At 40.0% G+C, this 115,343-nt stretch carries 109 protein-coding genes, 2 tRNA genes, 1 rRNA gene and 4 pseudogenes (2 of these 116 running past the window's edge); 108 read left to right on the top strand and 8 right to left on the bottom strand.

Features of this window, described 5'->3' with window-relative positions; translation table 11 throughout:
* From LK416_03580 to LK416_03600, 5 genes are all read left to right on the top strand, one after another.
* A 23S ribosomal RNA gene (locus LK416_03580) occupies positions 1–1,544 on the top strand; it begins 1,344 nt to the left of the window's first position.
* A gap of 456 nt (positions 1,545–2,000) precedes the next feature.
* Entirely contained in the window at positions 2,001–3,275 is a 1,275-nt protein-coding gene (locus LK416_03585) for a glutamate-5-semialdehyde dehydrogenase (GenBank protein UEA75273.1), read from the top strand.
* Positions 3,276–3,313: 38 nt separating this feature from the next.
* A complete protein-coding gene (gene iorA, locus LK416_03590) occupies positions 3,314–5,182 on the top strand; it encodes an indolepyruvate ferredoxin oxidoreductase subunit alpha (GenBank protein UEA75274.1) in 1,869 nt (622 codons plus the stop codon).
* On the top strand, positions 5,182–5,754 hold the full coding sequence (locus LK416_03595) for an indolepyruvate oxidoreductase subunit beta (GenBank protein ID UEA75275.1): 573 nt from the start codon (positions 5,182–5,184) through the stop codon (positions 5,752–5,754). The genes iorA and LK416_03595 overlap by 1 nt, the downstream gene beginning before the upstream one ends.
* A 37-nt stretch (positions 5,755–5,791) precedes the next feature.
* Positions 5,792–7,027: a phenylacetate--CoA ligase gene (locus LK416_03600; GenBank protein UEA75276.1), complete on the top strand. Its 1,236-nt coding sequence runs from the start codon at positions 5,792–5,794 to the stop codon at positions 7,025–7,027.
* 59 nt (positions 7,028–7,086) lie between these two features.
* Here LK416_03600 and LK416_03605 read toward each other — a convergent pair whose 3' ends face one another.
* Together LK416_03605 and LK416_03610 are read right to left on the bottom strand one after the other, a co-directional pair.
* Positions 7,087–7,683, bottom strand: a complete 597-nt coding sequence (locus LK416_03605) for a cytidylate kinase-like family protein (protein ID UEA75277.1) — start codon at positions 7,681–7,683, stop codon at positions 7,087–7,089.
* A 33-nt stretch (positions 7,684–7,716) separates the two neighbouring features.
* Positions 7,717–9,078 carry an anion permease gene (locus tag LK416_03610; GenBank protein UEA75278.1) on the bottom strand — a complete coding sequence of 454 codons (1,362 nt, stop codon included), beginning with the start codon at positions 9,076–9,078 and terminating at the stop codon, positions 7,717–7,719.
* Between the two features lie 334 nt (positions 9,079–9,412).
* On the opposite strand from LK416_03610, the gene tgt reads away from it, so the two are divergent.
* A complete protein-coding gene (gene tgt / locus LK416_03615; GenBank protein ID UEA75279.1) occupies positions 9,413–10,546 on the top strand; it encodes a tRNA guanosine(34) transglycosylase Tgt in 1,134 nt (377 codons plus the stop codon).
* A gap of 12 nt (positions 10,547–10,558) precedes the next feature.
* On the top strand, positions 10,559–10,915 hold the full coding sequence (gene yajC / locus LK416_03620; GenBank protein UEA75280.1) for a preprotein translocase subunit YajC: 357 nt from the start codon (positions 10,559–10,561) through the stop codon (positions 10,913–10,915).
* An 88-nt stretch (positions 10,916–11,003) separates the two neighbouring features.
* Here yajC and LK416_03625 read toward each other — a convergent pair whose 3' ends face one another.
* On the bottom strand, positions 11,004–11,876 hold the full coding sequence (locus LK416_03625) for a PHP domain-containing protein (GenBank protein UEA75281.1): 873 nt from the start codon (positions 11,874–11,876) through the stop codon (positions 11,004–11,006).
* Positions 11,877–12,127: 251 nt separating this feature from the next.
* On the opposite strand from LK416_03625, the gene LK416_03630 reads away from it, so the two are divergent.
* The 19 genes from LK416_03630 (at position 12,128) to LK416_03720 (ending at position 27,518) form a co-directional block, all read left to right on the top strand.
* Positions 12,128–12,835: a hypothetical protein gene (locus LK416_03630; GenBank protein ID UEA75282.1), complete on the top strand. Its 708-nt coding sequence runs from the start codon at positions 12,128–12,130 to the stop codon at positions 12,833–12,835.
* Positions 12,836–12,855: 20 nt separating this feature from the next.
* Positions 12,856–13,866 carry a GGGtGRT protein gene (locus LK416_03635; GenBank protein UEA75283.1) on the top strand — a complete coding sequence of 337 codons (1,011 nt, stop codon included), beginning with the start codon at positions 12,856–12,858 and terminating at the stop codon, positions 13,864–13,866.
* 378 nt (positions 13,867–14,244) lie between these two features.
* The gene (locus LK416_03640; GenBank protein UEA75284.1) at positions 14,245–14,505 is read left to right on the top strand and encodes a hypothetical protein; all 261 of its coding nucleotides are present in this window, start codon (positions 14,245–14,247) and stop codon (positions 14,503–14,505) included.
* Positions 14,506–14,911: 406 nt separating this feature from the next.
* Entirely contained in the window at positions 14,912–15,079 is a 168-nt protein-coding gene (locus LK416_03645) for a hypothetical protein (GenBank protein UEA75285.1), read from the top strand.
* A gap of 280 nt (positions 15,080–15,359) precedes the next feature.
* A complete protein-coding gene (locus LK416_03650; GenBank protein ID UEA75286.1) occupies positions 15,360–15,533 on the top strand; it encodes a TetR/AcrR family transcriptional regulator in 174 nt (57 codons plus the stop codon).
* On the top strand, positions 15,530–15,766 hold the full coding sequence (locus tag LK416_03655; GenBank protein UEA75287.1) for a hypothetical protein: 237 nt from the start codon (positions 15,530–15,532) through the stop codon (positions 15,764–15,766). Before LK416_03650 ends, LK416_03655 begins: the two co-directional genes overlap by 4 nt.
* Positions 15,751–15,888 carry a hypothetical protein gene (locus tag LK416_03660; protein UEA75288.1) on the top strand — a complete coding sequence of 46 codons (138 nt, stop codon included), beginning with the start codon at positions 15,751–15,753 and terminating at the stop codon, positions 15,886–15,888. The genes LK416_03655 and LK416_03660 overlap by 16 nt, the downstream gene beginning before the upstream one ends.
* An 84-nt stretch (positions 15,889–15,972) precedes the next feature.
* The gene (locus LK416_03665) at positions 15,973–16,596 is read left to right on the top strand and encodes a TetR/AcrR family transcriptional regulator (GenBank protein UEA75289.1); all 624 of its coding nucleotides are present in this window, start codon (positions 15,973–15,975) and stop codon (positions 16,594–16,596) included.
* An 84-nt stretch (positions 16,597–16,680) separates the two neighbouring features.
* Positions 16,681–17,310, top strand: a complete 630-nt coding sequence (locus tag LK416_03670) for a CatB-related O-acetyltransferase (protein UEA75290.1) — start codon at positions 16,681–16,683, stop codon at positions 17,308–17,310.
* Positions 17,311–17,375: 65 nt separating this feature from the next.
* Positions 17,376–18,725: an MATE family efflux transporter gene (locus tag LK416_03675; protein UEA75291.1), complete on the top strand. Its 1,350-nt coding sequence runs from the start codon at positions 17,376–17,378 to the stop codon at positions 18,723–18,725.
* 323 nt (positions 18,726–19,048) lie between these two features.
* A complete protein-coding gene (locus LK416_03680; protein UEA75292.1) occupies positions 19,049–19,396 on the top strand; it encodes a hypothetical protein in 348 nt (115 codons plus the stop codon).
* 416 nt (positions 19,397–19,812) lie between these two features.
* The gene (gene hisC, locus LK416_03685) at positions 19,813–20,874 is read left to right on the top strand and encodes a histidinol-phosphate transaminase (GenBank protein UEA75293.1); all 1,062 of its coding nucleotides are present in this window, start codon (positions 19,813–19,815) and stop codon (positions 20,872–20,874) included.
* A 306-nt stretch (positions 20,875–21,180) separates the two neighbouring features.
* Entirely contained in the window at positions 21,181–22,113 is a 933-nt protein-coding gene (locus LK416_03690; protein UEA75294.1) for a DUF5688 family protein, read from the top strand.
* A 148-nt stretch (positions 22,114–22,261) separates the two neighbouring features.
* Positions 22,262–22,849 carry a TetR/AcrR family transcriptional regulator gene (locus tag LK416_03695; GenBank protein ID UEA75295.1) on the top strand — a complete coding sequence of 196 codons (588 nt, stop codon included), beginning with the start codon at positions 22,262–22,264 and terminating at the stop codon, positions 22,847–22,849.
* An 18-nt stretch (positions 22,850–22,867) separates the two neighbouring features.
* The gene (locus tag LK416_03700) at positions 22,868–23,260 is read left to right on the top strand and encodes a response regulator (GenBank protein ID UEA75296.1); all 393 of its coding nucleotides are present in this window, start codon (positions 22,868–22,870) and stop codon (positions 23,258–23,260) included.
* 9 nt (positions 23,261–23,269) lie between these two features.
* Positions 23,270–24,586, top strand: a complete 1,317-nt coding sequence (locus LK416_03705) for a replication-associated recombination protein A (GenBank protein UEA75297.1) — start codon at positions 23,270–23,272, stop codon at positions 24,584–24,586.
* On the top strand, positions 24,586–24,834 hold the full coding sequence (locus LK416_03710) for a hypothetical protein (protein UEA75298.1): 249 nt from the start codon (positions 24,586–24,588) through the stop codon (positions 24,832–24,834). Before LK416_03705 ends, LK416_03710 begins: the two co-directional genes overlap by 1 nt.
* Positions 24,835–24,888: 54 nt before the next feature.
* A complete protein-coding gene (locus LK416_03715) occupies positions 24,889–25,392 on the top strand; it encodes an SEC-C domain-containing protein (protein UEA75299.1) in 504 nt (167 codons plus the stop codon).
* A 107-nt stretch (positions 25,393–25,499) separates the two neighbouring features.
* On the top strand, positions 25,500–27,518 hold the full coding sequence (locus LK416_03720) for an ATP-dependent helicase (protein UEA75300.1): 2,019 nt from the start codon (positions 25,500–25,502) through the stop codon (positions 27,516–27,518).
* On the opposite strand, the gene LK416_03725 is transcribed toward LK416_03720, so the two are convergent.
* The gene (locus tag LK416_03725) at positions 27,515–27,829 is read right to left on the bottom strand and encodes a DUF1292 domain-containing protein (protein UEA75301.1); all 315 of its coding nucleotides are present in this window, start codon (positions 27,827–27,829) and stop codon (positions 27,515–27,517) included. The genes LK416_03720 and LK416_03725 overlap by 4 nt on opposite strands.
* Before the next feature lie 228 nt (positions 27,830–28,057).
* Here LK416_03725 and glgA point away from each other — a divergent pair, with 228 nt between their 5' ends.
* The 16 genes from glgA (at position 28,058) to LK416_03805 (ending at position 46,179) form a co-directional block, all read left to right on the top strand.
* Complete coding sequence (gene glgA / locus LK416_03730; protein ID UEA75302.1) at positions 28,058–29,494, top strand: glycogen synthase GlgA; 1,437 nt, start codon at positions 28,058–28,060, stop codon at positions 29,492–29,494.
* Positions 29,495–29,638: 144 nt separating this feature from the next.
* On the top strand, positions 29,639–31,387 hold the full coding sequence (locus LK416_03735; protein UEA75303.1) for an NFACT family protein: 1,749 nt from the start codon (positions 29,639–29,641) through the stop codon (positions 31,385–31,387).
* A gap of 68 nt (positions 31,388–31,455) precedes the next feature.
* Positions 31,456–32,334, top strand: a complete 879-nt coding sequence (locus LK416_03740) for a YicC family protein (protein ID UEA75304.1) — start codon at positions 31,456–31,458, stop codon at positions 32,332–32,334.
* 5 nt (positions 32,335–32,339) lie between these two features.
* On the top strand, positions 32,340–32,960 hold the full coding sequence (gene gmk, locus LK416_03745) for a guanylate kinase (GenBank protein UEA75305.1): 621 nt from the start codon (positions 32,340–32,342) through the stop codon (positions 32,958–32,960).
* Between the two features lie 32 nt (positions 32,961–32,992).
* Positions 32,993–33,235 (top strand): DNA-directed RNA polymerase subunit omega, encoded by a 243-nt coding sequence (gene rpoZ, locus LK416_03750; GenBank protein ID UEA75306.1) that lies wholly within the window; start codon positions 32,993–32,995, stop codon positions 33,233–33,235.
* Between the two features lie 64 nt (positions 33,236–33,299).
* Positions 33,300–34,799: a UDP-N-acetylmuramoyl-L-alanyl-D-glutamate--2,6-diaminopimelate ligase gene (locus tag LK416_03755; protein UEA75307.1), complete on the top strand. Its 1,500-nt coding sequence runs from the start codon at positions 33,300–33,302 to the stop codon at positions 34,797–34,799.
* Complete coding sequence (gene priA / locus LK416_03760) at positions 34,756–37,008, top strand: primosomal protein N' (GenBank protein UEA75308.1); 2,253 nt, start codon at positions 34,756–34,758, stop codon at positions 37,006–37,008. The genes LK416_03755 and priA overlap by 44 nt, the downstream gene beginning before the upstream one ends.
* 14 nt (positions 37,009–37,022) lie before the next feature.
* Entirely contained in the window at positions 37,023–37,484 is a 462-nt protein-coding gene (gene def / locus LK416_03765) for a peptide deformylase (GenBank protein UEA75309.1), read from the top strand.
* A gap of 40 nt (positions 37,485–37,524) precedes the next feature.
* Positions 37,525–38,478 carry a methionyl-tRNA formyltransferase gene (gene fmt / locus LK416_03770; GenBank protein ID UEA75310.1) on the top strand — a complete coding sequence of 318 codons (954 nt, stop codon included), beginning with the start codon at positions 37,525–37,527 and terminating at the stop codon, positions 38,476–38,478.
* Entirely contained in the window at positions 38,471–39,820 is a 1,350-nt protein-coding gene (gene rsmB / locus LK416_03775; GenBank protein UEA75311.1) for a 16S rRNA (cytosine(967)-C(5))-methyltransferase RsmB, read from the top strand. The genes fmt and rsmB overlap by 8 nt, the downstream gene beginning before the upstream one ends.
* Positions 39,821–39,890: 70 nt before the next feature.
* Entirely contained in the window at positions 39,891–40,955 is a 1,065-nt protein-coding gene (gene rlmN / locus LK416_03780; GenBank protein UEA75312.1) for a 23S rRNA (adenine(2503)-C(2))-methyltransferase RlmN, read from the top strand.
* Positions 40,956–40,969: 14 nt separating this feature from the next.
* A complete protein-coding gene (locus tag LK416_03785) occupies positions 40,970–41,692 on the top strand; it encodes a Stp1/IreP family PP2C-type Ser/Thr phosphatase (GenBank protein ID UEA75313.1) in 723 nt (240 codons plus the stop codon).
* 14 nt (positions 41,693–41,706) lie between these two features.
* Positions 41,707–43,926, top strand: coding sequence for a Stk1 family PASTA domain-containing Ser/Thr kinase (gene pknB, locus LK416_03790; GenBank protein UEA75314.1), 2,220 nt, complete (start codon positions 41,707–41,709; stop codon positions 43,924–43,926).
* Positions 43,927–43,934: 8 nt separating this feature from the next.
* Positions 43,935–44,813, top strand: coding sequence for a ribosome small subunit-dependent GTPase A (rsgA, locus tag LK416_03795; protein UEA75315.1), 879 nt, complete (start codon positions 43,935–43,937; stop codon positions 44,811–44,813).
* On the top strand, positions 44,814–45,473 hold the full coding sequence (rpe, locus tag LK416_03800) for a ribulose-phosphate 3-epimerase (protein UEA75316.1): 660 nt from the start codon (positions 44,814–44,816) through the stop codon (positions 45,471–45,473). It begins immediately after the preceding gene.
* 58 nt (positions 45,474–45,531) lie between these two features.
* Complete coding sequence (locus LK416_03805) at positions 45,532–46,179, top strand: thiamine diphosphokinase (protein UEA75317.1); 648 nt, start codon at positions 45,532–45,534, stop codon at positions 46,177–46,179.
* Between the two features lie 166 nt (positions 46,180–46,345).
* On the opposite strand, the gene LK416_03810 is transcribed toward LK416_03805, so the two are convergent.
* Entirely contained in the window at positions 46,346–48,337 is a 1,992-nt protein-coding gene (locus tag LK416_03810; protein UEA75318.1) for a Na/Pi cotransporter family protein, read from the bottom strand.
* Positions 48,338–48,629: 292 nt separating this feature from the next.
* Here LK416_03810 and LK416_03815 point away from each other — a divergent pair, with 292 nt between their 5' ends.
* Together LK416_03815 and LK416_03820 are read left to right on the top strand one after the other, a co-directional pair.
* Positions 48,630–50,054, top strand: coding sequence for a hypothetical protein (locus LK416_03815; GenBank protein ID UEA75319.1), 1,425 nt, complete (start codon positions 48,630–48,632; stop codon positions 50,052–50,054).
* Positions 50,051–50,506 (top strand): 23S rRNA (pseudouridine(1915)-N(3))-methyltransferase RlmH, encoded by a 456-nt coding sequence (locus tag LK416_03820; protein ID UEA75320.1) that lies wholly within the window; start codon positions 50,051–50,053, stop codon positions 50,504–50,506. The genes LK416_03815 and LK416_03820 overlap by 4 nt, the downstream gene beginning before the upstream one ends.
* On the opposite strand, the gene LK416_03825 is transcribed toward LK416_03820, so the two are convergent.
* Positions 50,490–50,891 (bottom strand): 23S rRNA (pseudouridine(1915)-N(3))-methyltransferase RlmH, encoded by a 402-nt coding sequence (locus tag LK416_03825; GenBank protein UEA75321.1) that lies wholly within the window; start codon positions 50,889–50,891, stop codon positions 50,490–50,492. The genes LK416_03820 and LK416_03825 overlap by 17 nt on opposite strands.
* 184 nt (positions 50,892–51,075) lie before the next feature.
* On the opposite strand from LK416_03825, the gene LK416_03830 reads away from it, so the two are divergent.
* The 17 genes and pseudogenes from LK416_03830 to LK416_03910 all read left to right on the top strand — a co-directional run bounded on the left by LK416_03830 (position 51,076) and on the right by LK416_03910 (position 69,792).
* The gene (locus tag LK416_03830) at positions 51,076–51,885 is read left to right on the top strand and encodes a Cof-type HAD-IIB family hydrolase (GenBank protein UEA75322.1); all 810 of its coding nucleotides are present in this window, start codon (positions 51,076–51,078) and stop codon (positions 51,883–51,885) included.
* Positions 51,886–52,022: 137 nt separating this feature from the next.
* A complete protein-coding gene (locus LK416_03835) occupies positions 52,023–53,255 on the top strand; it encodes an LCP family protein (GenBank protein ID UEA75323.1) in 1,233 nt (410 codons plus the stop codon).
* A gap of 193 nt (positions 53,256–53,448) precedes the next feature.
* The gene (gene pyrH, locus LK416_03840; GenBank protein ID UEA75324.1) at positions 53,449–54,150 is read left to right on the top strand and encodes a UMP kinase; all 702 of its coding nucleotides are present in this window, start codon (positions 53,449–53,451) and stop codon (positions 54,148–54,150) included.
* 21 nt (positions 54,151–54,171) lie between these two features.
* Positions 54,172–54,717 carry a ribosome recycling factor gene (frr, locus tag LK416_03845; GenBank protein ID UEA75325.1) on the top strand — a complete coding sequence of 182 codons (546 nt, stop codon included), beginning with the start codon at positions 54,172–54,174 and terminating at the stop codon, positions 54,715–54,717.
* Positions 54,718–54,729: 12 nt separating this feature from the next.
* Positions 54,730–55,458 carry an isoprenyl transferase gene (locus LK416_03850; protein ID UEA75326.1) on the top strand — a complete coding sequence of 243 codons (729 nt, stop codon included), beginning with the start codon at positions 54,730–54,732 and terminating at the stop codon, positions 55,456–55,458.
* Positions 55,459–55,470: 12 nt separating this feature from the next.
* On the top strand, positions 55,471–56,268 hold the full coding sequence (locus LK416_03855; GenBank protein ID UEA75327.1) for a phosphatidate cytidylyltransferase: 798 nt from the start codon (positions 55,471–55,473) through the stop codon (positions 56,266–56,268).
* A gap of 140 nt (positions 56,269–56,408) precedes the next feature.
* On the top strand, positions 56,409–57,551 hold the full coding sequence (gene dxr, locus LK416_03860) for a 1-deoxy-D-xylulose-5-phosphate reductoisomerase (GenBank protein UEA75328.1): 1,143 nt from the start codon (positions 56,409–56,411) through the stop codon (positions 57,549–57,551).
* A gap of 3 nt (positions 57,552–57,554) precedes the next feature.
* Positions 57,555–58,652: a site-2 protease family protein gene (locus LK416_03865; GenBank protein UEA75329.1), complete on the top strand. Its 1,098-nt coding sequence runs from the start codon at positions 57,555–57,557 to the stop codon at positions 58,650–58,652.
* 27 nt (positions 58,653–58,679) lie between these two features.
* A complete protein-coding gene (gene ispG, locus LK416_03870) occupies positions 58,680–59,738 on the top strand; it encodes a flavodoxin-dependent (E)-4-hydroxy-3-methylbut-2-enyl-diphosphate synthase (protein UEA75330.1) in 1,059 nt (352 codons plus the stop codon).
* Positions 59,739–59,741: 3 nt separating this feature from the next.
* On the top strand, positions 59,742–64,286 hold the full coding sequence (locus tag LK416_03875) for a PolC-type DNA polymerase III (protein UEA75331.1): 4,545 nt from the start codon (positions 59,742–59,744) through the stop codon (positions 64,284–64,286).
* 426 nt (positions 64,287–64,712) lie between these two features.
* A tRNA-Glu gene (locus tag LK416_03880) sits at positions 64,713–64,784 on the top strand.
* A gap of 125 nt (positions 64,785–64,909) precedes the next feature.
* Positions 64,910–66,316, top strand: a complete 1,407-nt coding sequence (cysS, locus tag LK416_03885) for a cysteine--tRNA ligase (GenBank protein ID UEA75332.1) — start codon at positions 64,910–64,912, stop codon at positions 66,314–66,316.
* Entirely contained in the window at positions 66,301–66,759 is a 459-nt protein-coding gene (locus tag LK416_03890) for a hypothetical protein (GenBank protein ID UEA75333.1), read from the top strand. The genes cysS and LK416_03890 overlap by 16 nt, the downstream gene beginning before the upstream one ends.
* Positions 66,760–66,774: 15 nt before the next feature.
* On the top strand, positions 66,775–67,530 hold the full coding sequence (gene rlmB / locus LK416_03895) for a 23S rRNA (guanosine(2251)-2'-O)-methyltransferase RlmB (GenBank protein ID UEA75334.1): 756 nt from the start codon (positions 66,775–66,777) through the stop codon (positions 67,528–67,530).
* A 15-nt stretch (positions 67,531–67,545) separates the two neighbouring features.
* Entirely contained in the window at positions 67,546–68,148 is a 603-nt protein-coding gene (locus LK416_03900; GenBank protein UEA75335.1) for a sigma-70 family RNA polymerase sigma factor, read from the top strand.
* Positions 68,149–68,259: 111 nt separating this feature from the next.
* Positions 68,260–69,534, top strand: coding sequence for an MBL fold metallo-hydrolase (locus tag LK416_03905; GenBank protein UEA75336.1), 1,275 nt, complete (start codon positions 68,260–68,262; stop codon positions 69,532–69,534).
* A gap of 30 nt (positions 69,535–69,564) precedes the next feature.
* Positions 69,565–69,792: pseudogene (locus LK416_03910) on the top strand (cysteine-rich small domain-containing protein).
* A gap of 728 nt (positions 69,793–70,520) precedes the next feature.
* Here LK416_03910 and LK416_03915 read toward each other — a convergent pair.
* Positions 70,521–70,593, bottom strand: a tRNA-Thr gene (locus LK416_03915).
* A gap of 181 nt (positions 70,594–70,774) precedes the next feature.
* Between LK416_03915 and LK416_03920 the strand changes: the two genes are divergently transcribed.
* From LK416_03920 to LK416_03930, 3 genes are all read left to right on the top strand, one after another.
* Complete coding sequence (locus tag LK416_03920) at positions 70,775–71,707, top strand: DDE-type integrase/transposase/recombinase (protein ID UEA75337.1); 933 nt, start codon at positions 70,775–70,777, stop codon at positions 71,705–71,707.
* 146 nt (positions 71,708–71,853) lie between these two features.
* Positions 71,854–73,518, top strand: coding sequence for a glutamine--tRNA ligase/YqeY domain fusion protein (locus LK416_03925; GenBank protein UEA75338.1), 1,665 nt, complete (start codon positions 71,854–71,856; stop codon positions 73,516–73,518).
* 19 nt (positions 73,519–73,537) lie between these two features.
* Complete coding sequence (locus tag LK416_03930) at positions 73,538–74,152, top strand: hypothetical protein (GenBank protein ID UEA75339.1); 615 nt, start codon at positions 73,538–73,540, stop codon at positions 74,150–74,152.
* Positions 74,153–74,393: 241 nt separating this feature from the next.
* Here LK416_03930 and LK416_03935 read toward each other — a convergent pair whose 3' ends face one another.
* Entirely contained in the window at positions 74,394–75,113 is a 720-nt protein-coding gene (locus LK416_03935) for a DUF6062 family protein (GenBank protein UEA75340.1), read from the bottom strand.
* Between the two features lie 347 nt (positions 75,114–75,460).
* Between LK416_03935 and LK416_03940 the strand changes: the two genes are divergently transcribed.
* The 44 genes and pseudogenes from LK416_03940 to LK416_04155 all read left to right on the top strand — a co-directional run.
* Positions 75,461–75,748, top strand: coding sequence for a co-chaperone GroES (locus LK416_03940; GenBank protein ID UEA75341.1), 288 nt, complete (start codon positions 75,461–75,463; stop codon positions 75,746–75,748).
* A 35-nt stretch (positions 75,749–75,783) separates the two neighbouring features.
* The gene (gene groL / locus LK416_03945) at positions 75,784–77,415 is read left to right on the top strand and encodes a chaperonin GroEL (protein ID UEA75342.1); all 1,632 of its coding nucleotides are present in this window, start codon (positions 75,784–75,786) and stop codon (positions 77,413–77,415) included.
* A 315-nt stretch (positions 77,416–77,730) separates the two neighbouring features.
* On the top strand, positions 77,731–79,713 hold the full coding sequence (locus LK416_03950; protein ID UEA75343.1) for an InlB B-repeat-containing protein: 1,983 nt from the start codon (positions 77,731–77,733) through the stop codon (positions 79,711–79,713).
* Between the two features lie 388 nt (positions 79,714–80,101).
* Complete coding sequence (locus LK416_03955; GenBank protein ID UEA75344.1) at positions 80,102–81,103, top strand: calcium/sodium antiporter; 1,002 nt, start codon at positions 80,102–80,104, stop codon at positions 81,101–81,103.
* A 15-nt stretch (positions 81,104–81,118) separates the two neighbouring features.
* Positions 81,119–81,844, top strand: coding sequence for a TMEM165/GDT1 family protein (locus tag LK416_03960; GenBank protein ID UEA75345.1), 726 nt, complete (start codon positions 81,119–81,121; stop codon positions 81,842–81,844).
* Positions 81,845–82,005: 161 nt separating this feature from the next.
* Positions 82,006–83,328, top strand: coding sequence for an MATE family efflux transporter (locus LK416_03965; protein ID UEA75346.1), 1,323 nt, complete (start codon positions 82,006–82,008; stop codon positions 83,326–83,328).
* Between the two features lie 8 nt (positions 83,329–83,336).
* Positions 83,337–84,206 (top strand): AraC family transcriptional regulator, encoded by an 870-nt coding sequence (locus tag LK416_03970; GenBank protein UEA75347.1) that lies wholly within the window; start codon positions 83,337–83,339, stop codon positions 84,204–84,206.
* 63 nt (positions 84,207–84,269) lie between these two features.
* Positions 84,270–85,613, top strand: coding sequence for an MATE family efflux transporter (locus LK416_03975; GenBank protein ID UEA75348.1), 1,344 nt, complete (start codon positions 84,270–84,272; stop codon positions 85,611–85,613).
* 137 nt (positions 85,614–85,750) lie between these two features.
* On the top strand, positions 85,751–86,215 hold the full coding sequence (locus LK416_03980) for a GNAT family N-acetyltransferase (protein ID UEA75349.1): 465 nt from the start codon (positions 85,751–85,753) through the stop codon (positions 86,213–86,215).
* A 5-nt stretch (positions 86,216–86,220) separates the two neighbouring features.
* Positions 86,221–86,664 (top strand): GNAT family N-acetyltransferase, encoded by a 444-nt coding sequence (locus LK416_03985; GenBank protein ID UEA75350.1) that lies wholly within the window; start codon positions 86,221–86,223, stop codon positions 86,662–86,664.
* 120 nt (positions 86,665–86,784) lie between these two features.
* Positions 86,785–87,303: a GNAT family N-acetyltransferase gene (locus LK416_03990; GenBank protein UEA75351.1), complete on the top strand. Its 519-nt coding sequence runs from the start codon at positions 86,785–86,787 to the stop codon at positions 87,301–87,303.
* A 54-nt stretch (positions 87,304–87,357) separates the two neighbouring features.
* On the top strand, positions 87,358–87,774 hold the full coding sequence (locus tag LK416_03995) for a GNAT family N-acetyltransferase (protein UEA75352.1): 417 nt from the start codon (positions 87,358–87,360) through the stop codon (positions 87,772–87,774).
* A gap of 203 nt (positions 87,775–87,977) precedes the next feature.
* Positions 87,978–88,472 (top strand): hypothetical protein, encoded by a 495-nt coding sequence (locus LK416_04000; protein UEA75353.1) that lies wholly within the window; start codon positions 87,978–87,980, stop codon positions 88,470–88,472.
* 83 nt (positions 88,473–88,555) lie between these two features.
* A complete protein-coding gene (locus LK416_04005) occupies positions 88,556–89,353 on the top strand; it encodes a PfkB family carbohydrate kinase (protein UEA75354.1) in 798 nt (265 codons plus the stop codon).
* A gap of 56 nt (positions 89,354–89,409) precedes the next feature.
* Positions 89,410–89,556 (top strand): annotated as a pseudogene (locus LK416_04010) (AAA family ATPase).
* Between the two features lie 19 nt (positions 89,557–89,575).
* Positions 89,576–89,725, top strand: a pseudogene (locus tag LK416_04015) (DUF4143 domain-containing protein).
* Positions 89,725–89,823, top strand: a pseudogene (locus tag LK416_04020) (N-acetyltransferase). The pseudogenes LK416_04015 and LK416_04020 overlap by 1 nt, the downstream one beginning before the upstream one ends.
* A 73-nt stretch (positions 89,824–89,896) precedes the next feature.
* Entirely contained in the window at positions 89,897–90,232 is a 336-nt protein-coding gene (locus LK416_04025) for a hypothetical protein (GenBank protein UEA75355.1), read from the top strand.
* Between the two features lie 180 nt (positions 90,233–90,412).
* On the top strand, positions 90,413–91,702 hold the full coding sequence (locus LK416_04030) for an ATP-binding protein (GenBank protein ID UEA75356.1): 1,290 nt from the start codon (positions 90,413–90,415) through the stop codon (positions 91,700–91,702).
* A gap of 29 nt (positions 91,703–91,731) precedes the next feature.
* Positions 91,732–92,184 (top strand): GNAT family N-acetyltransferase, encoded by a 453-nt coding sequence (locus LK416_04035; protein ID UEA75357.1) that lies wholly within the window; start codon positions 91,732–91,734, stop codon positions 92,182–92,184.
* A 76-nt stretch (positions 92,185–92,260) separates the two neighbouring features.
* Positions 92,261–92,599, top strand: a complete 339-nt coding sequence (locus tag LK416_04040; GenBank protein UEA75358.1) for a hypothetical protein — start codon at positions 92,261–92,263, stop codon at positions 92,597–92,599.
* A 74-nt stretch (positions 92,600–92,673) separates the two neighbouring features.
* A complete protein-coding gene (locus tag LK416_04045) occupies positions 92,674–93,432 on the top strand; it encodes an EFR1 family ferrodoxin (protein ID UEA75359.1) in 759 nt (252 codons plus the stop codon).
* Positions 93,433–93,503: 71 nt separating this feature from the next.
* Entirely contained in the window at positions 93,504–94,124 is a 621-nt protein-coding gene (locus LK416_04050) for an alpha/beta hydrolase (GenBank protein UEA75360.1), read from the top strand.
* Positions 94,125–94,204: 80 nt separating this feature from the next.
* Complete coding sequence (locus LK416_04055; protein UEA75361.1) at positions 94,205–94,534, top strand: isochorismatase family protein; 330 nt, start codon at positions 94,205–94,207, stop codon at positions 94,532–94,534.
* A gap of 36 nt (positions 94,535–94,570) precedes the next feature.
* The gene (locus LK416_04060; GenBank protein UEA75362.1) at positions 94,571–95,011 is read left to right on the top strand and encodes a hypothetical protein; all 441 of its coding nucleotides are present in this window, start codon (positions 94,571–94,573) and stop codon (positions 95,009–95,011) included.
* A gap of 50 nt (positions 95,012–95,061) precedes the next feature.
* Positions 95,062–95,811, top strand: a complete 750-nt coding sequence (locus LK416_04065) for a CPBP family intramembrane metalloprotease (GenBank protein UEA75363.1) — start codon at positions 95,062–95,064, stop codon at positions 95,809–95,811.
* 205 nt (positions 95,812–96,016) lie between these two features.
* Complete coding sequence (locus tag LK416_04070) at positions 96,017–96,967, top strand: alpha/beta hydrolase (protein ID UEA75364.1); 951 nt, start codon at positions 96,017–96,019, stop codon at positions 96,965–96,967.
* Between the two features lie 117 nt (positions 96,968–97,084).
* Complete coding sequence (locus tag LK416_04075) at positions 97,085–97,495, top strand: peptide deformylase (protein UEA75365.1); 411 nt, start codon at positions 97,085–97,087, stop codon at positions 97,493–97,495.
* A 12-nt stretch (positions 97,496–97,507) separates the two neighbouring features.
* Positions 97,508–98,239 carry a hypothetical protein gene (locus LK416_04080; protein UEA75366.1) on the top strand — a complete coding sequence of 244 codons (732 nt, stop codon included), beginning with the start codon at positions 97,508–97,510 and terminating at the stop codon, positions 98,237–98,239.
* Positions 98,240–98,374: 135 nt separating this feature from the next.
* Positions 98,375–99,142: a helix-turn-helix domain-containing protein gene (locus LK416_04085; protein ID UEA75367.1), complete on the top strand. Its 768-nt coding sequence runs from the start codon at positions 98,375–98,377 to the stop codon at positions 99,140–99,142.
* Between the two features lie 128 nt (positions 99,143–99,270).
* A complete protein-coding gene (locus tag LK416_04090) occupies positions 99,271–100,020 on the top strand; it encodes a helix-turn-helix transcriptional regulator (protein ID UEA75368.1) in 750 nt (249 codons plus the stop codon).
* A 157-nt stretch (positions 100,021–100,177) separates the two neighbouring features.
* Positions 100,178–100,525, top strand: coding sequence for a P-II family nitrogen regulator (locus LK416_04095; protein UEA75369.1), 348 nt, complete (start codon positions 100,178–100,180; stop codon positions 100,523–100,525).
* A gap of 27 nt (positions 100,526–100,552) precedes the next feature.
* Complete coding sequence (locus LK416_04100; protein ID UEA75370.1) at positions 100,553–101,689, top strand: ABC transporter ATP-binding protein; 1,137 nt, start codon at positions 100,553–100,555, stop codon at positions 101,687–101,689.
* A 13-nt stretch (positions 101,690–101,702) separates the two neighbouring features.
* Positions 101,703–102,569 carry an ABC transporter permease gene (locus LK416_04105; GenBank protein ID UEA75371.1) on the top strand — a complete coding sequence of 289 codons (867 nt, stop codon included), beginning with the start codon at positions 101,703–101,705 and terminating at the stop codon, positions 102,567–102,569.
* Positions 102,570–102,572: 3 nt separating this feature from the next.
* On the top strand, positions 102,573–103,373 hold the full coding sequence (locus LK416_04110) for an ABC transporter permease (GenBank protein UEA75372.1): 801 nt from the start codon (positions 102,573–102,575) through the stop codon (positions 103,371–103,373).
* Between the two features lie 74 nt (positions 103,374–103,447).
* A complete protein-coding gene (locus tag LK416_04115) occupies positions 103,448–104,512 on the top strand; it encodes a spermidine/putrescine ABC transporter substrate-binding protein (protein UEA75373.1) in 1,065 nt (354 codons plus the stop codon).
* A gap of 52 nt (positions 104,513–104,564) precedes the next feature.
* A complete protein-coding gene (locus LK416_04120) occupies positions 104,565–106,043 on the top strand; it encodes an aldehyde dehydrogenase family protein (protein UEA75374.1) in 1,479 nt (492 codons plus the stop codon).
* Positions 106,044–106,377: 334 nt separating this feature from the next.
* Positions 106,378–107,730, top strand: a complete 1,353-nt coding sequence (locus tag LK416_04125; GenBank protein UEA75375.1) for a putrescine aminotransferase — start codon at positions 106,378–106,380, stop codon at positions 107,728–107,730.
* A 294-nt stretch (positions 107,731–108,024) separates the two neighbouring features.
* Complete coding sequence (locus LK416_04130; protein ID UEA75376.1) at positions 108,025–108,588, top strand: rhomboid family intramembrane serine protease; 564 nt, start codon at positions 108,025–108,027, stop codon at positions 108,586–108,588.
* Positions 108,589–108,621: 33 nt separating this feature from the next.
* Entirely contained in the window at positions 108,622–109,887 is a 1,266-nt protein-coding gene (locus LK416_04135; GenBank protein UEA75377.1) for a glycerate kinase, read from the top strand.
* A gap of 107 nt (positions 109,888–109,994) precedes the next feature.
* Complete coding sequence (locus tag LK416_04140; GenBank protein UEA75378.1) at positions 109,995–110,699, top strand: response regulator transcription factor; 705 nt, start codon at positions 109,995–109,997, stop codon at positions 110,697–110,699.
* The gene (locus LK416_04145) at positions 110,677–112,233 is read left to right on the top strand and encodes a HAMP domain-containing histidine kinase (GenBank protein UEA75379.1); all 1,557 of its coding nucleotides are present in this window, start codon (positions 110,677–110,679) and stop codon (positions 112,231–112,233) included. Before LK416_04140 ends, LK416_04145 begins: the two co-directional genes overlap by 23 nt.
* A gap of 222 nt (positions 112,234–112,455) precedes the next feature.
* Positions 112,456–112,872: a cytidine deaminase gene (locus tag LK416_04150; GenBank protein UEA75380.1), complete on the top strand. Its 417-nt coding sequence runs from the start codon at positions 112,456–112,458 to the stop codon at positions 112,870–112,872.
* A gap of 13 nt (positions 112,873–112,885) precedes the next feature.
* A protein-coding gene (locus LK416_04155; protein UEA75381.1) for an insulinase family protein crosses the window boundary here: on the top strand, positions 112,886–115,343 show its 5' portion. The gene runs 473 nt beyond the window's last position; the window shows 2,458 of its 2,931 coding nt (coding positions 1–2,458); its start codon is at positions 112,886–112,888; its stop codon lies beyond the right edge, outside the window.

Raw genomic sequence — 115,343 nt, forward strand, 5'->3', positions numbered from 1 at the left:
AAAGCTGATCTTCCCTGGGTAAGTCGGGGCCTAAGGCGAGGACGAAAGTCGTAGTCGATGGATAACAGGTAGAAATTCCTGTACCACATACAAACAGAACTGTGGGGACGCAGAGAGAAAGCCAGAGCCGGAAATGGAAAAGCCGGTGCAAGCGAGGTATCCGTAAGGGAGGCAAAACCCCCTTGCAAGGAGAAGACGTAATGCGGAGTGAACTATAAGTAACGAAGCTGGTGAGCTAGCTGCCAAGAAAAGCCGCTATTGTTTTGTATGTGCCCGTACCGTAAACCGACACAGGTGGATGAGGAGAGAATCCTAAGGCCGGCGGGAGAAGTGTTGTTAAGGAACTCGGCAAAATGACTCCGTAACTTCGGGAGAAGGAGTGCCACAGAGATGTGGCCGCAGAGAAATGGCCCAAGCAACTGTTTAGCAAAAACACAGGTCTATGCAAAACCGAAAGGTGAGGTATATGGGCTGACGCCTGCCCGGTGCTGGAAGGTTAAGAGGAGAGCTTAGCGCAAGCGAAGGTTTGAATTTAAGCCCCAGTAAACGGCGGCCGTAACTATAACGGTCCTAAGGTAGCGAAATTCCTTGTCGGGTAAGTTCCGACCCGCACGAAAGGCGTAATGATTTGGGCACTGTCTCGACAACACACCCGGTGAAATTGAAATACCAGTGAAGATGCTGGTTACCTGCGCCAGGACGGAAAGACCCCATGGAGCTTTACTCCAGTTTGATACTGGGATTCGGTACTGTCTGTACAGGATAGGTGGGAAGCTAGGAAATGATGACGCCAGTTGTCATGGAGCTGACCTTGGGATACCACCCTTACAGTACTGGGTTTCTAACCTGCAGCCGTGACCCGGCTGGGGGACAATGTCTGACGGGGAGTTTGACTGGGGCGGTCGCCTCCGAAAGGGTATCGGAGGCGCTCAAAGGTTCCCTCAGAATGGTCGGAAACCATTCGAAGAGTGCAAAGGCAGAAGGGAGCTTGACTGCGACACCGACGGGTGGAGCAGGTACGAAAGTAGGACTTAGTGATCCGGTGGTATAACGTGGGATTGCCATCGCTCAACGGATAAAAGCTACCCTGGGGATAACAGGCTTATCACTCCCAAGAGTTCACATCGACGGAGTGGTTTGGCACCTCGATGTCGGCTCATCGCATCCTGGAGCTGTAGCAGGTTCCAAGGGTTGGGCTGTTCGCCCATTAAAGCGGTACGCGAGCTGGGTTCAGAACGTCGTGAGACAGTTCGGTCCCTATCCGGCGTGGGCGTAGGATATTTGAGAGGAGCTGTCCTTAGTACGAGAGGACCGGGATGGACGGACCGCTGGTGTATCTGTTGTTGACCAACAGCATGGCAGAGTAGCCAAGTCCGGCAGGGATAAACGCTGAAGGCATCTAAGCGTGAAGCCCCCCTCAAGATTAGATATCCCATTCTTTAAAGAAATAAGACCCCTTGAAGACTACGAGGTTGATAGGTCTGAGGTGTAAGTGCGGTAACGCATTCAGCTGACAGATACTAATAGGTCGAAGACTTATCCTGAGAGGTTCGAAAGATAAGCGAGAAAGAGATTGGAGAAGATGAAGTCGCGAGACTTTCTGTATGAAATTCTGAAGGTACATGAAATAGTTTAAAAAAAGAAAGCGTTAAAACGCTTTCTTTTTTTGTTTATAAATATTAATTTGAAATATGAAATAATCATTCTGTACCTCATAAAAGATTGTAAAATATAAAAATTAAAAAGCAACGGCATGTTATTCTTAGATAGCCGGATATTGAAGGCTGTTATGGTATATAAAAACTGATATAATGGTAAAAGATTATGTATTTTTATTGCAATTATATACATAAATCTATAAAATAGATATGGTGAATCATACATAAACTGTGTGAAAAAGGGTATTATTCTGATATATTATATCAGATAAATAAGAACAATAATTACAGATGTATTGTAATAGGAAGGAACGATAATAGCAGGCAGCTATTGAAAAAGGTATGGGAATAAAAGAAGAAACAATAAAAATGAAAGCGGCAGCACCTTATCTGGCAGCTTCCTCTGTAGAACAGAGAAATAAAGCACTTCTAATGGTTGCAGAGAATTTAAGGGCAAATGCGGCAAAGATTTTTGAAGAGAATAAACGAGATCTGGCAGCGGCAGAAGAAGATCATATTGCACAGGCAGTGAAGAAACGCTTGAAGTTTGATGAGGGAAAACTAAGAGATGTTATAAAAGGAATTGAGCAGTTAGTTGCTCTGCCTGACCCATTAGGGAAGGTGACATTAAAACGCCAGTTGGATGAGGGATTAGTTCTGAATCGTGTCAGCTGTCCGATTGGTGTTATCGGAGTTATTTTTGAAGCAAGACCGGATGCACTTGTTCAGATATCATCTCTTTGTATTAAGAGTGGAAATTGTGCGATACTAAAGGGTGGTAGGGAGACAACATATACCAATCGTATCCTGTTTCAGATTATACATGATAGTATAATAGATGCAGGGTTGCCGGCAGATTGTATGCTTCAGGCAGAGCAGCACAGTGAGATTGATGAACTTCTGTCGTGTCATGAGACGGTTGACCTTCTGATACCGAGAGGATCGAACAGTTTCGTTCAGTATATTATGAATCATACAAAGATTCCTGTTATGGGACATGCAGATGGAATCTGTCATATTTATGTAGATAGAGATTATGATCCAAATAAAGCGATTCCGATTATTATCGATGCAAAGACCCAGTATACAGCAGCATGTAATGCAGTGGAAACTTTGTTAATCCATAGAGATATAGCAGGAAAATTTCTTCCGGTTCTTGCAAAAGCATTAAAGGAAAATGGAATTACGCTTCGTGGAACAAAGGAAGTAACAGATCTGATTGGCGGAGAGACAATCGGTGAACAGGAGTTCAAAGAATATCTGGATCTGATTGTTTCTGTTAAGATTGTAGATACGGTAAATGATGCGATCGCACATATCAATAAATACGGTTCCCATCATACAGACAGTATCATTACCGAAAATGCGGAAACTGCAGAATTATTTATGCAGATGGTAGATTCTGCCGGAGTTTATCAGAATTGTTCAACTAGGTTTGCGGATGGTTTCCGTTATGGTTTTGGTGCAGAGGTTGGAATCAGTACAGGAAAGATCCACGCAAGAGGTCCGGTTGGTCTGGAAGGGCTTGTTACTTATAAATACAAGCTGTTTGGATGTGGACAGATTGTAGATGATTATGCAACAGGAAAGAAAGAATTTCATTTTAAAGATTTATAATAAAAATTATTCACAAGATTATTACAGGAGTTAGAAAGATGCATAAGGAATTTCGAATGGGAAATGAAGCAATTGCGCTTGGGGCAATTGCTGCCGGGGTAAATTTGATTTCCGGATATCCGGGAACGCCATCGACAGAGGTACTTGAGACGGTTGCAAAGAACAGAACAAATGACTGTTATGTAGAATGGTCGGTTAACGAGAAGGTTGCCATGGAGGTAGCAGCCGGTGCTGCTTATTCAGGAGCGAGAGTTATGGTAACAATGAAGCAGGTCGGATTAAATGTGGCATCTGATCCGTTGATGAGTCTGGAGTATGTGGGAGTAAAAGGCGGTATGGTGATTCTGGTTGCCGACGATCCGGGGCCGATCTCATCACAGACAGAACAGGATACGCGGACATTTGCAGCATTTTCAAAGGTTCCATGCTTTGATCCTACATCGGCACAGGAAGCTTATGAAATGGTACAGGAGGCCTTTGAGTACTCGGAAAAATATAAAACACCTGTATTCTTAAGACCGACAACAAGAGTGTGTCATGGATATGCAACGATTGAAGTAAAGGATGCGGCAGAATACAAAAAGAATGAATCGGAAGGATTTGTGAAAGATTCCAAACGGTGGGTTATTTTCCCGAAGCTGTCCTTTCAGGCACATCGTAATATTGAAAAGCGAAATGTCGAGCTGGGGGATGCCTTTTCTGAATATGACAGAAATGTTGTGAGTAGAAAGATAGAGACAAGATTTGGTATTGCAACCGGTGGAATCAATTATACATATACAATGGAAGCCCTGGGAGACGATGCAGAAAAAATAGCGATATTTAAAGTAGCGACCCCATTTCCGTTCCCGGAACGAAAAGCAGTTGAATATCTGGAACAGTTAGATGCGGTTTTATGTGTGGAAGAATTAGATCCGGTGATCGAACGTGCGCTTACCTATATAGCGGGCAAATATCATCTCCCGGTAAAGATCTATGGTAAGCTGACCGGTCATGTAGCAGCCTCAGGTGAGAACACGATTGACAGTGTAAAGGACAGTATCACACAGTTCTTATTGGATCAGGGTATTGCAGCAGACCGGTACAAGGCACTTACCGCAGGTGAAAAGAACAATCAGTCGGAAGAGTTGGCAGAGATGCCGGAGCTTCCGGTACGTCCACCTGTATTATGTGCAGGTTGTCCTCATCGTGCTTCCTTTTATGATGTAAAATGCGCTATGAAGGGAAAGAAGACAATCTTTTGTGGAGATATCGGATGTTATACACTTGGAAATGCCATGCCGCTTGATATGGTTGACACTTGTCTGTGTATGGGCGCAGGGCTTGGAATTGCGCAGGGGGTTTATCATACAGAACCGGATACGACATGTTTTGCATTTGTTGGAGATTCTACATTCTTCGCGTCAGCAATTCCCGGCGTCGTAAATGCGGTTTATAATCAGGCAGATATGACATTGATCGTTCTTGATAATTCCACGACGGCTATGACAGGACACCAGCCACATCCTGGAACCGGACATACGATGATGGGAGATATTGTAAATAAGATTGATATTGTTGGTATCTTAAAGGGAATTGGTCTTAAGACAGTAGAGACGATCAATCCATTTGAGCATGAAGCAGCGGTACAGACAGTTGCGCGTGTTGCAGCAGAACCGGGTGTGAAGGCAATTATTTTCAAATCTCCATGTATAGCCATTACGAAGTCGTCCAGATGTATGCATATAGATACAGATGCATGTATAGGTTGCCAGAAATGTATCAGAGAGATCGGTTGTCCAGCACTTTACACATTTGAAGGCAAGGTTTGTATCGATGAAAGTCTCTGTACAGGATGTACTTTGTGCAGCCAACTCTGCCCGGTACATGCAATCGGGGACGGACAAGAAGAAAGGGGGCAGGCATAATGAATAAGAATATTATTCTGTGTGGTGTCGGTGGACAGGGAACAGTGCTTGCATCCAAGCTGATCGCAGCCGCAGCTATGGAGAAAGGAATCCCGGTTATGAGTGCGGAAACGATCGGTATGGCACAGCGCGGAGGAAGCGTATTCAGCCACGTAAGAATGGGTGAAAATCTGTATTCACCAATGATAGCAAAAGGAACAGCAGATATGATCCTGGGATTTGAACCGGGAGAAACGGTGCGGATGCTTCCTTATCTGAAAAAAAACGGAGCAGTAGTCGTCAGCAATCGTGCGGTTATGCCGGTTACAGCATCGCTGGCGAAGACCGGTTATAACGGAGCATCTATGATCGAATATCTGAAGACACAGGTAGATCAGGTTTTGGTGATCGATACAGATCAGGCATGTGAAACTCTTGGGTCTGCAAAGGTGTTAAATGTCTTGATGCTGGGAGCCGCAATTTCGACCGGTATGCTTGGACTTGAAAAAGAAGATATCAAACAGGCTTTGATAAAAAGATTGCCGGAAAAATTACATGAGCTGAATTTCAGAGCACTTGATTATATACAATAAAAATATTTTATAAAATAGAAAGTTTGGAGGATAAATAATGGAGATTTCAGAGTTACAGATCAGTCAGGTCAATAAACAGATCGAAGCATTGATTAAGGCTGAAAGTTTTTATGGAAAGAAGCTGGAGGAAGCAGGAATTACAAGAATTTCGACACCGGAGGATTTTAAGAAGCTTCCATTTTCAGAAAAAAAAGACCTGAGAGATGCATATCCACTTGGTTTAATGACAGCACCGGAAAGTGAGATCGTTCGTATCCATTCATCATCAGGAACAACAGGACTTCCGGTTATTATTCCATACACAGCAAAGGATGTAGATGACTGGGCAATCATGTTCAAGCGTTGTTATGAGCTTGCAGGTATCACGAATATGGATCGTATTCAGATCACACCGGGATATGGACTCTGGACGGCAGGAATCGGCTTCCAGAACGGAGCAGAGAAGTTGGGTGCTATGGTCATACCTATGGGACCGGGAAATACGGATAAACAGCTTCAGATGATGCAGGACATGAAATCTACTGTCCTTTGTTCGACATCTTCCTATGCACTTCTTCTTGCAGAGGAGATCGAGAAACGTGGTATCAAAGATAAGATTTGCCTGAAGAAGGGTGTGATCGGTTCTGAACGCTGGGGCGAAAAGATGAGAAAACGTATCTCAGAGGAACTGGGAATTGAATTATATGACATCTATGGTTTGACAGAGATCTATGGACCGGGTATCGGAATCAGCTGTAAATATGACAACGGTATGCATTACTGGGATGATTATATCTATATCGAGATTCTTGATCCTGTAACCTTAGAGCCGGTTCCGGATGGCGAAATGGGTGAGATTGTTATAACAACGCTTGTAAAAGAGGGTGCACCTCTGATTCGTTATCGTACACATGATCTTTCAAGAATTATTCCGGGAGATTGCCCATGTGGATGCAAGCATCCAAGGTTAGGTGTGATTATGGGAAGAACGGATGATATGATGAAAATCAAGGGTGTAAATGTATTCCCAAGCCAGATTGAAGAAGTATTGAAGGAATTCCCTGAATTATCAAGTGAATATCAGATTCGCATCTCCCATCTGGATGGAAAAGATACAATGAGAATCTATGTAGAGACGGATGGAAGCGTAGATTTCGTAGAGTTATCTAAGCGTATTGCAGAGAGAGTAAAGAGTCGGATTGGATTTACCCCACTTGTTAAGGTTGTAGAGATTGGGGTGCTTCCAAGAAGTGAGAAGAAGACAAAACGTGTAATTGACGAGAGATATGAATAAAGCAGAAAGCCGGATATGATATTTCATACCCGGCTTTGTTTTTGTCAGTAAATTATGAATTACAGATCAAATTTTGTTTTTACAAAATCTTCAATGATATCAGCGGTCTTTTTGAAGCCCAGGACGGTTGAATTGATCGTCATATCATAGTTCTTACTGTTGCCCCATTCCATATCAGTGTGATCCTTGTAATATGTTTTTCTGTTACGGTCATGACGTTTGATCGTAGCTTCAGCATCACGTTGGGATAACTGCTTGGTTTCCATAGTACGCTGTAACTTTGCTTCGTTATCAGCAACAATAAAGAATGAAGCTACACAATCCATATCCTTTAATACATAGTCGGCACATCTGCCAACAATTACAAAGGATTCTCCGGATGCTGCCTTTTCTTTTATAAAATCGAACTGAAGACCGGCAAGAATCTCTTCCGGAGAATTGCTGTATCCCTGAACGGTACGAGAGAACAGATATTTTCTAGGTGACTCATCATAGTCTTTAATATTATCTGTATCAAAATTATTCTGTTTTGCAACTTCTTCAATTAGATTACGATTGTAATATGGGACATTAAAACGTTTTGCAATGTCCTGAGCAATTACATGTCCGCCACTTCCATATTCACGACCGATTGTGATAATAACCTGTTTGTCCATATTTTATAACCTCCCTAAAAATATGTAAGTTTCTTAGAAGACGCTGTTATATCGAATAAATACACCGAGTGTACAAATGATCATAACAAGAATAGTAGCAGGAGCCATCTTCTTACAATATTCGCCCCATCCGACCGGATGACCTGCTTTAGCAGCTACTGAAGTACCAACAACATTTGCGGAAGCACCGATAGGCGTTGCATTTCCACCAATATCTGTACCAATGGCTAATGAATAGGCAAGGACGGCAAGAACCCCACCATTACCTGCTGCAAGTTCTTTGATAACAGGAACCATAGTAGCAGCAAATGGAACATTATCGATAAAGGCACTGCAGATAGCTGAGAGCCAGATGATAATAGCAACCATGATATACATATTTCCACCGCTGACGTTTTTGATGAATTTTGCAATGACTTCCAGAATACCGGTCTGCTCCAAACCACCAACGACAACAAATAAACCAATAAAGAATAAGAGTGTCTTGTAATCAATCTTCTTTAAAAGTTCCAGTCCATGTCTGCCGGAACAGATCAGTGTGATTATAGCTATTATAACACCAATCGCAGCAACTGTCAGCCCTGTCTGTGTCTGTGTAAGAAGCAGAACAACAGAAAGCAGGAAAATAACACAGCTGAAGATAAATCCGGATTTGTCTGTAATTGCTTCTGAAGGACTTGGTATTGTTGAGGTATCAACCCCACCTTCATTTTGCTTTAATTCCTTATGAAAAGCAAGATAAAAATAGACAATCATAATTACCAGTGAAATAAGAACAAATACACCTGTATTTGTCAGGAAATCAAAGAATGAAAATCCAAGTGAGGTACCGATGATAATGTTTGGTGGATCACCACAGACGGTAGCAGTTCCACCGAGGTTGGAGCAGAAGACTTCTGCCAAGATCATTGGAACCGGATTGAATTTTAATAATTGTGAGAGTTCTACTGTTACAGCTGCAAGGAACAGAATAACTGTGATACTTGCAATGAACATAGAAAGAAATGCTGACAGGATCATAAAGGTGATCAGAATCGGAACAATTCTGTATCGTACAAGCTTTGCAATCAGCATGCAGAGCCATGTAAAGAAACCTGCACGTTTCATACCTTCAACCATGACCATCATACCGGCGATAAAAATAATGGTCGCCCAGCTGATACCGTTGGAATCTTCAGATGCTTGTCCAACTGTATGCCAGAAGCTGGTTGTAAAAATGCTTTTAACGTTTAACACTTCCATGATAGCCTGTCCACTGTGCAGACAGATACCAAGGACAAAGATGATGGTGAGTAATCCACAGCCCAGCGTTATAAGATAATGTTCGATCTTATCAAGAACGATCAGCACAAACATAGCCAGGAAGATGGTTACTGCTAAGATGGATGCTAACATGTTTCCTCCTTCTTGAGAGATACCTGAAAATCATAATGGTAGTATCTCTTCTTATTTATAATATTTTTTTTCCGTTTATCATTATAGGAAGATTGCACAAAAAGTCAATATTTTTCGGTAAAGGTTCGGTAAAGGACGATGAAAATTGATAAAAAACAAGTAAATATGACTAAAAATAGAGTGAGTAAATAAAAAATAGTCATTATATTTGGTACAAATATTACAATTTTCAACCGTATTGTGGATAGGAATAAAATTAATAAGAAGAAACTGTTGCATTTCCGTTCAGACTGGAGCATTATAGAGAAAGAATATTAAAGGAGAATGAGTAATTATGTATAAAATTATTTGTAAAGATGGCAGAGCAAAAAGAGCTACCTTTACGACTGTTCATGGTACAGTGGAAACTCCTGTATTCATGAATGTGGGAACTGCTGCTGCGATCAAAGGCGCAGTTGCTACGACAGATCTGAAAGAAATCGGCTGTCAGATTGAATTATCAAACACCTATCATTTACATGTAAGACCGGGTGATGAGGTTGTGAAGAAAATGGGCGGTTTACATAAGTTTATGTATTGGGATCGTCCGATTCTTACGGATTCCGGCGGATTTCAGGTGTTCTCGCTTGCAGGACTTCGAAAGATTAAAGAAGAAGGCGTTACATTTAACTCGCATGTAGATGGACGCAAGATATTCATGGGACCGGAGGAAAGTATGCAGATCCAGTCTAATCTTGCATCTACGATCGCAATGGCGTTTGACGAGTGTGCACCTGCAAAGGCGGAACGTTCTTATGTGGAGAATTCGGTTGCCAGAACCTATCGTTGGCTGGAGCGCTGTAAGGCAGAGATGACACGTTTAAACAGCCTGCCGGATACGATCAATAAGGAACAGATGCTATTCGGAATCAATCAGGGCGCAGTATATGAGGATATTCGTATTGACCATGCAAAAAGAATTGCGGAGCTGGATCTGCCGGGGTATGCTATTGGTGGATTGGCTGTTGGAGAGACAGCGGAGGAAATGTATCATATTCTGGATGTAACCGTGCCATATCTTCCTGAGAATAAGCCGGTTTATCTGATGGGTGTCGGAACGCCGATCAATATACTCGAAGCAGTTGACCGTGGTGTGGATTTCTTTGACTGTGTATATCCATCCAGAAACGGACGACACGCACATGTATACACAAAACATGGAAAACTGAATCTGAAGAATGCAAAATATGAGACAGATGACAGACCGATTGAAGAAGGCTGCGGATGTCCGGCATGTCAGCATTACAGCAGAGGTTATATCAGACATCTGTTAAAGGCAAATGAAATGCTTGGTATGAGATTTTGCGTCTTGCATAATTTGTATTTTTATAATAATATGATGAAAGAGATTAGACAGGCTATCGAAGAAGGCTCATATGCATCGTATAAAAAGTCTATGATAGAGAGTTTAACATCAAATGAAGTTTAGAAGGAGAATATTATGAACACATTAGGAATGGTTTTAAGCGGTAGTACACCAGCAAATACAGGTAGCAGCACAATGTTTATCGTTGTATATATCCTGATCTTTGCTGCAATTATCTACTTCATGATGATCCGTCCACAGAAGAAGCAGAAGGCTAAGACAGAGGAAATGCATAACCAGATGGAACCGGGTGACAATATTATGACAACCAGTGGTTTCTATGGCACAATCCTTGATATTGTAGATGACACAACTATCATTGTTGAGTTTGGTAATAACAAGAACTGTCGTATTCCAATGCATAAGAATGCAGTTGCTGAGCTTGAAAAGAAGAATGCAGCAGTAGTGGAAGAAGATAAGGAAAAGAAATAAAGAATATCTTTTTAGATAAGAAGATGTCAGAACAGAAAAATCTCCATGTTCAGTAGAAAATCTGAATATGGAGATTTTTTTCTGTTCTTCAAAAAAGATGCGCTTTTATATTGTCCAGAATTCCGGTGGTGATCCGCATACCGCCGCGACCGGTTCCGAGAGAGATGTCCGGTTTGATCACACCGTGGAAATCCGTACCGCCGGAGACAAACAAGTCATGTCTGTCTGCAATCGCCCGGAGCTTTCCGCTCTCATAGGAATTATTAGAAGAATGATAAGCTTCTAAGCCCTTTAACCCAAGTGGTTTCAGATAGTCCAGTAATTCCTCAATCTGGTTATAACCAAGCTTATAGAGTAATGGATGTGCGAGAACTGCACATTTGCCATATTGGTTGATGATCGAGAGAGCACGTTCACATGTGACCTCCGGTTTCGGAAGATAGTATCTGCATTTTTCGCCAAGGTATTTTTTAAATGCCTGATCCTTGTTCTTGACAATGCCGTCCTCAATCAGAACTCTTGCAAAATGCGCACGGGTAATAACTGTATCCGGATTTCCCTCTTGAAGTTTTTCAATGGTCATATCGATGCCGTCACGCTGAAACAGCTTGCACATTTCCACATTTCGATTAAAACGTGCATCTTTTAAAGCGTTCAATTCAGCAAGAAGTCCGGGATTGGTATAGTCCATATAGAAGCCCAGAATATGGATCTCGCGTGAACCATAGTTGCACGAAAGTTCGATACCGGGAATCAATTCCATAGGGAGAGAATCCTGTGTATCCGGGGCCGGCTGATGATTTTCCATGAACCGGATTGCTTCCGGGACTCCATCAACCGTATCGTGGTCGGTGATCGCCAGAGCGGCAAGTCCCTTATCAAGAGCCATCTGGCATACTTCAGATGGAGTAAAAGAACCATCCGAAGCAGTTGTATGGACATGTAGATCTATAAAACGCATATGTATTCCTCTTTTCTTTATACAATGTAGGATTGGTTTACCGAAATCTAAAAAGATAAAAGCAAACCAAAATAATTATAATATGAATCTAAAAACATGGCAAATTTTTAGACAAACTTATTGATATTTTTTATTAATTGGTATAGACTTAATTGACGGTTTATGAGAAAATATGTCTGATGGTTACGAAAAAAGAATAGATATTCATAACCGCTTTAAGCAGATTTTCATATTTCGAAAGGAGATTCACAATGATTTATTCACAGGAAGTTGAAAACATGTGCCCAGTTGGACAGGGCGTACATCATGGATGTGCTCCAATTCCAGAAGAAGCAAAATGGGTACAGGCAAAAGAAGTAAAGGATATTTCAGGCTTTACACATGGTATTGGCTGGTGTGCACCACAGCAGGGTGCCTGCAAGCTGACATTAAATGTTAAGGAAGGAATTATTCAGGAAGCATTAGTTGAGACAGTTGGATGTTCAGGTATGACTCATTCAGCAGCTATGGCAGCAGAGATCCTTCCGGGACTTACAGTTATGGAAGCTCTTAACACAGACCTTGTTTGTGATGCTATCAACACAGCTATGAGAGAGTTATTCTTACAGATCGTATATGGTCGTTCACAGAGCGCATTTTCAGAGGACGGACTTGCTATTGGTGCCGGACTTGAAGATCTTGGTAAGGGACTTCGTTCACAGGTTGGTACTATGTACGGTACATTAAAGAAGGGTCCTAGATATCTTGAGATGGCTGAAGGATATGTAAATGCTATCGCTCTTGATGAAGAGGGTATGATCATTGGATATAAATTCGTTAACCTTGGTAAGATGACTGATTTCATTAAGAAGGGTGATGACCCTAACACAGCTTATGAGAAGTCATGTGGACAGTATGGACGTGTTGCAGATGCAGTTAAACTCATCGACCCACGTACAGACAAAGAGATTGAGAAATAATAGAAGGAGGTAACGATATAATGGCATTATTTGAATCATATGAAAGAAGAATCAAACAGATCAATGAAGTATTAAACAGCTACGGTATCTCCTCAATCGAAGAGGCAGAGAAGATCACAAAGGATGCTGGTTTAGACGTATACAATCAGGTAAAGAGCATTCAGCCTATTTGTTTTGAGAATGCATGCTGGGCATACACAGTAGGTGCAGCAATCGCAATCAAGAAGAACTGCAGAAAGGCTTCAGAAGCTGCAGCAGCAATCGGTGAAGGACTTCAGTCATTCTGTATTCCAGGTTCAGTTGCTGATACACGTAAGGTTGGTCTTGGACATGGTAACCTTGGTAAGATGTTACTGGAAGAAGAGACAAAGTGCTTCTGTTTCTTAGCAGGACATGAGTCATTCGCAGCAGCAGAAGGTGCGATCGGTATCGCAGAGAAAGCTAACAAAGTTCGTAAAGAGCCACTTCGTGTTATCTTAAACGGTCTTGGTAAGGATGCTGCTCAGATTATTTCAAGAATTAACGGTTTCACATTTGTTGAGACTGAGTATGATCCATATACAAACACAGTTAAAGAAGTATTCAGAAAGTCTTACTCAGAAGGACTTCGTGCAAAGGTTAACTGCTATGGTGCGAACTCTGTACCAGAAGGTGTTGCTATCATGCACAAAGAGGGTGTTGATGTATCTATCACCGGTAACTCAACAAACCCAACTCGTTTCCAGCATCCGGTAGCTGGTACTTACAAGAAGGAATGTAACGAGTTAGGAAAGAAGTACTTCTCAGTTGCTTCAGGTGGTGGTACAGGTCGTACACTTCACCCAGATAACATGGCAGCAGGTCCTGCTTCCTACGGTATGACAGATACACTTGGACGTATGCACAGTGACGCTCAGTTCGCTGGTTCATCATCCGTACCTGCTCATGTAGAAATGATGGGTCTGATCGGTGCTGGTAACAACCCTATGGTTGGTATGACAGTTGCTGTAGCTGTTTCTGTAGAGGAAGCTGCAAAGGCTGGTAAGTTCTAGACCGAAAGCAACTTAATGAAATCGAGGTGTATGCCGAAGATTGAGTTTAGTTGAGTGGATGTCTGAAAGCTAAATAAAGAATAACTATCCCCGGAATTTTTCTTCCGGGGATTTTGCTACTATTGTACCAGTTCTATTTCTTCTATTAGTTGATCTAAAGTTCTGTGGGTATAAACTTTTTTTGTTACATTGGGGATCTCATAGAGATCATGATAAAATATCAGACCAGTTCATATGGATATAGTAGTGATAGAGAAACACAAATTTTTGTTGAAACATTTACGCAGATAAAAATCTGTTACAAACGCGGATTCAAGTGCTAAACTTGATAATAAGCGCAAGAATATTGGATTTGGATTGCAGGAATACCAAAGCCGTATGAGTAGAAAAGATATAAAAGAACATGACAGAGTATTGATTGAGCATGAATTGTATGAGATGAAGTTGAATAACAATATGATTCATATTGAGGCGCATTCTATTGCTACCAGAAAATACGGTTATCAAAAGGGAGTTAATGAATATTATGGTAACCTTGGGAAAAATAAAAAAGACAATAATATAATATCAGCGGAGTATTTTCCAGAAGATAGTAGGCAGGATATTGGAACATTTATTTATGATATAGAAAAAACATGAAGTTATTGAGCATAAATATTGTCAAAGAGATAGCAAAGCTAACTTGAAGACATATTTTAATAAAGCTATAAAAGCTGTTGAAAAATGTATTGAGAATGATAATTATCCTGAAACACTAGAATATATGTGGTATTAAAAGCACTCCGTATTAGCATAGTATTTTTTATGTCCCAAAATCGGCTTAAAACAGTAAAACTGTGACGATGAAATAACTCTGGCAAGAGAGATAGATCCATTAAATCCATGAATATCTTTCAGAGCTTATTATATTCGCGAAAAATACAAATTTTTTTATAAGAAAAAATTTTTGACAGTACGTAACGTGCAGATTTAATCTGGAAATAGCATCAGAAAGATCGCAACAAACGGAAAAGTAAAATTATAATTTGAATAGGAGACAAATGATATGCATAGAGAAGTGGAAGATAATACAATTATATTTACAGCATTTAACAGAAAATTGTTAAGAGATTTAGAAGAACTGAGAAATCTTTTGGTTAGAAATAAATCTGAGAGAGCTATGAAAAAACTGAATGAATTAATTGAAGATACAAAGAGGGATATAACCGAATAATTTGTAGCATGGGAAATGGTTCGCGAAAAAACCATTCTCTTTTATGAAATAAAAAAATCATAAAAGCCTTTGACAGCACGTAACGTGCGGATTTAGGCTGAAGGAGGATGTATATGGAATAATGGGAGGCAAAAGAAAATTATAATCACAGCATAAAGTCGATATGAGAACATTTCAGGTTTTGCTTAAATGTTAAAAAATGAAGCCTTGGCAAATAAACGAACGTTTACTAAAATAAAAGTGTAAACGGTCGTTTATTTTTTGCCCGGAGGTTATTAGTATGAGTAATAGAAAAGAAGAAATATTAATTGCGGCACTTAATCTTTTCGCCAGGGATGGTTACGACGCTGTCTCAGTCAGCCAGATAGCAGGAGAACTTGGTATGACAAAGGGAGATTATACCATCATTATAAGAGCAAAAAAGATATTTTTAACTGTATTGTGGAGCGGATGAAGCAACAGGATAGTGAGCAGGCATCAGATCATGATATGCCGGAGGATGATAAAGAGAGAATGCCTGAAAAGTATGAGACGGTGTCATTGGATGATTTTGTAAAATATAATATCATGAAGGAAATATTGATTTTTATGGTAAGAGTGGTTTCAGACAGGCAAGCGAGTATGGTATCCGTTATCACGGATTGCCGGAGGGGGAAGATGCATCATTTTTTTTGTGTAAAGAATTGATACCAGGGTTTCTGGATGGGATTACAGGGGAATATGCAACACCGGAGGGCTATCTGGTTGACGAGCAGGAAGTGGAAGAGTTTGATAGGCAGTTAACGATGTTCTTTTCTATTTTTAAATAATAGCTGTTGACAAGTAACCGATAGGTAACTATAATAAAGTGGCCAAAAGGTAACCGATTGATGAGGCTGATTTAGGAGACAAGTGTGGAGATTAAAGAAAAGAATACAAAGAACAAAATACTGGAAGAAGCTTTAAAATTATTTGCACAGAGCGGATATATGGGAACATCCATGAATGATATTGCTTCAAAGCTTGGAGTAACCAAGGCTGCATTGTATAAGCATTATAAAAGCAAGCAGGAGATATTGGACAGTATTATTGATAAAATGAATGAACTGGATATGGAGAGAGTAAAGCGGTATGAAATGCCGGAGGGCGATCTGGAAAAGGTTGTGGCCGAGTATAAAGAAACAGCATTTGATAAAATTAAGCAGTTTACAAAGGTGCAGTTTCTTCACTGGACAGAGGAAGAGTTTTCATCCTGTTTCCGTAAGATGCTGACATTGGAACAGTACAGGGAGCCGCAGATGGCACAGTTATATCAGAATTATCTTGCAGGTGGACCGTTAACTTATATAGAAGCTTTGTTCTCGGATATGCTGGGGGATACAAGAAAAGCCAGACAGACAGCACTTGATTTTTATGGGCCTATTTTTTTGCTTTACAGCATATATGATGGAGTAGATGACAAGAGTCGGGTGATAAGGCTTCTGGAAAATCACATGGATCATTTTCTACAGGAAATGCAGGAAAATATATCAAACTAAAATGTCCGGTGGTGTGATGCTGAAGGTTGCAGTTATGGAGATTTCGAGAATTATACAGATATTTTCGACAACAGGAGGAAGAAAATGAAAGATAAAATTTTCCCTAGGACATTCGATAAACAGATCGTTTATCTGAAAAATGTAATAAATACCCCTGATATAGAGGTAGGGGATTATACAATGTACAACGATTTTGTACATGATCCGATTGATTTTGAAAAAAATAATGTTTTGTATCATTATCCTGTTAATAAGGATAAGCTAAAAATTGGAAAATTCTGTTCTATTGCATGTGGAGCAAAATTTTTATTTACCAGTGCAAATCACGCAATGGAATCGTTATCTACGTATCCGTTTCCTATTTTCTTTGAAGAATGGGGGTTGGATGCAAAGAATATATGCGATGCATGGGATAATAAGGGTGATATTGTAATTGGAAATGATGTGTGGATTGGATATGAAGCAGTTATTTTGTCTGGTGTAACAATCGGTGATGGCGCAATTATAGGCACTCGTGCAGTGGTAACAAAAGATGTGCCTTCATATACGGTAGTTGGAGGAGTGCCGGCAAAGCCAATCCGTAAACGATTTGATGAAGAAACAATTCAGAAACTTGAAGAAATCAGATGGTGGGACTGGGAAGAAGAACGAATTAAAAAGAATATTCAGGCAATACAGTCTGGTGATATAAGTATGTTAGAGCGTATGAATTAGAAATAAAAACATGACTTTAATAAAGGATATATACCATTTTAATTACAAAAGAGGTGAATGTAGACATGAGTACATTTGAACATGATCTTACAAAAGGAAATATCTGGAAGCAGCTTGTATGGTTTGCTGTGCCGTTTTTTATCAGTAATTTGATCCAGTCCTTATACAGCCTGATCGATCTGATCATATTAGGACATTTTGGCGGAACAAATTCCATATCGGCAGCTAATATCGGAGGCCAGGTGCTTGTGATCCTGACAAATCTTGCCGCGGGACTGTCAGGCGGAGGAACTGTGATGCTTGGAAATTATCTTGGATCAAAACGTAAGGATAAGATTAATGGAGCGATCAGTACATTATTCATAACATTGACAGTTATGGCAGCAGTATTTATGGTACTGTTATTTATGTTAAAACAGCCATTACTTCGATTACTTGATACACCTGAAGAGGCATTTTCACAGGCAGAACAGTATTTGTTTATTTGCACTTTGGGCCTATTATTTATTTATGGTTATAATGCATTAAGTGCAATTATGCGTGGACTTGGTGACAGCCGGACACCGATGATCTTTGTTATGATTGCATGTGTGATCAACATTATTTTGGATCTGGTGCTGGTTGCCGGATGTCATTTAGGAGCCGGTGGTGCTGCTGTTGCAACTGTATTTGCACAGGGCTGTTCGATGTTATTTTGTATAATATATTTAAAACATCATGATTTTATGTTTGATTTCAAACCATCTTCTTTTCATTTTATAAAAGAGGAATTCCACACTCTGCTTCGTACCGGATTGCCGCTTAGTATTCAAATGGTTGGTACAAATTTTTCGTTTTTGATCTTGACTACATTCATTAACAGGGCGGGTGGTGTAGCAGCATCGGCTGCAGCAGGAATAGTAAATAACTTTAATGGATTTGCAATTCTTCCGGAAGCAGCGATCAGCTCGGCTGCATCAGCCATGATCGCACAGAATATGGGCAAGAAAGATGTGAAACGATCATCAAAGACTATGCACTGTTGTCTGGTTCTCTGTATTGGTGTGTCTTTGGTCGTGTTTACGTTGATGCATATATTCCCGGAGCAGATATTTCATCTGTTTGGCGTAAAAGAAGATGTCCTAGTCTATGGTATGCCGTATATCTTTGCTTTTTCGTTTGAATATGTGGGACTTCCATTTATCATGTCATTTAATACGGTTTCAACCGCAACTGGAAATGGATGGATTACGCTGGTTACAAATATGATATCTGCATTTATCGTTCGTATTCCGTTAGCATATGTTCTGGCATTTCTTTGTGAACTTGGTGTAAGAGGAATTGCGATATCTATACCGATCGCGACAGCCGTTGGAGCTATAATATCATTTTTATTTTACAAAGCCGGAATTTGGAAAAAACACATTCTGTTATAAAAGGATTTATACGCCATATCTGAAAAATTGAGTATAATATTTCTATCCGGGCAGTACAGATATAGAATGTACCTATTCCCGGCATAGAACGAAGGTTGTAGTATGTCAGTTTGAATATGGAGCGGAAAATGGCATTTTCAGAAAATACAAAAACAGAAATTCAGATACGAGAAATTAAGGCAAAGACAATACTGCTGTTTTTTATTGTGATCACGATAACAGTAGGGGTTGTTTCATTTATAATAACAAGAAAATCTTGAAACGAGATGCAGAATAAGGTTGTTAACCTGGTTGCACAAGGAAATAGGCAGCAGATTAATAATGTGAATAGCTATCTTGGAAAGATAGAAGATACGGCGGCATTGTTATTCTCTGATGAGCTATATTATGAGTTCGATTCAACGGCGCCGGCTCTCGATACATTTGAAAAGCTTCAGACCGAGAAGACGATCAAGAACCGACTGGATGATTTGGGTATTCTGGAGAATTTCTCTGACTTTGGAATCGTGTATGCAGATGATTCTACGATTGGCTGGATATCGAATACAACGATACAGTTATTTCCAAATGGAGGATTATTCGCTTATCTTGATAATAATATCAATAATTCAAAAACAGGATCCGGGTGTTTTTTGACTATAGTAAATGTTATGACCGGCTTTATTATCTGAAACGGTTAAATAAAAATGCAATCCTGATCGCAGAATTTTACAGCAGGGAACTCAGTGATGCCCTTACCGCATCTGACGATATGAGTGAGCTGCAGCCAGAAATGTTCTGGATGAAGAAGGTAAGCTTGTTGGTTATGAGAAGCTTGCTGATGATAAGAGAGAACAGAATACAGATCGGTTGGAAATTTTGCCGCCGATATTTGAGAAGGAAAATATCTACGATTCCTTTAAAACGAATGCTGACTATTATCTGTATGGTAAAAAGTCCAAAGAAGAAGTTGTGGATGCAATCGTAGAGTCCTTTTATAAATAAGTGTCAGATGATTCCTATCTTGTATCTCATCCTACAAAATGATAGAATAGACAACTGAAAACGATAACCTGCTGATTAGCAGAGATAACATGGAGGATAAATCATGGCATCATGGAGAGATAATATTCGTCAGGTTGAGCCATATGTACCTGGTGAGCAGCCAAAGAATACAAATGTGATCAAATTAAATACAAATGAGAATCCGTATGGACCGTCTCCAAGAGTAAAAGCGGTTCAGGATAATGAGGATCTGTTACGGTTATATCCGGATCCGACGGCAAGCGTACTGGTGGACGCACTGGCGGAGTATCATGGTGTGGATGCATCACAGGTATTTGTAGGTGTAGGTTCCGATGATGTACTTGCAATGTCATTTTTGACCTTCTTTAATTCGGATAAACCGATTCTGTTTCCGGATATCACATATTCTTTTTATGATGTATGGGCAGAACTGTTCCGGATTCCATATAAGCAGATGCCACTTGATGAGAACTTCCGTCTGAAGATAGATGATTATAAGGGCGAAAACGGTGGAATCGTATTCCCGAATCCAAACGCACCGACCGGTATCTACGAATCGTTGGATCATGTAGAGGAGATCATAAAGAACAATCCGGACGTGATCGTGATCGTAGATGAGGCATATATTGATTTTGGAGGAGAAACAGCACTTCCGCTGATCGACAAATACGACAATCTTGTGGTAGTCAGAACCTTTTCAAAATCACGTTCCATGGCGGGACTTCGAATCGGTTATGCGATCAGCAACTCTGAACTGATCAAAGCCTTAAATGATGTGAAATACTCCTATAATTCATATACGATGAACCGCCCGTCTCTGGTGCTCGGTGTAGAATCCATTCATGATGATGCATATTTCAGGGAGAAGGTTGGACAGATCATTGCAACCAGAGAAAGATTTGTGAAAGAGATCGCAGAGCTTGGATTTACCTGTCTGCCATCATCTGCAAACTTTGTATTTGCAACACATGAGAGTATTCCTGCAAAGGAGATTTTTGCTGCGGCAAAAGAGAATAATATCTATGTGCGTTATTTTGATAAGCCAAGGATTGACAATTATCTGAGAATCTCGATTGGAACTGACGCAGAGATGGACGCATTTGTTGCATTCTTAAAGGGATATGTAGAGACAAAGCAGAATTAAAATTTACAATGACTGAAAATTAAAAGCAATTATAGTATAAAGCTAATAAATAAGCCAAAAGAAAGATTTGTTTTTCATAAAAATATCAGAAAACAGATTTGATTTTGGCTTATTTTTTTTCGCGCAGTTATGCACGTTGCGTATATGTATGTGTTAATATAGCACAAATGACTCAAAATAGCACACGCAAAATGTTGACTTTAATCTAATCTCTTTTTATTATGGGAGTCAGAAATATTTCAGACAAAAATCCGGATTTTATCAATTTTCGAAACGTTTCAATATAAGTTACGAAGGAGAGATAAAATGAATTTTGAGGAATTTACAGAAACTATAAAAACAGGGTTGGTTCAGGTATTTGAGATGAATGATATGGACATAACCGTGAATAAAATAGTAAAGAATAATGGAATTATGCTGACGGGAATTAATATAAGACAGGCACATACGATGGTGGCACCTACGATTTATATCAATGATTTTTACAGAGAAGATGTGGATAAAAAGGAGATTGACAACATTGTACTGAAGATCAAACGAATCTATCAGGGAAGATGCAAGGAGAATCCGGTCGGGGAAGAGGTGAAAAATTATTTGGATTTTGACTGGGTAAGTGAGAGAATCTTTTATACCTTGATAAACCATTCTATGAATGAAGAAATGCTGCAGAATGTCCCATATCTGCCATTCTATGATCTGGCGATTGTATTCCGTTGTGTTTTCCATATCGGTCAAAATGGGATTGCGTCATCGGTAGTATCCGAGGATGATATGAAACGATGGGGGGTAGATACGAAATTGTTGTATCAGTTGGCAGCAAAGAATACGCCACGACTTTTCCCTCCTGTAATGGATAAGATTACTCGTTATCTGAAGGTTCATGCAAACGTGCCGGATTCCTTATTAGAAGATTTCCCGCAGGACGATGATAAACTCTATGTGCTGTCTAATTCGTTTGGGATCAACGGAGCAGCGGCGCTTTTATATGAAGGTCTGCTTGCGGATTGTGCAGATCTGGTTGGGGAGGATATATATGTATTGCCATCCAGTATTCATGAAACGATATTTGCAGGGGTGTCTATAGTAGATGATCCTGAGTTGCTGACCGAGATTGTTCAGGAGGCAAACGACAAAGTGATCAGCCAGTCGGATATATTATCCTATAATGCATATCGGTACAGTAGAAAGGCGAAAAGGCTAATGATGATCCGGTCGGAACAGGAAACAGTTCCGGTATAGATCTCAAAGTATAAAGGTACATTGAAAAATAAATAACAAAAGAACTAACAGCACGGACGGATGATTCTCTGTATTGACAAAAGAAAGAGCATGACATAGAATTAAAAGGTGTATTGGGTGTAAATTTATGTGTTGAGAGGAGAACGGTGTGGCTGAAAATTATGTATCAAGGAGAGATAAAATTGTTGCATCGGCAGTCGAATTGATCGGCGATCTAGGGTTGAACGCTCTGACAACGAAAAATCTGGCTCGTAAAGAAAATATATCCGAAACCCTAATTTATAAGTATTTCGGGGGCATAGATGAAGTACTTACAGAAGTAGTTCTGCAGTATGCTGTATTTGATAAAAATATTCAGATGACGGTAGTAAAGCAGAGTGGCTCAAATATGGATAAGTTAAGGTTTTATGCAGATACATATGCTACATACTATGATAATTATATCGGTATGGGAGCAATCATGTTGCATTATGAGGAATTATTACATTTAAGTGAGACACGGGAGATTATCTCAGAATGTATACTGAAAAGAAACGAATTTGTCTGTAAGCTTTTTGAAGATGCTATAGCAGAGAGAGAGATTCGGGCTGTATTTACCCCGAGAGAACTGACATTGATGTTTAATGGTATATTTACTGAAGGCTTACTGGAGCGAAGAACAAAGTATTCGAAGAAGACATTTCGTGTGGAAGTGAAGGAAATGTTGAACCAGATTGAAAAGATGCTGAAATTCTAGTATAGGAGGAAGTTTGTCATGAGAATTTTAATTGCTGAGGACGATGTTGCAAATGCAAAGTTTTTATCAAAATATTTAAGCAAATTCGGAGAGGTTGTTATTACACCGGATGGAATTGCAGCTGTGGATGAGTTTGTAAAACACCTGGAAAAAGGCGAAAACTTCGAACTTGTATGTCTGGATATTATGATGCCAAAGATTGATGGTTATAAAGTACTTGCATCGATTCGAAATGCTGAGAGAAAGCACGGGGTATCCAGAATGCTACGTTCCAAGGTAATAATGACCAGTGCTTTGGATGAAACAAGTTTTGACAGCAATCAGGCAAGTGATGATTATGATGAATACATCTGTAAGCCGATTGATATTATGAAGTTGAATGATATTCTTAAGAAATTGGATGTAATTTAGGACAGATAGATGGATTTGTTTGATTATATGAGAGAGAATCAGAAGGATGATGATTCTCCACTGGCAAAGAGAATGCGCCCGGAAAATCTGGACGAAGTAATTGGACAGGAACATATCATAGGTAAGAATAAATTGTTATATCGTGCGATCAAGGCGGATAAGTTGGGCTCATTGATCTTTTATGGACCTCCGGGGACAGGAAAGACAACACTTGCTATGGTGATCGCGCATACGACAAAAGCGGATTTCAAACAGATCAATGCGACAACTTCCGGTAAAAAGGATATGGAGCAGATCATCGAGGAAGCAAAGAATACGAAAGCTATGTATGGCAGGCGTACGATTCTGTTTATCGATGAGATTCACAGGTTTAATAAATCGCAGCAGGATTATCTGTTGCCGTTTGTTGAAGATGGAACGATCATATTGATCGGTGCCACGACGGAGAATCCATATTTTGAAGTGAATGGAGCTTTGATTTCGAGGTCGAATATATTCGAGCTAAAGCCGTTATCAAAAGAGAACATTAAAGACATTATCTTAAAGGCTGTTTATGACCAGAAGGGCATGGGAGCCTTTAATGTATGTATAGATGATGATGCGGTAGAGTTCTTAAGTGATATGTCGGAGGGAGACGCCAGAAGTGCATTAAATGCAGTGGAACTTGGCGTGCTTTCTTCAGAGCCGGCAGCGGACGGCAGGATTCATATAACTCTGGCAGTAGCAGAGGAATGTATTCAGCGGCGGGCACTTCGGTATGATAAAGACGGAGATAATCATTATGACATTATATCAGCATTTATAAAAAGCATGCGTGGATCAGATCCGGATGCAGCTGTTTTCTATCTGGCTAAGATGCTTTACGGTGGTGAGAGTATCACGTTTATTGCCAGGAGAATTATGATTTGTGCCTGTGAGGATGTTGGAAATGCAGATCCGAATGCAATCTGTGTTGCAACGGCATGTGCGCAGGCAGTGGAACGGGTTGGTATGCCGGAGGCACAGATCATACTGGCACATGCAGCTATATATGTGGCGTGTGCTCCAAAGAGCAATGCTATTGTGAATGCGATCTTTTCTGCGAAGGATGTCGTAGAACATGAACAGTCGGGGCAGGTTCCGGTCTATCTTCGAGATGCACATTATGGCGGAGCGAAGAAGCTTGGACATACAGGTTATAAATATGCACATGATTATCCCAATCATTATGTAAAACAGCAGTATCTGCCGGATGAGATTGCGGACAGGCAGTTTTATGAGCCGTCGGATAACGGATATGAGCAGAATATAAAACAATATTTTAAGAAGATAAAGGAAGGACTTTAATGGAGATAATAAAGCGGATAGCAGCTTTTCTTATGATCCTAGTGATCTTAGGACTGGTTGTTTGGGCGTTTATCCTTGGGATAACAGGAAGTGAATATTTTTCGGCAGCATTGTTTCTGTGTATTCTGGTACCGGTACTATTTTATGGAATCAGTCTGGTCACAAGGCTGCTTACAGCAAAAGGAAAAGAACTTGCGAATCAGACCGGGTCAGACGTCGAAACAAAAAAGAATAATGTTGAAAAATAAGGTATAATCTGATATACTCTATAAAGTTTTAAAAATTGAAACGAGGTATGTAACATGAGTTTATTATCACAGTGGCGCGAATATGCGTATGGTTTTGATGACAGAACACCGGAAGGAAAGCAATTCTGGTTTGATTATTTTCAGGCTGAAAAAGGAATCTATGAAACAATTCTTGCAACACCAAAGGCAGATCCTGTGAAAGGAACTGTGAAAGAACTTGCAGAGAAGTATAATGTCAGCATTCAGACAATGATCGGTTTCCTGGATGGAATTGATGACAGTTTGATCACATCTAACAATCTGGATGATGTAACAGAGGATTCAGAAGTAACACTGGGTATTGATTATGAGAAACTGTATATGAATATGGTTGGGTGTAATGCAGAATGGTTATATACATTACCTGCATGGGATAAGATCTTTACAAAAGAAAAGCGAGACGAGCTTTATAAAAAAGAGAAGACATCCAGAACACTTGTAAAACCTCCAAAGGTTGGAAGAAATGATCCATGTCCATGTGGTAGCGGTAAGAAGTATAAGAAGTGCTGCGGTAGATAATCAGTTACAGGGTAACTATAGCAGAATTCAATAACAGGGAAAGACAAAGAGAACAGACAGATGGTGGTATCCGTCCTGTTCTCTTTTCAGTTGAAGGGAAGAAACAATTGGAAAAGAAACAGCAATTCAGCAAAGAACAAACAGATGCGATCCGGTATGAAGATGGACCTATGCTGGTCCTGGCGGGACCCGGAAGCGGCAAAACAACCGTAATTACGTATCGTGTGAAATATATGCTGGAGCAGACAGGTATAAACGGGAATCAGATTCTGGTGATAACATTTACAAAAGCTGCAGCAAATGAAATGAGGACACGATTTGAGAAAATAAGTGGTTATTCCGATGGAGTTACATTTGGAACATTTCATTCTGTGTTTTTCATGATCCTACGTCATGCTTACGGATATAATAGTAGCAATATTATACTCGAATCAGAGAAGTATCAGATCATAAATGGAATCATTGAAAAGCATAATATGGAATATAACGGACAGGATGATTTTGCAAAGAATGTGATAGCAGAGATCGGCTTGGTAAAAAGTGAGATGAAACCGGTGGAACAGTACCATTCAGTGAATATGAAGGCAGATGATTTTCAAATCACTTACCGGGAATATGATGAGATCCTGCGTGCAAACAATAAAATCGATTTTGATGATATGCTTGTATTTACATATGAATTGCTTCGTGACAGATCGGATATTCGGAAAATGTGGCAACAGAGATTTCAATATATTCTGATCGATGAGTTTCAGGATATCAATTGGATACAGTACCAAACCGTAAAACTTCTGCTTGGAAAGAAACAGAATATATTTGCTGTAGGGGATGATGATCAGTCAGTCTATGGGTTCCGTGGAGCGGATACAAAGCTTATGCTTGGATTTCCAAATGAATTTCCGGGAACAAGGCTGGTATATCTGAATACAAATTACAGATGCAGCAGTGCCATTGTAGAATCTGCTTGTCGTATTATAAAGAATAATAAGGAAAGATATAAAAAGGCAATTCATTCGGCATTTGAAAAAAGTCAGTGTGAACGGGTTCATGTGATCGAAGTGGATGGAATGAGACAGGAAACAGACGGGATTGTACAGAAAATTCGGAAGATGAATCAAAACGGAATCCCGTATTCGAATATTGCTGTACTTTACAGGACAAATTCTGAACCATCAGGACTTGCAATGAAGCTGATGCAGAGTAATATCCCTTTTCGTGTGAAGGATAGTATACCTGATCTGATGTCACATTTCGTAGTTGTGAATATTCTTGATTATATAAAGGCAGCACTTGGAAACAGGGAACGAGCTTTGTTTTTACGAATTATAAATCGTCCGAATCGATACGTAAGCCGGGAAAGTCTGGAGACTGATCCGGTTGATACGGAACGGATGAAAGAATTCTATAGGGATAATAACAGGCTGGTACAGAATATGGTAACACTGGAAGCAGATCTCAGAAGAATCGCAGAATTAAAGCCATATGCAGCGGTTAATTATATCAGAAAAGCAGTTGGGTATGACGAGTATTTGAAGGAATATGCCTCATACAGAGGGATTAATCCGCAGGAGTATATGGATATTGCGGATGAATTTCAGGAAATGGCACGGGATGCGGATTCTTTTATTGAATGGTTTAATTTTTTAAATGAATACAGGATAAAGCTTAAGGAACAGATGAAAACGACGGATCACACCAGGGATGCAGTTGTACTTGCTACGATGCATGGGGCAAAAGGTCTGGAATTTGATCAGGTATTTATCATGAATGCGGTAGAGGGGATGACCCCTCATAAGAAGTCGGTTGCGGATGCTGAATTAGAAGAAGAGCGTAGGATGTTCTATGTTGCAGTTACCAGAGCACGGTACGGATTATATATCTATGTACCTAAGGTGGTTTATGGAAAGACAGCCCGGATATCGCGTTTTGTCACAGAGATGGTAGTTGATCATGATATGCTGCAGATTGGAAATAAAATCATCCACAAACGATATGGCAGAGGTGTCATAACATTTGTGGATGATAAAAAAATTTGTGTTTATTTTGAGAAAGACCAGATCACAAAAACATTAAGTATTGAATATACGATTAAAAATAATCTGGTTACCATGTCTGAAGATGACTAATCATCTTCAGACATGGAATTGAATTCCATTTCGTCTAAGATTTCATCAAAAGCATCTGCGACAATATCAAATTCTTCTTCGTCTTCGATCGGTTCTAAGGTGAACTCGTCATTTGGAAGCTCGATATAGCGGTATACAAGGACTTCGTCATCATCGTAGCCTTCCGGTGCTTCTATAGGAAGCAAAGCAATATAAGAGGTATCTTCAACATCGAAGGTTGCAACAATCTCACATTCGAGCTTTGTTCCGTCATCAAGTTCAAGGGACATCATTTCGATATCATCTAATTCTTCATCATTCTGTTTTGACATGTTTGATCTCCTTATCAAATAAAATTACCGGTAACTTTATGATATGTTGTTATCATTTAAAATCATATTGACCGGATAATTCCATGATAATGGAAAAATAACAAAAAGTCTACATCCAAATTTTTATAAAGCAATAAAATGCAGGTGCTTTATTCATTGAATTATATGTATAAATATGATAAAATTAATATTATTTTGGAGTTATTCCATGGGAGGAAATTAGAGAAGATGAAGAAAGTTGCTTATATTGCTTCAGAGTGTGTGCCATTTATCAAAACGGGTGGTCTGGCGGATGTTGTAGGAACACTTCCAAAAATATTTGACAGAAATGAATATGATGTTCGGGTTATTATGCCAAACTATCTTTGTATTCCAAATAAATACAGAGAAAAGATGCAGTACCTGACTCATTTCTATATGGATATTGGATACAAGAATGATTATGTTGGGGTTATGTATCTGGAGTACGAAGGAGTAAAAGTATATTTCATTGACAATGAATATTATTTCAATGGCTTCACTCCATATGGAGATGTAAAGTGGGATATTGAAAAGTTCAGCTTCTTTTCAAAGGCAGCGTTATGTATCCTGCCGGCAGTTGGATTTCAGCCGGATATCCTGCACTGCCATGACTGGCAGGCGGGTCTGGTTCCGGTATATTTGAAAACATTATTTGCCGGAAATCCGTTTTTCAGTGGAATGAAGTCGGTTATGACGATCCATAATTTACAGTTTCAGGGTAAATGGGATATCGATACGATCAAGGCGGATTCCGGTCTTCCGGATTATGTATTTACACCGGATAAGCTGGAAGTCAGAAAAGATGCAAGTATGTTAAAGGGCGGTCTTGTATATGCAGACAAGATCACAACAGTAAGTAACACATATGCCAGAGAGATTCAGACACCATATTACGGTGAAGGCTTGGATGGACTTCTGAGTGCAAGATGGCAGTCACTCTGGGGAATTGTAAACGGAATTGATTATGATGTATGGAATCCGGCAACAGATCCACAGGTATATAAGAATTACAGTGTAGATAACTTCCGTGAACTGAAAAAGATCAATAAGGTTGAACTTCAGAAGGAATGTGGACTTCCACAGGATGATAAGCAGTTTGTGATCGGTATCATATCCAGACTGACAGACCAGAAGGGACTGGATCTGGTTGATCGCATTATGAATGATATTTGTTGCGATGGTGTCCAATTTATCGTTCTCGGAACCGGAGATAGCAGATATGAAGATATGTTCCGTTATTATCAGGGCATTCATCCGGCAAAGGTTTCAGCGAATATTTATTATTCGGATGAAAGATCTCATAAGATGTATGCTGGCTGTGATGTTATGCTTGTTCCATCCAGATTTGAGCCATGTGGTCTGACCCAGTTAATGGCACTTCGTTATGGAACAGTTCCGATCGTAAGAGAGACAGGAGGACTTAAGGACACGGTAGAACCATACAATCAGTTTGAGAATACAGGAACAGGTTTCTCATTTGCAAATTACAATGCATATGAGTTGCTTGATGCGATCAACTATGCAAAGGAAGTTTATTATAATAATAAAGACGCATGGTATGGTATTCAGGAGCGTGGCATGAGAATGGATTACTCATGGTATAATTCAGCAAAGATCTATAATGATCTGTATAATTCATTATAAAATGAACGAACAAACTTATTTTTCATAAATGAAAAATCAGGCAGAAGATGTTGCGATACATTTTCTGCCTTTTTACCGCAGAACGGAGAGACAAGCTGCGTGAATATGAAAATATGCGGATCTGCGCAGGAAAGGTGGTTTCATATGGCTTTTGACGGAGTTGTAATATCAAATGTTGTAAGTGATCTGAAAAAGAAATTAGTGGATGGAAGGATCTATAAGATCTATCAGCCGGAAAATGATGAACTGAATATTATTATAAAAAACAACAGGGAGAATTACCGCTTACTGTTATCTGCAGATGCAAGTCTACCTCTGATCTATCTGCTGCAGGTGCCGAAGGAGAATCCGATGACAGCTCCGAATTTCTGTATGCTGCTTCGTAAGCATATCGGAAATGGCAGAATCGTAGATGTCTGCCAGCCGGGTTTTGAACGTATCGTGGAATTCACGATCGAGCATCTTGATGAGATGGGAGATCTGTGCAGAAAGAAACTTATCATAGAGATCATGGGTAAGCACAGTAATATTATCTTCACGGATGCGGATGGAATGATCATTGACAGTATCAAACATATATCCCATCTGGTAAGCTCGGTAAGAGAGGTACTTCCGGGTAAAGCGTATGTATATCCGCCGTCCGGTGATAAGCGTCCCCCATATGATGCAGACCGGGATTATTTTATATCTACGGTATATACAAAACCGGTAACTGTCACAAAGGCAATTTATTCCTCTGTTACAGGTATTTCACCGCTGATCGCAAATGAGCTTTGTTATCGCGCGGGGATTGATGGCGGACAGTCAACAGCAGCGTTAACGGATGTTCAGAAAGAGAAGCTGTATCAGGAATTTGAGAAACTGTTTTCCGATATTAATACAGAAAACTATGTGCCGAATATTGTATATGACGGGTATGTTCCGGTTGAATTTTCATCGGTAAGACTCAGTATGTATCAGGACTATCAGGCAGAAGATAAGGATGAAATTTCAAAGGTTTTAGATGAGTATTACTTTAAGAAGAGCAAGGTAACAAGGATCCGGCAGAAGTCGGCAGACCTGCGGAAGATCATCTCAACTGCGATCGAAAGAACCAGCAAGAAATATGATCTGCAGTTAAAGCAGATGAAGGATACCGAAGACCGAGAGAAATATAAGGTATATGGTGAGCTGATCAATACCTATGGATATGGAGTGGCGCAGGGAGCAAAGAGCTTCCATGCACTGAATTATTATACGAATGAAGAAATTGAGATTCCACTCGATCCAACGATATCGGTGCTTGAAAATGCCAAACGATATTTTGCAAAGTACAATAAACAGAAGAGGACGTATGAAGCATTAGAAAAGCTGATTGTTGAGACGGGACATGAGCTGGAATATCTTCAGTCGGTTCAGGCATTTATCGATATGACTCTGGATGAGAATGCATTGGCACAAGTGAAAGAGGAGCTTATGATAAGCGGATATATCAAAGGCAGATACGGAAAAAAGGGGGACAAGCATACGAATAAGAGTAAACCGTATCATTACATTTCGTCTGACGGCTTTCATATGTATGTCGGAAAGAACAATCTGCAGAATGATGAACTGACCTTTAAGTTTGCAAATGGTGGAGATATGTGGTTCCATGCCAAGAAGATGCCCGGATCACATGTGATCGTACGGATGGAGGGAGCGGAAGAACTTCCGGACCAGACTTATGAAGAGGCGGCAAGGCTTGCGGCATATTATTCCTCCGGCAGAGAAAATCCAAAGGTGGAGATCGACTATACAAAAAGGATGAATCTGAAAAAACCGGCAGGGGCAAAACCCGGATTTGTAATTTATCATACAAACTATTCTATGATAGCCGAGCCGACGATACACGGAATAGAAGAGGTAATCAGATAAAATATTTGATTTTTTATAGTGGTTGAAGTATAATATAGTATCCATTGTTTTAAGGAGAATGTGATTTTATGATTAAGAGTATGACAGGCTTTGGAAGAAGCGAAGTTGTTTCCGGAGCCCGTAAGATAGTTGTGGAGATTAAGGCTGTTAATCACAGGTTTTGCGAGATCAATGTAAAAACACCAAAGAAATTGAGTTTTTTTGAAACAACTATAAGAGCATATTTAAAGAAGTATATAGAACGTGGTAAGGTAGATGTCTTTATCACTTATGAAGATCTGACCGAGACAAATGTCTCAGTAAAATATAATAAGGAGCTGGCAGAGGAATATGTTGGCTATATGAATCAGATGGCAGCAGATTTCAATCTTACAAATGATATCAGTCCATCGGTTATATGCAGACTTCCGGAGATTTTTGTTCTGGAAGAGCAGACAGTAGATGAAGATGAGTTATGGAGCCTGATACAGGGTGCACTTGACGAGGCGGCTGATAAGTTTGTGAAGTCAAGAATGGTGGAAGGTGAGAACCTGAAGGTTAATCTGTTGGAGAAGCTTGATAATATGACGGCTGCAGTTGATTATATCGAAGAAGTTTCTCCGGAGCTAATAACAGCATACAGACAGAAGCTGATCGATAAGATTTCAGAACTGGTTGACAGTTCAGTTATTGATGAGAATCGTATTGCGACTGAGGTAGTTATATATGCGGACAAGATATGTGTAGATGAGGAAACGGTTCGATTAAAGAGCCACATTGACAGCACCAGAAAGATACTGGAGGCAGGCGGAAGTGTCGGAAGAAAGCTCGATTTTATTGCACAGGAGATGAACAGAGAGGCGAATACGATCCTTTCCAAGGCGAATTCTCTTGATGTATCGAACCGGGCGATCGAATTAAAAACAGATATCGAAAAAGTCAGAGAACAGATACAGAATTTGGAGTAAAAAAGATGGGAAACAGAGGTTCGTTAATTGTAATTTCGGGTTTTTCGGGAGTTGGAAAAGGAACGGTCGTAAAAAGACTGGTATCTGATTACGGATATGAATTATCTATATCAGCAACAACAAGAAGTCCACGTGCCGGTGAAGAACATGGAAGAGAATATTTCTTTATGGACAAGAGTGAGTTTGAAAATCTGATCGATTACGGTGGATTTATCGAGTGGACACAGTATGTTGAGAATTATTATGGAACACCGAGAAAGTTTGTAGAAGAAAGTCTGGATCAGGGTAAGAACATTATTCTTGAGATAGAAGTTATGGGTGCTATGAAGATTAAAGAACAGTACCCGGATGCATTGCTGATTTTTATCAGCGCGCCAAGCATAGACAGTCTGCGCGACAGATTGCGTGGAAGAGGTACAGAAGCAGAAGATGTGATACTGAAGCGTTTAAAGAAGGCAACAGAAGAATCAGCAGACATGGATAAATATGACTACATTGTTATCAATGATGATCTGGAGGAGTGCATACAGACGGTGAATTCAGTAATTGTAGGATATGCATGCAGAACATCGAATAATAAGGCATATATAAAAGAAATAAGGGATGACCTGAAAGGCATCTGGTAAGAAAAATAAATTCAGAAAGGGGATATAATATTATGTTACATCCATCATACACAGACTTAATGGCAGTTGTTAATTCAGAGGTTGAACCGGGAGAACATCCGGTAGTTCAGAGTAGATATTCTATCGTGCTTGCAACCGCTAAGCGTGCAAGAGAGATAATCGCAGGACAGGAGCCACTTGTAAATACAGCAAGCAATAAGCCTTTATCAATAGCAGTTGATGAGCTTTACAGCGGCAAAGTAAAGATTGTTGGCGATGACGAAGAAGAGAACTAATCAGAAAAAAGAGGTTGTTGCAGTTTTGCGCAGCCTTTTTCTTTTATAAAAAGGAGAGCGGCATATGAAAGCAAGAGAATTGTTAAAAGGATTACAGTATTCAGTAATCTGCGGAGACGAAGATGTTGAGATAAAAGAGATTTATAATGATTCCAGAAAAGTAGGGGAACAGGGGCTGTTCTTCTGTATTGTCGGGGCAAACTTTGATGGACATGCTTATGTAAAGAATGTAATTGATAAGGGAGCAGTCTGCCTGGTCGTTCAGAAGGATGTAGAGCCGGTTCCGGGAGTACTGATCGTAAAGGTAGACAGTACGAGATATGCAATGGGAATCGTCAGCAGCAATTTCTACGGAAATCCCTCATCCAAGCTGACAGTGATCGGTATCACAGGAACAAAGGGTAAGACAACAACGACATATATGATTCGCGAGATGCTAATGAGTGCAGGACATAAGACCGGTCTGATCGGAACGATAGAGATTATTGACGGCAATAATGTTACGGCAGCAAATAATACAACACCGGAATCCATGATCGTGCATAAGAAATTAAAGGATATGGTTGACAACGGATTAGACAGTGTTGTTATGGAGGTGTCTTCACAGGGGCTGATGCTTGACCGTGTGGCCGGGGTTGATTTTGATTATGGAATCTTTTCAAATCTTTCCAGAGATCATATCGGACCAAATGAACATAAGACATTTGAAGAATATGCGATGTGGAAAAGCAAATTATTCACAATGTGTAAAATTGGCATTTTTAATGCAGATGATCCACATGTAGATACAATGACAGAACATGCAACCTGTAAGATTGTAACATATGGAATTAATGGCGATTATGATTATAAGGCAAATAACCATAATCTGTATAATAAAGATGGTCATCTCGGTATCGGTTATCATTTGTCAGGAAAGTTAGATGGAGATGTGCTGGTCAATCTTCCGGGTAATTTCAGTATCTATAATTCCCTGGCAGCTATTGCAGTTGCAGATCTGATGGGTGTTCCATTTGACAAGATACAAGAGATCCTGAAAACGATCAAGGTAAAGGGAAGGGTAGAACTGATCCCGATATCGGACAAATTTACGATCATGATCGACTACGCCCATAATGCAGTAAGCCTGATGAGCATTCTGGAGACATTAAGAGAGTATAAGCCGAAAAGACTGGTCAGTCTGTTTGGCTGCGGTGGTAACCGTTCAAAAGAGAGAAGATATGAGATGGGTGAAGTGTCTGGTAATATGGCAGATCTTACGATCATTACTTCCGATAACCCAAGATTTGAAGAACCACAGGATATCATTAATGATATAAAGACAGGAATCAATAAAACTACAGGAAAGTATGTAGAGATTATTGACCGGAAGGAAGCAATCCGGTATGCGATCATGAATGCTGAACCGGGAGATGTGATCGTGCTTGCCGGGAAAGGACATGAAGACTATCAGGAGATCAAGGGCGTAAAGCATCATATGGATGAGAGAGACCTGATCAGAGAGGTACTGGAGGAAGAAGATGTTACCAAGATATGCGGATATAATAATCGATATTTCGCATGAAGCTATTGATCGTCCATTTCAATACAGAATACCGGATGGCCTGAGGGAAGATATCCGGCTTGGCAGTATGGTTAAGATCCCATTTGGCAGGGGAAATCATCTTCGAACCGGATATGTGATCGGATTTTCAGATCAGACAGAGTATCAGCCGGATCGGATTAAGGAGATTTCAGAACTCTGTGATCGTTCCGTGCCTGTGGAAGGGCGGTTGCTTGCGCTTGCGGCATGGATTCGTGAGAATTATGGATCTACAATGATCAATGCGATCCGTACGGTAATGCCGGTAAAAAAAACAATTCGACAATTAGTAGATCAGGTCGTGGTGCTTGCGGAGAATATGGATACAGAGCATCTGGCAGATATCAGGGAGCAATATCATAGAAAACATGCACAGGCAAAACTGCGTCTGTTACAGGCGTTAGAAGAAACGCCGGAACGATATCTTTCGATGGATGTCGTGAAGCAGAAATGGAATATATCACCGGCTACACTTAAAACGATGCAGCAGGACGGTGTAATTACTGTAATCAGTAAAGAACGGTATCGGACAGCAGGTGTTTATGATTATAAAGAGAATTTTCAGATCACTTTAAATAATGAACAGCAGGCAGTTGTAGATGAAGTGACTGGTGATATGGAACAGGGAAGACAGAAAACATATCTGCTACATGGAATTACCGGAAGTGGGAAAACGGAAGTCTATGTTAAAATTGTAAAAAAGACAATTGAGATGGGAAAACAGGCGATCATACTGATTCCGGAAATTGCCCTTACCTATCAGACAGTCCGCTATTTTAGAAATTATTTTGGTGACCGGGTGACTATCATTAATTCCAGGCTAAGTGACGGAGAAAAATATGATCAGTTTATGCGCGCGAAAAATGGAGATGTAGATGTCGTGATAGGCCCGCGTTCTGCATTATTTGCCCCATTTCAGAATCTGGGGATCATTATTATAGATGAAGAACATGAGACAAGTTATAAGAGTGATTACCCACCCAAATATCATGCGAGGGAGACTGCAGTAAAACGTGCAGAGCTCGAACATGCAAGCGTGCTTCTCGGTTCGGCAACTCCGTCCGTTGAGAGTTATCACAGGGCACTTAACGGGACATATCGTTTGCTTGAACTGCATGAACGTGCGGGAAGCGGACAGCTCGCAAAGACATCGATCGTTGACCTGAGAAAGGAATTAAAAGCAGGAAACCGATCTATCATAAGCAGGGAGCTTGCAGATGATATCGCGGATCGGCTTGCCCGCAGGCAGCAGGTAATGTTATTTATCAATAAAAGAGGATATAACAGCTTCGTTTCATGCAGAAACTGTGGTGAGGCACTTAAATGTCCGCACTGTGATGTCAGCCTGACCAGGCATGAAAATAACCGGATGATCTGTCATTATTGTGGATTCCAGATGCCTCAGCCAAAAGTATGTCCGTCCTGTCATTCCGGGCTGATCGGTGGATACGGAACAGGAACCCAGAAGCTTGAGGAGGAGGTTCAGCGGTTATTTCCTCAGGCGAGAGTCCTTCGTATGGATAAGGATACAACGGCAGCGAAGGATGCACATGAACAGATCTTAGAGAAGTTTGGAAACGGAGAAGCGGATATATTGGTTGGAACTCAGATGATCGTAAAGGGACATGATTTTTCGAATGTAACTCTGGTTGGAATCATTCTTGCAGATCTTACTTTATTCCAGAATGATTACCGGGCAGGAGAACGTACCTTTGATCTGATCACACAGGCGGCCGGAAGAGCCGGGAGAGGGACACAGCCGGGTAAAGTCGTGATCCAGACTTATAAGCCGGAGCATTATGCGATAAAGGCAGCAGCAGCTCAGAATTATTTGGATTTTTATAAGGAAGAAGAAGCGTACCGTGGACTTATGAAATATCCGCCGGAATGGAATATGATGGTGGTATTGATGGTATGTTCCGACGAGACTTTTCTGGATCAAATGGCGGAAGATATCTGTTCAAATATCAGAAGCTGTTCAGAAAATGACCGGGATATGAGAATAATCGGGCCATCGGCACCTGTAATAGCAAAGATACGAGATATTTACAGAAGGGTTGTCTATATTAAGAATTATCGGTATAATGAGCTGGTGGCTTTAAAAGACCAGATTGAAATATATGTATCAGAGAAAAAAGAACTTCAGGATTTTAGTCTGCAATTTGACTTTAATCCATTAAATATGTATTAAGGAGAGAATGAAAAATGGCAACAAGAAAGATAAGAATCGATGGCGACAGCGTTTTAAGAAAGAAATGTAAGCCTGTTACGGAGATGACACCACGGTTATCCCAGTTGATCGATGATATGTTTGATACCATGTACGAGGCGAATGGTGTCGGACTTGCAGCGCCACAGGTTGGAATTGTAAAGAGGATCGTTGTAATTGATATCGGAGATGAGCATCCATTGACGCTTATTAATCCTGAGATTATAGAGACGTCCGGTGAGCAGACCGGAGACGAGGGGTGTCTGAGCCTTCCGGGAAAGGTTGGACAGGTGACAAGGCCGATGCATGTTGTCTGTAAAGCACTGGATCGTGATATGAATGAGATCACGGTAACAGGTGAAGGCCTTCTGGCACGGGCAATCTGCCATGAGACAGACCATCTGGAGGGTATCTTATATAAAGATAAAGTAGAAGATGGTTTATACGAGACAGAATAGAAAAGTAAGCAGATAATAATAAGGAGGCAGAGACAGTCGTATGAATATTATATATATGGGAACCCCTGAATTTGCAGTAAAACCATTACAGACGATCGTAGATGCAGGACATAATGTCCTTGCATGTTTTACACAGCCGGACAAGCCAAAAGGAAGGGGCAAGACACTTCAGCCGACACCTGTTAAGGAAAAGGCTCTTTCTCTTGATATACCTGTCTATCAGCCGGTAAAACTCAGGGAAGAAGAAAATGTTCAGATTATCAGGGACTATCAGCCGGATGCTATCGTTGTTGCGGCCTATGGTCAGATATTGCCGGAATCAATCTTGAATATTCCAAAGTATGGCTGCATTAATATCCATGCGTCCCTGCTTCCCAAATACAGGGGAGCCGCTCCGATTGAATGGGCTATTATCAATGGTGAGACGGAATCCGGTGTCACAACGATGTATATGGCAAAAGGACTTGATACCGGAGATATGATCGAGAAGACGGTTGTTCCGATCACAGATACAGATACCGGTGTTACACTTCATGATAAACTTGCTGATGCAGGTGCAGCGTTGATCCTGTCTACGCTTACAAAGCTTGCGGATCATACAGCAGTACGAACCCCGCAGGATGATTCCTTAAGCTGCTATGCATCCATGTTAAAGAAAGAGCAGGGTGAGCTTGATTTTACGAAAGATGCAGCTTCACTGGAACGATTGATCAGAGGATTGCAGCCATGGCCGGTTGCTTATATGAAAATGAATCAGAAGACGGTACGTATCTATGAGGCTTCTGTATGTGAACAGACAGAGGAGACATTAGAGGATGGAACAAAGATCGTACCGGGGATGATCGTTCATGTGACGAAGAAAAACTTTACGGTTGCATGTGGAAGTGGAGCATTAACGATAAGAAAGCTTCAACCGGAAGGCAAGAAACCGATGGATTGTGCAGCATTTCTTGCAGGAAATAAACTTAAGACAGGTCAGATGGTATATGAGTAAAACTTCAAGAGAGATAGTTCTGGATATTCTGCTGGATATTGAAAAAAATGACAGATTTGCCGGTGAAGCATTAGGGGAAGCACTCCGGGCAAACCAGTTTATGAATAAAAAAGAGAGGGCTTACATCGGTCGGTTGACAGAAGGTGTAACAGAGCAGAAAATCAGATTGGATTATATTCTTAATCAATTTTCAAAAGTAAAAGTAAAAAAATGTAAACCGGTCATCCGCTGTATTTTACGGATGGCTGCTTATGAGATCTTTTATATGGATTCTGTTCCGGATGAGGCAGCCTGTAATGAATATGTGAACCTGACTGCTAAAAGAGGATTTCGGACATTAAAAGGCTATATGAACGGTGTCCTTCGAAACGTGTGCAGAAATAAAGCAGCTATCATCTTTCCGAAAAAAGAGGATGGTCTAGAAGCGTATCTGTCTGTTAAATATTCGATTCCGGAGGAACTGGTAAAATTCCTGTTAAATGATTACAGTGCAGAACAGTTAGAACAGATTCTGCAGGCGGGTGAAACAAATCGCGGAACGACGGTTCGTGTGAATACTATGCATACAACACTTGAGGAATTTCGGAATAATTTGATTGAAAAGGGCATAAAGGTAGAAAAAGGATATTATAATCCGACCTCTCTTATTATTTCGGGATATGATTATATTCGTATGGTTCCGGGATTTCATGAAGGCCTGTTTACGGTTCAGGATGAGAGTTCCAGTTTGCAGGTGCTTGCAGCAGGAATCAGACCGGGAAATGTGATCCTTGATGTCTGTGCGGCTCCGGGAGGAAAGACCATGTATGCGGCAGAACGCACCGGAGAGCAGGGACATGTGTATGCGAGGGATATTTCAGAAGAAAAGATCGATAAGTTGGAAGAAAATCTGGGCCGATTAGAGATTCATAATGTGACAACTAAGGTATGGAATGCAATGGAAACTGATCCGAAAATGATAGAAAAAGCAGATGTCGTTCTTGCGGATCTTCCATGCTCCGGACTGGGTGTTATGGCACGAAAAAATGATATCAAATATCATGTGACGGCAGACTCGATAAGTGAACTTGCCGAGATACAGAAGAATATTCTGGATGCCTGTGCGTCTTATGTAAAACCGGGTGGAACGTTAATTTTTTCCACCTGTACAATTGATCGGACAGAGAATGAAGAAAATGTAGAGATATTTTTAAAAAGGCACGAGGAGTATTATCTGGAAAGTCTTGCACCATATCTGCCGGAGAAGTTGAAAGAACGTGGAGAAAAAGGATATATCACGCTTTTGCAGGGAATTGATCATTGTGATGGATTCTTTATTTCGCGATTACGAAGAAAAAAATAATAGATGACAGAATGACACAGAGGAGTTGAGCTTCTCGTGTTATCAGTACATGATTCAGGAAGAAAAGAGTATGTTTACAGAGATAGAAGATATAAAGAAACTGGATATCCGTTCCATGATGTTTGATGAACTTGCGGTCTGGGTAAAATCAGTAGGACAGCCGGCGTTTCGAGCAAAACAGATATTTGAATGGGTTCATGCCAAAGGTATAGCACATGCGGAAGATATGACCAATGTTCCGAAAAAATTAATTGAAGAAATCAAAAAGCAGCACATGTATGGTGTGGAAGAAGTGACCAGACTGGTGTCAAAACAGGATGGCACAAATAAATTTCTGTTTCGTTTACAGGATGGAAATGTGTTGGAAAGCGTATTAATGAGATATAAGCATGGCAACTCTGTCTGTATATCTTCTCAGGTCGGATGCCGTATGGGATGTAGATTCTGTGCATCTACGATCGGTGGCTTGATCCGTAATCTGGAGGCGTCTGAGATGCTCGATCAGATCTATGCGATCGAACGGATCACGGGTGAACGTGTATCGAATATCGTTGTAATGGGAACAGGGGAACCACTTGATAATTATGACAATCTTATCCGATTCATTCGCATTATCAATGATGAGCAGGGTAAGAACATCAGTCAGAGAAATATCACGGTTTCAAGCTGTGGATTGGTTCCGCAGATAAAAAGACTGGCAGATGAAGGCCTTTCTATTACATTTGCATTATCCCTTCACAGTCCGACTGATGAAGACAGAAGAAAACTTCTTCCAATCGCAAATAAGTATTCAATTGCAGAATTGATGGATGTATGTCGGTATTATTTTGAAAAAACAGGAAGAAGGGTTACTTTCGAGTATTCACTGGTGAAAGATGAAAATGATACACCGGAACATGCATATAAGCTTGCTGAGCTTCTTAAGAATATGCACGGACATGTGAATCTGATTCCGGTAAATCCGATAAAGGAGAGAAAGTATTGTCGATCTCTCAATGATTCTGTTGAAAAATTCAAATATATACTTGAAAAGAAAGATATAAATGTTACAATAAGAAGGAGTATGGGCAGAGATATTGACGCTGCCTGTGGTCAGCTTCGGAGAAAATATGAAGAAGCAAAAGATACTTTTTAGACGGGAGGCAGCAAATGAGATCTGATGGAAGAACCGACATCGGTAAGAAAAGAGTTCAGAATCAGGACAGCATTTTCTTTACAGATGAGCCGATCGGACCATTACCCAATCTTTATATAGTGGCAGACGGAATGGGTGGTCATAAGGCAGGAGATGTTGCATCAAAGACTGCGATAGAATGTGTAACTGAATATATAAAAGAGAGTGCAATAAATAACTCGGTATCCGTTCTAAAAAGAGCGATTCTGTATGCCAATGACAAGATATATAAAATGGCAAAGGAAAATGAGGATTGGAAGGGAATGGGAACGACCCTTGTAGCTGCTGTATGTGAGGATGATATATTATATGTAGCAAATATCGGTGACAGCAGATTGTATTTCATAGATGATGAGATACGGCAGGTAACGATGGATCATTCACTGGTTGAAGAGCTGATCCGTTCCGGTCAGCTTGATCGAAATAAAGGACGTAACCATCCGGAAAAGAACATTATTACTAGAGCACTTGGAATATCTGACAAGATTATGACAGACTTTTTTGAATTAGAGATGAAACAGGGGGATGGAATCCTTCTTTGCTCAGATGGTCTTTCTAATATGCTTGAGGATGATGAGATAAAAGAAATCGTGTTGGAGAGCAGCGGGGATATAACAGCAGCGGTTGAAAAGTTGATAGACAGAGCGAATTACTATGGTGGTAGAGATAATATATCCGTAGTGGTAGCTGTAAAATAGTGAGAGGTGTAAGCATGTTAAATCCAGGAATGATACTCAGTAATCGTTATGAGATAATAGAATTGATCGGTACAGGCGGTATGTCAGAAGTCTATAAGGCAAAATGTCATGTACTGAACAGATATGTTGCAATTAAAGTATTAAAACCGGAATTTAGTTCTGATGTAAATTTTGTTACAAAGTTTAGAATTGAAGCACAGTCCGCAGCCGGACTTTCTCATCCGAATATCGTAAACGTATATGATGTCGGAGAGGATAATGGTATCTATTATATAGTAATGGAACTTGTAGAGGGCATTACTTTAAAAGAATATATTCAGAAAAAAGGCAGATTGCTGCCTGAGCAGGCAATTGATTTTTCTATTCAGATAGCCCAAGGCCTGGAGGTAGCTCATCAGAACCATACGATCCACCGAGATATTAAGCCGCAGAATATTATTGTATCGAAAAATGGCGGAATCAAGGTTACAGATTTTGGTATTGCAAGAGCTGCTTCATCAAATACAATGACAGCGAATGCAATGGGAAGTGTACATTATATCTCTCCGGAGCAGGCAAGAGGCGGATTCAGTGATGAGAGAAGCGATATATATTCTCTTGGTATCACCATGTATGAGATGGTTACGGGACATGTACCGTTTGAAGGCGAGAATAATGTTGCAGTCGCTCTTATGCATATACAGGGAGAGATGGTTTCTCCTAGAGAATATTATCCGGATATTCCAACCAGTTTGGAAAAGATAATTTTAAAATGCACACAGAAGAAAGCAGAACGCAGATATTTGACTGCAAGCGCATTGATTGCAGATTTGAAACGTGTACAGGCAAATCCTGACATAGATTGTGTTGTAGTTCCACCGGTTGTACCAAATTCACCGACGGTAGAGATCACATCGGATGAGATGAAAGCGATCAAAGAGGGCAGACAGATGAATGAAGCACCTGTTGTTGAGGAAACTCCGTCAAGTGTAGTGGAACGTCCGGATATTACTCCGATCATTCCGCCATCCAAATTTGATAATCTGTTTGACGATGATGACGATGATGATTCATATGGTGATGAGGGGATGGCTCCGGAGGACGATGATGATAATGAGATCGAGGAATTGGATCCGAAGCTTAAGAAGATCATTATGATATCCAGTGTAGCAGTTGTGATTATCATTGCGATTCTTGTTGCAATCCTGATTCTTAAGATTACAAGCCCCGGTGGACTTGGAGGAATATTCTCCGGAAATAATAAAAAGACGGAAAACAGTTCAGAAGAAAATTCAGGAGATTCCACCGAAGATGGATCTACAGATGAGGATACTTCGGATAAGGCGACGATTCCTATGGTCAATGTAGTAGGTCTTTATAAGACGGCTGCAGAAGAAGAATTAAAGAAAGCAGGATTTACTGCATATACAATTGAGACGGCAACGGATGATAAGGTAGAAGAAGGTTATGTTATCAGTCAGAGTGTAGATGAAGGAACAGCGATTCCTGCTGATGAGAAAATTGTTATTACGGTATCAGAGGGAAAAGAAGATGTCGAAGTACCTAATGTAACAGGTTATTCGGATGATCAGGCAACTACACTTCTTACGGAAGCCGGATTTGTTGTTACTCATGGTTATGAATATGATGATACGGTAGAGAAGAATAAGGTTATCAGTCAGTCACCGGAAGGAAAAACGATGCAGAAATCCGGTTCAACAGTTAAGATCATAATAAGTAATGGTAAAGAGGTTGAGGAAGTTGAGGTCCCGAATCTGGTTGGTAAATCTGAAAGCAAGGCAGCCGAATTGTTGGAAAAGGCAGGATTAAGCGGTAAAGTATCGCATGCAAACAGTGATGAGGTTAAGAAAGGTCAGGTTATCAGTCAGGATGTTTCAGCCGGCTCGTCTGTAGAAAAAGGTTCAACAGTTGGTTATGTGATCAGTGATGGACCTGAAAAAGTAACATATTCTGTTAAATTTACAGGAAGTATAACAAATTCCGGATTCGATTTTGCAACCTTTGGAAATGTGACAGTCAATGTTACCTATACGGTTGGTGACGCAACCTATAAGTTGTATTCCGGAGCTGCAGGAGAGGATTCGTTCCCTCTGGATATAGGATCTGCAGATCCTATCGGTGGCTTATCGCAGAACTCCGGTACATTTGCAGTAACAATTACGGATTCAGATGGAATAGATGTAACATCGAGCTTTAATACCAGTGGTCTGTCTGCGTCATTCTCAAAGGAATAGGAGAGATTATGACAGGAAAGATCATAAAAGGTATTGGAGGTTTCTACTATGTCGTCTGCGAAAACGGCGTCACATATGAGTGTAAAGCAAAAGGAGTTTTTCGAAATCGAAAGATCAAGCCTTTAGTTGGTGACAATGTAGAGATAGAGATATTAGATGCGGAGAAGAATCTGGGCAATATTGAAGATATATTGCCCAGATTTAACTGGTTAAACAGACCTGCAGTTGCAAACGTAGATCAGACTGTAATTATTTTTGCAGTGTCTGCACCAGCACCTAACTTCAATCTGCTTGACCGCTTTCTGATCAATATGGAGCAGCATGAAGTTCCGACTATAATCTGCTTTAATAAGATAGATTTGGAAGGATTTCGTCAAAGTGAGGATATATGCAGATCTTATACAAAGAGCGGATATGAAGTGTTGTTTATCAGTGCGGAGAGCGGTTATGGAATCCATACATTAGAAGCAGTTATAAAAGGAAAGACAACGGTATTTGCAGGCCCGTCAGGAGTAGGTAAATCCTCGACGCTTAATTCGTTGTTTCCGGATGCAAATGTACAAACTGGTGGATTAAGTGAGAAGATACAGCGTGGAAAGCATACAACGAGGCATTCTGAGTTAATGTTTGTAGATGATGATACTTATATTATGGATACACCGGGTTTCAGTTCGTTATATACAGAAGGAATCGAAGCAGAAGATCTGAAGCTGTATTTTCCTGAGATTGCAGCATATACAGGAACCTGCAAATTCAATATGTGTAATCATATCAGTGAACCGGGATGTCTGGTAAAAGAAGCCGTCGGTGATGGCAGGATCAGTAAGATGCGGTATGATGATTATGTCATGATATACAATGAATTAAAAGAAAAGAGGAAATGGTAAATGTTAAAGCTGTCACCTTCAGTATTATCTGCGGATTTTGGACATCTGGCAGAAGATATACAGATCATAGATCAGGCAGGAAGTGAATATATTCATCTGGATGTTATGGATGGGTCCTTTGTGCCGAATATTTCATTTGGAGCACCGGTTATCAAGAGTGTTCGTCCGGTATCTGATAAGGTGTTTGATGTTCATCTTATGATTGATGAACCGACGCGTTTCTTACAGGATTATAAGAATTGTGGAGCAGATATCGTAACAGTACATGCAGAAGCCTGCAAGCACCTTCATAGAACCATCGCAGCCATAAAAGAGCTGGGAATGAAAGCCGGAGTTGCATTAAATCCTGCAACACCATTATCAGTAATTGATTATGTATTAGAGGATGTAGATATGGTTCTGATCATGTCGGTAAATCCGGGTTTTGGCGGACAGAAATTTATTCCGTCTTCTCTGCGGAAGATTGCAGAGACCAGAAAACTGTTAAACAGCCGTGGACTTCAGACGGATATTCAGGTGGATGGTGGTGTTACCCTTGCAAATGCAGCAGAGATTATTCGGGCAGGAGCGAATGTATTGGTTGCCGGTTCGGCAGTATTTAAAGGGGACAAGACAGAGAATGTAAAAGCCTTCCGTAAGATTTTTTCAGAAATACAGTAGATAGTAATAAAAAGGCGGAAAGCAGATCTGCTGTCTGCCGGAAAAGGTAACAGGATAGATGAATCGATATTTAATCGTTACAGGAGGAACCGTTTCAAAAAGATTGCTTGAAACGGTTCTTTCCGATTATGATTTTCAAAAAATAATAGCATGTGATAAAGGACTTGAGATCTGTAAGGAATGTAATATACTGCCGAATCTGATCATTGGAGACTTTGATTCTGCAAAGATAGATGTCGTAGCGGCATATCGGGGAAAAACAGAATTTCTGGATCTGGATACACATAAGGATTTTACAGATACCCATGTTGCAATCTCGTATATACTGGAGCAGGAGATCAGACCGGATGAAGTAATTCTGGTTGGAGCAACCGGAACCCGTATGGATCATACCCTTGCCAATATTGGCTTATTAAAGCAGTTTGCAGAGGCCAGAATATCGGCATATCTGATCGACGAGCATAACAGGATTACGATGACAGCACACCGGCATATTGTGAAGCGTAACGATGCATACAGATATGTGTCACTGCTTCCATATACGGAACAGGTGACCGGAGTAACGCTTCAGGGTTTTTATTATAATGCGCAGGGGCTTACATTGAAGCTTGGAGAAAGCATCGGCGTCAGCAATGAGCTGATCGCAGAGTGCGGCCTGATCGAATTTGAATCCGGATTGTTAATTGTAATTGAAAGCCGTGATTGAGATAGAGTCATTATGTATATCTGTCTATACGATATACAATATCAGATAATAATAAAATGCAGTATCAAAGAATAAAAGAAAATAAAAAAGATACTCTGAAAGCAAAGGACCTGTATGATCCCGTGATCAGAGTATCTTTTTATAATACTTATTATCAGAATAATCTTTATTTTTTCTTAGAGTCTTTCTTCTGTTTTACTTTTTCAATCTTTGCCTTTTTGATTTCTTTTAATTTAGGCTCTTTTTTGGTATGCTGTTCGTTTTTATCTGCCTTAGCTGTGTTCAGATCCACAGATTTCGGAGCAGAAGATTTATTTGCATCTGATTGCGAGATCTTATGTTCCAGCTCTGACAGGCTCGCTTTATACTTTTCGGTGATCGGATCAGAGTACAGAGACATGTAGTAACAGTAGAGTGCTTTGTATTCTTCGGAGGTCTTATATCCATTTGTGTAGATATGACCATGCATTTCGTCAAAGGAATCTGTAGTTAATTTCTTTGCAATATGAAGTCCGATATTGGAACAGTGACTTCCGATACGATCCAGACTGGTCAGGATATCTACAAGAGCAAAACCACCGTCGATATCGCAGTCTCCGGTCTGTAAACGGATAACATGGTGATCTTTGATGATCTCTTTTACCTCTGTGATCGACTGAGCAAGCGGTTCGATACGGGAAACAGCAGTCAGATCATCATTTTTAAAAGCAGTAAAGGTTGTATCGATGATATTGGCTGTAGCCTGTAAGAGCGTATTGATCTCCATGGTTCCCTGTGTAGAGAAGGAGATCTTTTCATCGGAGATCTTTCTGCTGACGATCAGAAGATTTTCACAGTGGTCACCGATTCGTTCCAGGTCACTGACACTGTTTAATAATTCCGATGCCAGCTTTCGTTCGGATGAATGCAGTCGCTTGGAGGTGATCTTTAACAGATATTCGTTTAACGCACTTTCGCATTTATCAATGAACATCTCATTTTCCAGAAGTTTTCCGGCAGTTTCTTCATTATATTCCGATAATAACTGACTTCCAAGTTCGAAGTTTTCCTTGATGGAGTCTGTCATGGAGAACATTACCTTCTGTGCCTGGGTAAGAGCGATGTTTGGTGTATCAAGAAGCATTGGATCGAGAGACGCAAGCTCTTTGTCAATCTTGGATTCCATATCGTCACCGATGATCTTACCGGTCAGATCTGCGATCTTATTTGCGAATGGAAGCAGTAGGATCGCAATGATAAAGTTAAACATAAAATGCAGGTTTGCAATTACACCACGGTTGATGATCTTATCCATGAATGGGAATGTGATAAACAACTGAAGTCCATAGATCACAACAACGAAGAAGATCGCACCGATAATATTAAATAACAGATAGGACATGGCAACACGTTTTGCCTTTTTGTTTGCACCGATACTGCCGAGCAGGATCGCGAAACACTTTCCTATATTAATACCGATAATAATTGGAATCGAAGAACCATAGGAAACAACTCCTGTTGAGGATAATGCCTGAAGGATACCGACCGAAGCAGAGGAACTCTGGATGATCGCTGTTAAGATAAGACCGATCAGGATACCAAGGAGTGGATTGCTGAAAGAAATGAACAGGTTCTGGAAGGTTTCGGATTCTTTTAAAGGAGCGAACACAGCTTCCATTGTATTCATACCAAGGAATAAGATACCAAGACCGACTAAGATACCGGCGATATCTTTATGTTTTTTCTTATGGGCAAACAGAATGATAAAAGCACCAATACCGATCAGAACGGGTGCAAAAGAAGACGGTTTTAATAATTTGAGGATAAACATATCTTCGCCAAGATCACCAAGCCGCAGAATCTGTGCAGTTGCGGTGCTGCCGACATTGGCACCAAATACTACCGGAATTGCCTGACTGAGCTTCATAATACCGGCATTTACAAAACCGATCAGCATGATCGTAGTTGCTGCTGAACTCTGAATGATCGCTGTGACACCGGTACCGAGCCCAAAGCCTTTAATCGCACCGGTTGCCTGACTTTTACCGGTCGTCAGTTTTTCAAGTATCCGTTCCAGACTTCCTCCTGCCAGATTTTTCAGGGAATCACCCATCATGTTCATTCCAAACAGGAAAAGCCCTACGCCTCCCAGTAAAGTCAGAATTGAAAAAAAGTCCACGTCCATATCCTCCTGTGAAAAAATAACTTATTTAATGTCAAATCAATGTAATTAAATTGTAAATCAAATTTTACATACTTGGGTATTATAACATAGATTATTTTCATGTTCTATATTTTTTATTATGAAGCACAGAAATTTGGAATATTACATATATTTTAAAAAGAATTCTGGAAAAAATACATAATATGGTCTTGACAGTACAGAGAACTTGGTGAGAACATAAGGCGGAAGGAAAAACTGTGTTTATGATAAAGTTGAATGGAATGAATATAAATTTGGGAGAGAAAAAATGATACGAAAAAAGCAGGATGATCTAAATGGAATGCAGCTTGCCGGAAATAATTCAATGGCCGAGGTTCTGCTATGGGCGTTAATCTTATTACCACCGGTTATTACTGTAAATGGAGCAGGGGTTTGTTTTATTCATATAGGATTGTTTGCAGGGATAACCTTTGCCTGCCTTTTCCTTGTAAAAAGGTTACGTTCTTATCGGGATATTTCAGGAAAAGAAATTTCTGATATGGGTGATTTTCTGTACGCCAGATATTCTTCTTTTATTATAAAAGAGATGTTCATGTGTGTTTGGCTGATTCTGACCGGAATGATCACAATGGGTCTTCTCAGTTATATTGGAAAATATCTTAGCGGTGCGACAAACCAACATATGATCGTGGTTGTATGTGTGGTTTCATTATTTTGCGCATGTTCTATGTGTTTTATAAGTCGCAGGATAAGAAGTACTGTAAGAAATATTATATATACATTGATGGTGGTGATGTTTCTTGTACTTGTCATATGGCTGTTTGCGGTGAATACGCCGGCTGAGATACTGGATACTTACGGTAAAGTTCATTTGTCGGGTGGAACAAGTACATATCTCAATATTTTGTATTATGATGGAAGAGGTATAGGGGTTTCTCATATTATATCCATGCTTGGAATGGGACTTGGGTGTCTGGGATTACCATTTTTGTTCCATGGAGCAATGGAAGCAAGAGATGTACGCAGTCTGGATCGCGGACGTGTTCTTTCCATAATATATACAGGTATAGCTGTTGTGATTCTTAGTGTATGGGCGTTGTTAAATGTTGTCAGCATGTATCCGTTAAAAGCCAGTGAAGATATTGAAATGGGAAAACTGCTTGATATCTATATTACGTCATTATGTTATAAAGAGGAGTATCCGTTGTTTTTCCGATATATAGCCGGTGGACTGTTCTTATGTGCCGTGATCTGTCTGTTGGAACGCATTTATACAATGATGTTTGATCTGTTATTTGGTATGGTTGGATACGAGAAAAAGATCCGGTCAAAAACTCTGATAACCGGGATTGATTTGATGGCTGCTTTGTTTTTTACAGGATTTATTGCTGTAATGTCGATAATTATTCAGAATAATTACCGGGAAATATTATATATTGCATGGGATTATTCAGCTGCGATAGCAGCAGTCTGTATACTGCCGATTTTGTGGAGAGAGACCAGTAAGGCAGGAATCATTTCGGGTTTTTTTACAGGTCTTGCTGTCTGTACGATCTGGAGATTTATTCCTCTCCTTGAGAATCAGACACTTGCAAATGCAACAGAGCTAGGAAGCGGGGTTGCAGCATTTATCATCAGTCTGGCAGTTACGGTTATTGTAAGTATGTTTACACATAAGGCAGATGAAGCAGAGAATAAATTATTTGAACAGATTAAATTGGAGCAGAAATGACATTTAAAATAGTGTGTGTGGGTAGAATAAAAGAGACGTATTACACTGATATGATCGATGCATATAAAAGACAGATCGGCAGAAAACATGAACTTGTGATCATACAGCATGAAGATGAGAAAATACCACAAAATGCATCAGATACGATAAAAAAGAAAATTGTTGATACAGAGAGCCACAAATGCATGGAAAGTATTGGAAAATCAGAATATGTGATAGCGTTGTGCATTAATGGAAAGAAGTGTACAACAGAGTTATTAAGAGAAAAGATACGGCAGGCAGAAGACAGAGGGATTACGACAGTTACATTTCTGATCGGAGGCTCACTTGGGATGTCAGATGAACTGATTCGAAAGGCAGATTTTAAGCTTAGTTATTCAAATATGACATTTCCACATCAGTTAATGCGTGTCATGTTGCTTGATCAGCTTCAGATTATTTGTGATATGTAATATGGTTGTTGATCGTATAAGCACGATATAACTGTTCTGTAAATGCGATAAGAGTTACTTCATCGGACATGGACATACTGGAAATAAAGAAGCTTTCATTATAAGCATCTGATGCCGGAAAACCGATATAATAACAGATGTGAGAGTACCCGTTTACATTCATCCGGTTGATCTTGGATGCAAACTGTTCGGAGGATATGGTCTGAGTGCCTGCCTTATCGGGAAGAAGCTGGATGTTATACGCATCCTGAACAGGCTTCGGAGCTTTTTTGCATGGAATGACGGTGACCTTACAGAAAGGGGAAAGTCGTTTTATATATTCCGCAACAGCGTCTTTTGTACCGGCTGATATTTTTTTCTGATTAACAAAAAGCTCGTAATTCATAGTATTTCCTCACAATTTTAATAAAAAAGATGCATTTATGATTGGTTATTATAATACAATCACGCGGTAGTTTACAAGAAAAGAAAATTACGGTATGAGATTCTTTTTTTTTCGGCAAACTACTGGACAAAGCTGCAAATCTAATATATATTATCAATTTGATTACACATAATGGAGAAAAATGATGAAGAAGATTATTGCATTAGATATTGATGGCACACTTACAAATTCAAAAAAAGAAGTGACACAGCCGACACTTGATAAGATCATCGAGATACAGGAGAAGGGACATGTAGTAGCAATTGCTTCAGGCAGACCGCTTCCCGGGATCAGAAAGATAGCTGATACATTGAAGCTTGATAAATATGAAGGCTATGTACTTGCATTTAATGGTGGAAGAATCGTTGATTATAAGACAGGAGAAGTGGTATATCAGGCATGTGTCGATAATGATATTGCACGGAGAATCTATGATTATTGTGTGAAAAAGAAGATTGGAATGGTTACTTATGAAGGAGATACAGTTATCACAGGTACGCCGATCGACGAATATATGAGTCTTGAAGCAAGATTGAATTTTATGGAGATACATCAGGTGGACAATTTCAAAGAGTATATTGATTTTCCGCTGAACAAATGTCTTCTGACGGCGGAAAGTACTGTTGCAGAACAGGTGGAACAGGAATTAAATGCACTATATGGTGATAAAGTTACGGTTTTTCGTTCCGAACCGTTCTTTGTAGAGATCATGCCGAAGAACGTCCATAAGGCAACTTCGCTTGAAAAGCTTTTGAAATATCTGGATATGGATGTCAAGGATCTGATCGCATGCGGAGATGGATTTAACGACTTGACCATGATAGATTATGCGGGAGTCGGAGTGGCAATGGGAAATGCACAGCAGATCGTAAAAGATCATGCGGATTATATCACACTTACTAATGATGAAGATGGTCTGGTTCCGGTGATCGAGAAGTTTATTTTAAATTTATAGTGTAAATGTTATATTTTTATGAACAGGTTGAATTTGAAATATGTTTGTAGTAGAATACACTTTGTTTATTCGTAAATAATTGATAGTAACTGATTTGATGTGACAGATCAGATGTACAAATGCATAGGAGAATAAAAATGAGCGATAATATTTTTAGCGATGAAGATTTTGACGATTATAATGATACAGATGATGTTCATTACGAGAAATCACCGGCCAGAGAACCGGTAAGAAGAAGCGCTTCCGGAAATGGTAGAAAAAAGAGAAAGAAGAAAAGCAGAAACAAACCATGGATTATTGCATTGATCGTAGAAGTACTTGTGATCATCCTTGGAGTTGTATTATTTGTAAATGCTTATATCAATTCTGCCCTTGGCAAGATGCACTACGAGAAGTTAGAGGGTGTAAAGGCCAATGATGACCTGTCAGAAGAAACAGTAAAGAAGATGACCGGATATACGACGATTGCATTGTTTGGTGTTGACAGCCGAGATATTGATATGGTAGAGAACGGAGCACGTTCTGATGCGATCATTATTGTAAGCATCAATAATGACACACAGGAAGTCAAGATGTCTTCCGTATATCGTGATACTTATTTAGAGCTTGCCAATGACTCACAGAGTTATGAAAAAGTAACACATGCATATGCATATGGCGGTGCCAAGGAAGCAATCAATACATTAAATAAGAATCTTGACCTGAATATCACAGCTTATGTAACTGTAAATTTCAAGGCACTTACAGAAGCAATCGATGCACTTGGTGGCCTTGATATCGAATTGAAGTCCAGCGAGCTTGACAAGCTGAATCAGTGTATCGATGAACAGCAGAGAGTCAATGGCATCCAGTCTTCTTATGTATATGAGACAGGTGTTGTACATCTCGATGGTGTTCAGGCTACCGCATATGCAAGAATCCGAAGTACAGACCAGGGAGATATCACAAGAGCATGGAGACAGAGAAAGGTTATCAGCCTTATGATCGAAAAGGCAAAGAGTGCCGGAATCTCCAAGTTAAATGACTGTCTGAATGCAGTTGTAGATGATATCAGCTCCAGCCTTACAAAGAAAGAGATCATGGATCTTGCAACGAACTGCTTCAATTACAAACTGAAATCCTCAACCGGTTTCCCATTTACATGGTCAACACCGACACTTGGAAGCAAGGGAAGTCTGGTTGTAGCAGGAGATCTGGAGAACAATGTAGTTGTTCTTCACAGATATCTGTTTAACGATTATGATTATGTTCCATCCCAGACAGTTAAAAATATCAGTGCAAATATCATCAACGATACAGGATATTATAACCAGATCGATCTGGATACGTTTACAGTAGAAGATGATCCGGATTCAATTGTTAATGAATAGTATATAGAAACATATCAGAAACGAAAGAACATCATGAAACCAGTCGGATTTTGTGGTGTTCTTTTTGTTATGGAGAACAGATCCGGAGCTACGATAATTTGAATAAAATCTTTCCAACTTCCTGTTTGAAATATAGTTATATTGTGCTATACTAGGATAGAAAAATTTTGAGAAAACATAAGAGGTTACAATTATGGAAATGAACAGAGTGTTATTGAAACTTAGTGGAGAAGCACTTGCCGGAGAAAAAAAGCAGGGCTTTGATGAAAAGACTGTATATGATGTTGCCGGACAGGTGAAGAAGATTCTGGATAAGGGAATCCAGCTTTGTGTAGTAATCGGTGGTGGTAATTTCTGGCGTGGCAGAACCTCAGAAAATATGGATCGTGTAAAAGCAGATTCAATCGGCATGCTTGCAACTGTTATGAACTGTATCTATACCGCAGATGCTTTTCGTGTATTCGGAATCAAATCACATATCATGACCCCATTTGCATGTGGAACAATGACAGAGCTGTTCAACCGTGATAAAGCTGTAAAATATATGGAGCAGGGAGAAGTTGTTTTCTTTGCCGGAGGAATCGGACATCCGTATTTCTCAACAGATATGGCAACTGTTCTTATGGCGGTTGAAGTAAAGGCAGATGTAGTCTTATCTGCAAAAGCAATTGACGGCGTATATGACAGTGATCCTAAGACAAATCCAAATGCAAAGAAATATGACAGCATGCAAATGAAAGACATTGTTGATAATAAGCTTGGAGTTATCGATCTTGCATCTGCAGTTCTTGCAATGGAAAACAAAATGCCGATGATGTTATTCGGCTTAAATGGTGAAGACAGTATTGTAAAGGCCGTTACCGGTGGCTTTACAGGGACATATGTGAACGTATAAATAAACAGGAGGAACAAAGATATGTTGACACAGTACGAAGAGAAAATGACGAAGACAGTTGAAAACCTGGAAGGGGAATATGCTACGATCCGTGCAGGACGTGCCAACCCTAACATTTTAAATAAGATCAAGGTAGAATATTATGGTGTACCGACACCGATGCAGCAGCTTGCAAATATCACCGTCCCGGAAGCAAGAACGCTGATGATCGCACCATGGGAGCCATCACTGGTAAAGGCAATCGAGAAGGCGATCCTGAATTCAGATCTTGGGCTGACACCAAACAATGACGGTAAGAACATCATCCTGAATTTCCCTGAACTGACAGAGGAAAGAAGAAAAGAGATCGTTAAGGATATTAAGAAAAAAGGTGAGAATGCAAAAGTTGCTATCCGTAATGTCAGAAGAGATGCAAACGATGCGATCAAGAAGATGGAGAAAGCCGGAGATATCTCAGAGGATGAATTAAAGACAAACGAGGATAAGATCCAGAAGATGACAGACAAGTATGTTGGTCTGATCGATAAGGCTATTGAGAAGAAATCAACAGAGATCTTAACTGTTTAATTTGGAGTAATTATGAATAAAGAAATAAATGGAGAAATGATCAATATTCCTGAGCATGTTGCGATCATCATGGATGGAAACGGAAGATGGGCGAAGAAACGACTGATGCCAAGAACCTATGGACATTCAGAGGGCGCAAAGGCAATCGAGCGAACATGCGAGAATGCAGATGAACTTGGGATTAAATACCTGACTGTATACGCATTTTCTACCGAGAACTGGAAACGTTCAGTAGAGGAAGTATCTACGATCATGAATATTTTCCGCAAGTATCTGGTTGACAGCATCGAGCGATCCAATCGGAATAACATGCGTGTAAGGATCATCGGTAAGCGCGAGGATCTTCCGGAGGATATCGTGGAGAAGATGTATAATCTGGAGAAAGCTACAGCAAATAATACAGGACTTCAGTTTTCTGTAGCGATTAACTATGGCGGACGGGATGAGATCACAAGAGCGGTCAGACAGATTGCATCCGACTGTATGGCTGGAAAGCTATCACCGGATGCGGTTACAGAGGATACAGTCAGTTCCTACCTTGATACAAAGGAACTGACGGATCCGGATCTGTTGATTCGTACCAGCGGAGAGCTTCGGACATCGAATTTTCTTCCATGGCAGATCGCATATTCGGAATTTTATTTTACGGATGTGTTATGGCCGGACTTTGATATGGACGAGCTGGTCAATGCATGCCGGTATTACAGTCATAGAGACCGTCGGTATGGCGGGGTAAAATAAAGAGGAAATAATATGTTTAAACAACGGGCAATCAGTGCAGTGATCCTGGTGATCATTGCAGCAATCACACTTTATTTTGGCGGAGCACTTACATGTCTGGTAATGTGTGCGGTTTCGCTGATCGGTGTGATGGAGTTACTTCGTATATATGGGCTGAACAAGAAAGGACTTGGATATGCAGCTTACGGTGCAACGGTTTTTTATTATGCATTGTTGTATTTTGACCTGCATCAGTTTATATTACCGCTGATCGCGGTTTATATGCTGGTCATCCTTGCAATCTATGTGCTCACATATCCGAATTACAAAGATAAAGAGATCATGGCGGCATTTTTTGCATTTGTATATGTAGGTGTAATGTTGTCGTATGTGTATCTCATACGAGATATGAAACATGGACTGATTCTTGTTCTGCTGATCTTTGTCAGCTCCTGGGGTAATGATACCTGTGCCTATCTGGTCGGACGTGCGATCGGTAAGCACAAGATGTCACCGATCTTAAGCCCGAAGAAGAGTATCGAGGGCCTGATCGGCGGAATCGTTGGAGCAGGAATATTAGGTGTTGTATTTGGTTTGATTTATAATCATTTCATGCAGGTTGCACATTCTGTATGGATATTTGCATTGATCGGAGCTGTATGTGCGTTGCCTGCAGTTATCGGGGATCTGGCGGCTTCTGCAATCAAGAGAAATAATGATATCAAAGATTATGGCAAGCTGATACCGGGACATGGCGGAATCCTTGACCGGTTTGACAGTATTATATTTACAGCACCAATTATGTATTATCTTATATTATATTTGTTGTAATCAGAAAAAGCAGTGTGGGAGAGCGTACAGATGAACTGTGCTCATAATTACGCTGCTTTTCCTTTATGTCGCATTGGAAATAGTGCAGACAGATAAAAATGTTAGATACAGATGTTTGAAATGGGTAAAGGAGAACAAATATGAAACATGTAGCTATCATTGGATCCACAGGATCTATAGGAACACAGACACTTGAGATCGCAAGATGGAATCAGGATATAAAAATCTGTGCTTTATCAGCAGGAAGAAACATAGACTTATTAGAGAAGCAGGCGAGAGAGTTCCGACCGGAGATCGTTGGTCTGTGGGATGAGAAGCTGGCAGATGAATTAAAAGATCGTCTGAAGGATATGGATATCCGTGTCGTATCAGGCATGGATGGGCTGATCGAGATTGCAGAATACAAGACATCGGATATATTAGTTACCGCTATTGTAGGAATGATCGGTATCCGCCCGACTGTGGCAGCGATTAAAGCGGGAAAAGATATTGCCCTTGCAAATAAAGAAACTCTGGTTACAGCGGGACATATCATTATGCCGCTTGCAAAGGAAAAAGGAGTATCAATCCTTCCGGTTGACAGTGAACATTCGGCAATCTTCCAGTCATTGCAGGGAAATACACATGATTCCATTGAAAAAATTCTGTTGACAGCATCCGGTGGACCATTTCGTGGCAAGAGCAGAGAGTTTTTAAAGCATGTGAAATTAGAGGACGCATTAAAGCATCCAAACTGGAGCATGGGAAGAAAAATCACCATTGATTCAGCAACGATGGTAAATAAAGGGCTGGAAGTTATTGAAGCAAAATGGTTATTTGATGTAGCCCCGGAAAATATTCAGGTTGTGATCCAGCCGCAGAGTATCATTCATTCTATGGTAGAATATAAAGATGGAGCAGTGATCGCACAGCTCGGTACGCCGGATATGAAGCTGCCGATCCAGTATGCGCTGTTCTATCCGGAACGAAGATACATGCCGGGAGATCGTCTTGACTTTACGAAGCTTTCATCGATTGTGATCGAGACACCGGATATGGATACCTTTCTTGGGTTACGATATGCATATGAGGCAATCGGGATCGGCGGTTCGATGCCTACAGTATTCAATGCGGCAAATGAATATGCAGTAAAGCAGTTCTTAGACAGAAAAATCGATTTTCTTGATATCTATGATATCATCCGTGCATCCATGGATCATCATAATTTGATTGAAAATCCTGATATAGATGAGATTCTTGCAACCGAGCAGGAAGTATATGAATTTATTGAAAGTGGGTGTTAGTTTTTGAATATCATATTAATCATACTAGTCTTTGGTGTCATCATTTTCTTTCATGAGCTGGGACATTTTATCGTAGCAAAGATCAATCATATCACAGTAAAAGAGTTTTCGATGGGATTCGGACCGAAGCTATTTCAGTTTCATAAGAAAGAAACACAGTATACGCTGCGGCTGATTCCGCTTGGCGGCTATTGTATGATGCTCAGCGAAGATGATGAAGAAAACGAAAATGATGAGAATTCCTTTGAGAAGAAATCCATCTGGGCAAGAATGGCGGTTGTACTTGCAGGACCTGCCATGAACTTCGTGATCGCATTTTTATTTTCCATGGTGATCATTCATTTCTGTGGAAGTGATCCTGCGATCATAGGAGCAGTATACAATAAAGATAATATTGAAAAATACCAGATCAAAAATGCCGAGGAATATTTTAATGGTGTATATCCGGCGGAAGAAGCCGGGATATCAGATGGCGACCGGGTATTGAAAATCGAGGGAAGCACGGTTAAGAATTTCCGTGAGTTACAGATCTACCTTCAGATTTATGGAGATGGTTCACCGATCGATCTGACACTTGAGAAAGAAGACGGAACGGTCTATGATACGACGGTATATCCGGCAAAGACACCGGATGGCTATAAGATCGGAATAATGAGTGTCGGTTATCAGCTCCCGAAGAACTTTGGAGAGCTTTGTAAATATTCTGCTTATGAGACCAGATACTGGGTAAAAGCAACCTTCTTAAGTCTGAAGCTGATCGTTACCCGTCAGGTAAGTTCGGATGAAGTATCCGGCCCGGTCGGAGTAGCGAAGAACATGAACGATACCTTCAATGAGGCAGCAAAGAGCAGTGTGCTCGATCTGTTCTTAAACTGGATGAATTATATCGTACTGCTGTCGGCAAACCTTGGCGTTATGAACCTGCTGCCGATACCGGGCTTGGATGGAGGACGATTTATCTTCCTGTTAATTGAAGCAGTAACGAGAAAGAAGGTTCCGAAGGATAAGGAGAATATCGTGACGCTGATCGGATTTGTTCTGGTTATGCTGTTGATGGTTGTGATATTATTTAACGATATCAAGAACGTATTCTTTCATTAGATGAATAGGAGTTAAACAGGAGTTAATATGTACAGAGATCATACAAAAGTTATCAAGATAGGAGACCGGGTGATCGGTGGTGGGAATCCGATCCTGATCCAGTCGATGACAAATACAAAAACCAGTGATATAGATGCTACAGTTGCACAGATCTTAAAACTTGAAAAGGCAGGCTGTGACATCATCAGAAGCACCGTAAATGATGATGCGGCAGCGGCAGCGATCCCTGCGATCAAGAAACAGATCCATATTCCGCTGGTTGCAGACATTCATTTTGATTACCGTCTGGCGATCGCAGCGGCTGAGGCGGGAGCAGATAAGATCCGTATCAATCCGGGTAATATCGGTGGTAAGGATAAGCTGGCACAGGTAGTAGCGGTATGTAAGGAACGGAATATACCGATCCGTGTCGGTGTAAACAGCGGTTCCCTTGAAAAAGAATTAGTTGAAAAATACCATGGCGTGACAGCGGAAGGAATCGTTGAGAGTGCGTTGGATAAGGTTCATATGATCGAAGACTGCGGATATGACAATATGGTCATCAGTATTAAATCTTCCGATGTTATGATGTGTGTAAAAGCACATGAGCTGATCGCAGATCAGACGAATTATCCGCTGCATGTGGGTATCACGGAATCCGGTACGGTTATGAGCGGTAATATCAAATCCTCCGTAGGACTTGGTATTATCCTGCATGAGGGAATCGGAGATACGATCCGTGTATCCTTAACAGGGGATCCGGTCAATGAGATCATGACAGCAAAGATGATCTTAAAGACGCTTGGACTCCGTACAGGAGGAATCGAACTTGTGTCCTGCCCGACCTGTGGAAGAACGGAGATTGATCTGATCGGACTGGCAGAACAGGTAGAAAAGCTGGTTGCCGATTATGATCATCTGAATATCAAGGTTGCTGTTATGGGCTGTGTTGTAAACGGACCGGGCGAAGCAAAGGAAGCAGATCTTGGAATTGCGGGCGGAAAAGGCTGCGGTATCCTGATCAAAAAAGGCCAGATCATAAAGAAGATCGACGAGAAAGATATATTATCAACATTAAAGTACGAGTTAGATAACTGGAGTGAATAGAACGTGCCGGTAGAAGCAAAATTATTTTTTGAAGTATTTCCTGAACTGAATATGGATAAAGAGCTGTCTTCCCTGTTTGAGGATACGATGATCGAAAAGGTGGTAATGAAGCAGGCAGAACGCCAGCTTATTATCAGCCTGCTGTCGAAGCACCTGATCAGCCGCCCGAAGATTGTACAGGTGGAAGATATCATTTGCGGACATTTATTTCGTGGACGTGGTTATAAGGTCATCATTGATGACCGTTATGAGCTGTCTTCCCAGTACAATACCAGAACCTTAACAGAGGTATATAAGGACAGTATCTTGTATGATGTCGAGAAGATCAGTCATGTTGGATATCGTTTATTAAAGCGGGCAGAATGGTATTATGCAGATGATATTATCACGCTTGCGATGGAAGACAGTAAGCTTTCAAAGAGCCATTCAATCGGGATCAAAAAATATCTGGAGGAGACCTATAAGAAACGGTTCGGTATGGATATCAAGGTCGGTTTTGATTATACGGAATCTGATAAAGAGATGCTCCGCCGTGCAAATGAACAGAAGATGAAGCTTGAGATCGAGGCAATCTTAAGTAATGTACATGAGGATGCGGATCTGACCTTGGATGGTAAATCAGTAGATAAAAAGAAGCTGGTCGGAGAAGGCAAGAAGGATGCTCCGGCTGAAAAGAAAGCACCTGCACAGGACGAAAAGCCGAAGGAGACATTTGCCGCCAGAAGGAAGAAATATACCTCGAATGATCCGGATGTATTCTATGGCAGAGACTGCGAAGGGGAACTGGTAAAGATTTCTACATTAGTAGATGGTATCGGTGAAGTCTGTATTCATGGCCAGTTGATCAAGATGGAAGAAAAGGTTCTCCGAAATGGTAAGACTTTATTCATCTGCAATATTACGGATTTTGAAGATACGATCGCATTTAAGATATTTGCATCAGAGGATGATGCGCCGGTTTATAAGGATGAGTTAAAAGAAGGAAGCTTCTATCGGTTAAAGGGTGTGCCGTTATACGATACTTTTTCCAAGGAGTTAAATATTGCATCTGTGCGTGGTATCAAGCATATACCGGATTTCCGTGTGCCAAGAGTTGACACATCACTTGAAAAACGTGTGGAATTACATATGCATACGGTTATGAGCGAGATGGACAGTGTTGTTGATATCGAGAAGATCGTGAAACGTGCAAATGACTGGGGACACCCGGCGATTGCAATCACGGATCACGGCGTTGCACAGGCGTTCCCGATCGCAGCACATGCAAAGGGTATGAAGGATGGCTTTAAACTGATCTTTGGCTGTGAGGGATATTTTGTCGATGACCTGAAGAATCTGGTCATCAATCCCAAAGGACAGGATCTGAATACAGAATATATCGTATTCGATATCGAGACGACCGGTCTTAGTCAGAAGAAGAATAAGATCATAGAGATCGGAGCTGTAAAGGTAAAAGATGGAGAGGAGATCGATCGTTTCTCGGAATTTATCAATCCGGAAGAACCGATCCCTTATAGTATAGAGCAGTTGACTTCCATTACAGATGAGATGGTTATGCATGCACCGACCGTCGACGTGATCCTGCCGAAGTTTTTGGAATTCTGTGGTGATGATATCGTTGTTGCACATAATGCAGCATTTGATACCGGATTCATCAAGAAAAATGCCAAAGATCTTGGAATGAAATTCGATAATACGATCATGGATACCATGACACTCAGCCATGTGTTATTGCCGGAGCTTGGTAAGTTTACACTGGATCGTGTCTGTAAGGCGTTAAATGTAAAAAATGAACATCATCACCGTGCTGTTGATGATGCAAATGCAACCGCAAAAATTTTCGTAAAATTATATGAGATGTTAGTGGAACGTGGCGTAAAGACGGTGGAGGATGTAAATGAATTAGGTTCTGCATCGGATGATACGATCAAAAAAGGCAGAACATATCATGGCATCATTCTGGCAAAAAATGAGATCGGCCGTGTGAATCTGTATCGTCTGATTTCTGAAGCGCATGTCAGATACTTCAACCGCAGACCGCGTATGCCTATGAGCATGATCAATAAATACAGAGAAGGACTGATCTTAGGTTCTGCCTGTGAAGCAGGTGAGCTGTTCCGTGCGGTCGTAGATGATGCACCGGATGAAGAAATTGCAAGACTTGTTAATTTCTTTGATTATCTGGAGATACAGCCGATCGGAAATAACGAGTTTATGACCAGAAAGAAGGAGAATCCTTGTACGATCGAGGATCTTCAGAATTATAATAAGCGTATCGTGGAGCTTGGACGATTATTTAATAAGCCGGTTGTTGCAACCTGTGATGTCCATTTCCTTGATCCGGAAGACAGTATCTATCGTGCGATCATCATGAAAAGTAAAGGTTTTGAGGATGCAGTTAATCAGCCTCCGCTTTATTTCAGAACGACGGAAGAAATGTTGGCGGAATTCGAATATCTGGGAAGTGAGAAAGCCAGAGAGGTTGTTATCACGAATACAAATCTGATCGCGGATATGGTGGAATATATGGACCCGGTTCGACCGGATAAAGCACCGCCTATCATCGAGAATTCAGATGAGACACTTACGAATATCTGTTATGAAAAGGCTCATAAGATCTATGGACCGGATCTGCCGGAGGTCGTTGTAGAACGACTGGAACGTGAGTTACATTCCATTATATCAAATGGATTTGCCGTTATGTATATCATTGCACAGAAGCTTGTGTGGGATTCCAACGATCATGGCTATCTGGTTGGTTCCAGAGGATCTGTAGGTTCTTCCTTCGTAGCAACGATGGCAGGTATCACAGAGGTAAATCCGTTGTCGGCACATTATATTTGTCCGGAGTGTCATTTTGTTGATTTTGATTCCGAGCTTGTAAAATCATATTCCGGTATGTCGGGATGTGATATGCCGGATCGTGACTGCCCTCGATGCGGTCATCCACTGATCAAAGAGGGACACGATATTCCGTTTGAAACCTTCCTTGGATTCAAAGGAGATAAGGAGCCGGATATCGATCTGAACTTCTCCGGTGAATATCAGTCATGTGCACATGCTTACACAGAAGTATTATTCGGTAAGGGTAAGGCATTCCGTGCAGGAACTGTAACAACGGTAGCAGATAAGACAGCGTATGGTTATGTATATAATTACTTCAAAGATCTTGCAAAGGATGAAGCGAGAGCAGAAGCTACGGCAATGGGAGATCTGACCCAGAAGGAGATCGAGAAATATGTCGATGAAAAGGCTATCGTCACGAAACGAAGCTGTGAGATGGAACGTCTGGCAATCGGCTGTACCGGCGTTAAGCGTTCGACCGGACAGCATCCGGGTGGTATGATCGTTCTTCCAAGGCATGAGGAGATCTATTCCTTCACACCAATCCAGAAGCCGGCAAATGATATGACGACGGATGTCGTAACATCTCATTTCGAGTACCATTCGATCGATCATAACCTGTTGAAGCTTGATATTCTCGGTCATGATGATCCTACGATGATCCGAAGACTGGAGGATCTGACCGGTCTTGATGCAACCACGATCCGGTTAGATGATCCTGATGTTATGGCGTTGTTCCATGGAACAGAAAGTCTTCATATTACACCGGAGGATATCAATGGCATTCCGCTTGGCAGTCTGGGTGTGCCGGAGTTCGGTACGGATTTCGCCATGCAGATGTTAATTGATGCAAATCCACAGAACTTCTCGGATCTGGTGCGAATCGCAGGTCTGGCGCATGGTACGGATGTATGGCTTGGAAATGCACAGGAGCTGATCAAATCCGGTCAGTGTACGATCTCGACCGCAATCTGTTGTCGAGATGATATCATGGTATATCTGATCCATATGGGCCTGGAATCCGGTACAGCGTTCCAGATCATGGAGAATGTCCGAAAAGGTAACGTAGCTAAAGGCAAATGTGCAAAATGGGAAGAATGGAAAGAGGATATGAAGGCACATGGTGTACCGGACTGGTATATCTGGTCGTGCCAGAAGATCAAATACATGTTCCCGAAAGCCCATGCGGCGGCTTACGTTATGATGGCGTGGAGAATTGCATATTTTAAGGTGAATTATCCGCTTCAGTATTATGCAGCGTTTTTCAGTATCCGTGCATCAGCCTTCAGTTACGAGATGATGTGCTTTGGAAAAGAAAAGGTACTGTATCATATCAATATGATACAGAGTATTGATAAGAATAAACGAACCGCAAAGGATGAAGATAAGTTAAAGGATCTGAAGCTGGTTCTTGAGATGTATGCGAGAGGTTTTGAGTTCATGCCGATCGATATCTATGTGGCGGATGATATCCGTTTTCAGGTAATAGACGGTAAGATCATGCCGTCACTGGCTTCCATTGAAGGAATGGGAGAGAAAGCTGCAAAGCAGTTGAAGGATGCAGCCTGCAAAGGCAGGTTTATCTCAAAGGAAGATCTGCAGGCTCATTCTAAGATTGGAAAGAGTGCGATCGACAAGCTGTCAGAGCTTGGCATCTTAGACGGTATGCCGGATACCAACCAGCTTACCTTTGACTTTGTATAAACGGACGAAACAATACCTTTATTCTGTAAGCCCTGACACTGTATTCCTTTCATTACGCAAAACACTTGCGTTCTGTTTTTCACGTAGCGGTACTAAGCTCACTGCTTACAGCAGTTTGCCAAGTACCGACGTGAAAAAAGGTTTGCTGCATGAAAGAATACAGAATCAGGACTTGGCAGATAAAAGGTATTGTTTCTGTCTATGATAAAATTAATGCAAAAATATGCTAAGGTGTATTTAGATATAAGGAAGATCTATGCAACAACCCTGTATCCCTTTCATTACGCAAAACACTTGCGTATTTGATTGACAATGCCCTTATTACAAGCTAAAATATGGTCAGTATAAAAAAATGTAAATTTACTGAAAAAAAAGCTTGCATTTTATCGTAGCTTCTGGTATATTAAACAAGTCGCTAAGATATATGGTTCATTGGTCAAGCGGTTAAGACGTCGCCCTCTCACGGCGAAAACAGGGGTTCGATTCCCCTATGAACTGCTATTTGATAACCTGGAAGTTTTTTCCAGGTTTTTTCTTTTTTATGCGTAATCTATAGTGCATGATAAAACTGCTTCGAATGAAAGACAGGCGAAAATAAAAACTATATTTATTGGAGGATTCCCATGAAGATTTTTAATACTCTTACAAGAACAAAAGAAGAATTTGTACCGATCAATGAAGGTAAAGTAGGAATCTATGTCTGCGGACCTACTGTATATGATTATATCCACATCGGAAACGCAAGACCAATGATCGTATTTGACACATTGAGACGGTATCTCACATATAAGGGATACGATGTAAATTATGTATCCAATTTTACAGATGTTGATGATAAGATCATCAAACGTGCAAATGAAGAAGGTGTTGATTCTAAGGTGATCTCTGAGCGTTTCATTGCAGAGACAAAGAAGGATATGGCAGCGATGAATGTACAGGAAGCTACGACACATCCAAAGGCTACCGAAGAGATCCCGGATATGATCGAGATGATCAAGACACTGATTGAAAAAGGACATGCATATGAAGTAAATGGCACTGTATATTTCCGTACCAGAAGCTTTGCAGACTATGGTAAATTATCCCATAAGAATATTGATGATCTGGAATCCGGACACAGAGCAGAGAACCATCAGCTTAAGGTTTCCGGTCAGGATGAGAAGGAAGATCCACTGGATTTCGTTCTCTGGAAGCCAAAGAAAGAGGGGGAACCGTTCTGGGAGTCACCATGGGGTGAAGGAAGACCGGGCTGGCATCTGGAATGTTCTGTTATGTCTAAGAAATATATCGGTGATATCATTGATATCCATGCAGGTGGTGAGGATCTGATCTTCCCACACCACGAAAATGAGATCGCACAGAGTGAAGCAGCAAATGATAAGGAATTTGCAAGATACTGGATGCATAACGGTTTCTTAAAGATCAACAACGAGAAGATGTCCAAGTCACTTGGCAACTTCTTTACAGTAAGAGAGATCGCAGACAAATATCCACTTCAGGTTATTCGTTTCTTTATGCTGTCTGCTCACTACAGAAGTCCATTGAACTTCTCGGCTGATCTGGTAGAGGCATCCAAGAATGGTCTGGAACGTATCCTGACTGCTGTTGACAAGTTAAAGTCACTTGCGCCGGCAGATGTGGAGGGTTCCGATGTTTCTGTCGAGGCAGAATTAGATGGATATACAAAACGATTTGAAACAGCTATGGACGATGATCTGAATACAGCAGATGCGATCTCAGTTATCTTTGAATTAGTAAAATATACAAATATCAATATTTCAAATGATACACCAAAGAAAACAGTAGATCTGGCAATCCGGACGATTGAGAAGCTGTGTGATATTCTTGGTATCATTACAGAGCGGGAAGAAGAACTGTTAGATTCTGATATCGAGGCTTTGATCAATGAACGTCAGGAAGCAAGAAAAGCAAAGAATTTTGCAAGAGCAGATGAGATCCGTAACATGCTCAGTGATAAGGGCATTATTCTTGAGGATACAAGAGAAGGAGTAAAATGGAAAAGAGCTTAGATCAGTATTTTACTGCGATATTAGGTGTAGAAGATTCCAATCCGGCAGAATATTCCGGGCTGGCGCTTGCTTATATAGGGGACAGTGTATTTGACCTTTTAGTAAAGACCGTTCTGGTATCAAAGGATAACAAGCAGGCATTCAAATATCATAAAGAAGCTATTCATATCGTAAATGCAGAGTCACAGGCAGGTTATATCGATCTGTTGGAAGAGAAACTGACCGAGCAGGAAATGGCGATATATAAGCGTGGAAGAAATACAAAGACACATTCCAAGGCAAAGAATGCGTCGGTAGGACAGTACAGGAAAGCTACCGGTTTTGAAGCGCTGATCGGCTATCTTTATCTGAATAAAGAATATGACCGTTTATTTGAGTTGACAAGAGACTGCCTGGAATCAAAACAACTGATTGAGCATTTACAATCTGATGATGTGGATTAGAAATGGAGCATAAGCATGGAAGAAAACAGAAATGAAAAGTTTGAGATAGAGGGTAGAAATGCAGTTATGGAAGCATTTCGTTCCGGTAAAACAGTTGACAAGTTATATCTGCAGGATGGCTGTCATGATGGCAGTATCAATTCAATCGTGCGTGAAGCAAAGAAGCAGGAGACGATTATTAATTATGTTTCGAAAGAGAAGCTGAACCAGATGTCTTCGACCGGGAAACATCAGGGTGTGATCGCTCATGTGGCAGCCTATGAATATTCAGCGATCGATGAGATCTTTGCAAAGGCTGAGGAAAAAGGACAGCCGCCATTTATCTTTATTTTGGATGAGATTGAAGATCCTCATAATCTTGGCGCGATCGTTCGTACAGCGAATCTGTGCGGTGCACATGGCGTTATTATTCCGAAACGAAGAGCGGTCGGAATTACAGCAACAGTTGTTAAGGCTTCTGCCGGTGCAATCGCATATACACCGGTGGTTAAGGTAACAAATCTGGCGAAGACGATTGATGAATTGAAAAAACGTGGTATGTGGTTTGCCTGTGCTGATATGGATGGAGAACTGATGTACCGCTGCAATCTGACCGGACCGATGGGACTTGTGATCGGAAATGAGGGTACAGGTGTCAGTCGTCTGGTAAAAGAAAAATGTGATTATGTTGTATCCATACCAATGAGTGGAGATATCGATTCATTAAATGCTTCGGTTGCGGCCGGAGTATTGGGATATGAGGTTGTCCGTCAGAGGATGGGTGTGAAATAGGGGAGTACCAGCGTCGTGGGTGTGTATGAAACAAATACCGATGAAGAAAATATCCGGTTGATCCGGGAAGAAAATGATAATGCCGCCTTTGAATATCTGATCAAAAAGTATATGGGAATCGTAAAGAAAGAGAGCCGTGCCCTGTATATTATCGGTGCAGAAAATGAGGACATCATTCAGGAAGGAATGATAGGGCTCATTAAAGCTATCCGAAGCTTTGACGGAAGCAAAGGGGCATCTTTTTCTACATTTGCAAATCTGTGTATCAAGCGACAGTTGATCACTGCGGTGAAGCTGTCGAATAGGAAGAAGCATTCTCCCCTTAATTATTATGTATCATTTTATACGGAAAATGACGATGATGTTGCGCTTGTGGATGAGCTGCAGGCAGACCAAGCATTTGAACCGGAGAATCAGATGCTTGGGCAGTTGGAATCCCAGAAGCTTGCGGAAGCGATTGATAAAAAACTCAGCAAATTTGAAAGACAGGTGTTAGAAGGATATCTTGCCGGAAAAAGCTATGATGAGCTAGCGGAAGCATTTGGCAAGCCGTATAAATCTATCGATAATGCGATCCAGCGAATACGAAAGAAATTACGGGATATAGAACAGGATTAAATATATATTTAATAAACAGGGTCAGGTCTGGAAATTGCAAAGAATAATTCGATAGTGACAAATGACCTATGAAAAAACTGAGCAAAAGATATGATTCTGGGGGAGCAGCTTATGATAAATTCTATAAATAAAAAAAATGGCCTGAGGAAAGTGATGATCATTGTCGGCATGTGCTTTGTCCTTGGGCTTTTTTCAGGATGTCTGGATTTATCGGATGAAACGAACGAAAATCAGACAGGAAATACAACAGAGAATATAACAGAATCGATTGACAGTACGGAAGCTACGTCAGATGAGCAGATAGCCTCGGAAGCGAATACCGGGGGCACAACAGACGATTTTGCCGGACTTACAGTTACTTTCTTAGATGTCGGGCAGGGGAATGCGGTGTTATTTTCCTGTGATGACCATTACATGATGATGGATGGAGGTCCGTCGTCAGCGTCTTCATTTGTCGTGGCATACCTGAAAAAACAGAATATAGAGTCACTTGATTATGTGATCGCGAGCCATTATGATTCTGATCATATAAATGGTCTGGTGGGTGTGTTGAATGTATTTGACACAGAGACTTTTATCGGCCCGGATTATGATGCAGATACAAAGATCTATGATTCGTTGATGGATAAGCTTGCGGCGCAGAACCTGACTGTTACATTCCCAAAGGCAGGGGATTCTTATACCTTTGGTGATGCGGTATTTACGATAGTAGCACCAATCACTTATAGTGATGATAATGAAAATGATAATTCTGTTGGAATTCGTATGACATATGGGGATACTTCATTCCTGATCTATGGGGATGGAGAAGAAGCCGGTGAGCAGGCAATGATCGCATCCGGAGAGGAACTTTCCAGTGACGTTCTGATGGTCAGTCATCACGGCAGCAGAAATGCCACAACAAAAGAGATGTTAGAGGCTGTTAAGCCCGGTTATGCGGTAATCAGCGTTGGGGCAGATAATTCATATGGACATCCGACCGAAGAAGTGCTTGATCGTTTGGCAAATGTAGGATGCACGGTGTATCGTACGGATCTGAATGGTACGATTCAGGCGTACAGTGATGGAAAAACAATTACTTTTATACCGGAACGGCAATCAGATATGTCAGGGGTGGGAGAAAATCAGAATCTGTCGGATGATACAACGAAAACAGATAATGTAACAAGAGAGAGTACGACAGAGAAAGTTCAGACGGAAATAGAAGCAGGATCAGAAAAGGCAGCAGAGCATACTTATATTATTAATACAAATACAGGAAAGTTTCATGAGCCGTCCTGCCGTTCAGTAAAGCGCATGAATGACAGCAATAAGAAAGAATATATCGGAAGCCGGGATGATCTGATCACGCAGGGGTATGAGCCATGTAAGATCTGTAATCCATAGGGTATGTTAAGAATGGGAGGATAAACGGATATGAAAAACAATTACAAATTTTTTCAGAATCGGGATTGTGAATTTTTCCCATGCCATAAAATAGAAAATGAAGATTCCTTTAATTGTCTGTTTTGTTATTGCCCCTTGTATCTGAAGGAAAACTGCCTTGGAAGTCCTGATTATATCTTAAATGGGAAAGGACAGAAAATCCGGGATTGCAGTAACTGTACGATCGTACATCGCCCGGAGATGTATGAAGCAGTGATTGCACAGTTTCAAAAGCAGGACTGTGTGGTATTCGTCAGTATTTGGGATCTGAAGGATGAAATCATGGCGCGGATCGCAGAGATTGCTTCATGGGAACAGATGGAGCCGGAGAGCAGAAAAGAGCATAAGGATGAAGCCGAGAAAACGGTTATGCGTTTTTTATCCAGATACAATAATCGAAACCGGTATCTGGTACCTGTACTTTTGCAGCCATTTTCCAGAGACTGTATTAAGTCTGATGGATTTATGCTCGGCAAAAAGAATATTTCATGCCGGATACTGGAACGAATAGATCCGTCAAAGATTACACAGGGATATCTGTATGCATTTCATGCCCCGGAGATCCGGATCAAGGAGATGGATTCATTACTAGGAACTTATTATCTGGAAACCTTTCAGATCGCATGTATGGATATTGTAAGAAAATGGATAAGAAAATACCTGGAACGAAAGCACAGTGTAGAGTTGGTGCATTACTGTAGTCCTTCTTTTGGACCCGGTTATTATGGAATGCCATTGGAAGCTGCCGGAATTCTTTGCAGCCTGATGGATACGGAACAGGTTGGAATCAGTTGGCATAAAGAACGAATGGAGCCGATGATGAGTCTTGCAGGAATTTATCTGATCAGTGAAGAACCACTGATACAGAACTGGAACGATTGTGAAAACTGTATCGGACAGTCCGTTGGATGTGAATACTGTATAAATAAATCCGGACATTAAAAAAGAGCTACTAACGGGAGTCGGACCCGTGACCTCCACATTACCAATGTGGCGCTCTACCACCTGAGCTATAGTAGCAACAACATTAGTTAATATATAGTAAAATGACGTATTTGTCAATAAGAGATTTGCTGAAAGTTATTGAAAATTGTAGGATTACAATACATGTGTTACAACTGAATATAAAAAAAGCAGAGATGCTTCTTTTGTGTTATATTTTAGTCACCACAACAAAAAAACAAAAAAGGAGTTCTCTGCTATGGCTACTATAACACAAGATATGCGGTATCGTCTATCCTTAATCAAATACGCTGAAAGGTTTGGTGTCACCAAAGCTGCTATCAAATATAAAACCAACCGTCAATACATTTATCGTTGGAAACGACGTTATGATGGTTCTATTGAGTCCCTTCGTGACCGCTCTCGCAGACCCCATCATCATCCAAACCAACATACCCCTGAAGAGATCAAGCTGATCTTTGATATGCGCAGACGCAATCCCAATGCCGGTCTTGTTGTCTTTTGGGTTAAACTCAAGCAGCGTGGTTACTCCCGTTCCATCCCTGGACTATACAGATTTCTCCGTAAGCAGGGAATTATGGCAGTTCATCCGCCAAATCCTAAATATATTCCAAAGCCTTACGAACAGATGGATTATCCGGGACAACGCATACAGGTTGATGTAAAATTTGTTCCTTCTGCATGCCTCAAAAACCCCAAGGTCATCGGCAAACAATTCTTTCAGTATACTGCCATTGACGAGTATTCCAGATGGCGTTTCGTAGAGGCTTTTGAAGAACACAACACGTATTCTTCTGCTATGTTTATAGAGCATCTGGTGAAAGCCTTTCCGTTACCCATTCAATGTATCCAAACTGATAATGGAGCAGAATTTACAAATCGTTTTACCACTCACCGTGATAAACCCACACTATTTCAGGTGCATCTGAAGCAGCATGGGATTCGCCATAAAGTTATACGACCCTTTACACCACGACATAACGGGAAAGTTGAAAGAAGCCACCGAAAGGATAATGAGCGTTTTTATGCAACTCATACTTTTTATTCTTTTGAGGACTTTGCCAAACAGTTGAAAGTGTATAATCGCAGGGATTATAACAACTTTCCTATGCGTCCATTAGGATGGAAATCTCCAAATCAGGTACTAAAGGATTATCTGGCATCTGTGTAACATATGTTTGACAAACCTACAAGATTTGCTGAAAGTTATTGAAAATTACTGAGTTTTGCTGAGTTTTAGAATTTGCAGTTGAGGCTTTATGTAAAATGTGATAGACTTAAAAAAGTCATGCTAATTATATGAAGGAGGCATTAATGATGGCAGAAGAATCAATCGGGAAAAATTTTATTGAACAGATTATTGATAAAGATATAGCGGAGGGCAAGGTAACGAAGGTAGTCACAAGATTTCCTCCGGAACCGAATGGATATTTGCATATAGGACATGCCAAATCCATATTATTGAACTATGGTCTTGCACAGGAATATGGCGGACAGTTTAATCTGAGATTTGACGATACAAATCCAACAAAGGAAAAGACAGAATTTGTAGAATCCATATTAGATGATGTAAGATGGCTGGGTGCCGATTTCGGAGACAGAGTATTCTTTGCATCCAATTATTTTGACCAGATGTATGAAGCAGCAGTCAAATTGATCAAGAAAGGCAAGGCATTTGTATGTGATCTGACAGCAGATGAGATCCGCGAATACAGAGGAACTCTGACAGAGCCGGGTAAAAACAGCCCATACAGAGACAGAAGTATTGAAGAAAATCTTGCATTATTTGAAGCAATGAAGAACGGAGAGTTCCCGGATGGAAGCAAGGTGCTTCGTGCAAAGATCGATATGGCTTCACCGAATATTAATATGCGCGATCCTGTTATCTATCGTGTTGCCCGTATGACACATCATAATACAGGGGATAAGTGGTGTATTTATCCAATGTATGATTTTGCTCATCCGATTGAGGATGCGATTGAAGGTGTAACGCATTCTATCTGTACACTGGAATTTGAGGATCACAGACCTTTATATGATTGGGTAGTACGGGAACTGGAATATGAGAATCCACCAAAGCAGATCGAATTTGCAAAGTTATATCTGACAAATGTAGTTACAGGTAAGAGATATATTAAGAAGCTGGTAGAGGATGGTATCGTAGATGGCTGGGATGATCCAAGACTTGTATCGATCGCAGCACTCAGAAGACGAGGATTTACTGCTTCTTCTATTAAGAAGTTTATGGAGTTGGTTGGTATCTCAAAGAGCCAGAGCTCTGTTGATTATGCGATGCTTGAGTATTGTCTGCGTGATGATCTGAAGCTTACAGCAAACCGTTATATGGCAGTCCTGAATCCGATCAAGCTGGTGATCGATAATTATCCGGAGGATCAGGTAGAATATCTGCCGGTTGAAAATAATCAGGAAAATGAGGAAGCAGGCTCCAGAGAAGTTGCATTCAGCAAATATCTCTATATTGAAAGAGATGATTTCATGGAAGAACCGCCTAAGAAATATTTCCGTCTGTTCCCTGGCAATGAGGTACGTCTGAAGAATGCATATTTTGTAACCTGTACAGGATATGAGAAGGATGAAGATGGAAATGTAACAGTTGTTCACTGTACTTATGATCCTGCAACCAAGAGTGGTTCAGGATTCGAAGGAAGAAAGGTAAAAGGAACGATACATTGGGTATCAGCAGAAAGTGCAATTGATGCTGAGGTTCGTTTATATGAGAATATCGTGGATGAAGAAAAAGGTAAGTTGAATGAGGATGGTACTTTGAATCTGAACCCAAATTCATTGACCGTATTACAGGGATGTAAGCTCGAGAAAGCATTTGAAGATGCAAAACCTGGTGAAGCATTCCAGTTCCTTCGTAATGGATTTTTCTGTGTAGATTCCAAAGACTCTACTAAGGAGCATCCTGTATATAACCGTATTGTTTCATTAAAGAGTTCCTATAAGCCGGGAAAATAATATTTAGCCTATTAAAAGTATGAAAAATGATATATCAGAATTAGAAAACAGAAAATTATATATCCTGATCTCCAAGACACACACAGTTCCTGCAAGAATCATCAAATTCTGGACAAAAGAGCCATATGCACATGCATCCATTGCATTGGATCTGGAGCTTCGGGAGATGTACAGCTTCGCCAGAAAGGGAATCTATAATCCGTTCAACTGTGGATTCATTATAGAAGATATTGATACCGGAATATTTGGCAGAGATGTTGAAACAAGCTGTGTTGTTCTGGAACTGACCGTGACAGATAAGCAGTACAGACATGTACTGCAGGAGCTTGCGGCATTTAAAGCAAATGCTGATCTCTATCGGTATAATTTTTGGGGACTTTATGGTGTTATACGAAATAAGGCGATTGAGAGGAAATATAATTATTTCTGTTCCCAGTTCGTGGCAAGTGTGTTAGAATGTTCTGGTATACATATTCTCGATAAACAACCGGGGCTTGTAAGGCCGGATGATTTTCGGAAGAGCAGTAATGTTAAGGTGATTTACAAAGGCCTGCTCAGAAGATATCGTGAATACCTGTGGACACATGATCTGGCACAGGCATTTGGCGGTCATGTAACCAAACAGGCAATGTAAAAAAAGTGACAATATTGCTGTGAATTTTATACTATATAAAAAATACTGTGTACATTACACTCACTATTATGAAGCAAACCTGCCCGAACGCCAGTCCTTAGTGAGCCATATAATACGGCGAACTTAGTACTGCTGCGTTGAGGGTAGAGCGAAAGCGTTTTGCGGAATAATATGTGAAGTGCAATGTACACAGTATTTTTGTGTGTATCCTATGTTTATCAGGCAGTAATATTGTCGCTTTTTATTCTACAAATGTATGATTAGCCTTGATTATGCCGCGAGGTAGGGCATCCTTTGAGTTCTTCCATGGTTCATTCTTGAATCGATAGTCGAATTTATCGATGAACCATCCGATATCTCCGTTGACACGTTCCATGTTTTCAAAATATAAGTGATTCAAAGCTTCTATGAATTCTTCACATTGGTTTTTGGACAGCTTTGTGACAGAGGTATCGTAGAGGATACCGTAGTGGTAAGTACAGAAGCCCTTGCTGCTTTTGAAGGTATCCTTGAATTCAGGATCTTTTTTCCACATATGAAAGATCGTATCGACATAGCGGTCAAAGGTACGATTCATACGGTCACAGATAAAGCAGGAGCTTTCCAGTTCTTTGATATATGCACCGACACCGGAAAAATTTGACTGCTTGGAAAAAAGTCCTGGTTTTGCAGGAGTTCCTTTTTCTGATAAAGCTTTCAGATCCCGGATCGTTTTATCAGTGTGTGTCTTTAACATCAGGGCAAGTCCCAGACGATTCTTTTCTTTATATAACATGCCGATGTGATGGGAGCAGAAGCCCATTTTATCTGTCATAGCACGATTATCGTCTTCCATATAGCTTGGTCCCATCGTATATTCGATGGCATGTTCCTCCAGCGTTTTCTGCATCTGACAGAGAGGACATTCACAGTCTGCATGAAAGGCATCGTTGACAGGTATTGTGTATAATTGTTCAGCCATAGTATTCTCCATTTCTATATATCATTTGGATAGCAGCCTTTGAACAGGCGTTATCCTGTATCATGTCAGAAATCATCGGTTTGATTCCTGTATTAGAAGCATATCATGCAACACCTGAATTTACAAATCAAAATCGCCGGTTTTCGTTCTGAATTCAGGGTATATTTCATATAATGTAAGAGACCTTGTCCATTTAATATATTTTTTATCATTTTAGGGGTTGATTTTTTCCACAAAATGAATACAATAATAATTGTGTTAGCACTCGAGAGATATGAGTGCTAGGAACTGCCGGAGTACATAAGGCAGATAAGAACGGATTTAATATGTTAGGAGGAATATATATTATGAAATTAGTACCATTAGGAGACAGAGTTGTATTAAAACAGTCCGTAGCAGAAGAGACAACAAAATCAGGTATTGTATTACCGGGACAGGCAAAAGAGAAGCCACAGTATGCAGATGTTGTAGAAGTTGGTCCCGGAGCTGTTGTCGATGGCGTTAAGGTTCCTATGGAAGTAAAGGCAGGAGACAGAGTTATTTATTCTAAATACGCAGGAACAGAAGTTAAGCTCGGTGATGATGAATATATCATCGTAAAACAGAGTGACATTCTTGCAGTTGTAAGCGAATAATCAGATAGCAGAAAAACAGTTGGAGGTAGAAAGAAATGGCAAAGGAAATTAAATACGGAGCAGAAGCCAGAAAGGCTCTTGAAGCAGGCGTAAATCAGTTAGCAGATACAGTAAGAGTAACACTTGGACCAAAAGGAAGAAACGTAGTTCTTGCAAAGTCATATGGTTCACCACTTATCACAAATGATGGTGTTACAATTGCAAAGGATATAGAGCTGGAAGATGCATTTGAGAACATGGGTGCTCAGATCGTTAAGGAAGTAGCAACAAAGACAAATGATGTTGCAGGTGATGGTACTACAACAGCTACTGTTCTTGCTCAGGCAATGATCAATGAAGGTATGAAAAACCTTGCAGCAGGAGCAAATCCAATCATCCTTAGAAAGGGTATGAAGAAGGCTTGTGACAAGGCTGTAGAAGCAATCTCAGAGATGAGCCAGACAATCAACGGCAAAGAGCAGATCGCAAGAGTTGCATCTATATCAGCGGGTGATGATGAAGTAGGGCAGATGGTTGCAGATGCTATGGAAAAGGTATCAAACGATGGTGTTATCACGATTGAAGAGTCCAAGTCCATGAAGACAGAGCTTGACCTCGTAGAAGGTATGCAGTTCGACAGAGGATATATTTCAGCTTACATGTCAACTGATATGGAGAAGATGGTTGCAGAACTTGATAATCCATACATCCTGATCACAGATAAGAAGATCTCAAATATTCAGGATATCCTTCCGGTACTTGAGCAGATCGTACAGGGTGGTCAGAAGCTTTTGATCATTGCGGAAGATGTAGAAGGCGAAGCACTTACAACATTGATCGTAAACAAGTTAAGAGGTACATTCCAGGTTGTAGCTGTTAAGGCTCCTGGTTATGGTGACAGAAGAAAAGAAATGTTACAGGATATCGCTATTCTTACAAATGGTAAGGTTATCTCTGAAGAACTCGGTTATGACTTAAAGGATACAACATTAGATGACCTTGGCCGTGCTAAGAGCGTAAAGGTAACAAAAGAGAATACAGTTATCGTAGATGGATTCGGAACAAAGGAAGATATCCAGGGCAGAGTAAATGTTATCAAGGCTCAGCTTGAGGAGACAACATCTGAATTTGATAAAGAGAAGCTTCAGGAAAGACTTGCAAAGCTTGCAGGTGGTGTAGCAGTTATCCGTGTTGGTGCAGCTACTGAGACAGAGATGAAGGAAGCTAAGCTCCGTATGGAAGATGCATTAAATGCTACCAGAGCTGCTGTAGAAGAAGGCATCATCGCAGGTGGTGGATCAGCATATATTCATGCAGCTAAGAAGGTTGCAGAACTGGTTGCAGACCTTGAAGGCGATGAGAAGACAGGTGCTAAGGTAGTTCTTAAGGCTATGGAAGCTCCGTTATTCCACATTTCAGCAAATGCCGGTCTGGAAGGATCTGTTATCATCAATAAGATCAAAGAATCACAGCCGGGTATCGGTTTTGATGCATACAATGAGAAGTATGTAGATATGATCGAAGCAGGTATCATCGATCCTGTTAAGGTTACAAGAAGTGCTTTACAGAACGCAACATCCGTAGCATCTACATTACTGACAACAGAATCTGTTGTAGCTGATATTAAGGAAGATGCTCCAGCTATGCCGGCAGGTGCAGGTATGGGCGGCGGAATGGGTATGATGTAAAAATAAAATATCACTCATAAAGTTCAAATAGAGAATAAAAAGGAAGATAGTATTGTTTATTATCGTGTAAGATACATGATAGTGACAGGCTATCTTTCTTTTTTTATACACGCATAGACCATATTTCCAGACCTAGTGAAACATTTCATGCCGTTTTTCAGACATTTCGTGCATAGAATCCGGTAAGGAGAAATGATTATGGTACAATACCAGAAAATAACTTATTTGGAACAACATAATGAGATATGCAGATATAATTATACTATATGTTGTATTATGTGTTGTATTCAGATGAATGAAAGGGGATAAGAAAATATGGTAAGACGACTAAAAGAAAACAAAGTTACAGGCATCCTGACGGCCTTGCTGGTTGGCATTGTTATGTTTGTTGGCATGGGAACAATGAAAGTAAATGCAACAGAATACAGGTCAGAAACGATTGATCCTACGACTCTACAGGTAGGGGATACGGTTTATGTAGGAGCTGAGTTATCTCCAGACAAACAGATAGTAGTTTGCAAGCAATGTCATATGATCTGGATAACATACGGTGGCTCTTCGCAATATGGAATTGGAGACAGAATCAATTCTATTGTAATGAGATCAGATGCACACAAAGATCATGCCGGTTATGTTGGATATAGTGAGTTTAATTTTTACTTCACAGGAGAATATTTACCTAGTAATACTCCATATACAGTTATGGGAAATTCAAATCTTGGATATACGATTAAATATAATACAAATGGTGGTAGTGCAATAGCAGATGCTGTTAAACAGACACATATACCGAGTATATTTCCAACGACGACCAGAATAGGATATATGTTAGAGGGCTGGTACACAGATGAGGAATGTACACAGGCAGCTCAGCGAGAACTTTCAATATTTGAAGATATAACATTATATGCAAAATGGATAGAAATAGGTGCACATGAGCATACATTTTCTGATAATTGGAGTAGTAATGCTTATGGACACTGGCATGCGGCAACCTGTGAACACAGTAATTTGGAGGAAAATTATCAGAAACATTCATATGGAACCACAGGTGAAGACAGATATACATGCTTAATCTGTAAGTACGTAGATGCAGACAAGAAAGCTGCGGCTGAGGTTGTAGATGCATCAAAGATAGTATTAAAAGCAGATGAAGTGCAGGTTGGGGACAAGATTTATTTTGGTAATCAGCTATCACCTAATAAATGGATCACTGTATGTAAGAAGTGTCATATGATCTGGATCACATCTGCTGATTCTGATCCGGATGATATAAGCGTTGGAATCGGTGTTGGAAGCCAGAAGTGTTACGAAGTTGAGCAGACGGATGAACATAAAGACCATAAAGATGATGTTGGATATGCAGATTTTAATTGGTATACAACAAATTCAAACAGTCCATTAGAGAGAAATGTTCCATATACAGTTATCGAGAATGATAACCTTGGATATAAGATTACATATAACACAAATGGCGGAAGTGAAGTAACTGAAGCCGTACATCAGAAGAAGCTCCCGGATGTGCTTCCAACAACAAGTAAAGCTGAATATGAATTTGCAGGCTGGTACACAGACGAGGCACTCACAAAGGCGGCTGTGCCGGGCAAAGCTTTAACAGGAAATACAATTCTTTATGCAAAGTGGACAGTGAAGCAGTCTACGCCATCAGATCCAGAGCCTTCAAAGCCAGTAGTAAAAGCAAAACGGACAAAAGTAAATGATCAGGCATTAAGCTCCAAGTTCAGTATCACTACAGGAAAGACGATAAAAGTAACGTGGGGTAAGGTTGCAAAAGCAGATGGATATGATGTATATATGGCATATTGTAAGAAGGGAAAATACACCGTTGTTAAGTCTGTAAAAGCTGCAAAGACCTTATCTGTGACGATCAATAAGCTGAACAAGAAGGCTGTAAATCAGAAAGATAATGTAAAATGTTATGTAGTTGCATATAAGAAGGTTGACGGCAAGAAAGTGACCATTGGAAAATCCATTACAGGTCATGCGGTTGGCAAGAAGAATACGACTGTAACAGATGTCAAGAAGATTCAGATAAAGAAATCTGCTTACAGCCTGAAAAAGGGAAAAACAGCTAAGATAAAAGCAACTATTGTTAAAAAGAATAATAAACTTCCACTTTTTGGTCATACAGCAAAATTCAGATATGACACATCAAATAAAAAGGTAGCAACTGTATCCAAAGATGGCAAGATCACAGCAAAAGGAAAAGGCACCTGTTATGTATATATCTATGCAGTAAATGGATGCGCTAAGAAAGTAAAGGTAACAGTTAAATAAAAGTAAATAGAAAGAAGTTATAAATTCGGCAGTGGCTTGGATGGACAGTAGTCTGAGACCACTGCTGATAAATGTTTCTGATAAATATTTCTAAAATAAGATGTTGACACACATGGATACATTTGATAATATTTATCGAGTAACTTAATATTCCATGAGGGAGTAGTTAGCGCGAAAGTGTGATTTGTCAACATTCTGATTATAATAAGAGAGTATAATCTGGCAAATCTTAAATAATGAGACTCATGTATATCGATTAACAGCTTGTGTAATATACACCGGCGGATAATTGATATACATGAGTCTTTTTTAATCTGTCGGACATACTTTATAGTAGCAGACAGTTCGGCTGACATCACTGGTATGGATAGAGAAAAAGGAGAACAATATGGAAAAATTCATTAACAATGCCCCGTTTGCTCTTGTAATTGTAATTCTTGTGATCGGTTTTGTACTGCTGATCAAAGGAGCGGATTTTTTTGTAGAGGGAAGCTCGAGTGTAGCAAAGAGACTGCATGTTCCATCTATAATTATTGGACTTACAATTGTTGCGATGGGAACATCACTTCCGGAAACAGCGGTCAGTGTATCAGCATCAATAGCAGGCAATAATGAACTTGCAGTTAGTAATGTAGTTGGTTCTAATATTTTTAATCTGATGGTTGTTATCGGAGTATGTGCAATATTAGCCACAGTAAATGTTGCAGGAGAAACGATAAAGAGAGATATTCCGCTTTCGCTTATATGTGCCGGACTCTTAATGCTTTTAGGAATAATCGGCCTTGGAGACAAAACAGGCATGACGTTGGGACATATGGATGGTGCTATATTTATTGGTTTATTTGCAGGATACATTTTTTACATGATCAGGATTGCATTAAAGGCCAACAAAGAAGGAAAGAAAGTTGAGATTGAAGGTGGCTCGGATGAGGAAATTAAGCTTGTATCCGTTCCGGTCAGTATTCTGTTTATCGTTGGCGGAGCAATAGCGATTGCAGTCGGAGGGGATGTGACCGTTGATGCGGCATCAAGAATTGCAAGTGATCTCGGAATGAGTCAGACACTGATCGGACTTACAATCGTTTCGATAGGCACGTCACTCCCGGAGCTTGTGACCTCAATTGTTGCAGCCAGAAAGAATGAAGTTGATATGGCGCTTGGTAATGCGATCGGTTCAAATATATTTAACATACTTATGGTACTTGGTATTGCATCAGTGATCAGTCCGATCAGTATAATCAGAGAGAATATTATTGATCTGTGTGTACTGGTTGCATTTACTGTGTGTGTATGGATATTTGCAGGGACAAAGAAGAAAATCGGAAGAATCGAAGGTTTGTGTATGGTTGCTCTCTATGCAGTATATGCAGTTTATATTGTAATAAGATAAATGTGGGTATAGCAAATGATATTATTTTTAAAGGTATTTTTTACGGAATTCATAGCGGAGATGGGAGATAAGACACAGCTTATGTTGATTGCTCTTACGTCTAAGTACAAATTAAAAGATATCATATTAGGAACTGCTGCCGCAATTCTTGTACTGAATGGTCTGGCGGTTCTTGCAGGTGGACTTGTCAGCGAATTTGTTCCGGAATGGCTCATTAAGAATATTGCAGCACTTGCATTTCTTTACTTCGCAGCATCAACGGTTTCCGATGGCGACGAAGAGGAAGAAGAAAACGGAAGATCAAAGATCAAGTTTGCGCCATTGGCTGTTTTCTGTACTTTTTTTGTAGCTGAGCTTGGAGATAAGACTCAGCTTACCGCTATAACATTTGGTGCAAATGAAGGTATGGGGGCAGCACTTATTGTATGGATCGGTTGTTCGCTCGGACTATTTGCAGCGGACATTCTTGGAATGCTGATCGGTTACCTCTTAAAGAGCAAAACTCCGGATGGACTGCTTAACACACTGGCATTTGTGATATTCTCGATATTTGGTGTGTATACACTTTATCAGGGCCTTAAGCTCATCTCTTCAAGTGTCTGCCGGATTCCGGTACTGCTGATACTTATAGCTGTAGTCGTTGTATTTGCGGGCTTATGTGCATTCCTTTTCGTACGGCGAAAAAAGAAAAAAAGGGAAAAAATACAGGAAACGAATAGAATACAAATCTCATTTCATTAAATAAATAGTCTGGATGTCAACGATAAGATTAACAATTCTGATAGATTATTGCGGTGAAATAGTAGAAATAGTGCCATTTTTGTTTGATATTATACAAGAAACACATAAAGATATATCGTATTATTGATAATATATGTTATATTTGTATGTAAGGAGAAAACATGATGGTTGAAAGGAAAACATTATCGCAATTATCTGTGCCAATATGCCTGGAAACTTTATTCTATATGCTTTCAGGGATGGTTGATACACTTATGTTATCATCTGTAAGTGATCAGGCTGTGGGAGCAGTGGGAACAGCAAATACTTATATAGGTGTTTTCATTGTTATGTTTGGAGTGATATCATCGGGTATGATAGCTGTTATGTCACAAAATATAGGAGCGGGAAGACCCGGGATAGCATATCAGGCCAGACAGCTTGGACTTATGTTTAATGCGTTCATAGGTATTCTGATGTCTGTTGTTCTTGCAATTTTTTCCGGCAGAATACTTAAAATAGTAAGTATTGCTTCTGCTTTGTTTGAACCGGCTGAAACATACCTCAAAATTGTTGGTGGAACATGTTTTTTAAATGCGCTTATTCCTATTTTTTCCAGCTATTTGAGAGTATTTGGATATACAAAGCATTCCTTGATAGGAACTATTGTTGGAAATGTTCTTAATATAATACTAAATTCGGTATTCTTATTTGTATTTAACTGGGGAGTAGTGGGAGTTGCCGTTGCCACGGTTATTTCAAGGGTTGTAAATCTTGTTATTGTAGCGGTGATGGGCGCTGTACTTATAAAAGCAAAACAAAGTCCTGATCGTATTGTGCCGCGAAAGATATTTGCGCAGATTGTTAAAATAGGTTTTCCTTCCGCATTTGAAACAGCACTTTATAATATAGCAATGACATTTATAGTGCGTTTTATGAATCAGATGGATGCGAACGGAATGAATGTCACAGCTCGTTCGTATGCTATGCAGATAGCAAATTTCTCATATTGTGCAGGAGCTGCACTGGCACAGGCTAATGCTATTATGACAGGCTGGAGAATCGGAGCAAAGGAGTTTGAAGAATGTGACAGGGGTATAAAAAAAGCAGAGATATATGGCCTTGTAATAGCCACATGCTTCTCTGTGACATTTGCACTGTCCGGACACATTATAGTGCATATATTTACGGATGATGCACAGATGATAAGTCTTGTTGTAAAATTGTTAATAATAGATATATTCCTTGAACTTGGAAGGGTGACAAATCTTGTGTATAGTCAGGCGTTAAAAACCAGTGGAGATGCAGTTTTTCCGGTTATAATGGGTGCAATTTTCATGTATCTGTTTGCGGTTGGTGGTACATATTTTCTTGGAATACATTTGGGCTTTCTGGCGGTAGGAGCATATATTGCCATGGCAGGTGATGAATGTGCGAGAGCTGTTGGAATGGTGCTTCGATGGAAAAGCGGAAAATGGAAAAGTAAGAGTCTTATAGAATTATAGGAGAGATTATGTATTTTGAATTAAAGGAAAATAAACCACATGGTACAAAGGATGATCCGTTCAGTACATATCACATAGAGAATGCGGGGCAGTCCTTTCAGATACCGGTACATTGGCATGATGAATTCGAAATTATATATGTAAAAAGTGGCTTTTTGACTGTAAATATATCAGGAGAGAACTATATCGGGAAACCCGGGGATGCCTTCGTTGTATCACCGGGCAATCTGCATTTTATGGGTTCAAAGACCGGTACTGTAGATTATTTTACTTTTCTTTTCCCATTGAAATATATATCTTTTTATACAGATGATATACTAGATGATAGATTACTTGAACCATTAGACAGTGGCCGTCTGATGATAAGTCCCAGTGTAAAAGATACGATAAAAGAATTGTGTGAGCAGTTAATTGAGATATATGAAGCAAAAAAGAGTGAAAGAGAGTTGAACATAACGACGCAGATAAAGACCAAAATAATTCTTTTACAATTTATTCTTGAAATGTGGGAAAAAGGATTTATAGTAGAAAATAACACAAGTGGTAGAAACATTGTAGAAAAAGAAATGGTCTCGTATATACAGCAGAATTTTACAGGAAAAATATCATTAAAGGAATTTGGGGAGCAATTTCATCTTTCTGAAAAATATATATCCAGATATTTTAAGGAGCATTTTCATATTACACTTTCACAATATGTGGCGTATTTACGATTAGAGTATGCAAAACAGCTGTTGCAAGACACCGATATTTCTGTTACAGAGGCAGCAATGCGGAGTGGTTATCAAAATATAAGCTATTTTATCAGAAGTTTTAAAAAAACATACGGAGTTTCTCCGTTAAAATACAGAAAAAAGCAAGTTGACTGTATGCAATAACATTGTATTGGCCGCGTTAGCTCTGATTTTGTAACGTTTTACGTTTTATGGAGGAAAATGATAATGTCAAAAGATGAATATTTAATTACAGATGCCCCTATAAAAGCACTGACTGTATTTGCAATGCCTATGATTCTGGGCAGCTTCTTTCAACAGGTATACAATATGGCAGATTCAATCATTGTTGGTCAGTATGTCGGTGCTCCTGCACTTGCGGCAGTTGGCGCATGTGCCGCACTGACAAATGTTTTTATCTGTATAGCACTTGGTGCCGGGGTAGGGGCGGGAGTGCTCGTAAGTCGTTATTTTGGTGCCCAAAATTATAGCAAAATGAAAACAATTGTATCAACATCCTTGATCAGCTTTTTGATTTTAAGCGTACTTTTGGGTATTTTCGGTTTTTGTTTTTCTCGTTTTATGATGACTTCATTACAAACACCTGCTGATATACTGGAGGAAGCAGTGTTGTACCTTCGCGTTTATTTTGTGGGATTTCCGTTTCTGTTTATGTATAACATTCTTTCAACGATGTTTAACTCAATCGGTGAATCGAAGATTCCGTTAGGCCTTTTGATAGTTTCTTCTATTTTGAATATTTTTATGGACATTTGGCTGGTAGCCGGTCTTGGTCTGGGTGTGTTCGGTGCCGCTCTCGCAACTCTTATTGCACAGGGAATTTCCGCCGTGTTCTCGCTTTTGATTTTCTTTAGCCGGATGCGTCGATATAAAAGTCCCTTTAACTGGTTTGACAGGCAGGAACTATCTTCTATGCTTCAAATTGCCGTTCCGTCTGTTCTGCAGCAGTCTACAGTGTCAATTGGTATGATGATCGTTCAGGCTGTTGTAAATCCATTCGGCACGCAGGCTCTTGCAGGTTATGCAGCAACGATGAGAGTAGAGAATGTTTTTTCATTGATATTCGTATCCATTGGTAATGCAGTTTCACCATATGTTTCCCAGAACTATGGTGCAAAGAAAATTGAACGTATCAAAAAAGGATATCATGCTGCGTTGGTGTTGGATGTATGTTTTGCAGTGCTTGCTTTTGTAGTCATTGAAACACTGCACACACAAATTTCTTCGCTATTTCTTGGTAAAGATGGAACTGCTTTGGCGTATCAGGTGTCTGGCGATTATATGAGATGGCTTGGTTATTTTTTCATTTTTATGGGTATTAAGATGGCAACTGACGGAGTCCTTCGCGGACTTGGGATTATGCGTCCGTTTCTCATTGCAAATATGGTAAACCTTGCGATACGATTGTCGGTTGCATTGATTTTTGCACCCCGTTTCGGTATTGCGTTTGTCTGGCTTGCTGTACCGGCCGGCTGGTTTGCAAACTTTCTGATTTCGTATGTGGCACTTAGAAAAAGCTCGATTATTCAACTAAAATTATACAGCAATTAATAAGGGAAAGAAGTTGGAATGATATAAAAGAATTTGAGTGATTAAAATCGATTTACGCGTTTGTAAGAGATGAAATTTTGAAATGTTTATAAACAATCGGTAGATGCTGTTGGATAGATTGTTAAGGGAGGTAGGAAATGAACAAGATTATATACAGAAAGACTACAAATGCTGATATGAAAATTCTGATGAAGCTGAGACTTGAAATGCTTAGAGAAGTGAATGGCTTGTCCGGTGAGTATGAATATGACGAGAATTTTATCTCTGAGAGCAGAAGATATTTTGAGTCAGGGGAACAGACTACAGTTATTGCGTCTGATGGAGAAACTCTTGTAGGCTGTGCAAGCTTATCCTATACATGGATTATGCCAACCTTTTCGCATCCAACAGGTAATCGGGCGCATTTAATGAATGTCTATACTCGCGCAGATTATAGAAGAAGAGGAATTTCTAAGAAAATGGTTGAGATTTTGATTGATGAGGCAAAAGAAAATGGTGTGACAGAAATAAGCCTGGATGCAACCGAGATGGGAAGACCTTTGTATGAATCGTTAGGGTTTAAAGCATCTGATTCATGTATGGTGATGGATTTGGAGGGGTGATATGGATGAAGATTATAGAGATCACAGAAAATAAAAAACAATATCTTGATTTGCTGTTATTGGCAGATGAACAGGAAACTATGATAGACCGTTATCTTTATAAAGGCAAAATGTATGTATTAGATGATAATGGGATTAAATGTGAGTGTGTCGTTACCGATGAAGGAAATGGTGTGCTTGAAATAAAAAATATTGCAACTGTTCCGGAATATCAAGGAAAGGGATATGCAAAAGCTTTAATTGATTTTATTGTTGAGAGATACGGAAAGCAATATGCTATTTTGCAAGTGGGAACAGGGGATAGCCCGCTTACAATACCCTTTTATGAAAAGTGTGGTTTTATCCGTTCACATAGCGTACCACATTTTTTTACAGATAATTACGACCATCCAATATATGAAGATGGAGTACAATTGGTGGATATGATATATTTGCGAAGACGGTTATAAAGAAAATTGTGATTTGTTAGTTTATACACAGATGCATTAATGTTGTTAGATCAATATGATCATCAATCAATAGAAAAGACAGAAGGTAATAAATCGATCTATAAAATAGGAGGTGTCAATATGATAGAAACAGAAAGACTTATTCTAAGGGAATATACAATGGGGGACTTTGAAGCATTATATGAAATTGTTTCTGATCCAGAGACAATGCAGCATTATCCAGCACCTTTTGATGTTGAAAGAACAAAAGGATGGATTTCTTGGAATTTGGAAAATTATGAAAAATATGGTTTTGGGCTATGGGCGGTTGTGTTAAAAAAAACAGGCGAATTTATCGGTGATTGTGGAATTACTATTCAAAATATTGATGGAGAAATGCTTCCGGAAATAGGATATCATATTTACAAAAAATATTGGCGTAAGGGGTTTGGAAAAGAGGCTGCAATCGCAGTCCGTGATTGGGCATTTGAACATACGGACTATGACATTATTTATTCTTATATGAAATATACAAATGTTGGTTCTTATAATACAGCTATAGCGAATGGGATGAAAAGGGTTAAAGTATATGATGACTCTAAAAACACAATATCATATGCTTATGCAATTACAAAAGCGGAATGGGAAAAATTAAGATAGTTCCCTAGTTGTGAATAACAATATTTAAAGAACAGTATTGGAGGAAAATATCTTATGTTAAATTTAATAGTGAAATATAATGAATTAACAGCAGAACAATTTATTGAATTGTGGGAAACGGTATGGGGAGATGGACCGTCTCTTGAACAGACAAGGTTAGCAATGAAACATACTTTATTCAGAGTTTCTGTATGGGATGGAGATTTCATTGTTGCTATGGCAAGAATGAATGGTGATATGGGACTTAATTACTATATTAAGGATGTTGTTGTCAGACCTGAATATCAGGGAAAAGGTATCGGAAAGATGTTAATAAATGAATTAAGAAGATTCATAAATGACAATGGAGTTAAAGGTACAGACATTTTTGTGGAATTATGTGCAGTCCCTGATAAGATTCCATTTTATGAAAAGTTTGGGTTTGAGGCAAATGAGGCACAAAGATTGAAAAAATATCATCATGTAGAGTAAAGATAAATCTCAATTAGTTTTATTGCTTTTTTCTTGATAATTACATATAATGTAAACGAGCAAGTACACTTGCTTGATTTAAGTGCGTTGCTACTTTGAGTGCAAACCTTTAATTTAAGTGCTTTGCAGCTTAAAATGCGAATTGTTAATTTCAGGGAGATAAGATGATTAGCTCCCTGTTTTGCTATACTATGGAGATAGAAATGAAAAATAAATCGGTGGATGCATTCTATACGGCTGAGATTTTGGCACTTGTAGTTGCTTTGATTTTCTTTGTGGCGGGTATGACGCAGGTGGTCGGATATGCCTGTAAGAAGAATCATACAACAGGAACTGTAACATATCAAAGTTCTCGGCAGAGCTCCAATCATGTCAAGGTACATAGCGGAAATGATGTCAGAAATTATAAATCACGTTATGGGAAAGGCATCCGGTCAACTTATACGGTGCTGCAGATTAAGTCGAATTCGCCTGTCAATGGTGCCGATGTGTTCTGGTATGAGGGAAATTGCAGCACTCTGGGCAGTAAGAATGTTTATATAGGCTATAATGATAATTCCATGTCGGTCTTATCACAGTTTGAACTGGTAATGACGATCATAAGCGGTGCATTTTTATTATTACATGCAGTTTCAGCACGGTTGCTCAGTAAGAAAAATCCATATGGCGGGAAGCTTTTCTGGTTTTTTAAATTTTGACCAACCCTGCCGGAAGTCATTTTATATTATGACAGAATTAAGTTGATAAAACAGAAAAATTAGAAATTTTAGAGGTATAAAGAATGATAAATTTAGTAGCACTTCCGTGTTTATGTGTAGATGTTTTTGATGGAACTGATGAACTATATGCTGGCGGTGAAGCCCTTAATTTTGCAGTCCATGCATCAAAATTTGAGGAGTTCAATGTTTCAATATTGGGTGCGGTTGGACAGGATTCTTACGCAAAATTTATTATGGATTCTATTTCTGATAAGAGAATAGATGTAAGCCACGTAAGAGTAGAAAAGGATAAAGTAACAGCGAATAATCGTACATATCTTACAGCCGACGGTGACAGATATTACAAAGATGATTCATGGACGGGTGATATTGTTGATAAAATGATATTGAACCATGATGAATTGGAGTTTATCAAAAAATCAGATGTTGTATTTGTACATTTTTGGGCAGGCTGTTTTGGACAAATTATAGATTTAAAAAAGAATAACAATTTCAGATTGGCAGTGGATTTTGTAGAATATCGTAATTTTAAAGAAATGGAAAAATATGCACCATATATAGATTATTTCATGATTAGTGGAGAGAAATCAATTCTCCCAATATTTGAAGCGTTTTCAGAGAAGTATAAAGGGCTATTTAATGTGTCTTTAGCTGATAAAGGAAGTGTTACATATCATAATGGTGAAAAGTATTTTGTTCAAGCTAATAAAGTTAAAGAAGTAATTGATACTACAGGTTGTGGAGATAGTTACCATGCAGGCTTTGTATGTTCACATTTGATAAATGGGAATATTTATGAGGCTATGAGAGTTGGGACAGAATTAGCAACAGAGACGCTGTCTCATTATGGTGGATTTTAAGAGAAAGAGAGTTTTTTGGAGTTCCTGAATTTCAATGATGGTTGGAATAGTATTGGATAATCTGTTACGGTGAAAAGAAATATCGAAAACCATTAATAATAATGGGAGCCAGACAAGTGGGAAAAACTTGGTTGATGAAGGAATTTGGAAAGAATTATTATGAGAAAACAGCATATATTTCTTTTTATAACAACCAACGGATGAATGCGGTATAAATTATTTATGCTGGATGTCGGATTACTGGGGGCATTAAGTGAGTTGCCGGCGACATCTATATTGGAAGAAAATGATATTTTTATGGAATTCAAGGGTAATCTCACAGAGCAATATATGTTGCAGCAGATGATTTCAGATACACCGTATACGCTGTATGTCGAACAATACAGATTACAGCGTCTGACATGGGAGTTAAATTATATACGGATTTTGGATTTGTACATAATGGTAACTTTATGCAATATAAACTTTAACGGTTATAGTATTTCTGATTGAAAAGGGCAGAAAACAGCAAGGTTGGGCTTAGCACCATAGGAGTAGGATAATATGATGGAAACCAGAAGTCGAAGAGGGATACTTATAATTGTTTCAGTTGCAATCGTTGTATTGCTTATAATAATCAGCGGCAGATATTTATTTTTGCATAATAAAAGTTATAAAAATCAGGCAATAGAACGCGGAGATGCAATATATTTAAATGAAATCAAATATTCTCCGATATCGTCATCTGATTTGAATGAATATACTATTTCAAATGTTCTGATTTGTAAAACTGATACGGGGATGAAATTATATGAAATAAATGAATATCCTGATTATGAATATATTGCAGGATATCATGCATGGAACGGTGAAATTTATAAAAAAGACGAAACAGATTGACCATTTAGAACAAAAAACGTAACAAATTTATGACCAGTGATGAAAAATGTAATATCACAGATTTATAAGGTAAGAAAAAATGTAAAAAATAGAACTGATAAGGTAAGAAAAAATGTTAGAATAACGGTAGAATAGACAATAAAAAATGTGATATACTATCTGCGAAAGGATGGTGTGACAATGCTTCGATTTGCAATGGATAATCTGTTACAGTGGAAAGAAAAGAAAAATAGAAAACCGTTAATAATAATGGGAGCCAGACAGGTGGGAAAAACTTGGTTGATGAAGGAATTTGGAAAGAATTGTTATGAGAAAACAGCATATATTTCTTTTTATAACAACCAACGTATGAATGCAGTGTTTGAAAATGATTTTGATATTGAACGAATCATAATGAATTTAAATATTGAGTCAGGAGTAACAATTACTCCAGGGAATACATTGATTATTCTTGATGAGGTTCAGAACACACCAAAAGCTTTAGAATCCTTGAAATATTTCTGTGAAGAAGCACCAGAATATCATATTATAGCAGCAGGGTCATTGCTTGGAGTGGCAATTCATGAGGGTGTGTCGTATCCGGTTGGTAAAGTAGATCTGTTGGATTTATATCCGCTTAATTTTAGAGAGTTTTTATATGCTATGGAGGAAAAAAAACTTGCAGATGCATTAAAGACAAAAGACTTTTCCATTATTGATAATTTTTCTGACAAATACCTTTTCTGGTTAAAAAACTATTATTATACAGGAGGAATGCCTGCGGTTGTTGATGCTTTTCGGCTAGACAAAGATTATACAGAAGTAAGGCAGATTCAAAGCGATATATTAAGACAATATGAGGGAGATTTTGGAAAGCATATTGAAAGCAAGGTACTGCCAAGAATCAGAATGGTTTGGAATTCTATTCCAATGCAGTTGGCAAAAGAAAATAAAAAATTCTTTTTTGGTCAAATAAAAAAGGGGGCTCGTAGCAGCGAGTTTGAAATAGCAATTCAATGGCTGATTGATTGTGGACTGATTTATAAAGTTAATCGTGTAAATGAACCACATATACCTCTGAAAGCATATCAAAGCATGAATGCGTATAAATTGTTTATGCTGGATGTCGGATTGCTGGGGGCATTAAGTGAGTTACCGGCGACATCTATATTGGAAGGAAATGATATTTTTATGGAATTCAAGGGTGCTCTCACAGAGCAATATGTATTGCAGCAGCTGATTTCTGATACGCCGTACACACCATATTATTATGGAACTGAGAAAGCTACGTTTGAACAGGATTTTTTGATCCAGAAAGAAGATGCAATTATACCTATTGAAGTAAAAGCAGAAACGAATATAAGGTCGCAGAGTTTAAAAGCGTATTATGATAAATTCCATCCCGAGAAAGCTGTACGTTTTTCGACTCTAAAGTATATGGATCAGGAATGGATGGTAAATATACCATTGTATGCGGTATGTAATTTATAAATATCAGTTTGTATAAGGGGATCGTGAAAATGGATATTAGATATAAAAGACTTACAGAAAAAGAACTGAATACGTTTATTCACATGAGGATAAACCAGCTTAGAGAAGAAGGTGCTAAAGAAAAGATAGATTTGGTTCCTGCATTGAAGGAATATTATACTCGACATATGGCGGACGGAACATTTGTATCTTGGCTTGCCCTTGATGAGGAAAATATTATTGGAACAAGCGGGATGTCATTTGTGGAGAAGCCTCCCTATTTTGGATGCCCAAGTGGAAAGATAGGATTGTTGTCCAGTATGTTTACTGATCCGAAATATAGAAGAAGAGGTATTGCAAAGGAGCTGCTATCCCGCGTTATAGATGACGCCAGGGAATATGGCTGTGGAACAATACAGATTACGGCGTCTGATATGGGAGTTAAATTATATACGGATTTTGGATTTGTACATAATGGTAACTTCATGCAATATAAACTTTAACGGCTATAGTATTTCTGATTGAAAAGGGCAGAAAACAGAGGGATTATTTGATAAATTAAAAAGAGAAAAAAACAATTTGACGATTGGTGCGATCATAGGCAAAGAGTATGAGCAGCAGTATTTTGATGACTATTCCTATTTTTGTGATTTTATCAGTGAAAAATTAACGGAACAACCTATTTTTTCAGAAGTCGAGAAACAAGAAATTAATTTAATAATGGCTTACATAAAAGAATGTGGAACATACGCCCAAAAATTCTACAGCGGAAAAAAATCAGAGAACAATGTGGATATGGAGAAGATTGCATATGTGAATGATAATTTGTACGATAGAATCTGCGATAAAATAGGACGCCTACATAAAGAAAATGGGGAGCCGATGCCATACGAGAAAAATGACGATATTGTGAGATGATTTCAAGAAGAGTGTTGGAGAAAAAGCTTTTATAAAAAGCTTGGCTTTGAGGCAAATACGGAGGTAATGTTATTATGATCTTGTGCTTTTCCGGAACTGGTAATAGTCGTTATATAGCAAAGAAAATTGCAGATGAATTGCAGGACGAGATTGTAGATATGAATGCAAAAATCAAGGCAACAGATTATTCGCCAATGAAAACAGGCAGAAATATAATCGTAGTGGTTCCAACTTATGCGTGGCGTATTCCACAAATTGTATCGGAGTGGCTTTGTAAAACGGAACTGCTTTCTGCAGAACGCATTTGGTTCGTGATGGACTGTGGAGGCGAGATTGGGAATGCAGCGAAATATAATCGGCGCCTTGCGGAGCAAAAACATTTATGGTATATGGGTACAGCTCAGGTTATTATGCCGGAAAATTATATTGTTATGTTTGGTGCACCGAAAGCAGAAGAAGCAAGAAAGATTGTTAGAAATGCGGAACCTACTATTATGGATATAATTGCGCACATTAAGGCAGAGCAGCCGTTCGCTGTACCAAGAAACAATCTTTATGACCGGTTAATGAGTGGTCCGGTAAATCCGATTTTTTATCATTTCTTTGTGAAATCTGATGCATTTCGTACGGATGCTACCTGTGTCGGTTGTGGTCAATGTGTTAAGAACTGTCCATTGAACAACATTACGCTTAAGGACAGAAAGCCTGTATGGGGAAAGCAATGCACTCATTGTATGGCTTGTATTTGTTATTGCCCTACAGAAGCTATTGAGTATGGAAAAAAGAGTGTTGGAAAGCCGCGTTATCATTTCGAACAATTAGAGAGCAGATGATTTATAAATCTCTGTACGGAAATTAGAAATTGATAATTTGAAAAATTTCCAGTTTGAAGGAGCAACGGTATATGAAGTATTTATATTTGCATGGATTAGGACAAAAACCAGACAGTTGGACTAGAGTAATAAAAGAAACGAAAGTGTCGGAAAGTAGTGTCAATTTGAGTTTGGCAGGGATGCTAGAGGGAAAATCTGTTACATATAAGGAATTATATTCAGCATTCTCAGGAGAATGCGACAGGGAGAACGAAGGAATTGTCTTATGCGGGCTTTCTCTAGGTGCTGTTTTGGCGCTTAATTACGCGATAGACCATCCAGATAAAGTAAGGGCGCTCGTATTAATTGCAGCACAATATAAAATGCCAAAAAACTTATTGAAAGTTCAGAATATATTGTTTCATCTTATGCCGAATTCGGCATTCAGTAAAATGGGTTTCAAAAAAGCGGATGTTATCAGCCTGTGCGGGACGATGGCTGAATTGGATTTCAGTGACTCCCTGCATAAGGTGTCTTGCCCAGTATTGCTCATTTGTGGAGAGAAGGACACTGCAAACAAAAAAACTTCAAAAGAACTTTGCCAATATTTGAACAACGCCTGTTTCCATGAACTTGTGAAAACAGGTCATGAAGCAAACATAGAAGCTCCGGAAGAGTTGGCGATCGTGTTGCAGAGATTTTATGATAATTAACATTCCCGGAACATGGTTCGGAGTTTGATATGAAATCATAGGGAATTAAAACTTAGTGAAAAAGTGCAGTAAGTTTTAATTTGAAGAGGCAAATCTGTGGAAAAAGTTATCTTCTGTTTTATTTGTTTCGTGACTATCTTATAGCAAGAAGATATTATATTCAGTCTGCATTATCCGTAAGTGATCCTGATAAGATGGGACTACAGACAAACTTCTGTATAGATGCAACTGTGAAATCTGCTTTTGAAAGAGGTTATAAAGTAATTGTTCCACAAGGGGCAAATTCAACATTTGATAACGATTATATGACTGGAGAAGAAACATATAAATATTACAATGATATGATGTGGCCAAAGAGATTTGCTACATGTGTATCTGTTGATGAAGCAATTAAATTGATGGAAAGTTAAATCGGAATTTTAAGAATTGTCTAGGAGGTATGATTTATGAAAAAAACACATTTAATAATTGTAAATATAATTCTTTTACTGTGGTATTTTCTTTCAATGATAGGATTGAAGATTGGAGACAAATACTTGGTAACAGGTGCATTTGAGGAAGATTGGCTATTTATGCTTATTCCGACAATTACATTCGTTTTAATGTTAGTTACAAAAAATGTTGGAAGGAATATACATTTGATATGGTTGGCAGGGTGGTTTGTCACTCAGTTCTTAAGTCATGAATGGTATACTTTATTTGGAAGAGGATTTATGGGAGAAATGGACAAGAAGATTGCCTATTTTTCAGAATGCATTCAATTAATAAATGTGGATGGAAGATATGTTCCTGATGTATATCATATTGTATTACATATTTTGATAATTATTGCATTTGTTGTGACCTTGCTTTATAGAGAAGAAAAAACATTAGTTGACGAAGTGTGAAAATTCCAGTTTTGGTAACTGGTAAATAGAAATTTGTGAAGGAAGGTACAATGGATAAGAAACGACTAACAAAATATTTGATAATCACATTTCTCATCACCTGGGTTTGCTGGTGGGGAGATGCTCTGCTGGTTAAAGTCACATCTTTAACTGAGTCAAACGTGTTTCCGATGATTATTTTTACAATTGGAGGATTTGGACCGACAATTGCCGCCTGTATCTGCATGGAAGGTGGTTTTACGCGAAAGAATTTAAGGCGGTTCCTGTTTAACAATACAAAAAAGAACTGGCTGACAATTCTTGTTGCAGTTATAGTTGAAACAATAGTATTCTTCATTTGTTCAGATGGACTGCTGTCCTCAATCCCCAGATCGCCGATAGCTGCGGTTGTGGTATTCATCATATTTATACAGACTGCACTCCTGTATGGTGGCAACGAAGAACTTGGCTGGCGAGGTACTATGTTGCCGATTCTGGAGAAGAAAGTTTCTGCACCTTTAGCAACATTGATCGTTGGAATCGTATGGATCATTTGGCATATTCCGCTCTGGTTCATAGAAGGCAATTCACATCAGAGCATGTCATTTATCTGGTTCGCGGTCTTAGGATTGGCGCTCAGCTATTGGTTATCTATGGTTTATGATATCACTAGAGCTGTCATGTTCTGTATGATCCTACACGGATGGACAAACACATTGATGGGAGTGGTAGATATCAATCAAGGTCCGTTATATTATGTGTTACTGGTTGTAATGACAGCAGCCTCAATGTTAATAAGTATCCGGATTCGTAAAAAATAAAGGAACGTTCATTCATAACTTCCAGTTGTACGCCCAGCCGATGGTGTGGCACTGCGGAGTCAGAGAACCAATTATGTTTTACATTGTGAATATTTAAGCTGGTATGCAAAAGGGTAGGAAGCGTTGCAGTCTTTATGTCAATTGGTTATTCCATATTGGGGATAGATGCAGGAATCATCAGGCACTTGATTAAAGGAGATACAGTATGAAAAAGATATTAAGAAATATTCTAAGAGTAATATTGATTGTAATCACGGTTATTGCATTATTCGTGATAATATCATTGGTTCGCCATAAAGTATGCAGTTCAAGAGAAAAGGATTTATTAACTCCGTTAGGTGAACTGGTAGAAGTCAACGGGCACAAGATGAGCGTATATACAGAGGGGGATGGTGATAAAACGCTTGTGTTCATGTCCGGAGGTGGAACCTGCTCGCCAATATTGGATTTTAAGTCTTTGTATTCGCTGCTTAGCAATGATTATAAAATCGTTGTAGTGGAAAAATTCGGTTATGGCTTTAGTGATGTTGTAGACGAAAACAGGGATATCGATACGATGTTAAGCGAAACAAGGATGGCACTTGATAAAGCCGGAATAAAAGGCCCATATGTGCTTTGCCCCCATTCAATGTCCGGACTTGAGGCTTTATACTGGGCACAGAAGTATCCGGAAGAAGTTGAGGCTATTGTTGGTTTGGATATGGCAGTACCAGACTATTATGATGAAATGAACATTAATATTCCTATTATGAAATTAGGGCAGTATGGTGCGGCACTTGGAATCACCAGATGGATACCGAGCCTTGCCGAGAGCGATGCAATCAAAGCCGGAACATTGTCTGAAAAGGAAAAAGAGATTTACAGAGCAGTATTTTATCAAAAAACTGCAACTGTAACGATGATCGATGAAGTAAAAGCTGTAAAACAGAATGCAAATATTGTAAAAGAAAACGGAATTCCGCAGGTGCCGATGTTATTGTTTATTTCTGACGGCTCCGGTGGAACCGGTTTTACAAAAGAAAAGTGGAGAAGTATTCCCGAAAATTATATTTCAGGTTGCGACAATGCAGGTTATATTGAATTAGATTGTCCGCATTATGTCCACGACTACAAATATGATGAGATAAGTAAAGAAATCAGGAAGTTTATTCAGTGAATGGAACAGGTGGTACATATGACTGTGTTGCTTTAATGGCATATTATGTCATTTGCAAATCAGTGACAAATCTTTACGAGATAGAAGAGATAAATGAGAACTTATGGAGGATGGAAAATGGTAAAACCTATTGTAAAAGATATTCTTTTTCTGGGACAGAAATCCGTTCCGGCAACACAGCTTGATATGAATGTGGTAAATGATCTTCGGGATACATTAGCTGCAAATCGTGAGCGTTGTGTCGGAATGGAAGCAAATATGATCGGGTATAAGAAAAATATGATTATTGTAAGTGCCGGACCTGTAGATATGATTATGATCAATCCGGTGATCTGTTCTAAGATCGGACGTTATGAAACAGAAGAAGGTTGTCTGTCATTAGAGGGAAAACGAAAAACAACGCGGTATAAGAAGATAGAGGTAGAGTTTCAGGATGCTGGTTTTGTAAAAAGAAAGATGGCATTTGAGGGATTTGTGGCACAGATTATTCAGCATGAGGTGGATCACTGTAATGGGATAGTGATATAACAGGAGACAAACATGGAAAAAGACTCAGGCAAATGGATCATGTATGGTGTAGACTGGGATGATCCGGAGTGTATTCATACAGTAGATGAGGCAATAGAATATATAAATGAGATTGGCTTCCTACCGCTTTTTAGAAATGATATACCGGGATTTTCGCTGGAAGAACGAACCGTGCCGGAGTACTGGTGGTGTGAGGATGTTGACAGAGATCCATGGATGTGGCGGGCGGTTATCGCAAGAAGACATGACATCGTATATGGCAAGTTTTTTAATAAAAAGGCAGGTTTTATATCGAGAAAATGGCTTCCTGTATTTGCCAATTACAGACGGGATGGATATGATTTTGATGCGCTGTATGAGGATGGAAAAGCCCCGAATAAGCATAAAAAGATCATGGATCATTTTATGGAAGCACATGTAGATACAGAACTGTATTCCAACGAACTGAAGAAAATGGCAGGGTATGGAAAAGACGGCGAAAAGGGATTTGATGGAGCTGTCACCAATCTTATGATGCAGATGTATCTTTGTAATTGCGACTTCAGAAAACGTGTAAATAAAAAAGGACTGGAGTATGGTTGGGATGTGGCGGTTTACTCGTCTCCGGAACATATCTATGGATATGATTATGTAACATCCTGTTACAAGGATGATCCGCAGGAGTCGTGGAATACGATCATCCGACACATGCATGATATTTATCCGATCGCAACAGATGCACAGATAAAAAAGCTTTTGAAATAGAATCAAAGAAATTTATTATATTTAATTAAATTTATCTTATGTGCAGGATAGGAGCACATATGACAGGCAGGAAACAGCAGGTTGCTTTTTATAAAACAGATTCTCCTGTATGATATGAATAAAGGAGGACGAGTCATGGAAACAAAAAATATTATTTTTGAACTTCGTACAAAGAGAGGCATGTCACAGGATGAACTGGCTGAGAAAATAATGGTGACGAGACAGGCTGTATCACGTTGGGAGAATGGAGAGACAATTCCTAACACAGATACTTTAAAGCTTTTATCGAAGGAATTTGATGTATCGATCAATACACTACTGGGAGAGCCTAGAAAACTTATCTGCCAGTGCTGCGGAATGCCGCTTGAGGATGACACAATCATAGGACATAATAGTGATGGTTCATTGAATGAGGACTATTGTAAGTGGTGTTATGCGGATGGAACATATACCTATAGTGATATGGATGAATTGATAGATGTCTGTGTTAAACATATGGTAGACGAAAATGTTACAGAGAATCAGGCGCGTGTTTATATGAAGAAACTTCTTCCAAAATTGGATTACTGGAAAAGATATGAAGAACTGAGTGACAATGGTCAGTTTGATCAATTCAAGAAGGAGCTGATCAGAGAAATTAATGATCTTCATGTAGAAGGTCTGCCTGAGGTAAAAAGACTGAATGCCCTTGTTGGAGAATATGTGAATTTAGAATACAGGCTTCCGAATGGAGAAAAAGTGAAATTCCTGGATGGCCGGAAAACATATTTAGGCAATCAGCTTGAATGTGAATTTGGTGGAGACAGATACTTTGGAGTTCTTGCAGATATGGATTTTATTCTGATTTCAACATATGAAGCTCAGGGCAAAGATCCGGAACTGATAATTTACAAAAAAAGATAATTGCTTGACAAATCATCTTTTTGTGCTATACTTCATGCCAACAGAATAGTAAAAAATAAGTACGCAAGGGTGTGTTACATCGGTTGCGTACTTTTTTGTTTTATGAAATACAAGGGAGGTGGAAACTGGTGAAGACCCTTGAAACAAATGACTGGCTGGTCATGAACAGTATCATATACAAGATTTACACAACCGGTGATTTTGATGCCATGCGGACACAGTTTCTGGAACAGATCAAGACCGTCATAGATTTTGATAGTGCAGATTTTTATCTGGCATCATCAAATGAGAAAGAAAATCTGGAACGTCCGGTATTCCTCAACTGTGATGAAGACTTGTCAGATATTTATGAGAATATGGATTACAGCCGTGGTATTATGTTCAGTGGCAGGAGTATGGTATACCGGGAAACTGATATCATATCTGATGAGAAAAGAGTTCAAACAGAATATTATCAAAGAGTATATAAGCCAAATAACTGGCATTATGCGTTACAAATGATATTTGGACGGAACAAACATTTTCTGGGCGTAGTGACACTATATAGGACGATTGGTAAAGAGGACTTTACATATGAAGATGTATTCCTGATGGATATGCTTAAGGATCATATGGCATACCGGTTGTCACAGGACAGAAACAATCAGATGACCAGTCAGGAGAAACTGACGCTGACACAGGCAGTAAAGACCTATGATCTGACGAAGCGGGAGCAGACCATATTGCAGCTTTTGCTGCAGGGAATGGAGAATACGGAGATCTGTGACCATTTATCCATAACGGTAAATACACTAAAGAAGCATATTTTAAATATTTACCGGAAACTGGGAATTCGAAACCGTGTTCAGATGTTTAAACTGATTAAAGAAAAAGAGTAGTTAGTACTATAAAAGTAGTAGAAAAATGGTAATCCTGTTCTATTGAAGAATTAATTTGAAAGTAGTATATTTTCGTTAACAAGCAAAGGAGCTGTTCAGAGATGAACGGCTCTTTTTTGTTATATTAGTTGTATGTTGCAGATTGGAGGAAGAAAGAATGAAAGAAATCATATTAATAATCAGACCAGAAAAGCTGGAAGTATTAAAAAGCATATTGGATGAGAAGAATTGTGGTGGTATGACGATCTCAACCGTTATGGGATGCGGAACACAGAAAGGAACTGTTGAGGGCGTAAATGAGATTAAAGGCTTTAAAACTACGATCAATCTTCTTCCAAAAGTAAGAGTTGAAGTAGTAGTTGAAGATTCCAAGGTAGAACAGATTATTCTGGATGTCAGAGAAAAGGTAGCTACCGGACATGTCGGAGATGGTAAGATCTTCATTCGAAATATCGAAGAGGCTATACGAATCCGTACCGGTGAACGAGGAGAAAAAGCATTATAGAGAAATTTGAAAAAGAGGTGATATGATTTGGCAAATGTTATAGTTGATATCAAAGACGTAAATAAAATATACGGAACAAATCATGTTGTAAAAGATCTGAATCTACAGGTAGAGGAAGGCGAGTTCCTGACATTGCTTGGATCATCCGGATGCGGCAAGACGACAACGCTTCGTATGATCGCAGGATTTGAAGAACCGACGACAGGCTCCATTCAGGTAGAAGGTGAGCCGATTGAAGATAAAGAGCCATTTGAGAGAAATGTAAACACTGTCTTTCAGAGTTACGCTTTATTTCCACATAAGACCATATATGACAACGTAGCATATGGTCTTAAGATGAAAAAGGTTCCAAAGAAAGAGATCAAAGAACGGGTAGCGGAGATGTTAGAGATGGTTCAGTTATCCGGATTTGAGAAACGGTATCCAAGTCAGTTGTCCGGTGGACAGAAGCAGCGAGTTGCGATTGCAAGAGCGTTGATCAATCGTCCGAAGGTTCTGCTGTTGGATGAGCCGCTTGGTGCATTGGATCTGAAGCTTAGAAAACAGATGCAGCTGGAACTGAAACGGCTGCAGAAGAAATTACATATCACATTTATCTATGTTACACATGATCAGGAAGAAGCGCTTACGATGAGCGACAGGATAGCTATTATGCATGATGGTGTCATGGATCAGATCGGATCACCGACAGACATCTATGAAAGACCGGCAACCAAGTTCGTAGCAACCTTCATCGGAGAGACAAATGTATTTGACGGAACGATCAAATCGATCGCAAACGGAAAAGCGGTTATAGGAATTGAAAATGGAGATGTAACAACCTCCGGCTCCGTGACCGAGACAGAGGAAAAGAACACCGGATTTTCAGTTGGTGAATTTGTAACCGTTTCTGTTCGACCGGAAAAGCTTCATTTTTCGGCGGAACCGGTAGAGGGCTTCAGTGTACCGGCACTGGTCAAGGATTATATCTATGTTGGTTCAGTCGTTAAATGTCTGGCGGTTCTTCCAAATGGAAATGAAGTAAAGATGGAACGTCTGGCAGGCGAAGAACTTCCAAAATCCGGTGACAAAGTATTTATCTGCTGGAATCCGGAGGATGCGGTATTGATCCACAGTCTGGATAACAGCTTCTATCAGAGTATGGAAAATATAACACTGGCATAAGGAGGTGTTTGATATGAATAAAAAGAGATTCAGAGAAAAGACACTTCCGGCAACGATCATGGTAGGGCCGGTGACCTTATGGCTGATCCTGTTGGTAGCGGTTCCACTCATCTATATACTGGTCATGAGTTTTTGCAGTATCGATCAGTATTACAATGTAACATTTCAGTTCACATTCGATAATTACAAACATCTGGCGGACAGTTCTTATATTAAGATCTATGTTCAGTCACTTGTGATCGCATTACTTACAACCGTGATCTGTATCGTGCTTGCATATCCGTTTACCTATATTATTGCAAGGACAAAGAGCAGATCAAAGAATCTGTTATATATGCTGGTTATCATTCCATTCTGGACGAATTCACTGATCCGTATCTATGGATGGAAGACATTCCTTGGTTCATCCGGCTGGTTGAATACCGTGCTTATGAAGCTACATCTGATATCAGAGCCATTGAACCTCTTATATAATCAGGGAACTACCGTATTTGGTATGGTGTACTGCCTGTTCCCATTTATGGTACTTCCGCTTTATACCGCGATCGGCAAGCTGGATCATACTTTACTGGAGGCTTCCTCTGATCTTGGAGCTAAGGGCTGGCGGACTTTCTTTGAAGTGATCCTGCCACTGACAGCCAGCGGAATCTTTTCCGGTTGTATCATGGTATTTATCCCATGTCTTGGATATTTCTTTGTATCGAATATCTTAGGTGGTGGAAATGCAGATGTTATTGGTAACCTGATCGAGCGTCAGTTCAAGAGTGGAAATAACTGGCCGCTTGGTGCAGCCTTATCCATCATATTAATTGTTATCACATTGATCCTCGTCAAACTGTACCAGAAGACAGGCGGCGATATGGATAGTCTGGGGGTGTAAACGATGAGCAGAAAAGCAAAAGTAAGAACAAAGAGTATTCTTTCAAAGATCTTTTGTTCTCTGATTTATATTGTATTGTTTATGCCGATTGCAGTTGTTGTAGTGAATTCTTTTAATGCAACGACATCAAAACCATATCTGACCTGGAAGGGGTTTACATTTGACTGGTATGTGAAATTGTTTGAAAATCAGTCGCTTCTTACATCCTTTGGCAATACGATGATCATAGCATTGGTCACAACTGTACTTTCAACGATTATAGGTACGCTCGGTGCGATCGGAATGTACAAATATAAATTCAAAGGAAAAGGGATCATAGACGGACTTTTATATATCCCGGTCGTTATTCCTGAGATTGTAATGGGTATATCCTTACTTACGGTATTCGCAAAGGTCTCGATCCCAAGAGGTATGCTTACATTGATCATTGCACATATCACCTTCTGTGTGCCATATGTTATCTTCAATGTCAGGGCAAGATTATCCGGCTATGATATTTCGATTGAAGAAGCAAGTATGGATCTGGGAGCTAACCGCATTCGTACATTCTGGGAGATCACACTTCCGGTTTTAAGACCCGGCATTACAGCCGGTGCATTACTGGCATTTACGTTATCGATTGATGACGTTATCATAAGCTACTTTGTAAATGGTAATACGATGACTTATCCGTTACAGGTTATGGCAAGTATTAAGAGTGGAGTAGCACCTGATGTAAATGCATTATCAGCGCTGATCTTAGCAGGCACGATCATCTTTGTTGTCCTGACTCAGGGAAATCTGTTTAAGAAGAAAAAACAGTAGCTGTATAGAATGAAACAGTAAACAATTTATAGAAGTAACCGAACAAGGTTCAAGAGTAGAAGGGAGACATAATTATGAAGAAAAACAGAAAAAGAGCAGTAAGTATTGCATTATCACTTGTTCTTGCAATGACAGCAGTAAATATCACAGGCTGTGGTAAGAAAGCAGACAGTACAAACGGAGAGTTAAACCTGTTCATTTGGACAGAGTATGTACCGGATGAAGTAATTAAGGATTTTGAAAAAGAATATGGAATTAAAGTAAATGTATCAACATTCTCATCCAATGAGGATATGCTTGCAAAGGTAAAATCAGAGGATGAAGGAACTTATGATATCGTACAGCCGAGTGACTATATGGTAGAATCCATGATCGCTCAGGGAATGCTTGAGAAGTTGGATCAGGATGCACTTACCAATCTGTCAAATATTGGTAGTCAGTATCTGGATCCTACATATGATCCGGGCAATGTCTACTCCGTTCCTTATCAGGGTGGTGTGGCAGCGATCGCAGTCAACACCGACAAGGTATCAACAGATATTAAGGGATATGCAGATCTCTTTGATCCTTCATTAAAAGGACAGATCGTAGCACTGGATGACTACAGAGCAGTTATCGGTATGACGGAGAGAAGCATGGGACTCAGCATGAATGAAACAGATACAGCAAAGCTTGCCGAGGTTGAAACGAAGCTTCTGACATTAAAGGATAATATCGCAGTATATGACAGTGACAGTCCAAAGTCATCTCTGATCAGCGGAGATTGTAATATTGGTTACTGCTGGTCTGCTGAAGTAGCGCTTGCTATGGATGAGAACCCTTCGATCAAGATTGTATTTCCTGAAGAGGGCGCATATAAATTCATTGATAACTGGGCAATCGCAAAGGGTGCCAAGAACTATGATAATGCAATGAAATTCATCAACTATATGTGTGATCCGGATGTTGCTACAAAGGTTATGGCGGAATACCCATATCTGAATGCAAATGCAACTGCAGTGGAGGCAAATGAAGATTACAAGAATAATGAAGCAAAGAATGTACCGGCTGAGGTATTTGAAAAAGGTGAATTTGTTGGAAATCTTGATACAGATACATTGACTGTTTACAACGATATGTGGAACAAATTAAAGCAGTAATACAAAACGGCAAAAGGCAGACAAAGAAAGTTGATCAGGAGGAGTAAGATATATGGAACCAAAAAAGATGTATATTGATGGTGAGTGGGTAACAGGAAGTATGGAAAAGCCGTTTGATGTTATCAATCCGGCAACCGGAGAAGTGATCGCACAGGTCTATGAAAGCAGTGTAGAAGATACCAAACGTGCGATCGCTGCGGCAAAGAAATCATTTTACCAGACAAGAGAGTGGCGTGATATGGATTCCCAGACCAGAAGTGATATGATTCTAAAGATCGCAGATCTGATCGACAAATATGCCGATGAACTGGCAATGCTGGATACTCTGGATAATGGTAAGCCTCTTCGTGAAGCAGAAGGAGATATCAGTGATGGTATTCATTGCTTCCGTTATTACGCAGGCCTTTGCAAGACTCCGCATGGTGGTGTATATGAGGTAAATGATGGATTTGGTAAGATGCATTCATATGAGACCAGAGAGCCGGTCGGTGTCTGTGCGCAGATCACTCCATGGAATTATCCGTTTCTGATGTCTGTCTGGAAACTGGCTCCTGCACTTGCAGCAGGAAACAGTATCGTGTTTAAACCAAGTCCAAAGGCTCCGCTTTCAACAATCCGGTTATTCGAGATCTTTGAAGAAGCAGGACTTCCGAAGGGCTGCGTCAATCTGTTACAGGGTGATGCTGAGATCGGAACGGAAATGGGCGAGAATACCGATGTTGATATGATCACATTTACTGGAAGTACCAGAGTCGGTCAGAGTCTGATGAAAGCAGCCGCTACAAATGTGAAGAAGATCGGACTGGAGCTTGGTGGTAAATCACCAAATGTCATTTTCGCAGATGCAGATCTGGATGGCGCTGTAGAGTGGGCAATGATCGGTATTTTCTTCAATCAGGGCGAGGTATGTTCCGCAGGATCCAGAATCATCATAGAAGAAAGCATCCATGATGAGTTTGTTGCCAGATTAAAGAAAAAGGCGGAAGCCATGACGATCGGCAATCCGGTGAACAATCCGGATATCGGACCAGTCATTACGGAAAAGGATATGGAGAAAGTTCTGTCTTACATAAAGAGTGGTATCGAGGAAGGCGCAACACTTGTAACAGGTGGTGAGCGCTATACAGAAGGAGAATGTGCAAAGGGCTACTTTGTACGTCCAACGATCTTTGATAATTGTACTTCGGATATGAAGATTGTCCGTGAGGAGATCTTTGGTCCCGTTGTCAGCATCCAGACCTTTAAGACAGAGGAAGAAGCGATTGCGATGGCAAATGATACTGTATATGGTCTTGCCGGAGCTGTATTTACTTCCGATATAACCAGAGCACATCGTGTGATCAGTGAGCTTCGCGCAGGTATCACATGGATCAACTGCTACAACCCAACCTTCAATGAAGCACCTTGGGGCGGCTATAAGATGAGCGGTATTGGCAGAGAGCTTGGCGTTCATGGTATCGAGGAATATCAGGAGGTTAAGCAGATCAATATCAATCTGAACCCGGGTATTGTAGGCTGGTATGAACACTAGATAAAACAGACCGTTCACTTTCTGAAAAATGAAGGTGGGCGGTTTTTTAATGCGTTTCAAATACCGAATGATTTGGCGAATAACAGAAATAGGGTAGAAAATGATACTTCGATAGAGGTATGACGATGAAATTACAAGTCAGTTATATGAGCTAAATATACTTATATTTAATTATATATAATAGATAAATGGTAGATAAATGGTATAAATTAGTAATTGAAAAAGAGCATGAGATACGATAATATACAGACATAGAAGCAAAGGAGCTTGTGGACAGGTCACAGGCTCCTTTTTTTCAGTTTAAAGATGAATATATTTTAAGGAGGATTTTAATATGAGTTATGAACAGGTAAGTAAGGATTTGGAAAAGGTAATTGGTTATATCCATTCAGATGAATTAACAGACGATGAAAAGAAATTAATGACAGAACAGACATTAGATTATTTTGATAATTATGTAAGCCCGGGCTGGTTAAAATACAGAAAGTCAGTATCTACCAACTCAGCAGTGCTTGAGTGGAAAGATCATGACGGTGTATGTGATGGCTTATATGGTGAAGAATTCATTGACTGTCTTGGTGGTTTCGGTATTTATACATGTGGTCATAGAAATCCGGAGATCCTTGATACCGTAAAGGCACAGCTTGATCATCAGGCGCTTCATTCACAGGAGCTGTTGGATCCGCTTCGTGGATATCTTGCAAAGGCAGTTGCAGATATCACACCGGGTGATCTTCAGTATTGTTTCTTTACAAATGGTGGTGCAGAGGCAGTCGAAATGGCATTGAAGCTTGCCAGAATCGCAACAGGCGGAAGATGGTATATCTCAACCGTTGGTGCATTCCATGGTAAATCAATGGGTGCAATCTCAATGGGTGGTAAGAATACATACAGAGTTCCATATACACCTATGGTACAGCAGGTACAGCATGTAGAATATGGTAATGCAGAGGATGCAAGAAAGGCAATCCGTAACCTGATCGCTGTTGGTGAAAAGGTTGCAGCCATGATCGTTGAACCAATTCAGGGCGAGGCTGGTGTTATCGTTCCACCGGAAGGATATCTGACAGAGTTAAGACAGATCTGTGATGAGTATGGTGTAGCGTTGATCTTTGATGAGATCCAGACAGGTATGGGTCGTACCGGTACAATGTGGAGATGCGAAGCAGAAGGCGTAACACCGGATATCATGACATTCGGTAAAGCATTTGGTGGTGGTATTATGCCAATCACAGGTATTATCTGTAAGCCATCCATGTGGGTACAGCAGTTGATCGACAACCCATGGTTACTTGGTTCTCCTACATTTGGTGGTAACCCTGTATGTTGTTCGGCAGCGATCGCAACGATCAAATACATGATTGATAATGATATTCCAGGACAGTGTGCAAGCAAAGGTAAGATCTTAAAGGCAGGACTTGAAAGTCTGAAGGCAAAATATCCTGAGATCATCGATGATGTCAGAGGCGTAGGTCTGATGCTTGCTGTTGAGTTTGTTACATCTGATATCGGTTACAGCATCGCAAAGGGCTTGTTCTCAAGAGGTGTTATGACAGCCGGAACACTTGTAAACTCCAAGTGTATCCGTTTCGAGCCGACAGCGGTTATTACAGAGGAACAGATCGCAGCCGTTATCGAGCGTATGGATGCGGCACTTGCTGATACGAAGAAAGAATATAATCTGTAAATTCATCGGTATATCATGATGGAAAATCATCTGACCATAGTATAGGCAATGATTTTTCGGATGAATAGAATGTGCAAAGTACATATAAGACTACCGTTTATTCGGATACAGATTTGATCGTCAGTTGAAACTGCTATGATCAGACTGCCGGATGGACGGTAGTTTTGTTTTATAGAAATATTTATCCTGTAAAGCAATTTTGTTCTGGGGTAAAAGAGTCGAAGCGGCTCTTTGTATTTATACATAAATAGGGTATAATAAAGCTATTCATTCTATATGGGGAGGTATATACAGATGAGAAAATTAAAGATCACATTTAACGCACCGGTGACGCTGGGCTTTGTATTTATTTGTTTTGTTGTAACGCTGCTTGGGGTACTGACCGGTGGCGGAAGTACCCGGTTATTATTTATGACATATCATTCATCGCTTACAAATCCACTCACATATCTGCGATTCTTTACACATGTATTCGGGCATGCAGGATGGAGTCATTTTATCGGAAATGCCTCCTATCTGTTATTGCTTGGACCGATGTTAGAAGAAAAATATGGTTCGAAAGAAATGTTGGAAGTGATCGGTGTAACAGCACTTGCGACCGGTATTGTGAATTACATCTTTTTCTGGAATGTAGCACTTTGTGGAGCGAGTGGTGTCGTATTTGCATTTATCGTGCTGGCGTCCTTTACCGGATTCCGAGCAGGCGAAATTCCGTTATCCTTTATTCTGGTTGCGATCATCTTTATCGGACAGCAGGTATATGAAGGTATCGCAGTACAGGACAATATCTCGAATATGGCACATATCGTTGGCGGTATTGTGGGTGCAGTTGTCGGATATAATCTGAACCGAAAATAAACGGTGTGATATTTGCAAGGGAGGACTTCTCAAATGAATCGAACATGTGAAATACATGACACCATATTGCAGGATGATCTGAAATTGAGAGAAAGACCGCTTAAGGTTCTGGCGGCTGTTGATTCTTTTAAGGGCAGTATGACATCTGTTCAGGCAGGCATGGCGGTTAAAAAAGGTCTGGAGAAAAATTATAAGAATTGTGAGATCGAAGTGGTTCCGGTTGCAGATGGCGGAGAGGGAACCATGGATGCGATCGCCTATGGAAAATCGAACATGAAACGTCATACAGTTAATGTAACAGGACCGCTTGGACAGGTCGTAAAGGCTTCTTATATCAGTTATGATGAAGCAGGAGAAAAAGTAGCATTGATCGAGATGGCAGAGGCAGCAGGACTTCCGCTTGTACCGGAGTCAGCCAGAAATCCGATGCATACAACTACATATGGAGTAGGCGAGATGATAAAGGATGCCATGCTGCATGGATGCCGGAGCTTTATTATAGGGATTGGCGGAAGCGCAACAAATGATGCCGGGATCGGAATGCTTCAGGCACTTGGATGCCATTTTCTTGACGAACATGGAAACGAAGTTTGCTATGGAGCAGAAGGACTTTCAAAAGTATGCGAGATTCACACAGAGGATATGTTACCGGAGCTTTCAGCATGTTCATTTCAGATTGCCTGTGACGTTACAAATCCGCTGGTTGGCGAGAATGGATGCAGCTATATCTTTGCACCGCAAAAGGGAGCAGATGCTCAGATGGTAGAGAACATGGAGAAATCCATGGTGCGTTATGCAGATCTGGTGGAACAGCAGAACTGGTCAGGCTGTAAGCAGGATAAAGTGCAAATGAATACAGACCCGGAGAAATGTCAGATGGACAGCATAATAAATCGTATGACACCGGGAGCAGGTGCAGCAGGCGGTCTTGGATATGCATTTCTAATGTTCCTGCATGCAAGATTACGACCGGGAATTGATATAGTATTTGATGAGATCCATTTAAAAGAAAGAATAAAAAATGTCGCTCTGGTTATTACCGGAGAGGGCAGGATGGATGCACAGACGTTAATGGGAAAAACTCCGGCAGGCGTAGCAAAACTTGCAAAAGCACAGAAGAAAAAAGTGGTTGCATTTGCTGGCTGCTTCGGGGAAGGCATCGAACAATGTATGGAGAGCGGCTTGTTTGATGCGTGTTATTCCATAACCGACGGACTGTCCGAAGAGGAACGAGGGAGAGCCATGCAGACAGAATGTGCCATGCAGAATATGGAACGAGCTGTGAGAGAGAAACTATAGCAAATAAGAAAGCCTGAATAGAGCAGTAAACTCTATTTGGGCTTTTTATGTAAGAACATTTAAAAGTCATATCACACTGTTAATATAGGCGTAAGGAGGTAAGAAATATGACATATCAGATACTGATGATTGAAGATGATGAACAGATCTGCGAAGTGGTGAAAGATTACTTTACCAGAGAAAGTGAAAATGAGATCGTGGTACGGACGGCACAGAACGGACAGGACGGGCTGGATTTATTTGAGACGGAACGGGTGGATCTTGTATTGTTAGACATCATGCTTCCGGGAATGGACGGCTTTGCGATCTGCCGGGAGATGCGCAGGACGAGCATGGTTCCGATCCTGTTTTTAACAGCCAGAAGTTCCGAACGGGATATCCTGCTTGGATATGATCTCGGCTGTGACGATTATATCATCAAACCATTTTCCCTTGTGACCTTATATGCGAAATGCAAGGCACTGATCAGACGATCAAAGGATATCAGCAGAACCGGAGAACTGGTCTGCGGCAGGATACATATGAAGCCGTCGGAGTACAGGGTTCTTGTGGATTCTCAGGAAATTGAACTTGCGCCGAAAGAGTTTGCATTGTTACGGATGCTGCTCGAGAACAAAAACAAAACTGTGGCAAGGGAACGACTGCTGATCGGGGTATGGGGCTATGATTATGATGGCAGTGATCGTTGCGTGGATAATCACATTCGAAAGATCCGAAAACATCTTGGAAGTGCAGGAAAGCAGATTAAAACAGTGATAGGAAATGGATATCAGATACGGGGTGATGACGATGAAAAAGAACAAAAACAATAAAAAAAGAAATGCCATATTGTCGGAGCGGCAGAAAAGAAAAAGACAAAAGGTAAGAAGAAAATGGATATGGATTTCATCTGGCATTATAGCAGTCAGCATAATGTTGTATCTGCTGGTGATCGGTTATTACAGAAATCAGGTCAATCTGGAATTAAAAGAATATTTTCAGGTGTCAACAAATAGTGTCAGTGCAAGTTTGGCTGAATGTCAGGAAGATATTGCAGGTATGACAGATATAGAGGAAGCCCGTAATAGAATACAGGAGATCTTTGCGGAGGAAAATACACCATATTTTTTGACAGCAGTTTACAGGCGGCATTTGGAAAGCTCAGATGCAGTAGACAATATAGAAGAAAAAGACGATGTAAATGTTGCAGATGAAAATCAAGAAACAGAAACTACGAAGCATACAGACGAAAATGATACAGAAAAATTAGAACAACAGGTACAGGATATAGAGGATGATATGGAGCAGATGCAGTCCGAAGTACAGATGTATTCACCGATTATGCCTTCTTTCCGGCAGGTGGTTCAAAATGCTGATGCAGGGGAATTTGCATGGAGTCTTCATGGCAGAGTAGATGATGCCAATCAGTATAGTAAGACGAGCAGGTATTTGTTGGATAAGATGGAGACCCTCGGAACATATCCGGAAGATACAACAGAGAGTATAAGTGGTTATCTGGGTGAAAACTATTATTTTAAAAGTCAATATATCGTTTTTGACAATGATATATACTATATCGTATCCGCTATGTATGCAGATCCATTTGGCTGGCATACAGAAGGCATCTGGTTATTTTATGGAGGGCTTGCAGTTGTATTTCTCATTATAATTGCAACGATCCTGACTGCGTTTATATCCTGTAGACGGACATTTTCACAGATGGAAGATGCAGAGAGAAAAGAAACGGTTATTACAGCACTTGCACATGATGTAAAAAGTCCATTGATGGCAATTTCCGGGTATGCAGAGAATCTGAAACAGTTAAACCAGACAGGAGAGTGCCGGCATTACATAGATGTTATTTTGGAAAATACATCTTACATGAATGAACTTTTATGTCAGTTAAGCGAGTATATCAAGCTTGGTAAAATGGAAGCGTTACAGACAGAGTCTGTAAGCATCGAACAGATATGGGAGCCGTTACAGGAACGGTATCAGAATCTTCTGGATGAAAAAGGTCTGGAGGTAAGAATGTCAGGAAACTGTACGGTAAAAGGTGATCCGCTGATGCTTTCCCATATGTTAGAGAATCTGTTTGTAAATGCAATTAAGTATTCACTGAAAGGAAGTGTGATCCGGCTGGTATTAAAGGAAGATCATCTGATCCTTAGCAATCCGATGGAACAGTCGATTGCAACCGATCCGGAGGAGTTATGGAAGCCATTTGTAAAGGGAGACGAAACAAGAACCGGCAGAAGCGGAAGCGGAATCGGATTGAGCATCGTGCAGGAAATCATGCAGATATTCGGCTACCACGGAAGTTTAAAAACAGAAGACGGTGAATTTGAAGTAACAATTTATTTTTAAATAGAGAGTAGAAATTTTAAATAGTAGATTGACAGTGGTCTTACTATTATGTAACAAGCCTATCTGAATGTCTTGTGTAATAATAGGTAAGACCACTGTCAATCTGTTGTGTATAGTTTGTGTTCAAATACGCCAGAATCGCATTGCAAACACATGGAAAATAGGCTATATTTATGGGTGGTACTGTTAGTTTTATGTAACAGGAAGTAAGAGGAAATTTGTATGAATGAAAACGAGATTTCAGAAATGATCGAGCTTGCGATGCAGGCAAGAACAAAGGCATATGCACCATATTCGAATTTTCAGGTGGGAGCCTGTATAAAGATGGAGAATGGAAGTTATTATACAGGATGCAATATAGAAAATGCTTCCTATGGGGCAACAAACTGTGCGGAACGGACGGCTGTTTTTAAGGCAGTCAGTGAAGGATGCAGGAAACTGTCTGCGATCGTGATCGTTGGCGGACTAAAGAACGGAGAATGTGACTATACTTATCCATGTGGGATATGCAGACAGGTCATTGCCGAATTTGCCGAACAAGACTGCGTGATCGTTGTAGCAAAGAACAAACAGGAATATCGGATGTATTCGGTAGAAGAGCTGCTTCCGGAGACATTCCATTTGAATAAAGAAGAATAAAGGAGACATCAGATTGAGAGACTTAAAAGAATTAACAGGGTATGATATCATAACAGAAGAAAAAATCCCTGAAGTAAACGGAACAGGTTATATCTTAAGCCACAAGAAGACAAAGGCCAGAGTGCTTGTAATTGCAAATGATGATGAGAACAAGGTGTTTAATATCGGATTCCGGACACCACCGTATGATGATTCCGGTATTCCGCATATTCTGGAACATTCGGTATTATGCGGTTCCAGAAAATATCCGGTAAAAGACCCGTTTGTAGAACTGGCAAAGGGGTCATTAAATACATTCTTAAATGCAATGACATATTCTGATAAGACAGTATATCCGGTTGCAAGCTGTAACGAAAAGGATTTTGAAAATCTTATGGATGTCTATCTGGATGCGGTATTCTATCCGAATATTTATGAACATACAGAGATCATGCGTCAGGAAGGCTGGCATTATGAACTTGAAACTGTAGAAGGGGAACTGAGCTATAATGGTGTTGTGTTTAATGAGATGAAGGGGGCATTTTCATCTCCGGAACAGCAGATGTATTCAAAGATTGAAAAACTTCTTCTTGCTGACACACCATACAAGAATGAATCCGGTGGTGATCCTGCAGCGATTCCAACATTAAGTCAGGAACGTTTTCTTGATTTTCACAGAAAGTATTATCATCCGTCAAACAGTTATATTTATCTGTATGGTGATCTTGATATGTATAAGGAATTGGACTATATCGATAAGGAGTATCTCTCGAGCTTTGATTATAGAGAGATTGATTCTACGATCGCTGTGCAGACAGCCTATGAACAGATGAAGGATGAGAGCTGCTTTTATTCGATCGCAGAAAATGAGAGCGAAGAAAATCAGACATTTTTAACCTATAATATGGTAGTTGGCAGCAGCCTTGATAAGAAGCAGTCCGTTGCCATGAATATACTGGAATACGCAATTATGGACGCTCCGGGCGCACCATTGAAGAAAGCATTAGTAGATGCAGGGATCGGAGAGGACGTCTTTGCTTCCTTTGATGATGGGATCCGGCAGACAATCTTTTCAATCGTAGCAAGAAATGCAAATATGTCCGATAAGGAACGTTTTGTGTCTGTGATCAGGGATACACTGACCGATCTTTCCGGGCATGGAGAAGAAGGAAAGGCGATCGATCGGACTTCGATTGAGGCTGCGATCAATAATTTTGAGTTTAAACATAAGGAAGCAAACTTCGGCAGATTTCCGAAGGGGCTTATGATGGGTCTGGATGCATTTAATACATGGCTGTATGATGATGCATCTGCACTTGAAATGTTTAAGTTAAATGAAGTATATGATGAATTGAAAGAAAGTCTGAAAACCGGATATTTTGAAGAACTGATCTGGGAAAAGCTGGTTCAGAATACCTTTGGTATGATTTTTGTTATGAAGCCGAAGAAGGGGCTTGATAAGGAGAATGATGCAGCAGAGAAGCAGAAGCTTGCAGACTATAAGGCCTCTCTTACGGAAAATGAGCTTGAACAGGTTGTATCAGATACAAAGGAATTAAAATTATATCAGGAGACACCATCTCCGGCAGAGGATATGGAGAAGGTTCCGTTGCTTAGTATTTCTGATATCAGAAAAGAGATCCATCCGTTAAAGAACCGTGAGGACAGCATTTATGGTATGCCATTAATAAGTCATGATATCTTTACTAACGGAATTGGTTATCTGGAGTTTATATTTGATATCAATGATCTGGATGCAGAGTTTGTTCCATATGTAGAGCTGCTCACCAGCATTTTCAAATATGTGGATACAGAGCATTACACATATAGTGAACTGTCCAATCAGATCAATTTCCATACCGGTGGTATCGGATTTTCTACAGGAGCCATGTATAAGGATGGCGGGAAGGATCATCTTTCATTCTTCTCCGTTAAGACAAAGGCCATGTATGACAAGCTTGGAGAAGGTCTGAAGCTGATCGAGGAGATCCTGTTCACATCGAAGCTTTCGGATAAGAAGAGATTGAAAGAGATTATATCGGAAGAAAAGGCCGGACTTAAGACTGATCTGATATCCTCAGGGCATATCACATCTGCAACACGCGCGATGTCTTATGTCTCAGATGTGATGGCATTTAAGGATATGACAGAGGGAATCGGATATTATGATTTCTTACAGGAGTTGGATCAGGATTTTGAGCAGAATGCAGATGCAATCATTGAGAAGCTGCAGACAACGCTTGCCGAGATCCTTAGAAAAGGAGCGGTAACAATCTCTTATACCGGTGACAATGATATCAAGGAATTATTGGGCGCAGATATTGAAGCGTTTGCAAGAAAGTTGTCGACCAGACCTGCTTTTGCAGAAAAACGTGTGATGAAAAAAGCTGTTAAGAACGAAGCCTTTAAGACAGCAAGCCAGGTACAGTATGCGGCTCTCGCAGGAAATTATAAAGAAAAAGGATTTGAATATACCGGAGCACTGGAAGTCC

The sequence above is a fragment of the Lachnospiraceae bacterium GAM79 genome (assembly GCA_020735665.1).
In the GTDB taxonomy this organism is placed as follows: Bacteria; Bacillota; Clostridia; order Lachnospirales; family Lachnospiraceae; genus Coprococcus.

What these genes read in the sequence shown, in the direction of transcription:
- def (UEA75309.1), top strand. Translation starts at nt 37,023, where the DNA reads ATGGCAACAAGAAAGATAAGAATCGATGGCGACAGCGTTTTAAGAAAG.
- LK416_03785 (UEA75313.1), top strand. Translation starts at nt 40,970, where the DNA reads ATGAGATCTGATGGAAGAACCGACATCGGTAAGAAAAGAGTTCAGAAT.
- cysS (UEA75332.1), top strand. Translation starts at nt 64,910, where the DNA reads ATGAAGATTTTTAATACTCTTACAAGAACAAAAGAAGAATTTGTACCG.
- LK416_04110 (UEA75372.1), top strand. Translation starts at nt 102,573, where the DNA reads ATGAGCAGAAAAGCAAAAGTAAGAACAAAGAGTATTCTTTCAAAGATC.
- tgt (UEA75279.1), top strand. Translation starts at nt 9,413, where the DNA reads ATGTATAAAATTATTTGTAAAGATGGCAGAGCAAAAAGAGCTACCTTT.
- LK416_04070 (UEA75364.1), top strand. Translation starts at nt 96,017, where the DNA reads ATGAAAAAGATATTAAGAAATATTCTAAGAGTAATATTGATTGTAATC.
- LK416_04095 (UEA75369.1), top strand. Translation starts at nt 100,178, where the DNA reads ATGAAAGAAATCATATTAATAATCAGACCAGAAAAGCTGGAAGTATTA.
- LK416_03960 (UEA75345.1), top strand. Translation starts at nt 81,119, where the DNA reads ATGATATTATTTTTAAAGGTATTTTTTACGGAATTCATAGCGGAGATG.
- LK416_03950 (UEA75343.1), top strand. Translation starts at nt 77,731, where the DNA reads ATGGTAAGACGACTAAAAGAAAACAAAGTTACAGGCATCCTGACGGCC.
- LK416_04130 (UEA75376.1), top strand. Translation starts at nt 108,025, where the DNA reads ATGAGAAAATTAAAGATCACATTTAACGCACCGGTGACGCTGGGCTTT.
- LK416_04050 (UEA75360.1), top strand. Translation starts at nt 93,504, where the DNA reads ATGAAGTATTTATATTTGCATGGATTAGGACAAAAACCAGACAGTTGG.
- LK416_03645 (UEA75285.1), top strand. Translation starts at nt 14,912, where the DNA reads ATGCATAGAGAAGTGGAAGATAATACAATTATATTTACAGCATTTAAC.
- LK416_03740 (UEA75304.1), top strand. Translation starts at nt 31,456, where the DNA reads ATGATTAAGAGTATGACAGGCTTTGGAAGAAGCGAAGTTGTTTCCGGA.
- LK416_04065 (UEA75363.1), top strand. Translation starts at nt 95,062, where the DNA reads ATGGATAAGAAACGACTAACAAAATATTTGATAATCACATTTCTCATC.
- ispG (UEA75330.1), top strand. Translation starts at nt 58,680, where the DNA reads ATGTACAGAGATCATACAAAAGTTATCAAGATAGGAGACCGGGTGATC.
- pyrH (UEA75324.1), top strand. Translation starts at nt 53,449, where the DNA reads ATGGAAATGAACAGAGTGTTATTGAAACTTAGTGGAGAAGCACTTGCC.
- rsmB (UEA75311.1), top strand. Translation starts at nt 38,471, where the DNA reads ATGAGTAAAACTTCAAGAGAGATAGTTCTGGATATTCTGCTGGATATT.
- LK416_03675 (UEA75291.1), top strand. Translation starts at nt 17,376, where the DNA reads ATGAGTACATTTGAACATGATCTTACAAAAGGAAATATCTGGAAGCAG.
- rpe (UEA75316.1), top strand. Translation starts at nt 44,814, where the DNA reads ATGTTAAAGCTGTCACCTTCAGTATTATCTGCGGATTTTGGACATCTG.
- LK416_03650 (UEA75286.1), top strand. Translation starts at nt 15,360, where the DNA reads ATGAGTAATAGAAAAGAAGAAATATTAATTGCGGCACTTAATCTTTTC.
- LK416_03920 (UEA75337.1), top strand. Translation starts at nt 70,775, where the DNA reads ATGGCTACTATAACACAAGATATGCGGTATCGTCTATCCTTAATCAAA.
- LK416_04135 (UEA75377.1), top strand. Translation starts at nt 108,622, where the DNA reads ATGAATCGAACATGTGAAATACATGACACCATATTGCAGGATGATCTG.
- LK416_03705 (UEA75297.1), top strand. Translation starts at nt 23,270, where the DNA reads ATGGATTTGTTTGATTATATGAGAGAGAATCAGAAGGATGATGATTCT.
- LK416_03655 (UEA75287.1), top strand. Translation starts at nt 15,530, where the DNA reads ATGAAGCAACAGGATAGTGAGCAGGCATCAGATCATGATATGCCGGAG.
- LK416_04080 (UEA75366.1), top strand. Translation starts at nt 97,508, where the DNA reads ATGGAAAAAGACTCAGGCAAATGGATCATGTATGGTGTAGACTGGGAT.
- groL (UEA75342.1), top strand. Translation starts at nt 75,784, where the DNA reads ATGGCAAAGGAAATTAAATACGGAGCAGAAGCCAGAAAGGCTCTTGAA.
- LK416_03905 (UEA75336.1), top strand. Translation starts at nt 68,260, where the DNA reads ATGATAAATTCTATAAATAAAAAAAATGGCCTGAGGAAAGTGATGATC.
- LK416_03830 (UEA75322.1), top strand. Translation starts at nt 51,076, where the DNA reads ATGAAGAAGATTATTGCATTAGATATTGATGGCACACTTACAAATTCA.
- LK416_03990 (UEA75351.1), top strand. Translation starts at nt 86,785, where the DNA reads ATGATAGAAACAGAAAGACTTATTCTAAGGGAATATACAATGGGGGAC.
- LK416_03955 (UEA75344.1), top strand. Translation starts at nt 80,102, where the DNA reads ATGGAAAAATTCATTAACAATGCCCCGTTTGCTCTTGTAATTGTAATT.
- LK416_03710 (UEA75298.1), top strand. Translation starts at nt 24,586, where the DNA reads ATGGAGATAATAAAGCGGATAGCAGCTTTTCTTATGATCCTAGTGATC.
- LK416_03825 (UEA75321.1), bottom strand. Translation starts at nt 50,891, where the DNA reads ATGAATTACGAGCTTTTTGTTAATCAGAAAAAAATATCAGCCGGTACA.
- LK416_03635 (UEA75283.1), top strand. Translation starts at nt 12,856, where the DNA reads ATGGCATTATTTGAATCATATGAAAGAAGAATCAAACAGATCAATGAA.
- LK416_03625 (UEA75281.1), bottom strand. Translation starts at nt 11,876, where the DNA reads ATGCGTTTTATAGATCTACATGTCCATACAACTGCTTCGGATGGTTCT.
- glgA (UEA75302.1), top strand. Translation starts at nt 28,058, where the DNA reads ATGAAGAAAGTTGCTTATATTGCTTCAGAGTGTGTGCCATTTATCAAA.
- LK416_03700 (UEA75296.1), top strand. Translation starts at nt 22,868, where the DNA reads ATGAGAATTTTAATTGCTGAGGACGATGTTGCAAATGCAAAGTTTTTA.
- LK416_03995 (UEA75352.1), top strand. Translation starts at nt 87,358, where the DNA reads ATGTTAAATTTAATAGTGAAATATAATGAATTAACAGCAGAACAATTT.
- LK416_03735 (UEA75303.1), top strand. Translation starts at nt 29,639, where the DNA reads ATGGCTTTTGACGGAGTTGTAATATCAAATGTTGTAAGTGATCTGAAA.
- LK416_04005 (UEA75354.1), top strand. Translation starts at nt 88,556, where the DNA reads ATGATAAATTTAGTAGCACTTCCGTGTTTATGTGTAGATGTTTTTGAT.
- LK416_03640 (UEA75284.1), top strand. Translation starts at nt 14,245, where the DNA reads ATGAGTAGAAAAGATATAAAAGAACATGACAGAGTATTGATTGAGCAT.
- rsgA (UEA75315.1), top strand. Translation starts at nt 43,935, where the DNA reads ATGACAGGAAAGATCATAAAAGGTATTGGAGGTTTCTACTATGTCGTC.
- LK416_03605 (UEA75277.1), bottom strand. Translation starts at nt 7,683, where the DNA reads ATGGACAAACAGGTTATTATCACAATCGGTCGTGAATATGGAAGTGGC.
- LK416_04035 (UEA75357.1), top strand. Translation starts at nt 91,732, where the DNA reads ATGGATATTAGATATAAAAGACTTACAGAAAAAGAACTGAATACGTTT.
- fmt (UEA75310.1), top strand. Translation starts at nt 37,525, where the DNA reads ATGAATATTATATATATGGGAACCCCTGAATTTGCAGTAAAACCATTA.
- LK416_03965 (UEA75346.1), top strand. Translation starts at nt 82,006, where the DNA reads ATGATGGTTGAAAGGAAAACATTATCGCAATTATCTGTGCCAATATGC.
- LK416_03585 (UEA75273.1), top strand. Translation starts at nt 2,001, where the DNA reads ATGGGAATAAAAGAAGAAACAATAAAAATGAAAGCGGCAGCACCTTAT.
- LK416_03975 (UEA75348.1), top strand. Translation starts at nt 84,270, where the DNA reads ATGTCAAAAGATGAATATTTAATTACAGATGCCCCTATAAAAGCACTG.
- rlmN (UEA75312.1), top strand. Translation starts at nt 39,891, where the DNA reads ATGTTTACAGAGATAGAAGATATAAAGAAACTGGATATCCGTTCCATG.
- LK416_04150 (UEA75380.1), top strand. Translation starts at nt 112,456, where the DNA reads ATGAATGAAAACGAGATTTCAGAAATGATCGAGCTTGCGATGCAGGCA.
- LK416_04025 (UEA75355.1), top strand. Translation starts at nt 89,897, where the DNA reads ATGATGGAAACCAGAAGTCGAAGAGGGATACTTATAATTGTTTCAGTT.
- LK416_03850 (UEA75326.1), top strand. Translation starts at nt 54,730, where the DNA reads ATGAATAAAGAAATAAATGGAGAAATGATCAATATTCCTGAGCATGTT.
- LK416_03890 (UEA75333.1), top strand. Translation starts at nt 66,301, where the DNA reads ATGGAAAAGAGCTTAGATCAGTATTTTACTGCGATATTAGGTGTAGAA.
- yajC (UEA75280.1), top strand. Translation starts at nt 10,559, where the DNA reads ATGAACACATTAGGAATGGTTTTAAGCGGTAGTACACCAGCAAATACA.
- LK416_03805 (UEA75317.1), top strand. Translation starts at nt 45,532, where the DNA reads ATGAATCGATATTTAATCGTTACAGGAGGAACCGTTTCAAAAAGATTG.
- LK416_03980 (UEA75349.1), top strand. Translation starts at nt 85,751, where the DNA reads ATGAACAAGATTATATACAGAAAGACTACAAATGCTGATATGAAAATT.
- LK416_03835 (UEA75323.1), top strand. Translation starts at nt 52,023, where the DNA reads ATGAGCGATAATATTTTTAGCGATGAAGATTTTGACGATTATAATGAT.
- LK416_03670 (UEA75290.1), top strand. Translation starts at nt 16,681, where the DNA reads ATGAAAGATAAAATTTTCCCTAGGACATTCGATAAACAGATCGTTTAT.
- dxr (UEA75328.1), top strand. Translation starts at nt 56,409, where the DNA reads ATGAAACATGTAGCTATCATTGGATCCACAGGATCTATAGGAACACAG.
- LK416_04140 (UEA75378.1), top strand. Translation starts at nt 109,995, where the DNA reads ATGACATATCAGATACTGATGATTGAAGATGATGAACAGATCTGCGAA.
- LK416_04045 (UEA75359.1), top strand. Translation starts at nt 92,674, where the DNA reads ATGATCTTGTGCTTTTCCGGAACTGGTAATAGTCGTTATATAGCAAAG.
- LK416_03935 (UEA75340.1), bottom strand. Translation starts at nt 75,113, where the DNA reads ATGGCTGAACAATTATACACAATACCTGTCAACGATGCCTTTCATGCA.
- frr (UEA75325.1), top strand. Translation starts at nt 54,172, where the DNA reads ATGTTGACACAGTACGAAGAGAAAATGACGAAGACAGTTGAAAACCTG.
- LK416_03610 (UEA75278.1), bottom strand. Translation starts at nt 9,078, where the DNA reads ATGTTAGCATCCATCTTAGCAGTAACCATCTTCCTGGCTATGTTTGTG.
- LK416_03855 (UEA75327.1), top strand. Translation starts at nt 55,471, where the DNA reads ATGTTTAAACAACGGGCAATCAGTGCAGTGATCCTGGTGATCATTGCA.
- LK416_03600 (UEA75276.1), top strand. Translation starts at nt 5,792, where the DNA reads ATGGAGATTTCAGAGTTACAGATCAGTCAGGTCAATAAACAGATCGAA.
- LK416_04030 (UEA75356.1), top strand. Translation starts at nt 90,413, where the DNA reads ATGCTTCGATTTGCAATGGATAATCTGTTACAGTGGAAAGAAAAGAAA.
- LK416_03820 (UEA75320.1), top strand. Translation starts at nt 50,051, where the DNA reads ATGACATTTAAAATAGTGTGTGTGGGTAGAATAAAAGAGACGTATTAC.
- LK416_03725 (UEA75301.1), bottom strand. Translation starts at nt 27,829, where the DNA reads ATGTCAAAACAGAATGATGAAGAATTAGATGATATCGAAATGATGTCC.
- LK416_03970 (UEA75347.1), top strand. Translation starts at nt 83,337, where the DNA reads ATGTATTTTGAATTAAAGGAAAATAAACCACATGGTACAAAGGATGAT.
- priA (UEA75308.1), top strand. Translation starts at nt 34,756, where the DNA reads ATGTTACCAAGATATGCGGATATAATAATCGATATTTCGCATGAAGCT.
- rpoZ (UEA75306.1), top strand. Translation starts at nt 32,993, where the DNA reads ATGTTACATCCATCATACACAGACTTAATGGCAGTTGTTAATTCAGAG.
- LK416_04105 (UEA75371.1), top strand. Translation starts at nt 101,703, where the DNA reads ATGAATAAAAAGAGATTCAGAGAAAAGACACTTCCGGCAACGATCATG.
- iorA (UEA75274.1), top strand. Translation starts at nt 3,314, where the DNA reads ATGCATAAGGAATTTCGAATGGGAAATGAAGCAATTGCGCTTGGGGCA.
- LK416_03630 (UEA75282.1), top strand. Translation starts at nt 12,128, where the DNA reads ATGATTTATTCACAGGAAGTTGAAAACATGTGCCCAGTTGGACAGGGC.
- gmk (UEA75305.1), top strand. Translation starts at nt 32,340, where the DNA reads ATGGGAAACAGAGGTTCGTTAATTGTAATTTCGGGTTTTTCGGGAGTT.
- LK416_03925 (UEA75338.1), top strand. Translation starts at nt 71,854, where the DNA reads ATGGCAGAAGAATCAATCGGGAAAAATTTTATTGAACAGATTATTGAT.
- pknB (UEA75314.1), top strand. Translation starts at nt 41,707, where the DNA reads ATGTTAAATCCAGGAATGATACTCAGTAATCGTTATGAGATAATAGAA.
- LK416_04060 (UEA75362.1), top strand. Translation starts at nt 94,571, where the DNA reads ATGAAAAAAACACATTTAATAATTGTAAATATAATTCTTTTACTGTGG.
- LK416_03815 (UEA75319.1), top strand. Translation starts at nt 48,630, where the DNA reads ATGATACGAAAAAAGCAGGATGATCTAAATGGAATGCAGCTTGCCGGA.
- LK416_03985 (UEA75350.1), top strand. Translation starts at nt 86,221, where the DNA reads ATGAAGATTATAGAGATCACAGAAAATAAAAAACAATATCTTGATTTG.
- LK416_03715 (UEA75299.1), top strand. Translation starts at nt 24,889, where the DNA reads ATGAGTTTATTATCACAGTGGCGCGAATATGCGTATGGTTTTGATGAC.
- hisC (UEA75293.1), top strand. Translation starts at nt 19,813, where the DNA reads ATGGCATCATGGAGAGATAATATTCGTCAGGTTGAGCCATATGTACCT.
- LK416_04120 (UEA75374.1), top strand. Translation starts at nt 104,565, where the DNA reads ATGGAACCAAAAAAGATGTATATTGATGGTGAGTGGGTAACAGGAAGT.
- LK416_04145 (UEA75379.1), top strand. Translation starts at nt 110,677, where the DNA reads ATGAAAAAGAACAAAAACAATAAAAAAAGAAATGCCATATTGTCGGAG.
- LK416_04115 (UEA75373.1), top strand. Translation starts at nt 103,448, where the DNA reads ATGAAGAAAAACAGAAAAAGAGCAGTAAGTATTGCATTATCACTTGTT.
- LK416_03755 (UEA75307.1), top strand. Translation starts at nt 33,300, where the DNA reads ATGAAAGCAAGAGAATTGTTAAAAGGATTACAGTATTCAGTAATCTGC.
- LK416_04085 (UEA75367.1), top strand. Translation starts at nt 98,375, where the DNA reads ATGGAAACAAAAAATATTATTTTTGAACTTCGTACAAAGAGAGGCATG.
- LK416_03595 (UEA75275.1), top strand. Translation starts at nt 5,182, where the DNA reads ATGAATAAGAATATTATTCTGTGTGGTGTCGGTGGACAGGGAACAGTG.
- LK416_04075 (UEA75365.1), top strand. Translation starts at nt 97,085, where the DNA reads ATGGTAAAACCTATTGTAAAAGATATTCTTTTTCTGGGACAGAAATCC.
- LK416_03690 (UEA75294.1), top strand. Translation starts at nt 21,181, where the DNA reads ATGAATTTTGAGGAATTTACAGAAACTATAAAAACAGGGTTGGTTCAG.
- LK416_03930 (UEA75339.1), top strand. Translation starts at nt 73,538, where the DNA reads ATGAAAAATGATATATCAGAATTAGAAAACAGAAAATTATATATCCTG.
- LK416_04000 (UEA75353.1), top strand. Translation starts at nt 87,978, where the DNA reads ATGAAAAATAAATCGGTGGATGCATTCTATACGGCTGAGATTTTGGCA.
- LK416_04125 (UEA75375.1), top strand. Translation starts at nt 106,378, where the DNA reads ATGAGTTATGAACAGGTAAGTAAGGATTTGGAAAAGGTAATTGGTTAT.
- rlmB (UEA75334.1), top strand. Translation starts at nt 66,775, where the DNA reads ATGGAAGAAAACAGAAATGAAAAGTTTGAGATAGAGGGTAGAAATGCA.
- LK416_03940 (UEA75341.1), top strand. Translation starts at nt 75,461, where the DNA reads ATGAAATTAGTACCATTAGGAGACAGAGTTGTATTAAAACAGTCCGTA.